Raw genomic sequence first — 114,688 nt, forward strand, 5'->3', positions numbered from 1 at the left:
ATTGCTGCTCTTGAATTAAGATCATTAATTTATGGTTCAATTGCATTAATGGGAACTCTTGGCGGTATTGCAGGATTCTTCTTTTTACTAGATGCTCCATTTGTTGCATTATTCCAATTAGCAGTTTATGTTGGCTCTATTGCTGTTTTGATTTTGTTTACTGTCATGCTCGTAAAAAGAGAACTCATATTCAAAAAAATTGAAGATAAAAGAAGAAAGTTTGCAGGAATTGGTTTGATGCTTGTAGTTATGGTTGCATTAGGTGCAGTCTTTCTAGACTCTGGAATTAAGACAATTACTACTGATGAACCTCCTGTTGATTTTAGAGATATTGGTACTGACTTTGTAACCTATTATTGGCCTGCCCTGATTTTAATGGGATTAATTTTAGCTGGTTCTGTTACTGGTGCACTTGTATTAGCAAAACGCGAGGATGTGGAGAATGACCAACGAACTAATTGATTTTACATTAGTATCCGTTGCCTTATTGGGCATAGGAATCTACGGTCTAGCAGTTAAACGTAATTTTATCAGAATGCTATTTGCAGTTGAAATTATCATTAATGCTGCCAATCTTAACTTAGTTGCATTTGGTAGATTTTTGCCACATAGTGGTGGTCAAACATTAGCTCTGTTCTCTATTGCTATTGCAGCTGCAGAAGTAGCAGTTGGACTTTCATTAATTATTGTAGCCTATCGTATGTATCAAAATGTCGATATTGCAGACTTTAGGAGTTTGAAAGGATAATGGAATATGCATTATTACAGGCAGTTTTCTTGCCATTACTTTTATCTCCAGTAGCCTATATTCTAGGAAGAAAAGCAGGACCAACTCCTGCTATGTGGTTTACATTTGCAATCTTACTTTATACAACAATTCTTGTAATCAATGCAGCATTATCTGGAACTGTTGAAGAACACTATCCATGGACAGAACAATTTGGTGAATTTGGTTTCTTACTAGATGGTTTAGCATCTCCATTTGCAATAATTATCTATGTATTATCCACAATTTTGGTTCTTTATTCAAAACCATATATGATTCACAAATTCCATGAGCAGTTTGAAGAAGAACAAAAAATCAATCCTTCTTCAAGTGGGCAAAGTTCTGTTGTTGAATCATCATCACTTTCTAATTATGTAAATGCAAAATCTGGTCTCTACTTTGCACTTTATCTTGTATTTGCAATGGGAATGCTTGGAACAGTACTCTCAACAAACCTGATAGAATTTTACATATTCTTTGAAGTTATGTTGATTCCTGGTTTCTTTTTAGTTGCTCTTTGGGGTGATGGTCCAAGAAGAAAGATTGGTTTGATGTTCTTGTTTTGGACCCACGCTGGTGCAGTTGTTTTACTACTGGGATTCTTGATGATTGGATTAACAATTGGCAGCTTTGACTTTGCTGACATCAAAGAATCTGAGATTCCTCAAGATATTGTAATGATTTCAGCAATTGCGATTGCAATTGGTCTTGGAGTAAAATTGGCTGTCTTTATGTTCCATGTTTGGTTACCTTATGTCCACGGTTCAGCACCTACCCCAATCAGTGCACTTTTGTCCCCTGCAATGATCGGAATTGGTGCATATGGTATCTTTAGATTAATTGTTGAATTCTTACCATCTACATTCGCAGAACTCTCAATTTGGTTCCATATCTGGGGTCTTGTTACAATGATCTATGGTGGTGCAATGGCATTAATGCAAGATGATCTAAAACGTCTTCTTGCTTATTCTAGTATCAGTCAGATGGGTTATTTGCTATTTGGTATAGGTTCAATGTCTGCAATGGGTCTTGCAGGTGCTGAGATGATGTATATCACTCACGGACTTGGAAAAGGCATTCTCTTCATGATGGCTGGAATTATTATTGTTAAAGTAGGTACACGCAGTATCTCTAAACTTGGTGGTCTTGCTGGAAAAATGCCAATCACTGCTGTTTGTGCAGTTATTGGCGCACTTACAATTATGGGAGTTCCCCCAACCAGTGGATTTATGGGAGAATGGATTCTCTTTTACGGTGCATTAGAAACTGCAATTGAAGAAGGTTCTACGGTTAGAGCAGTAACATTTGGTCTTGGACTTGTAGCAACTGCACTTACAATGTCATACATGTTGTGGATGTTAAAACGAGTATTCTTTGGTAAAACACCAGAACATCTAGAGAAGGTCAAAGAAGGAAGTTGGTACATGACAGCACCAATGATGGTACTAGCTGGATTTACTATTGTACTTGGAATTTATCCAGACATCTTCTTGAACACAATTATGCCTTACATGAACGGAGTGTTGGGAGTTTAATATGGCAACTGAAGCTATTGGTTTACCATTTGAAGCGACATCTGCTGCAGCATGGCTTGTTTGGATTTTACCATTTGCTGCTGCACTCATCATGCCAGGTATTGGAAAATTCTCAAAACGAACAACAGGCTATGTTGCAGTTGGATTTGCATTAATGAGTGCATTATCTGCAGCATCTTTGTTACCACTTGCAGTTGAAGGAAGTGAAATTCACAAACAGGTTATGTGGATTGAAGCAATCGGTTTGAAGGGCGGTGTATTAGCTGATCCACTTTCAGTAATTATGGCAAATGTTGTTGCTTGGATTTCATTCTTGATTATGATTTACAGTACTGGATATATGAAAGGTGATAAAGACATTACAAGATTCTGGTTCTGGATGATGTTCTTTATTGGTTCAATGCAATTAATTGTGTTATCTGATAACTTACTACAAGTCTTTTTTGGATGGGAAGGTGTGGGTCTCGCATCTTATGCATTAATCAGCTTCTGGTATCGTGATAAAAAGAAAGATCATGTTGGACAAGAAGGACGTACTGTTCTTGGTCTGCTAGATTACTATGCTCCAACTCATGCTGGTATGAAGGCATTCATCATGACCAAAGTTGGTGACGTGATGATGATTGCTGGTATGCTTTTGATATTCTTGTTCGCTGGAACATTTGGTTTCAAGGAACTGATGGGAGATCATGAATGGGCTATTGCTATGAATGCACAAGGTCTACTGGTCCCTGCCTTTGTATTGTTATTTGGTGGTGCAGTCGGTAAATCTGCACAATTCCCATTAAATGAATGGCTCTTAGAAGCAATGACTGGTCCAACTGCAGTTTCTGCATTGATTCACGCAGCAACAATGGTTAAAGCTGGTGTGTTCTTGGTTGCACGAATAGGACCTATTGTTTTTGCATTAGGTGCAGCAGGAATTATGGCTGATCAATTCTTTGAGATTGTTGCATGGGTTGGTGCAATTACTGCATTGTTACTTGCAACACAGGGTATGGTTAATCCTGAAATTAAGAAGGTTCTTGCATATTCAACTGGTTCACAAATTGGTTACATGATGATGGCATTAGGTGTTGCAGGACTATCTCAGCAATACGTTGATGGTTATACTGCTGGATTTTTCCACTTAATTTCTCACGCAATGTTCAAGGCATCATTATTCATGGCAGCAGGTTCGTTGCTGCATATTGTTGGTTCTCGATTTATGACTGATATGGGTGGTCTGAGAAAACATATGAAAAAGACATATGCTTTCATGTGGGCTGCAGGTCTTGGTTTGATGGGAGCCCCATTTATCACAACAGGTTTCTGGAGTAAAGATGCAATCTTTGCAGCAGTCTATACATCAGGAAACGAATGGGCATTACCGCTATTTGCAATTGCAGTGTTGACTGCAATAATTACTGCATTCTATACTACAAGAATGATTGGTATGGTATTCTTTGGTAACAAGAGTAAACATATCCAAAAAATGGAAGAAGAAGGACATCACATCCATGAAGCATCATTATCAATGTGGGCTCCATACGGAATCCTTGCAGTTTTAACTATTGGAATTGGATTAATCGGATTATCCACAGAACACGGATTACATCATATGTTTGAAGTATATCTTGAAGATTCATTTGGAATCCACAGTGAATATGCAAAAACTGAATCCTCAATATTGCCAGAATTCCTGCAAGGAATCAACCCCGTAGCACTTGGTGCTTCACTTGTTGCATTTGCAATAGGAATTGGATTAGGATACATATTCTATATTGGCAGATGGGTTGATCCTGTCAAATTTGTAAACTCTAACATTTTCTTTTACGCAATTCACAAAGTTATCTTAAGCAGATGGTATCTTAATGCAATAGTGTATTGGTGCTTTGTAGTAGCCCCATTATGGTTGGCAAGAGGTGTATTCAGATACTTTGAAAAGACAGCTATCGATTACGGTATGAACGATGGATTCCAGAAAGCAGTTGGATGGAGTGCTAAAGTCGTCCAAGGAACTCAAACTGGTGTTTCACAATCTTATCTATTCGTATTTGGAGCAGGATTACTATTTGTAGTTCTGATATTGTTGATATAGGAGAGACATGAAATGTTAGAAATTACTTCAACTCCATTGGTATTAATTGCAATTTTAGGAACTGTAGGTGTTATTCTTCCTATAATTAGTATTGCAAGAAAAGAGAAAGGCTCTAACTCATTTTATGCTGTAATTGCATTTGCAGCACTAATCGTGTCTATGGGATATGTTGGATATGAATTCATTAACAATAGTGTAACTGCATCTGCGCTTTTCTCTGAGGATGTACTTGCTGATGATGCATTTGGTGGATTCTTTGCAATTGCAATGCTTATAGTTGCATTGTTCACAACAGTTGGCTCCTTTAACTATATGAGAAAACACAATTCTCCTGCTGTTTACTATTCTCTAATCTTACTTGCAACAATTGGTATGATTCTAGTTGCATACTCAACTGATCTTGTGATGCTGTTTGTTGCTTGGGAACTCATGAGTATTCCAACTTACATTTTAGTTGGATTCATGAAAAAGAACCCAAGTTCAAATGAAGCAGCACTAAAGTATTTCCTGTTTGGTGCATTATCTTCAGCAATAATTGTTTACGGAATTGCATTATCTTATGGATTAACTGGTTCTACAAACATTGGTGAAGTCATTGAAGGTTATTCGACACTTGATCCTTCACTTCTACCACTTGCATTACTTTCAGTTGGAATGTTTATCGCAGGATTTGGATTTAAGATGGGACTTGTTCCTTTCCATCAATGGCTTCCAGATACTTATGAGGGTGCACCTTCTCCAGTTACTGCTCTTCTTGCTGCAGCAACCAAAAAAGCAGGATTTGCTGCAACCATTAGAATTGTAATTCTTGGAATGGTTGTTCTTAATCTTGATTGGACTTTAGCACTTGGAATTATTGCAATAATGACAATGACAATTGGTAATGTTGCAGCTATAATGCAAAAGAATCTTTCAAGAATGTTGGCATATTCTAGTATTGCACATGCAGGATACATTTTGATTGGATTGGCAGTTGCACCATACAGTTCTCTTGGATTACAAGGTTCTTTGTATCAAATCTTTAATCATGCAGTGATGAAGGGTGCTGCCTTTATTGCAATTGCAGGAATTGTAACAACTCTTGCTGTTACTCATATTGATAAATTAAAAGGACTAGGAAGAAGAATGCCAATAACTGCCTTAGGTATGGTGATTTCCTTATTTGCACTTGCAGGCGTTCCTCCACTTTCAGGATTTTGGAGTAAATTGATGCTATTTGGAAGTGCATTAGATGCAAGTTCTGCATTATGGTGGGCTCCTTGGCTTGCAATAGCAGGAGTTCTTAACAGTGCATTATCACTTGCTTACTATGGTTGGATAACTAGAAAGATGTACTTTGAAGGAGAAACAGAAAAGAGGGTTTCAGAACCAAAATCAATTGTTGCGGTAATGATATTCTCTATAATCTTCTTAGTAGGATTTGGTGTATATCCAGAACCACTTCTTAAATTTGTAGAATTTGCAACACCAATAGTTAGTTTAGGACTTATGCCTTAAACGAAGTAAATTTAATTAAATTATCTAGATTTATTTTTGCATCATTATCTGGAATCTTTCTTAAACTAGTCCTTGCTTTTTCAGAATATTCTTTTAACAATTCTTCCATTTTGTTAAAAACATCTCTTGGATCTGAACTTTTCTTAATCAATGTATTAAACAATTTATCTTCATTTTTCCAATCTAGCAAATCGTCTCTAATTTGATACGCAATTCCAATATTTTTTCCATATTCAGTTAGTCCTTCAATTTGCTCTTCAGTTCCATTTGCAATAATTGCCCCTGTTCTGGCTGCTACCTCAAATGCAGTTGCAGTTTTGTATTCAATTACTTTGAGATAATCATCAAATGTAACATCCTCACTTGTCTCTAATCTACTTTCAATCATTTCTCCTTCACTCATCAACATTGCTGTAGTTGCCAAATCTTTAGTTATTCTTGGATTGTCTAATCTAGAACATATTGCTAAAATTAACCCTAAAACAAAGTCTCCTGTAAGTACACTAGTATTATATCCGTATTTGATATGGAATGGATCCTTTTGTCTCCTCATTGTTTCATTATCAATAATATCATCGTGAATTATGGATTCCATGTGCAAAAATTCAACTGCACAAGATGCAGCAAACGTATTTTCATCAGTTTTACCAATACTTTCAGCTGATAAAGTCAGAATAATTGGTCTGATTCGTTTCCCGCCTTCCAAGGAATATTTTAACGGTTCAATAAATTCTGATTCTGAATAGAGATCTAGCTCTTTGTCTAGTGCCTGATCAATTTTTCTAATATACTCTCCGTACGTTTCAAGTAAAGGATTAATCTCGATATTCTTTCTGTCCAAGATGAGCCTCTACTGAAAAAACTTTCCCATTGTTAATTAAATCTTGGTGCTCCAGCCGGGATTTTCATCGATTGATTTTGAACCCGGGATCACTGCCTTGAAAGGGCAGTATGCTTGACCGGTCTACACCACTGGAACCCAAGAAAATTCTGTATTTTGACCATAAAATCTTTTGTAAACCACAAAGATTTTTTTATTGGCAGATTTGCAGTCAATTCATGAACATAATTAAAAAAATTGATGAAATGATTGAAGAAAGAAGTTTACTAAAACATCCATTTTACCAAGCATGGTCTGATGGTAAATTAACAAAAGAATCCCTTGCAGGATATTCAAAAGAATATTTTCAACTAGTAAAAGAAGTTCCATCTTTTATGGCTCCTATAATTGAAAAAGCTCCAGAATCAGTTGTAAAAGAATTGGTTGAAAATCAACAAGAAGAGTCTGATCATATTAAACCATGGATTGCTTTTGCAGGAGATCTTGGAATTTCTGAAGAGGAATTATTGTCATATTCAGGTTTACCAAAAACCAGAAGAGCTGTATCTGATTTGAATGAGTTAATGGATTCATTTGAAAATGGGGCTTGTGCAATGTATGCATTTGAGAAAGAAATCCCTAAAATCAGTCAAACAAAACTTGATGGATTATCAGAATTCTATGGTATGACTAGTGATGAAGCCACAGAATACTTTAAGCTACATACCGAAGCGGACATCAGACATGCAGCATCTTGGAGAAATATTCTTGAAAAATCTTCAACTGACTATGACAAATTAATTGAAATTGCAGAAAAATCAATATCTGCACAGAATTTGTTGTTGGACAGTTGTTTTGACGAATACTGTTAATCTCATAACATTTTATACCTAAGAAAAAATTCATCTGCTTAGGGCCCGTAACTCAGCTTGGTAGAGTAACCGGCTCATAACCGGTGAGCCAAGGGATCGAAGCCCTTCGGGCCCATATATTTTCAATTAGTTTTAAAATAAGCAAATTCAAATTTTACTGGCTGCAATGAAGAATCAGAGTTATATCTGAATGATGATTGGAAGGCATTTGTCTGAGCTGCCAAAACTCATTTATCAATTTGCTTTTTCACTTTATCTAAAGTATTATCATCAATTAGATTTTGTTCATGTAGGGCTTCTGTAATTTGTAAAATATTTAGAATTGAATGCATCTTGACTCCCAATTCTTCCAAGGCCTCATCAGCTCCTTCCATTCTGTTAACAATAACATATGCATCTTTAATGGAAATATTGACTTCTTTTAATGATTTTATTGCATTTACAACTGAACCTCCAGTAGTTGCCACGTCATCTATCATAACTACCTGCATTCCATCATGAATTTTACCTTCAACTGATTTTGAAGTCCCATAATCTTTTGGTTTACTTCTGACATAGATCAATGGCTTTACAGTTTCAATTGCTAATGCAGATGCAATAACTAAACCCCCTGTAGGTACTGAAACTATTGAATCAAACTTGTCTAATCCTATATTTTGAGCAATCTCATTTTCTAGATATTTTACCATTTTTCTAAATTCATGTGGATAACTTGGAACCAGTCTTAAATCCACATAGTATGAACTCTTTTTTCCACTTGCTAGTGTAAAATCCCCAAATTTTATGATGCCTTTTTGGTGCAAAAAGGTTGCAAACTCTTTTACAAATTCCATACCAAAATTAACTACACTGGATTTATTTTGGTTTGTATTATGAATGAATCATGCCTGAAATCTGGTTAAATTATGGTATTACAGACGTTGTTTTGGACATAAGGGCAGAGAATTTAGAGCAAAAAATTGATTCTGATGGCAAAATCCTAGATGATTCAGCGATCAATGAAAAATTGAATGCCATTGATTTTTCCAAACCTATGGAACTTGTAGTTTTACATAATTCAAAATCTATTCAAAAAATTATTTCATCTATGTTTTTACTATGTGAACAAAAATCAAAACCTTTTCCAAGAATTCTTACTGATAAAAAAATTCTAAATCAAGTTAAAGCAGGATTGCCCGAAGGCAGCTCTATCAATGAATTTGATAATATGGAAAACCCAAACTCAAACCTTGTATTTATGAGTGAAATGGAGTTTGATGGTCTTTTTGGTTATGAAACCATCTCTACACGACTAATCAAAAAGTTTGGCTTAGAATCTATGCTTTCAGCATATGCAAAAAGACAAGGAAATCTTCCTGTTCCAGGTCAATATCCTGAAAGTCTTCAAGAAGCAAAGAAATTCTCTGACAACTTTGAAATTCAGGGAATTGAAATTATTGCAAATTCCCAAGGAATAATTGATTTTTCACTTGGCCACCCATCAGAAACTATCTCTAATACAAAAATTCTTGAATCTAATTCGATTAAAGATGTAGGCCAGCATAAAACAATGATAATCAGTACTGGAAAAGATGCTAGTAATGATAATCTAGGAAAATCTTTTTCATCTCTTTGGAATTGTTCTAATGCCATAAAAAAAGATGGCCTTGCAATTTTAGTTGCTGAATGTAAGGGTGGATTGGGATCTGATGCAATTCAACAATACATTGAAGACAGATTGAGTTTAGATCAATTACGGAATCCTACAAAATACATTAGTGGAATGGAAGATCTCTTGTTTCTTTCAGAAATCCAAAAGAATTTTCAGATTGGACTAGTTTCAATTCTGCCTGAGTTCTATGCAAAGAAACTAAACATGATTTCATTGCCTGGGATCAAGTATTCTATGGATTATATCATAAAAACACAAGGTGCCAGACAAAAAGTTGCAGTAGTATCTGATGGTGCCCGACTTTTACTAAGATAAGAAACTAGGCAAAAAATCTGATGGCAATGGCGCACATAAAACTGCTAATCCAATTATTCCCAAATAAGCAAGTTTTCTATTTCTTGAAAGCGGTGTGATCTCATCAAGTGGGGTCGCACTAGGACGTGTAAAACTCATAAACAAAATAAAAATTGCCATTACTTCATAACCTAGCAAAAACAAGATCCCTATACTTCCAAAAGTTGCAATTTTGTGGAATTTGGGACTAAGAAATGTTCTTGCCATGTGTCCTCCATCAAGCTGCCATGCTGGTAGCAAATTCAAAAATGTCACCAAGAAACCTACCCATGACGCAAACAAAAACGGCGTCAAGTAAGGAGTGTTACCGTGAATTTCACCCTTACCAAACATGGCCAAACTAGCTGTCATTAAGAGGGGTTCTCCCAAACTCCATTCACTTAATCTTGAATCATCAGAAATATTACCATCAATTATATTTTCTAAAACTGGTGCTGTATATGCAGCATAAACTGAAACAATAATTGCAATAACTAGACCTGCGACTGGTCCGGCAATCGCTATATCAAACAATATTCTTCTGTTGATAGTAACTCCTTTTGATTGGATGAATGCGCCAAATGTTGGAATGCCTATTACCGGTAAACCTGGAATGAAAAATGGCCATGTTGTTTTCAATTTATGCCATCTGGCAGCAAAAATATGACCAAGTTCATGAACTCCTAAAATTCCTAATAATGCTAGTGTATACCATGCTGCTGTTTCTAATGGATCTCCGATATCTATAATTGAATTTGCAACTGATGTTTTGTGATACCCATCAAACATAACGAATCCTACTACAATTGCAAACAAAATCCTGGGGGTCCATGGATTGCCCAAAATCCTTTGCTTTTTCATAGTAAATTTTTGGATAATGACATACTTTTCTCCATTAACTTCTTCTAATTTGCAAAAATAACTCATGTCTTCTAGTCTTCTAGCCAAATTTTCAAATTTTTCTGTAAAATCATTATCATCTATTCTAAATTCTAAAGCAAATTCAGATTTTGTAAAATCACTTACCTTAAAAATAGAGTTTACTATCGAAATAATTTCTTCTTGAGATGGGTCATCCATATGTTTTAAGACTAAATCTATCCATTAAATGGTCTTTTGGTTTAAAATTAAATATTGATGGACCTATTCCTTAGTATGCAAGTAATTCTAAGACAATTAGGTGATTGTAATATTAGACGTGCTGAGCCAAGTGATCTCATTCCTGTGATGGAAATTAATTTGAAAACACTTCCTGAGCATTACTCTGATTATTTCTATGAAAGCCTACTTGCGGAACTTCCAGAGGCATTTATTGTGGCTGAGATTGGTGGAAAGCACGTTGGGTACATAATGTGTAAAACTGAGTATGGTTTTTCAAATTTTAAGAAACTGGGTTTTGTCAAGAAAGGTCATGTCGTATCGATTGCAGTTCTTGATGAATATAGGAAGAGGGGAATTGGAAATGCACTGGTTGAAGAATCTGTAAAAGGCGTAAAATCTAGAAAGTGTGATGAGTTCTATCTAGAAGTGAGGTGTAGTAATAATGAAGCTGTTAGATTGTATGAAAAACTTGGATTTGTAATTAGACAGCAACTTAACGCCTACTATCGTGATGGTGAAGATGCGTATCTTATGGCAATTGAGCTAGATTAGTTAAAACCAATAAATAACTCTCGAAAAATTCTCCGCCATGGACAAACGTAAAGGAATGGGTGTTACCATATTTCTTCTTTGTATTGGTGGGTTTTTTCTTTATGCTTATTTGTTAATGCTATCTGAATGGAGTCCTATTGTTTTGCAATTATCTGTATTGATGATTGCAGGAGGAATTCTTGGAGTTGTTGCATGGATAGGATATGTTATGGCAACAACAAAACCTTCATCTGCATCAATTACTTCGGACGATTAACTCATTTGAAAATTTTTACATCTACAACAGTTTGATAATATCTAGGACCTACTGGTCTAACAATTTTTGATCCCAATATCTCTGATTTAACTGGTGTAACTTGAAGATAATGCTCTTCAGATAGTTTACCTGCATCTGATTTTTTATCTGCATGTATGTGTGAATAATAGTGAATAATTCCTTTGTTTTTGGTTGTCCTTATTGCAGATTCTAAAAACTCATCTGATCTTTCTGGTAGTAACATTAGAGTTCTATCTGACTTGTCTACAAGTTGTTCATTGATAATTTGAGTTGCGTCCCCATTTATTGAAATAACTTGCCCTGCAAGTTTGTTTAGCTTAATGTTTTTCTCACATAACTTTGATGCAATTGGGTTGATGTCTAAACTATAGACTGTACATTTTTTCTTTTTTGCAGCAATAATTGAAAACATCCCCACTCCTGCAAACATGTTTGTCATTATTTCTCCATCTTGAATCATATTTGCTATTCTATCTCTTTCAGTAGATAACCTAGGTGAAAAAAATGCATTTTCAACATCTACTATGAATTTACATCCAAATTCTCTGTACTCTGTCTCTGTATTGTCTTCTCCTGCTATGATCTCAAGATTACGCGTACGAAAATCTCCTTCTACTGCAGAGGCCTGGCAAAATACACTTCTAGCAATTTTTACATCATCCAATAATGTCTCTCCGATAATTTTCTTTTTTGATAGAAGAGATTCTGGTATTCTCACAATAATGATGTCTCCAATTTGATCAAATGCTGAAATTAATTCTTCACTCTCTTTTGGTGACAGTATACTTTCAAGTGATTTTTTTAGCATTCGAGTCAATTCTTGTAATAGAAATTACCTGATGATTTTTGATCCTTATCTAATCTACTTTCAAGTTTATTCACTCTAGGTCTGAGACTTTTCTCATCACGTCTAAATGACATATCAAGTGATTTGAGGAATCTATTCATTGCATCTGCTTTTGGTAACGGAGATGTAGCTACACCTGCCGCACCTGATTCTCCTTCAAAAATTACCATTGAATCTGAAATTAAATCCATTAATTGTAAATCATGATCAATAACTATTGCTGATTTTCCAAAAGAGCGAACAAATTTCTGCAAGAATTTTGCAACTGCTATTCTATCTTCTACATCTAAAAATGCTGAAGGCTCATCTAATGCATACAAATCTACTTTTTGCAATAAACATGAGGCAACTGCAACTTTTTGTAATTCTCCTCCTGAAAGATTCTTGACTGATTTATTGTATAATTTTTTTATTTTTAATGGATCAAGAATCTGTTCTTCTTCAAGACTACCTTCTACCTGATCTCCATTTGCCTTATCTAATACTGATACTACTTCAACATCTATGTCATTTTGAAGATATTGTGGTTTGTATGCAATCTTGATTTTTTTATCAATACTTCCGGAATCTGGTTTTTCAACACCTGCAATCATTTTCATCATAGTTGTTTTCCCTAAGGCATTAGCTCCCATTATGCCTAATACCTCACCTTTTCTAACTTGCCCAGGCTCAATTGTAACTGAAAATGATGGATATTTTTTTTCTAGTTTTGGATATGTGACAACTTCACTACCTTCTTGAAATTCATCTGTAGATGATGATGAAACATCAAATGAAAATTTCTTATCTCTGAATCTAACATTCTCATTTGGCAGATATCCGTCAAGAAATACATTAATTCCAACTTTGGTAGATAGAATATTTGAAACAATTCCATATGCGGCTGGTTCTCCATATAACACTTCGATATAATCACTAAGAAAATCTAGTAAAGTAAGATCATGCTCTACTACCATGACGCTTTTTCCAATTTTAGCTAAACCTTGAATTACACGTGCAACTCCTGTTCTTTGAAAAACATCATTGTATGATGACGGCTCATCAAAAAAATAGAATTCAGTATCTTTTGATGCAGCAGCAGCTACTGCAATTCGTTGTAATTCTCCTCCACTTAATTCTTTTAGACTATGATCCATAGAATTTTCCAATCCTAATTCTTTGATTAGATGTCTAGAAACACCTCGCTCATCATATTTTTCAATTAGTTCATTTCCTGTTCCTTCAAATGCTTGTGCAATGTGATGAACTTGTTGAGGTTTTATTGATGCACGAATTTGGTTTTGTTCAATTTTTTCAAAATGCTGTTTAAGTTCTGTTCCACTATAATATTTTAAAATTTCATCCCATTCCGGTGGGTTTTCATATCTTCCTAGATTTGGTTTTAGGTTTCCTGATAAAATGTTAACAACTGTACTTTTACCCATCCCATTTCTTCCAAGTAGTCCGACTACCTCTCCTTTCTTTGGTGTTGGTAATTTGAATAGCCTAAATGAGTTGGGACCATATTGATGAATTTTATCAGTAGCTAACTCACTTGCCAAATTCACAATTGTTATTGCATCAAATGGGCATACTTTGACACATATTCCACAACCATTACAAATATCTTCATCAATCTGGGCCTTTTTTGATTCTTCATTTAGAACAATACAATCTGCCCCTGATTTGTTTACTGGACAATATTTTATGCACTCTAAACCACATTTTTTAGGCTGACAAAGCTCATGATCTAGAACACCTACCCTATGTGTCATGTCGTAATCGGGTATTTTCTTTGCTTTATACCTATTTTGGAATGCTTGAAGGAGGCGTTACGTTAATAGATGAGAATCTGACATTAATCTTCAAGCCGGCCATAGCGTTAGGGTGCGACCCAATCCCTTTCCGAACTTGGAAGTCAAACCTGACGTCGCTGTTGTGCTACTAAGATGCGAGAGCCCTTGGGAAGCAACAGTGCTGGCATTTTCTAATTTTGAATCAATCTTTTAATATCCAATTAATTTGGTTGATGTGATTTCAAATGCCAAATTGTAGTGTATGTGGAGAAAATTGTGATAATGATATTCGGCTATTAAACCACATGATGGAAAAACATGGTTGGAGAAATCCAAATGTTGGAACTCCTGATAGAAATAGTAGAGGTTACTGAACTACATATTCTGTAAATAGTCTAAAACCAATCTTACTCCAAAACCTGTAGCGCCTTTTGGATTGTATGATTTTTCTTTTGTAGCTGTTTGTGTCCAAGCAACTCCTGCAATATCCAAATGTACCCATGGTGTATTTTCAATAGCATTTCTTAAGAACGCTGCAGCAGTTATTGTTCCAGCAGCTCTACCAATTCCCATATTTTTCATATCTGCTACATCTGACTTGATCATATCCATAAACTCTTGATTTAATGGGAGTTCCCAAATTTGTTCTGTAGTGTTTTTTGATGATTCAAAAATTTTTTTTGATAGTTTTTCATTATTTGAAACCATACCTGCCACATTAGTGCCTAATGCGATAATACATGCTCCAGTTAAAGTTGCAAAGTCTATAATTGCTTTAGGTGAATAATGTTTTTCACCATATGCTAGTGCATCAGCTAAAATCAATCTTCCTTCAGCATCTGTGTTGAGAATTTCAGCAGTTTTCCTATTGTATAATTTTATGATGTCTCCAGGCCTGTATGATTCCCCACCTGGCATGTTCTCAACAGATGGGATAATTCCAATTACATTGATTGGTAATTTTAATTCTGATATTGCTTTCATAATTCCCAAAACTGTACAACCTCCACATTTGTCAAATTTCATTTCGTCCATACCTGCTCCAGGCTTTAACGAAATTCCACCAGTGTCAAATGTTACTGCTTTTCCAACAAGTACAATAGGTTTTTCATTTCTTGCTCCCTTGTTATGTTCTAGAACAATTAGTTTGGGTTCATTCTTACTTCCTTGCCCTACAGCTGAAATTCCACCAAAGCCTTTCTTTTTTAGTTCTGGTTTTGAAATAATTTTACATTTCATTTTGTTTTTGGAAATTATCCTTGCAAAATTTGCTAAAGTGGATGGTGTGCACTCGTTTGGAGGTAAATTAGCAATACTCTTTGTAAATATTGCACCATCTGCAACAATTTCTGCCGTCTTTATTGCTTGTAAAATCTTGTTTGATTTTGAAACAATTATTGTTAGATCTGGAGAATTTTGTTCTTTTTCAGCCTTGAATTTCTCAAATTTATAAAGTGCCATTTTCACTCCTTGTACAATTTGTGCTGATGATGAAGTTTGGTCAATTACAAAATTGGGAGGAGAAATTATTGAAAATTCTTTTAATCTTAATTCACGTGCTTTTTGAGCAATTTTTCCTGAAATTTGTCTAAAAGTATCTTTTGTAATATCTTCTTTTTTACCAATTCCGGCAATCAGAATTCTCTGAAATTGTTTTTTTCCTACAATCGGAATAATTATCATTTTACCTAATTTTCCCTCTATATCTTTGAGAGATTGTTTTACAACTTGGGATGTTTTTGCATCTAGTTTTGGTAATCCTAAAACTTTATCTGATTTTTCTAAAGCAAATCCACAAAGTAGTTGAGTTTTTTTTGGAGAATCTTGCACTCTTACTTTCAATATGAATATTGATTTTTAGAGTCTTATTTAGATTTATGACATACTTAACTGCATTCTCTGAGCATTTCATTGATTACCGAGGAAAAACTTACGGTTGCAGCTGTTTCTTTAATTTTCTTTGCTTGAAGATTTCTTACTTTTTTAGCAACATCTTCATCAATCATTATTGTTTTACGTTCTGCCATAAAAAATTGAGTCAATATTGTGGTTAAAAATCTATTTCTTGTAATTAAATATGAACTTCATCATGATTTTTTATGACTCTACTATTGGAAATTAAACTCGATGATCTAACAAAAACTGCCTTAACTGATTTACAATCTTGTAAACACTGTTCTTCTATTCTTTCTGATCTAAATTTTCTTGTTCTCTTTGAAAAAATTGTTTTTATTAGTGGTAACAAAGCTGCTCTCCCTCCATATGCTGTTTTTTCATCAATAAACCAAAACATGTCTAGTGCAGATTTATCTAAAATTTTTTGTCGTATATCTTCACCTGTTTTCGTATAATGTCCAATCATCCTAATTTTTCCTCTGGCAAAAAAATCCACAAATTTAGCAAATTTTACGCATAAATAACATTGATTATCAAAAACTACCATTGGAAAATTCTCTTTAATTTTCATATTATAATTACTCTGAAATTAACTAAAAATTTTTCCTAATTCTAAACATTGGTATTTTGCTTATGGTTTGGGAAGCATTCTCTACAATATACAGGTCTGTCCTCTTTTGGTTTGAATGGAACTTGACATTCATTTCCACAATCGCCACATGTTGCTGTGTGCATTTCTCTTTGTCTGTTAAATCTTGATCTTCCACCAAACCTGTCTCCACTACGTCTTTCAGGTCTATGGTTTGGGAAGCATTCTCTACAATATACAGGTCTGTCCTCTTTTGGTTTGAATGGAACTTGACATTCATTTCCACAATCGCCACATGTTGCTGTGTGCATTTCTCTTTCTTCCCCAAAGGACATTTCTTACAAAATTTGTTAAATTCTGCTGTAATTAAACCATTGTAAATTCTTTTGATTTTTTACTATATGGATCTCTTCATTTTTGATATTATGTGGTTTAATTGGAATTTTTTTAATGAATATGTTTTAGAAGTAGATTTTTATTAAATTTGAAGTCAAAACGAACGATATGGGGCTTAATTATTATCAAATAAAGAAAAATATTCTTAGAGCCCGAAAATTAGTAATTAAAGCCACTAATGCCGCTGGTTCGGGTCATCCTGGAGGTTCCTTTTCAATGGCAGAAATTTTAGGCTGTTTATTTAACAAATATTTGAAATTCGATCCTAAAAACCCACAATGGGAAGATCGAGATCGTTTGGTATTATCAAAAGGACATGCTGCCCCAGGACTATTCTCCAACATGGCAGTAGCTGGATATTTTCCAGAATCAGAACTTGAAACTTTGAGAAAATTTGGAAGTAAATTACAAGGACACCCAGATTTGAAGTGCCCTGGTGTTGAATTTTGTGGAGGCTCTTTGGGTACTGGTTTGTCATATTCTGTGGGAATTGCACTTGCAGGAAAAATTGATTCTAAGGATTATCACGTCTATACAATTATTGGAGATGGTGAGTCTGATGAAGGTCAAGTTTGGGAAGCTGCAATGACTGCAGCAAAATACAAAGTTGATAATCTTACTGCTTTTCTTGATAGGAATTTCATTCAACAGGATTCTTACACTGAAAAAATCATGCCTCTTGACAAAACACTAGAAAGTGATGACCTTTCTGAAATGTGGAAAGATGCTTCTAGATGGAAGACTGGTGACAAATGGAGATCATTTGGTTGGAATGTGATTGAAATTGATGGACATCGAATTGAACAGATAGATTCAGCTATTGCTAAAGCTAATACAACAAAAGGTGTACCAACAATAATTATCTCAAGAACAATTAAAGGAAAATCTGTAGAACATATGGAAGACAATCCTGCATGGCATGGAAAAGCACCAGACTCTGATGTTGTACCAATCATTAATCTTGAATTAGATTCTCAGTTTATGATCGCACCCTCAATTATTGCAGGTGATATGACCAATCTTGAAAATGAAGTTAAAAGATGTGTTTCAGGCAGATCTGATTACATTCATTTGGATGTGATGGATGGACAATTTGTTCCAAACAAAACCTTTGATCATACTAAAATCAAAGAATTACGACCACTTACTGTAATTCCATTTGATTCTCATCTTATGATTGATGATCCTGTAAAACATGTTAGGGATTACATTGATGCAGGTAGTGATGTCATTACTGTACATGCAGAAGTAACTGATGAATCTAGTTTTGGAGAAATCCATGATTTACTAAAACAAAATCAAGTAGGTGTAGGATTTGCAATAAATCCTGATACTGAATTACCTGAGTGGTCTTACAAATTCTTACCTTCACTTGATCAGCTTATTGTCATGTCTGTGATACCTGGAAAATCTGGTCAAAAATACATTGAAGAAACACATGCAAAAATGGTTAGATTAAATTCCATCCTAAAAGAACATAGTTTTTCAGGCTATATTGAGGCTGATGGTGGAGTAAATCTTGAAAATATTGGCTCAGTTTTTGCAGATGGTGCTCGTGCATTTGTAGGTGGTGGTGCAATTATTGGTCAACAAGATGTTCGTGTTGCAATTAGAGATTTTAGAAATGAGGTTTTGAAATCAAGAAGAGGAATTTTACTTGATAAAGCTAATGAGTTAGGTGGAACTGAATTAGTAAACAAATGGATTGGATTGCATGTTGTTGGAGAAAAACAAGAACAAATTAAAAAAATTGCAGGGGAGAAAGGGTATCTTTGAATGAACCAATAATGACTGACATGCGTTCCGAATACTCAAAATCTTTAATCCAGATTGGAAAAGAAAATCCCAATGTTGTTGTATTGGGCGCTGACACTACTGATTCATTAAAAACATCTAGTTTTGGAAAAGAATTCCCAAATAGATTTTTCAATGTTGGGATTGCCGAAGCAAATCTTGTAACAACTTCTGCTGGATTAGCAGTATCTGGAAAAATACCCTTTGCAAGTACTTATGCCATATTTTTGCCAGGAAGAGCAGTTGATCAAATTAGAAATAATGTGGCTTATCCTTCACCTCCAGGAAAAAAAGGCCTTAATGTAAAATTCGTTGTTTCACATGGCGGTTTATCTGTTGGTCCTGATGGTGGTTCACATCAACAAATTGAAGATATTGCTATTATGAGGGTAATTCCAAATTTTCGAGTTTTTATTCCTGCTGACACCATTGCAGTTTCTAAATTGACAATTTTAATGGCAAATGAGTATGGACCATTTTACATGCGAATGGCAAGATCAAAGACTCCATTAGTACATTCAGATTCTCAGAACTTTGAAATTGGAAAAGGAATAACTTTGAGGGATGGCTCTGATTGCACAATTGCTGCATGTGGAATAACTGTGAGAATGGCATTAGAAGCTGCTGAAACACTTCAGCAAGAAGGGATTTCTTGTAGAGTCTTAGATATATTTTCCATTAAACCAATAGATGATGCAATTTTAGAAAAGGCTGCTCGTGAAACTGGGTGTATTGTTACTGCTGAAGAACATAATATTATAGGCGGAATGGGTTCTGCTGTGGCTGAATCTGTTTCTGAATCTTATCCTGTACCCATCAAAAGAATTGGGGCTCAAGACATGTTTGGCGAATCTGCTCGTGATAACGAAATTCCTTTACTTTTAGAAAAACATGGAATAACATCTTTTAATATGGTAAAACAAGTCAAAGAAATTAGGAGCAAAAAACTATGAAAATTTTTCTTGATACTGCCAATTTAGAATCCATACGAAAATTTAATGACATGGGATTGCTTGACGGAATTACTACAAATCCATCTCTTATGTCAAAAGAGAGTGGCAATCCAAAAGATTCTATGGCAGAAATTACAAAAATCATCAAGGGTGATGTTAGTTTAGAAGTTGTTAGCACTGAGTTTTCTGGAATGTTAGAAGAAGGAAAGCGATTACGTGAATATGGAGAAAATGTTGTTGTAAAAGTTCCTATGACTCCTGATGGACTAAAAGCATGCAAATCACTTTCATCTGAAGGAATTCCTGTAAATGTAACGCTGGTGTTCTCTCCAAACCAAGCTTTACTTGCTGCAAAATCAGGTGCAAAATATGTCAGTCCATTTATTGGACGATTAGATGATATTGGTCAAGATGGAATGCATTTAATTAAAGAAATAAAAGAAATTTTTTCAAATTATAATTTTGGAACTAAAATTTTAGTTGCAAGTGTACGCCATCCAATGCATGTAATAGAAGCTGCAAAAATTGGAGCTGATGTGGTCACTTTACCCCCTGGAGTGTTAGATAAGATGCTTCAACACCCATTGACTAAAATTGGTTTAGAAAATTTTCTTAAAGACTGGGAAAAAGTCAAAGCTGAAAATCCTGATGTCAAAATCTGACATTATTGTTCAATGTAAAATCATAAAAATGAAATTTTGAGGAATTTATGATGTACCTTTGTTTTTACTCTTTCTAGAACCTGTTCCTCTACCTGTGACTCTAGTCATTCCTTCTGTTGATGGTCTAGCTTTTGGTTCTGGCATATCCCCAAGTTTTCTAGAACCTGTTCCTCTACCAGTATGTACCATTCTGTTTGCAGCAGCTTTTTTCCTTGCTTCTTGAATTTTTCTAAATTCATCTCCTGACCATTTTTTAGGGTCGTCATCTACTTCAATAGTTCCTGTTCCCCTTCCAGTTCGTATTTTTATTTTGCCCATAAACATAGTGGCATTATCTGGTATTTATCTAATCTGATTTTTATCAATCAACAACAAATTCTATGAAATTTTTTAAATTCATATTAAAACTCTATTCTTTTGGAATCAAATATTAGAGTCAAACTCTCTGTTTTTTTAAACCCTTGGTGATTTTATGAAAAGAATTCTTTATGTTGTTCTCCCAATTTTTGCATTTGTTTTAATTTTTACAAATGCCTTTTTTGGTCATCTAATTTTTGGATTACCTTATGAACAAGATATTAACAAATATTCAATTTATGTACATCTTCAAGAGGAATGGAATAGTTATCCTGGAAATATTTTATTTGATATAACAAATGTTTGGTCGAATTCAAATTCTGATCAAAATGTGTATTCTACAGATCCTTCTGATATTACTTCTTTAATTAACTATAATTCTAATCAACTACAATCTCAAAATGGAAAATCTTACGTGGAATTAAAACATGAATTCAGTAACTGTGAATCAAGTTGGAAACCTATGTTGTATAGATTAGCAATTGATTCTCTTCGTAATAAAATCGAATTTGTAAAAGGTGCTCAATTAAATGATGATCCGTATATCACAATTTTACCAAATATGGGTATTGAAAAGCAGACTGCGTCTGAATCATATGTCCAGTTTATACCAATTTGTACTTCTCACGAATCTACTTCCTATGAATTCTCTGTTTCAATAAATGATAAAAATTCATGGTTTGATGTTTATTTTGTAAATTCAGAAAAACAGTTAGAACATTATCTAAATTCTGAAACATTTCATTATTATTCTGGTGATGAATGTTCTGCCCAGAATTATCAGAGTTTTAGTGGAGAATGTAATAATGTGGGAAATAATTCTGGTCTTCTAATAATAATCCCTGACAATTTAGAGCAGTCATTAACTAAGGTTAAAGTAAACCTGCATGAAAAATTGTAGGTTATTGTTTTAGTTATTGATCCAGCCTAATTTTTTGAAATATGTAAACATCAAAATTGCTGGAATTGCTGATGCAAGAATTACAATTATGAAAGTTGTAAATGGTCCTAAGAACATTAGATTATCTCCAACCCCTCCTGGTAAATTTACATTCATTCCATAAAATGTTCCGATAACTGTTGCAGGAATTGCTAGTGTAAATATGATGGTTAAAACTGCAAGTACTTTGTTTGTTTTTTCTGTACTTAATACAAAATCAGTATCTTTGTAAATCTCCATTGTTTCTCTTGATTCTTCTAGTGTTTCAATTACTTTGTCAATGTGATCAATTACATCATCAAAGTATAATGAAAGATTCTCTTCGTCTCTTTCAGAAAACCTTTTTACATTTTTTGTAATCTCTAAAACAAATTTCTTTAGGGGGTTAGCTATTCTTCTTAGTCTGTTAATCTCTCTCCTAAGTAACGCAATACTTCTTGCTACTGGTTTTGTTTCATCAAACACCCTGTCTTCAATTTCATCTAAATTAGCAATAATCTTTCTAGAGGTGTGTAAAAGATCATCTACTAACACATCTATAATTTCATGAAGTAATAGCCCTGAAGATTTTTGTAATATTTTGTTTTTTCTTTGTTCATCTGAATTTGATTTACAAATATCTACTAATTCCACAAGTGGTTTGAGATCTCCCTGATGAATTGTTACTAGAAAATCCTTTCCTACAAATATTGATAATTGACTATTTTTTGAAATTCCTACTTTTTGGCTAAGTGGTGGAAAATGAAGAATTACGAAGAAATGGTCATCATAACTATCTAATTTTGGGAGTTCAAATTTAGTCATACAGTCTTCAATGTTTAGAGCATTGAAATTGTATTTTGCAGCTAGTTCTTCCACATCATTTCGATCTGGATTCTGTAAGTCAGTCCATACAAATTTCTCTGCTTGTATGGTCTCAGTTTTTTTCTTGATAGAACTCTCTATGGATTTTCTACCTGAGCGTAATCGATTTGAGATGAATCCCTTTCTCATGTCGAAAAATAACCTGATACAACAAATTTAAAGCGATCGTTATCAGTTTGTATGAAATCTCTAATTACCCTGAAATTGAAAATTATACTAAAATTTTAGGCTCCATTACTTGTATGGAAGTAAATACATTCCACCGTAATATGTTAGTCCGATTGTAATGGCCATTGCAATCCACCAAAATCTCATAATAGAAATTTCATATGGTTAATAATAAATCTACAGTCTGATTTTCATAAAAAATCAAAGATTATTACTGGATACTCTTTTTTTCTAATTTGTGGCCTTCGTAGTACAGTGGTTAGTATAGAGGATTGTGGATCCTCGGACAGGAGTTCGATTCCCCTCGAGGGCCCTTACAACTTAGTTTAATACCCCAACACGGGTAACATTTGGCTATGTTGTCAGGCAGATACGAAAACGATACAGGTAGAGATGATTTAGATAATCTGTCTCTATTCTGATTTTTTATTAAAAATATAATCATAGGGATTTGAATCAATTAGGCATTCCCCATGTGGGTTTTAGTAGTTGGTTTGCACGTCAAATACTGTTTACCGAGTATTGGTTAATGAGAAATAATTTTTGAAAGATTCAACTTCATGGAGATTCAACCACTATGTGGATAAAAATAGACGTAGATAGGCGTTAAATCAATCCCAAATGTATTTAGTTTTTCTCATTTTTTCAGTGATAGGTCGTTTTCCATTCCGAAACAAATCGGTTGCCTCTTGTTTTGTTATGACTCTCTTGTGAACCAACAAATGTAACAAGGCAATCATGCGATTATCTTCTTCTCCAGGATATGGCATTATGCAACTGCAGTCCTTTTTGTCAATGCTTTTTCTGGTTCTATGTGTATCTCTTGTCCTTTGTCTCCAGATCTAAAAGAAATTCTTGCTCCTTTCTCAAAATGATACGTTTCCAGATGCGTATGACATTGAAATACAAAAACTTGAGCTTGAGGTTTGATTGCAAGCCATGTTAGGTGATTGTTAATTACTCCTAAAATTTTCCAGTCTTTAGGATTTGGAATATGAGTGGTCAAGAGCACTCTAATGCTATTTTCAGATTATCCATGTTTGCTTTCATTTTTTCAAAGTATGTCGTGTCGAGACTATCTTGTTTTGAAAGAGACTCTAATGGACTAAACAATAGAATATCGCCACCTAATTCAGAGGCTAATCTTTCAGCTAGTTTTGCATTTCTGTTTTCTTCTGTAAAGAAATACTTGATGTCGTTGTCTTCAGCAAAATGAATGAGTTCTTCAATATCCTTTGCAGTTACAGGAGTTTCAGGGCTGAACTCCTGTATTACTGCAAGGGTGTGAAGGTTGTATCTCTCTGCAAAATACGAGAATGCATTATGAAATGGTACAAACGTGTCCTTTTTGCAGGAAGACAATTCTGTTCTTATTTCTTGATCCAGTGTGTCTAATTGGTCAGAATAAGCTTTAGCATTGCTAAAATATATTTCTGAATTATCAGGATCAGATTCAGCCATGTGGAAAGCGATGTTCATTACCTGTTTTTTTGCCAATAACGGATCAAGCCAAATGTGTGGATCATAAACATGATCCAACTCTAATTCTTCATCATGTGTATCTTCATGTTTTTCATCATGAATGTCTTTGCCAGAAACTAGATGATGTATTTCTTCTATTCCTTCCGGACCTTCAATGTGTCCTTCTTTGATTTCATGTAATAGTATCTCAATATCTTCAAGAATGTTTGACCCATGTTCGTGTCCGTCTCCTTCATGTTCATAGAGTATTTGTTCGATAGATTTGATTGTCTGTGATTCATTAATGTGACCATGTTCAAATTCTTCAATTATGTGTGTAATTTCTTCTAAGAATTCTTCAGTATGCTCATCATGTTCTTCATCTGTACTATGAGTACCATGATCATGTTCTTCTCCTTCTAGAAGAGTAATTCCTTCAGAAGAATCAACTAGTACAAGATGTGAAAAGTCAGATACGGATTTGATTTCATCAATAAATGGTTCAAAATCAGCACCATTGTAAACTAGCATATCTGCTTTAGTCAAATCAACAATTGTTTTTGGCCCTAACTCAAATGCGTGAGGATCACCATTTGATGGGATAAGTGTTCTAACCTCTGCTGCATCTCCAGCAACATTTTGAGTGAATTGTTGTAATGGGTAAAATGTAGTGTATACCAAGAATTTTTCTTCTGTTGGAATTACTTTATCTTCAGATGATGCAAACACTGCAATCAGAGAAATCAAAGTAGCAGCAATTATTGCTCCAATTATTGGGATTTTTGAATTTTTCATGCCTGCATTTTTCTAATGTTATTAATAAATCTGTAAATTTTTAATAACTCCGTATATACAAAAAGAAAAAAAGTTATTAAAAATTATTAAGAAGTTTAATAACTAATTTTTCATATTATTAATCGTGGGAAATCCAATAAATATTGAAAATTTCAAAAAACTATCATGTCAAAGATTGTAAAATGTCCAAGCTGTGATTGTCATATTGTTCTAAATGATCAAGGACAAAAAGAATTCTGCATTAAGAATAGTTCAAACTAGAAAAATTGTTTGAAAGTTCAATTCCGTAAAGGCTTGAACCGTTTATGTAGACAAAGTTTGGTTCACAGACCAATGTCCGTTTTACGAGTATTGGGCAAGTTAATCATTAAGCGAGATTTGAACTAAAATGACAATTCCTCATGTGAGAATGTCGGGCATCAAGATAAAACTTTAACCCCGCAATGGAGTTTAAGTCTTGAACTAAAATCACAAGTCCCTTTAACGGACTAGATTAGTTCAAGTCTTATAGGATTCAAACTATACTTGTAAAACATTATTTGATATGTAATAACACTCATTCATTTGAATTGAAAAAAAAGAATCATTGGAAAACTGAATGTTGACCAAAACATGCCAATAGTAATACTCCATGGTCGGTCAGGATGAATAACTATCGTATTCCAATTTTCCTAGTCCTTCCATACTTGCAAAGGAATTGTAAGACACAACATGCAAGGACCATTCAAATTTAGTTTGTCTAAATATTATAGATGTCTAAAATTTTCTCTTCGTATTTTAAAATCGTAAATTAATCTGCATCTTTAATACATTAACCATCCAATCTTTGCTATGAGTCAACAAGAAACAAAGCCTTGGATTCTTGTAAGTCAAATCAGAGATGATACAAAGCCATTGGACTTGGAAATGATTGCACCACAAGTGACTGAACTTGTAGATGAGTGGCAGGTCCAAGGAAGAGTGATGTGGTCTGGGGGATTTGATGAGGGATACTCTTCAATGGCAGTTTTTGAGGCTACGGAAGTTGAGGCAAAAGAGTTTTTCAAAAAATACGAACAAATTTGTTCTGGAGTTTTGAATTATTATCTTTACCAATGGGACGCAATGCCAATTTTGTCAGTGCTGTCAAAATGACAATGTAATTTTTTATCTAGTCATTTACTTTTTCTTTTTCCACGAAGTTGGGTTCTACAACATGGGCAGTAAACTCCATCATATTCTAGATATGTATCACAACTAGTGCATCTTTTGATACCTTTTCCATATCTTCTGTATTCAGAACGATATCTTTCACAAATCCCTCTACAAGCCAACTCTCATGGAACTAAATGTCCTTTACATTTAGGACAACAATCTTTTGATTTCATCATAGGGTATATGCTAAAAACACCTCCACAAAAAATACAAACTTTCAGAGTTGCTAGATTACCTATCTCCTTTCACCTTGCGGTTCTTTACAAATGAAAGATTCAGTTCGAAATTCGCAATGCTAATCTTTGCATTCGTAATTCTACTTTGATACCATGTCACAACATGTCCTGTTTCAGAAAAACCATGTGTCTCTGACACTAGTGAACAATCTTTCAGCTTACTAATTTTTTTGTATGTTGAACTAAGCGGAATATTCAACTCTTTTGAAATATCTTGAATCATTTTTGGCTCATTAATTATTGAAAATAAGATGTGTCGTGATTCTAAATCTGCTAATTCATTGAAAACCTTATGTGAAATATCATATTTTTCTACCAGTAAAGGACGCAGTTTTTTTCGCAAGCAAAAATTTCTGAAAAAAACTATGATATAAGAAAATTAGTAATTCCATAAATATAGAATATTATTTTAAAACATATCTTATCCTGTTTTAAAAAATTAAAACATGATTGTAAAATTTTGTATTGGTTAATAACAAAGTCAAAAACATTTTGTATTTGTGAATAGTTCAACAAAACCCATTTTAGTAATTTCTGTAATTGTTGCAGCTGCAGCAGGTTTGGCAGTTGGGTTTTCAATTAATGGTTTTTCAGAGGACAATTCAAGTAATGTTGTAACCAGTCAAAGTACTTCTGACGAAATCAAGAAAATTACAATAGGAGTTATGCCAAATGAAGATCCTATGGTGTTTGAACTGCAATCTCAGATGCTAGAAGAATATTTCACAGAAAAACTTGGTATTGAAACAGAAGTTTTCTTTCCAACAGATGCAACCACAACTGTTGAATCAATTGTGACTGGTGATACACAAATTGCGTTTATGAGTGCACGACCAGCAGAGTTTGCCTATGAAAGAAGTGACGAAAAGACATTGTTGTTTATGGCCGAAGTTCGTCCCTTTAAAAGCGCTGGAGGCGAAAAACTAGACACGTTTTACTGGAGTGAATTTTGGGTAAAGAAGGATAGTGGCATCAACAAACTAGAAGATGCAAAAGGAAAGAACGTTGCATTTTCAGGTCCAACATCAACTAGTGGATATTTGTTCCCAATGTCAAAGCTTGTAGATAGGGGATTGATAAAATCAGGAGATGGGGCTGATACATTTTTCAGCAATGTTTTGTTTAGCGGTGGATACCAACAATCACTCAATGCACTGATTGAAGGCCAAGTAGATATCGCAGCAGGAGGAGATCATGCCAAATATCGTTATCTTACACCTGAAGAACTAAGCCAGATCAAAGTCATAGAGAGACAAGGACCTGTACCTACTCATGGAATTACATATCGTGCAGACCTGGTAAGTCCTGAGATTATTACAAAGTTTGAAAAAGCTATACTAGATATGAAGTCTGAAAGACCAGATCTGTTAGAAAAAGCATTATTTGGCGCTACAGACTTTACACCAGTTAATCATCATGCACACTTGGCAGCATTAGATAGTGCTCTTGCAAGTACCCAGATACCAGCTATCTGAAATTTTGATAGGATGCATTATTACTCTAAAATAATTATTTTACATGTGGCCAATACCCGGTAAACAGTATTTACCGTGTAAACCAAGCCATTTTCACACCTAAAACAGCAAGGGACTTGAACTAATTTGACAAGTCACCTCGAAGGCCCTCACTTTTGACCTTCCGTCTAAAAGTATGGTGAAAATTATAACTAATTATGGTGATTTTGCATTAGATTAGTATGAATAATTTTAATTATTTTTTCACTCCTGTTGGTCCTGAATACAAGAAAAAATTTGCAAGAAATGTTGGTATTGCCGTTTTGATTCTCTTTGTATTTTATGGTATAATGCATCTAATTGGGGATATCTCAAAACCCGAAGAAACTAAGATGATAAATGACACTCTTTTTACCATTCCATCTGCCCAAGAATTTCTTAATATGGATTGTGAAAATCTGAATCATTTTTACCCTGAATTTCCAAGTGAGGATGTTGCAGACGCTTGGATAACCCGAATGCATGAGTGTATAAATGAACAAGAAAAAGTAAATGATAAACATAAAGTAATTGAACTATTCAAAAACACTCCTGAGGTTAAGGCATTTCATATGCAATATGAAAATGCACGGACCTCTCTGAGAGATGATCACATATCTTACTTTTCAGGAAGTGAAGATGGTTATCTTGTTAGAATGAATTTATTTTTTGATGAAAACAATGTGATGAAAAATATGGATTTTCATTGTTACTATCAAAAAGTTCACCAGTTTGAACTTCCTCAAGAGGATTTAGTATCCAAAATAGAAAAATACGACTGTAAAGAATTTGCCGAGTTAGAAAATGAAAACTATGTACAAAAATAAAATATCATCATTCCAAAATAATTAGAACTTAAGACCAAAAACGTTTAGTTTCTTGGTGACAGTTCCAATTATGTATTGTTTTGTAAAATAGTATTTAGGATATTCTTATGATTTGTATGAATAATTTCTACGTCTGGCTTTTATGTGATATTTGCCTGATATCATTATACAATTGATGGGAGTCATTCATCTTGTATCAGACCCTACCCTAACCTAGGTTGGGTCAATTTTGACCCGACTTTATCATTACTTTGTGCGTAAAAATTGCCATTTTTACTAACAATTTATCAGTGCCTATTATAAGGAAAAACCATGTCGGTTTTTTTATGGTGGGCGTGAAAATTCTTGTCATTAGTGTTGCGTTTGCATTGTTTTTTGCAGCAAGTCCTGCATTTGCACAGGAATCAGTTGCGACAAGTAATCAAACAACGTTGTCAGGTGATCTTCAAAGCAATCCTGTTGCACAAGATATTCTAAAAAAGATAGAGCAGACAAAAAAATGGATTGCTGATCTTGAGCAAAGAAACTATGAAAAACTGAAAACACAAAAAGAGTTGGAGGAAAAAAGAGCACATTCTCTTCAAATACTAAATCAAGATCTTGCAGAATGGGAAAAATTATGGGAGTATTTTTCCTCTTACAATGCATTTGATAGATTTGTAGACAAGATTCCTGATTCTCAAGTGCAAAATGTTTTTTGGGATCAGTTTGAATTCAAGGAACAAAAGGTCAAGGCAGGAAGAGATGCATTCAAAGAAGTACTTGCTGATGGAGGTTCCAGACAAGATGCACTTCAAGCATATTTTACAGCAGCTGAAACTAAAAGAATAGAACTTATCGAAACAAATTCCCAGTTTAATGTAAATCATAACTTGGCATATTATTCACAACAAATTCTCTTTGATAAAGAAGGCCAATTCACTGACTCTCCTATAACTGGCGAACAACTACGAAAATACTATGAGGATTACAGGACAAACCCTGCCTATTTGGAGGCAAACCCTGATGATGTAGTGTCTTGGGAGGATCTTAGCCAAACAAATCCTCATACCAAATGTAGGGATGGACATGTTGTAGTGTATAGATTTCATGCAGATGACTATGTTTGTGTAAGCGGTTCTACTGCAGAGATGTGGGTACGTCATGGAATGGGTGAGATTACAGGAGATGGACAAAATCAGTTTGATCAAGAACCTGTTACGCCACTTACAAAATGTAATGATGGGTTTGTAGTAATATTTAACATTGAAACTCAGAAATATTCCTGCATACTTGATGATACTGCAAAATACTGGATAGAGCAAGGACTGGCAGAATTTCACAGTGTTGATGACTATGTAGCAACCAGCATTGAGAATAAAGATAACTCTCAGAGAACTGAAGAAGTAAATTTGCAAATATGGGAAATGAAAAAAGAATATGAAGAAAAGAAGATAGAACTAAAAAAACTGTATGATAAAAAATATGATGATGCATTAGCTGAATCAAAACGTGATGAAAAAAACGTAACTCTTGATTATACTCAGCGTTCAGGAATGTCACAAAAAGAACTTAGCATAAAAATTGGTGAGATAAGAGAAAGATATGAATCTCAAAAAGAAACTCTTCTGAAAAACAAAATCCATGACTTGAAAAATCTTGAAAATGAATTTGAGCAAAGCATGAAAGACCTTGTATCTTTTTACGAACAAGACCCGTATGTTGAAGTTAGATTAAACATGGGACGTACTGGATATGAGGCAGTTGCTAGATGATGAAAGAATTTCAGCCTTTGTGTATGTAGAATTAACTATAAAAAAATTGGAAGAAGAGATTATCCTCTTCCCATTGCAGCATATTTTCCCTTGCGACCCCTTACAAAAAAGGCAGTGGCAATTCCGCCAAACACGCCTGTAGACAGTATAAGAGCACCAAGCACTCCGTCTGCTGCAAACATTGGAGTCCCAGAACCTGTACTGGGGTTCTCATTTGCAATTCTTACTCTGTCTTCTGAAAGCTTGATGTAATCTTCAAGTCCAGTATTTGCAGAAGATGGCAGGTATTGTGCAAATGCAAGGCTGCTAACAGAAGGCAATATCAAAACACTTAACATCACTCCTGTCATGATTATCTTTTTTCCACTCATTGAATTACTTAGGTGATTTTTGCATAAAGGGTTTGATGAAATTTTTGTTTTACTAATCCTTACATACTATAATGTCCTATATTATACACCTATGAGCAATGAGACTTCAAAACCTGTAGATGCTGTAAATATTTTCTCATTAGATGATGAAAAAATGAAAATTCTAGCCAAAGTAATTTCAAACAAGTCAAGCATTTCTATTTTGAATTTGTTATTTGATGATGAACTAACTGCAAATGAGATTGCTCAAAAAACAAACATGTCATTGCAACTAGTTAAACACTATCTAGAAAAAATGCAACAAATTGAGCTTGTATGTGTATCAAAAACTGAGAAAAACTCAAAGGCACGTGACATGAACTACTACAAGGCATCAAAGCTTGCAATTGTAATTACTCCTTCAAAAATTACAGAGAAAACAAAACAAAGCAAACTACTGTTGCGTTCTTTTCATTCAATATCCAAAGTATTTGGAATGGGAGTTGCCTCTGCAATAACTGCAATGTCTGTAATTGTAATGTCTGCTGAAAGTAGACTATTAGAGCCAATACAGAGCTGGTACTCTCAGTTTAGTTTGCCTATCAAAATCCCTGGAACTGGCCTTGCAAACTCTATGGATGAATCGCTTTACTTGGCAAAGACAAAGGTAGATTCAGTGGTGTCAAACCCTGGAGCAGGCTCTGGAACTCCGTATCTGGATCCTTACACTGGCGTTTCAGGATTGGCAGGAACTGATTTTGTAATCATGTTATCTGTACTTGCAGGTGCGGGAGCAGTATTGTCATTTGTATTTTTTAATAACGTGATTCAATCATTTCAGAAACCAGATGAATCTGTCAATTGATTTGTGTTACAATCAGTAATTTCGCTAGTTTCTGGGGATGTTTGTAAAACGATTATTGGTATGTGATCCAGTCATTTTTACGCCTAAAATAATGAGGGCCTTGAACTAATTTGAAAAGTCACCTCAAGAGTTCTCTATCATTTTCATAATTTCTTTTTAAGGTCGAAAAGTCGTTTTAACAATTAGCAGCAATTATAATTTTGTAGGTCCTATATCCAATAATCTTGAGATATTTTTTATATTGATGCTTTTGAATAATTCTACTTCCTCGTCCCTGTTATCCATGCTGATGAAGAGTAAATGTTCCTCATCAATAGGAAAAGTCATTCTCCTAATTTTCTCATATGATGTAACTGAGTATCGAGGTTTACCAACCTTGTCTTTGATCTCTGCATGTGATTTCCATGATTCAATTGTTCTTTTGTTTCTTCTAAGGAAAACAGCTGTCTGATATCATCACGACGTTTTTGAAATCATAATTGGCCATATAAATTGCAAATAGCTGAAAATCTCACATTTTTGTTTGATGTCATCAAAGATTCTAAAAAACTCTTATAATCTTTCCATTATTTCATTAGTTTTTACTATTACAAAATATGATCATGTCTTGTTGCCAACATATTCTTATTTGAGAAAACTATCTCTTACACTGACTAAAATATTCCAAATTTACTTGATTCCATCTCTTCTTTTATGGCAAGTTTGAATCTGGGTGATTTGTTTTCTAGATTATTAGTCAACCATGTTAAAAACTTCTTTTCAGTGCCTTTTCCCTTTAATTTTTCAAAATCAGAGCCCATCATATCCACTAATTTTTGAACAAGTGACTTGTTTACACTTAGAACAAAAAAATGCCATCCAAAGGCAAATTCAGAGTCTGTCATCACAAAATCTTCTTCCCCATGAACCATTTCTTCTAAAAGCGATAATTGTCTTGTAAGTGCCTTACTTGTTTTATCATAATCAACTGCTGATACATTAATGTGCATTCTTTCATCCATGATTGATTTATGTGCAAACAAAATAAAAGGATTACAGGAATTATTCTTTTAACATGGGTTCAAAATCTATATCAAAATTCATTTTCATGAGCTTGATGTATGTTTGAATCGATTCTGGAATGTCATCTCCACAAGCAACTCCTAATTTTTTTGCATTGATCCATATAACTAGAGTCTGAATTATTGTAAGAAATCTATCATTTTTGATTTCTGGTGATCCAATTGCTTTTGTGTATCTTTCTGCAAATTCCCATGCTGTAACAAAATCAACACATTTCACACCAAATATTGCTAGTAATTGCTCTTGCATGCTTTTTGCTTTTTTGAATGGAACTTTGTTAATGATATATGGAAATTCTACTTTATCTGGAATACAATCGGGAAGGGGACCCCAAATAGTAACTATTTTTGTTTCTGGTTTCAGATTTTCAAATTTTTTTAACATCTGGTTTGTCACATTTTCATCTGTGAACCAAAATAGAATTACTGTTGCATCTGAGATATCTGCATTTAAAATATCTTGGCAGATTAATTCAACTTGAATCTTTTTTTCTTCAAGATTTTTTTTAGCCTTTTTAATTTTGTCAGAATTATAATCTATGCCAACTGCTTTTTTTACTCCAAATTCATTTACTGCAATTTCTACTCCTTTTTCATCTCCACAACCTAAATGATAAAAAATATCATCTTTTTTGAGTTTAACAAATTTGAAAATATCTTTTAGAGATTTTTCTGGTAATTGTACATCTTCCCCACTAAGTACATTTTCAGGAAGTGTTTCTAGATATTCGTCAATTTTCAATAATATTTATTTTAAAAACGAGAATTTATTCTCTTATGCTTTCTAATTTTGAAACTGCTTGCCATAACTGAGTTCTAACATAAGAAGGCATGTTGGGATCCTGCGTAACATCATCTAACAAACTAATTGTATTTGCAGCTCTTACTGATAACGAATATTCTTCATTATTCAAGTCAGTAATTAGATCAGTAATGGATTTCTTTATTGTTTTTGGAGTTGAACTACTTGATATGATCTGATTTAATGTTTCAATTGCCTCTTTCATTGATTCTTTATTTTGTTTTTCGTCAGCCATTTTTTCCACCTTTTATTAAAAATTAGAAGTATATAGTTACATCTCTACAAATACGCTATCGGATTCTACCACAACGTTGTATGATGTTAAATCTCTAATTTTTGCTGGGAATTTAACTAATTTTCCTGTCTTACAATCAAACTCTGCCGCGTGCCATCCACATGTAATGACACATCCATCTAATTTGCCTTCTGAAAGACTTGCACCCGAATGAGTACATGAATCATCTGTAGCAAAATATTCTCCATCAATATTTGCAACTAAAACATCTCTTCCATCAATCGATACTTTGATCATTTTTCCAGGAGGAATATCTGATGTTTTTCCTGCAATAATTTTTCCCATTGAGGTTTTTATCTGATAATGCTTAATATTTTTTCGTATACATGATTAGAAACGCAAAGCCTTCAGATAAACATCAAGTTTTAAAATTTTGCCAAAATACTTTTTCTTGGGGAGATTATGTTGAACATGTTTGGGATTTTTGGTTATCTGAAGGATTGTTGTTTGTTTTTGAAAAACAATCTCCTGTTGGCATTTGTCATGCACTATTTTCAAAAGATCAAATTTGGATAGAAGGAATTAGAGTAGATCCAAATTCTCGAAAACAAAAAATTGCCTCTCAACTAGTACAACATATTGAATTGTTGGGTAAACAGAATAATTTCTTACTATCCCTAATGTTAATTGATACTGAAAATTTGATTTCACTCTCTATGGCAAAATCATTACAATACAAAATTTACCAAACTTGGAATTTTTACTCACTTGAGCCTAAAAAAAACTCAAATTTTGATATTATTTTTGCAAAATCTCTAGATTGTAATGTCTGTACTCATTATGTGAAATCTTGGAGATGGTTTCCAATTGATGATGATGTGGTGTCTGAATTTTCTAAACAAAATAAAATAATTCAATCCAAAATTGATGGTAAAGTTTCCACTGCAATTCTAACTGATTCTGAGCATTTTGATAATACTCTAATTGTCAGTTTATTTTCAGGATATAAAAAAAGTACATTACAAATAATACTTTTTTTACAAAATTTTGCTGCACAAAATAATTACAGTAGAATTCAGATTTTGACTAGGGAAAAATTATCTAACTGCAATCTCTTAGAACATAAATTATCATTTCATTTGCTAAAAAAACAACTAGACTGATTTTACAACTTTTATTGTATTGTTTAAAACCCCTAAACCCTCAATTTCCATCTCAACCTTATCTCCATCTTTTAGAAATACTGCATTTGGTTTGTTTAGCATTACTCCCGCGGGGGTACCTGTAGAGATTATATCTCCTTTTTCTAATGTCATTACTTTAGAAATCTTTGAAATTATTTCTGGTATCTTTATGAACATATTGCTTGTAGAAGAATTTTGTCTTAGTTCCCCATTGATTTTTGTTGTTAGTTTTAGATTTTGAACATCTTGAATCTCATCAACAGTTGTAATCCATGGTCCACATGGTGCAAACGAATCAAAACTCTTTCCTCTTGTGAACTGCTTATCTTTAAACTGAATATCTCTAGCTGAGACATCATTGAATACCATGTATCCAAAAATTACCTTTGATGCCTCTTCTACACTTACATTTTTACAATTTTTTCCAATTATCAATGCTAATTCTACCTCATAATCTAGCTGTGTTACAAAATCTGGGCATTCAATATAGGAGTCATTTCCCCTAAGAGCGGTTCTTGGTTTTATGACAATTGCAGGATCTTCAGGCGCAGTTAATCCCTGTTCTTTAGCATGATCTACATAATTGAAGGCCAAACAAATTATTTTATTTGGATTTGGAATTGGTGGTAGCAATTTGAATTTGGATAGGTTTTCTTTATACGGTAAATCTTGAATTTTATTTTTAATTTCATCAAACCATCCATCAAAAAGAAAATCTTTGACGTTATGTGGAATTGGAACCCCAGTAAGGTAAGTTATCTCATCTTTTGTTGCAACTTTATCCTCTTTCACAAATCCATATGTCTCATTATTTTCATGTGACAATCGTGCTATTTTCATCATTGATCACTTGTGTGTAAAAATTGCTTGATTTTGTGAATCTTTTCTACAATATCCAAATCTAACAAACTGAATCTCTTCTCCTTCTTTTAATTGTAGATAATGAGGTTCTGTATAAACGTCTAATTCCTCTAAACTATTTTCATTGAACTCTTCACCATTAAACAAAATTTTTGGAATAACCATTTTAATTTCATGAGCTGTTTTTTGAGGAACCCATTGAATTTTTGGTATGTTAGATGAATCACCTTCTCCAACAAATTCCCCTTCAAATTCATCACTTATTTTTGTGATCAAAACATTACCTAATCCTAAAAGTCTAATCGATGCCTGCTCGTTAATTGTCTGTGCATCATCTCCCGAAATGTAAAAATCTTCAGTAATTTCGATTTTTCTTTTACCCATATCATTTATTGGATGATTAGGAATCTCAATTGCTGAAATTGGTAAATTTTTTATTTTTAATTTCTTGGCATTTTTTACCATAAACAGTCTAATGCTGTCTGCGTCTACAAATTTTCGATTAAATGCTTCAAGAGCATCAAATGGTGCAAGTGTATTTGCTTTAGTTAGTCCTAAAGACATGATAAATTTTCTAATCGCTTCTGGTTTGATTCCTCTTCTTCTTAGTGCTTCTAAGGTTGGTAGTCTAGGATCGTCATACCATGAAACTTTTCCTTCTTCAATCAAAGGCTTGATTATCCTCTTTGATATGGGCATTCCTTTGAATTCGAGCCTGGAAAAAAAGCCTTGTTGTGGTTTTCTCATGTCTAAAGCATCTAAAATAGCATCAATTAGCTCTTTTCTTAATTCAAATTCTTTTGAACGAAAAGCATGTGTAACACCATCAATGCTATCTTCAATTGCTACTGCAAAATCATAACTAGGCCAAATTCTGTATTTGTCCCCTACTGTGTAATGTTTTTCATCGATAATTCGTAACAGCACAGGATCTCTCATAACTGCATTATCTGCTTTCATATCTCCTCGGAATCTTACTATAGCTTCTCCAGGTTTGAATTTATTTTCCATCTTTTCCCAATTTTTATTATTCTTCTCAATATCTTCCATACTACATTTACAAGCTTTTCTTTCTCTTCTGTTTTTACTGATGTCTTCTCTTTTACAAGTACAGACATATGCTTTTCCAGAATTAATCAACTCAATTCCTTTTTCATAAAATAATTCCATATCATCTGAAGTATTTTTTACTTGATCAAATTTTATTCCAAGCCATTCTAATCCTACCTTTATTGCTGCATGATATTCCATTCTCTCAGCTTCTGGATTTGTATCATCCATTCTAAGAATGAATTTCCCTCCGTACATCTTTGCATATTCTGAATTAATTATTGCAGCTTTTGCGTGTCCAATATGTGGATAGCCATTTGGTTCTGGAGGAAATCGCGTAATAACTTTTCCTTGTACTGCATCTTTTAATTCTGGTAATCCTTCCCTTTCTTCTATTTTTTCTTTAGGAGCTAATGCTTCTGGAAAATTTTTTTCCATTTCTTTTTGTTGCTTATCTAATGATAATTGATTCACAGATGCAACAATCTCTGATATGTCTTCTGAGATTTCTTTTACTTTTGTTCTAAACTCTGGTTTTGTTCCAAGAATTTTTCCCAAAATTATTTTATCTTGAGTTTGACCTCCGTGTTCAAAGGCATTTTGGAGCGCCATTTTTCTAATTTCTTTTCTAATTTCTTCATCCATTGTAATCTACCTAATGGTGTCTAGACACTTCTCTTAACTACGAAATCTAATAGTGCAATAAGTTCATTTTTTGCCGAACCAGAGTATTTTGATAGCGATTTTTCAGCTTTTTCAGCGTATTTTAGTGCCTGTTTTCGAACACTTTCCTCAATTCCAAGAGAACGAATTACCTCTACTGCCTTACTGAGATCATTTCTTGAAATTTTAGAATTTCCAAATGCCTTTAAAATAATTTTTTTATCTTTACCTTTTGCAAGCTTTATTGCCATTAAGATTGGAAGCGATTTTTTGCCTTCCCTTAGATCATTTCCTACTGGTTTTTTAGTAATTTTTGGATCTCCCATTACCCCAATCAGATCATCAGTAATTTGAAATGCGATTCCCAAATTCCTTCCAAATGAAGAAAGATTTGAAATATCTTTATCTTTACTTGTTGCACATATTGCTCCCATTGAACACGAGACATCAAAAAGTGCTGCTGTTTTCTTTCCAATCATTGTAATGTATTGTGACTGTGTTGGGATTTTCTTCTCTTCGGCCATTTTCACATCTAGCAGTTGTCCTTCACAAACATCAACACATGCTTTTGCAAGTCTTGAAATAATATGTGTTGTTGCAGTAGGTGATAATTTTGTATCAGAAATTACCTGATATGCTTTTGAAAATAATACATCTCCTGCAAGAATTGCAATTGGCATTCCATATTTTCTATGTGTTGTTGGAACTCCATGACGCATTTCATCATTGTCCATTATGTCATCATGGACTAAAGTAAAATTATGAACCATTTCTACTGCACTAGCAGCTGGCATTGCATCACTTACTTTCCCACCTAAAATTTGGCAACTTCTAATTACCATGTATGGTCTGAGTCTTTTTCCACCGTGAATAATTAGATGACCTGCAGCATCATAGAGTTTTTTTGGATTTCCTTTTAATTTTGATTTAAGAAATTTGTTTACAATTTTTGCATTTTTTTCAATTTGCTTAGTTTTTTGCATTTACTAATCTCCATTTTTCTTGTGGCAAATGAGTTTTGATTGCACTTTGCAACCCCTCATGAACATCACTAGTCATCCATGTAGATAAAATATTTGCATGCTTTTCTAGCATGGATTTATCCGATTTGTCAAGTAACTCTAATGCGATTAGCATCCATGGACAATAAATCTGAGGGTTTTTCTTAATTTCCGAGAGTAATTCAGTAGATGAAATCCATTTTATTTCATCTATCTCTCCTTCAATTTTTTTTAATTCAGTGGATTTATCAATAATTGCAATCAGGGTTCCACAGATTTCATTTTCTGAACCTACATCCTTGTAGGGTACATGATACTCAAATTTGTGTAAATAATCTAATTTACCTTCAATTCCTAATTCTTCTGGCATTCTTCTCTCTCCAGATGAGACATATGTTTCAGATTCTCTAGGATGACTTGCAAATGTTCCATCCCAATCTCCTGGCCATAACATTTTTTCCTTCGCTCTTCTTGTAAGAACCAATCTTCCTTCATCATCAAATAGTAATGCAGTAAATGCTCTGTGTAGTTTTCCCTTTGGTAAATGACATTTTACTTTCTCTTCTTTTCCAATTGGATTATCGTTTTCATCAACTAAGATAACAAATTCTTCAGCCATTATTTTCCTCTAAACAATGTCCCTTCAAATTTCCTATTTTTAACCGCTTTCACTATTCTTTTAGGTTTGTTCCCGTTAACAAAAAATACATTCATTCCCATTTTTGAAATCTTGGATGCTTCTTGTATCTTTCTAGTCATTCCGCCTGTTACGTCCATCTTATTTTCTGAAATTGATGGGTGTTCTCCTTTTAATTCATGAATTAATTTCTTAGATTTTAGATCTGAATACACTCCGTCTTCATTTAATGCAAAAATACAAATCTTAGGTTTTAGAGTTTTTGCAAGATGTGTCATTATTTTATCTCCTGATAAAATGAATGTCTTGTTTTGGCCATACCATAATGCATCCCCAAAAGTCACTGGAATCAAGCCTGATTTTGCAATTTTTTCAATCTCTCTTACCTTTTTTATAATAGGTTTGTTTCCTGTCATAAAATCAGTAGGTGGAAGACAATATGGATTTAATTTATTTTTTAAAAATGAATCTAAAATTATTTTGTTTAGTTCTATCATGGAGTTTTTTACAATTGCAACTCCTTTCAAATCGTATTTCTTTTCTTTAGTGTGCATATCATATTTTACAGACCAATAATGCCCATAGGATCCTCCTCCATGAACAATCACTATGGGTTCTTTGATTTTTTTTAGGTTCTTTGCAAGATTATCTATTGTTTTTTTTCTTGGTGATAGTGGTTTTTCTTTATTTGTGATAATTGAACCGCCTAATTTTATGAGAATCATATTGTTCCAAACTACCTATATAATTAAAAAGTATCCAGTCCTTTGAAATCAATCTTCACAGAAAAACATTCGTATTTTTTTTCTTTGAACTTTTTTATGGTATCTTCTAAGTTTGATTCATCTGTAAGTGCAAAAATACATCCACCTCCACCTGCTCCTGTAATTTTTGCCCCAAATGATGATTTATTTCCAATTTGAATCATATCTCTGAGTTTATTGTTTGAAATTCCAATTGTCTCTAGAAATTTTTGATTTTGAATTATTTTTTGACCTAACCCTTTGACATTATTTTCTTTTAACATTTCTAAAACATTTTCAACAAGAACTGATTCATCTTCACACAATTTTGAAAATTTTTCTTTGTTATTCTCTTTGTATTTTTTTACTTCTCCAACAACACTTTCTGTTGAGTGTTCTACATTTGAATTTACAATAACTAGATGAAAATTAGGTTCAGACTCTATTTTGGAGAATCCATTTTTCTTGTCATATTCCATCAAGCCTCCAAAAGTGCATACAGTACAGTCTGCACCAGATGTATTTTCAAAAATTGTTTTTTCAGCCTCTATTGCAAGTTTTAGAATTTCCTCTTTTGAGATATCTCCAACCAATTTTGAAATTGCTGCAGCCCCTGCTACACAACATGCAGATGATGAACCTAAACCTACACCTAATGGAATTTCTGAGTCAACATTAATTTTGAGTCCAAAATTTTTATTTTGAATTATTTTATTTGCCAAATAATAAAATGGCTTTAGCGGAGAATTAATTTCTGAAATTAATTTGTTTGGTTGTATTTCAAGTTCTCCTATGTTAGATTTTATGAAAATCTTTCTTTCACTAATTTTTTCAGCAGTAACTGTGATTCGTTTATCAATTGCACAAAGAATTGCTTTAACTCCGTAAACTACAAAATGTTCTCCAAAAAGAATGACTTTGCCTGGAGCAGATGCTTTAGATTTCAAGTAAACACTTTAAGATTCTGATTTATTTATTCGATTTCCTCTTCGGTAATCTTTGTTTCAAAATCATCGATTTCCATCTTCATTGGATCGTCTTCTTTAAGATCCCCCTTTTCAATGAGGATTTGACGTACCAGCAACCAGTAAACTGTAGCTAATGCTTTTCTTCCTCTATTGTTTGCAGGAATAATTACATCAAGATTTGATGTAATGTTATCTGTATTTGCAATTCCTATTACAGGAATGCCTGCATTAGTTGCTTCAGTAATTGCCTGTTCATCAACTTGAGGATCTGAAATCAATACTAATTTTGGTTCTATGTAATATGGTAATGATGGATTAGTTAGTGTTCCTGGCATGAATCTTCCAAGCAATTTCTTTGAACCTAATATGTCACAGAATTTTTCAATCGGGGTTTCTGCATATTGTCTACCTGAACAAACAATGAGATTTTCTACACCTAATCTGTTGATGAATTTGGCTGCAGTTTTGATCTTCTCTAATGTGATATCTAAATCAAGCATGTAGAGTCCTTCTGGGCTAGCTTTTGTGATGAATGGTCTCATGAATTTTGTCTTAACTTGAGTTCCTACCCTAATTCCTGTAGATAGGATCTTCTTCTTGATGTCTGTTGTTTCTGCTTGTTGGCTCATAGCGATTTTAAATCTCTGCCATACCGCGTATTAAATCATGCTCTGATAGGCGTAATAATTCATTTAATTTTGCCACTCTTTCTCCTCCTACAACGCCAACTTTGAGCATTTTTGACTTTGTTGCAAGACCAATATGAGAAATTTGTGAATCAGTCGACTCGCCTGATCTATGTGATGTGATTAATCTTATATTATTTTCATTTGCGAGATTTGCAAATTCTAGAGCATCAAAAAGACTTCCTGCTTGATTAACTTTCAAAATTGCTGCATTACATGATTTCATATCAATAGCTTTTACAAGAATGTCTTTATTTGTAACTGTCAAATCATCTCCTGTAATCAAGGTATTTGGAAATTTAGCTGTTAATTCTGACATGTCTTCAAATGCTTCTTCATGCACTGCATCTTCTGCATAAATTAATTTGAATTTTTCAATAATATCTGCTGCAAAATCAATTTGTTCAGATGATGTATTTTCAAATCCTGCCCTATCATACACATACTTTGATTTTTCTTCATTCCATTGTGTTGATGATGCAAAGTCTACTCCTAATGACACTTCTTTTCCTAAAGTGAATCCCAAGTTCTCACAAGCCATTGCAGAAATTTCTAATGCCTTTTGATTTTCTAACTTTGGTGCCCACCCCCCTTCATCACCACGTCCGTTAGTAAAGTGAGGATCTTCCTTTTCTAAAACACTTCGCAATTCTTTATGTACGGCTAAGTTAGTTTCAATTGCTTCTTCAATAGTCTTAGCACCTGTTGCACAAATCAAAATTTCTTGTATGTCTGGCGTGCCTGGCCCTGCATGTGCTCCACCTCCTAAGATATTTCCTAATGGGAATGGAAATTTGAATGATGATTCATTTGATAGTGTCTTGAACAGCGGTTGTTCAAGTGCTTTTGATGCTGATTCCATAGATGCGATTGTTACTGCAAAAGCAAGTGCACCTCCAATTCCTGAATAATTAGATGAGTTATCAAAACTTTTCAGAGTATCATGAATTCCTTTTAGGTCTGATGAATCTAATCCAATAAATTTTTGAGAGTTTTCTTTTAAAATCTGTAGACTATCTTCAGGCTTTCCATTACGGAAACTAACTGCTTCGTATTTTCCTACACTTGCACCAGATGGAGCACAAACTCTTCCTAAAAATTTATCATCTGATTTAACATCAACTTCGATTGTTTTACTTCCTCTACTATTGTATAGAATACGTCCTTCAATTGAAGTGATCTTAGCCAAGTTATTCTAACTCAGATTGAACTTCTTGTTTTCTTCTCTGAATTGCTTCATAGAATGGAATTACTTGCTGAATTGTTTCAACAGTAGTCAATAACATTCTTCTACAACAATATCTCTCTACTCCAACAGAATCTAGAGTTTTTTCTGGATCTTCTCCAGCTTTGATTTTATTTTGATAATCCTCAAACTTATCAGCAATTAGATTTCCACATGTAAAACATCTAACAGGAATTAACATACGAACGAAAAAGTAATCAAGGATTATAAAAACCATACATGGAAAATCCGTTGCGGGCGTCGCCCAGCCTGGCCAAAGGCGCTAGCTTGAGGGGCTAGTCTCTCAGGAGTTCGTGGGTTCAAATCCCATCGCCCGCATACAAAATTTGAAAGCTATTTCTCTAATTTTCGTAGGGTTTTGATCAACTCATTTCGTCTCTTTTCTTCAGTAATTGCTGATCTGACATCATCTACTAAAATTCTATTTACATCAATTTTTCTTCTAGCTTCTTTTACAACTTTATCATACAACGAAAAAGTATACAATTGAAGATACAAACTCTCCATTACTTCAAAAATTCTTGTAGCTTCTTCAATTTCATCAGTTCTGATCTTATCAAATACCATTCTCTTCAACTCTCCTATACAATCTAACAAACCTAGAACGTACGATTCTGGCATTATTGACAATTTTTTATCCGATGGAATGTCTTTTTTTTCTACAACTGCAATTAGACATGCAGCCTCTACAAATTCTTGTTCAGGAGTAATCATGTATCTTCTAAGATCTCCTGTGGCTTTTTTCTTGTATTTTTTTAAGAGTAATTCTGCTTTTTTTAGATTATCTTTTCCTGCCTTTGTGTCGTTTTTGTGAACTGCAATTATTGCTCTACTGCAAAGAACAATTATCTCTCTAGTATTTTTTAATAAAAATTCTCTTGAATCTTGAGTATCTGCCAAAGTTTTTGAAATTTTATTCAATGATGATTTAACATTTTTTAATGTCATGTGTGGTCTTCATAATAACCCGGATAAAGCCGTTTTCTAAACTCTTAGGAATGTTACAAAATCTATTCCCAAAATAGGATTTTTGTATTCATTTTTAAATAAAATCACAACTTAGTGATTCTATGAATTATTGGTTTACTATTGTGCTAATTCCTATTGTTTTATCCCTTGGAATAACTCCAGCCTTACAAACAGAGATGATTCCTAATGCTGAAGCAGTAAAATCTAAAGGAAATTCTTTGACAGAGATAAATTCAAAGAAGGTTTGTGGAGATAAACTATGTTCAGAAATTATTGATAATAAAAAAGAAATTAACAAATCTACAATAATGACTTCTCAAAAAGGATTATTCCCATCTACAATGGATTATACTGTAACTGGACCTGAAATTAATCCTGAAAAGGGATATGCTGTAATCGAAATTGGTGATGGTCTTTACTGGGTTACTGATGGAATGTATCAAATAATGTTTCTGACTACAGGCGAGGGTGTAATCTTAGTAGATGCCCCTATGGGAATGGGAACAAAAATTCAGCAAGCAGTATCTGAAGTAACTTCAGAAAAAATAACCCATTTCATTTACACGCATATTCACAAAGATCATGTTGGCTCGGCTAGCTTGCTTCCACAAGATACTGTATACATCTCCCACATTGACACTGCCAAACATCTTGCAATGAAAAATGATCCTCAAAGACCTGTTCCAACAGTTACTTTTGAAGATCAATACACTTTGATAGTTGGTGATCAAGTTCTGGAATTATACTATATTGGAGCATTTCACTCTAAAGGAGATATTGTGATTTCCTCTCCTGTACACAAAGTCATTATGGCAGTAGACTTGTTTCATCCAAACGCTGCTCCATTTCAATTCATGGGAATTGCAAGGGATATGGGTGAACATCTTGCAGCACATGACAAACTCTTAGCAATGGACTGGGAAATAATAATTTCAGGACATGAACCCATCTTGGGAACTCCTGAACATCTAAAATTCAATAAAGAATTTACTTTGTCAGTATTGGATAATGCAATTACTGCTATGCAAACTACTCAACCAAGTGCAAATTACTTTGGTGATTTGGCAAACAGATGTGCTGAATTAACTTTGGAACAATATCCCGATCTCAAAGACATTGAACTTTATCCAGTTGAAAATTGTGTCACTATGGTTTTTTATGCCATGATTGATTAATTTGGGTCCATTTTAGCCATAATTCGTACTTTCAAAGCTCTTATTTTGGATATGATTTTCACGTAAATTATGGAAATTACAGTTGAACAAATGTACAATATTGAAAATAAAGGTCATGATATGGGCTTTTTAAAAAAATTCATGATGGAAAATGCAGGTGCCGCTGCAGTAAGAAGACTGGTTGAAAAATTTGGAAATGTAGAATCAAAAAACATTCTGATTTTTGTGGGAATGGGAAATAATGGTGGTGATGGATTGGTAATGGCCAGACATCTTGCTGGATATGGGGCAAAAGTTACTGTTATGCTACTTGGAACTCCTGAAAATATCAAAACCGAAGAAAGTAATTGGAATTGGTCAATTTTGGAAAAAATGCCTTCTGTGAAATTAATGACTGGCGGTTCAACTGATTTTAATTTCAACCCAGACATAATTGTTGATGGAATTTTGGGAACTGGTATATCTGGAGAAATTAGAGAACCATATGCATCTGCAATTAACTACATCAATCAAACAAATTGTTACAAACTTGCAGTAGATGTGCCCTCTGGATTGGATCCGCAAACAGGTGAGACTGCTAATATTTACACAAAATGTGATATGACTGTCACATTTCATAAAATGAAACAAGGAATTCCAAAAAGAAAGGATTTGACTGGTGAACTATTTGCTGAAAAAATTGGAATCCCACCAGAAGCAGAGGAGGGAATACTATGATTGTTCATCAAATTCAAGTTGGAAACATGCAAAATTTCTGTTATGTTGTTGAAGATGAAGATACTCACGAATCTATCATAATTGATCCATCATGGGATCTTATTGAACTAGAGATGCTAATTAAAAAAAATAATTTAAAAATAAAATACATTGTAAACACTCATCATCACTTTGATCATACTATTGGAAATGAGGCAATGGCTGAATCTACCAAAGCCCCAATTATTCAACATGAAAATTCAGAATTAAAACATGATATTTCTGTAAAGGACGGAGATTTTATAGAATTTGGGACTTCAAAACTCAAAATTCTTCATACCCCTGGACATTCTAAGGACAGTATGTGCTTGATAGGTGATGGAAAAATTTTCTCAGGTGATACTCTATTTGTAGGAAATTGTGGTCGTATTGACTTGCCTGGTGGAAGCGCAAAGGAACTCTATCATAGTTTATTTGATGTTCTTTATTCATTAGATGATGATTTGGTTCTGTATCCTGGGCACAATTATGGTCATTCAGAGACATCTACAATAGGACAAGAAAAAATGACTAACATGGTAATGCAAAAAAGAACCGAACAACAATTTCTTGATATGATGGGTCAGTGATTTGTTGGAAGATTTTGAATTATATGGAAATGTTAATCGGGCTCAAAATTTTATTGATTTTATAAAACCTGGCAGATTTCTTTTTTCGTTTGTTATTTCTTATACTGAAACATCTGAAATTCCTGGTATAACTTTTGCTGGTGCAGACAGAGATTCAATCCAATTTACTCCGCCTGCTGATGCAGAATATCTTCACTATGGGTATTGTAAAACTATTGACAAAATCCCAATGACTCCAGATGGTAAGCCAACTCCTGGATTGTTGACTAAAACTGCTCTTGAATCTGCTAGTATTTCTCATTTGACAATTAATGCTGGAAGTAAAGTTACTCCCCAATTACCATTTATTGAATCTGGTTTGCCTTTTGGAAAAAATATTTCGATTCAAGATGCCATGACTGACTCTATAGTTTCTCATGCAGTTGAATATGGACAAATCATTGGAAGAAGTTTAGCATCATTAACTGATTGTTTGATAATTGGTGAATGCATTCCTGGTGGGACAACTACTGCATTAGCTTTGCTAAAGGCATTTGATTATGATGCTAAAGTTAGTTCAAGTATACCTGATAATCCTGTTGAATTAAAAAATCAAATTGTAACTTCAGCTCTTCAAAGAGTTAATTCAGAGCATCCGTACAGCATTGTTGCGCAAATTGGTGATCCAATGATACCTTTTGTTGCAGGAATGCTGAGCTCTGCTTCTAGTGTATCTAAGGTTATGTTGGCTGGCGGAACACAGATGGCTGCTGTTTTAGCATTTGCATCAAAAATTGGATTTAATGAGGAAAGCACTGCAATTGGAACTACATCGTATATTACAAATGATAAAAGTGCAAATTTCAAGGAACTTGTTCAAAACATTGCAGATATTCCTGTTCTCTCAGTAGATCCCGGTATGAAAAACTCTGAATTTTCTGGCCTCAAGGCATTCTCTGAAGGATTTGCAAAAGAGGGTGTTGGCGCAGGCGGTGCCATTATTTCTTCAATGATAAAAACTGGTAATAATTCTGCAAAATTTTTGGAGTTGGCTGAAAAAGAATATCGACGATTATTTACTTGACTGTAACTGATTTTGCAAGATTTCTAGGATAGTCAGGATCTGTATCTTTTTCAAGTGCTGCGTAATAAGATAACAATTGAATTGGAATTATCTCTGAAATTGGATATAGTATTTCACTAATTTTTGGCATTTCAATCCAATAGTCATACACATCACTATTTACATCTGACACACCTATGATTTTTGCGCCACGAGCTTTGATTTCTCTTGCACTAGTTAGAGTATCTGAATAAGTTGAATCATTTGGGTTGAGAATTATTACAAATACACTAGAATCCATCAGGGCAAGAGGTCCATGCTTTAACTCTCCTCCTGCAATTCCTTCTGCATGAATATATGTGAGTTCTTTAAGTTTGAGTGCAGATTCTGTTGCAATTGGAAAATTAATTCCACGCCCTAGAATGTAAATATCTGAAACCTCTTTTAGATCTTTTGCAATTTCTTGAATACTAGTTGGATTGTCTAATGTCTTTGAAATTGATTTGGCAAAACTTTCAAAATTAATTGTTAACTTGTTATTGCTCAATTTTTGCACAATTTTGTATAGAATTACAAGTTGTGATGTGAAACTTTTAGTTGCAGCTACTCCAATTTCTGGTCCACAATTCAATCCTATTACAACATCTGCTTTACGAACAAGTGATGATGTCAGTAGATTGACAATTGCAATAATCTTGCAATTTGCACTTTTTGCAATCTTTACTGCCTCTAAAACATCTGCGCTTTCTCCACTTTGAGAAATTGCAATTAATATTGAATTTTCTTCAATAATCTCCGGGTTAAACTGAAGCTCACTTGACATAATTGGCTCAACCTTGATTTTTACATATTTTGATAAAATTTGCTTTGCAATTAATGCTGAATTATAGCTAGATCCACTTCCTGTAATGTATATATTTTTAGCATGTCTGATGTAATCTACTGTTTTATCGATACTATCTGCAGTTTTTTCTCCTGCACTCAAAATTGTTTCTGGCTGTTCATAAATCTCTTTTAATGTAAAATGTGCATAATCTCCTTTGTATGCATCTGCAAATTCTTTTGAGACTTTGGTAATCTCATATTTTACATGTTCTCCATCAAAATCTAAAATTTGGAACTTGTTTTTCTCTGATACTACAAAAGTTCCATTTTCCATGTAAATTGCATTGTCTGTGAATTCAATAAACCCTAAAACATCGCTTGACAAAAAGAAGTCATCTTTTCCTACACCAATAATTAGTGGCTCGTGAAATCTTGCAGCGGCTAATTGTCCGTTTTCAAACATTGCAACAAATGCATAATGACCCTTTAGTTGTGAAACTGTTTTTAGAATTGTTTCTTTAACATTGTTTGTTTGCTCATAATTTTTTTGTAACAAATTTGCAATTATCTCACTATCTGTTTCACTTTTGAAAGTATAACCTCCATCTTCTAATTGTTTCTTTAACTCTTCAAAATTTTCTATGATTCCATTATGTACAATTGCAATTTTACCTGAATTACTAGGGTGTGGGTGTGCATTTGCATCTGTAACTTTTCCATGAGTTGCCCACCTTGTATGGCCTATGCCAACTTTTCCCGGCAATGTCTCTAATTGCACTTTTGAATTTACTTCATGTACTTTTCCAGTTCCTTTTTTTAATTCAATCTGGTTTTTTGATTCTGTTGCAACTCCAACACTATCATATCCACGATATTCCATTCTCTTTAATCCCTTTACAATGATGGGTGCTGCAACATCTTTTCCATAATATCCGATAATTGAACACATAACTATTCTATCTGATAATTGGGAGTATTTTACTGATAAGGATATTATTCTGAAGAGCTTTTATCTTTGGTTTCTTCAGCAGGAGTCTCATCTGTTTCTTCAGCAGGTATTTCTGTAGTTTCAGGAGTTGCTTCTTCAGCAGGATCTTCAGTTTTTGTTTTTTCTAGCATTTCTGGAATTTTTGATTCTGGTGCAAAATGAATGCTATCTTCTTCTTCTACTGTAACTGTGTATGATGGAATGTCTACTTTTCTTTCACCAATCATAATGTGACCATGAATAACTGCTTGTCTTGCTTGATATGGTGTTTTGAATCCAAGTTTCTTTGTAACAACAGTTTGTAATCTTCTTGAAAGCAAATCATTTGCATTCAGGTTAAGTACATCATCTAATGTCGCATCTGCACTAACTAATCCTATTCTGGCTAAAGATTTCATTAGAATTGGTTCTTTCTCTTCTCTGTCTTCTTGTCTTAAAGCAAGTAATGATCTTGCTTGATGTCTTACTCTGGATAATTCTGTATGTGCTTTCCACAATTCTCTTTTAGTTCTTAATCCAAATGTACCAAGAGTTTTCAACTCTTCCATTTTTAATTCATAATTAAGAGGTCTCTTTGGTTTTCTCCAAACTCTACGTGGATATTTTGGATCTCCCATTCAATACACCTATTCCTTTTTCTCCGCAGGAGCTGCTTCTGCTGCCGGAGCTGCTTCTGCTGCCGGAGCTGCTGCCGGAGCATCTGATGATTTCTTTGCAGGAGCTGCCATGCCACCTTTTGCAACACCGACTGCTCCACCTTTTCTACCAGATGTTCTTGTTCTCTGACCTCTTACCTTAAGACCACTAAGATGACGATAGCCTCTCCAACTTGCAGTAATTCTTTCTCTTTCAATATCATTTCTTAATGTAAATGGAATATCAGATGTTAACAAATGTAAATCGTTTCCAGTTTCAATATCTTTTCTTCTGTTGAGGAACCATGTTGGAAAATTCCCTTCAACTGGATTTGAAATTAATTTTTCAATTGCCTGAACATTTTCATCGGTAAGATGACCTATGTTGGCATTTGAATCAATTTTTAGTGTGTCTAGAATTGCTGTGGCAAAATTATAACCAATACCCTTTATCTGGGTCAATCCAACGAGCATTTTTCTCTCTCCTGGGATATCGTTTCCCACAATCCTAACAATGTGTCTATATTCTTGAGTGCTCAAGTATTCCAAAATTCAAAGAAACCCCGATAAAAACCATGCTAGGCACTATTTTGAGTGATTTTTGGTATGTTTAGTCAGAATATCTGGTTGAAGGCATTTATCTAAAGTCCTCATCTTCTGTCCAATCATTACCCTGAACATTCCATTGATTACACTGACAACATTTTTTCACGCCTCGTTGGACATCAATCTCAATACAGAAACAATGTACTCCCTTCCCAGATGGGTCATTACCACAAAGTTTTTGCATAATTTGAGTATGTTTTTTTCTTAATTATATTATTGGCTAAAGTTATAACTTTCTAATTTATCTCTTTATTGAAATGACAGATACTTTTGATCGCGAAAAAGTTATAGATTGCATGTTTGATCCAACAACTTCTTCAATTTTAGCAGAGTTAGAAGATGGTGAAAAATCATGCTCTTTTCTATCCAAACAGTCTTCCATTCCTGAATCTGAAGTATTGGAAAGACTATCCTATCTGATAGAGCATGAATTCATTATCAAAAAGACTAATGGCAAAATTCTGTTATCTGCTAATTCTGAAAAACTAAGTAGTATTGTTGAAAGTGGTGATAACTTCGATGAAACTATTAGCGGTCTTGAAAAAATGGATAGTTATCTAAATTGATTTTTTTCTATTTTTGACTCTATAAATTGCAGAACCTACCAACCCTACCATTCCAATTATCAAGACATATGCTGAAACAAAACTAAGAGATTTCTTTCCTGCATCTGGTAGGGGCCCTATTGCACCAAATACTTGAACATCATCATCGGAATTGCTCTGGATAATTAGTTTGTAAACACCCGTATCAAAAATATCAAATTCTTCCTCAATAGTTTCAGCATCCAATTTTTTAGATGCTATTTCAATATCAAATGGATCTAATACTTTGGCAGAAATTGTATTTTCTTTAAACTCCATCATTTGTACTGCAAAAACACCTACAGATGAACTCTCTGCATCAAATTCACCTGAAATGATAAGATCTTGGTTTGAATTAACAATTCCATTTCCCTGAAAGACCCCTTCTAGAATAATCTGATTCCCTACTGCAAGTAAGATTAATCCAATTACAATTAATGCGCCTGAGACAACTAGAATAATTCCTGCCTTTTGCATATTTTGAATTTTTCTTTCTTTACTTTAAACCTAATTTTTTTCAATTTTAGATTTTAACTTGATTTAACAAAGTTAGACTGATGCAAGAAAGTTAGCTTATGCTAACTTTAAATAAAGCTAATTGCACATGTTTTTAGAAATGAAAAAATCCATCATTATGGCATCTGCTGTAATTGTAGCAATTGTGGTAATAGTGGCAGGGTTATCCTCGACTATTGTTCAAAATAATAATACTGATGAAATTATTCTCAACGACATAAAACAATCTTCAGACAACTCTGAAAAAATCATGGTTACAACTACCACTAATGTTGTAACTGATCTAGTTGAAAATATTGGGGGTGAGCATGTTCAAGTAACAGGATTGATGGGGTCTGGAGTGGATCCTCACTTGTATCGACCTAGCGCAAGTGATGTCAAAAAACTTCAGGATGCAGATATTGTATTTTACAATGGTTTGGATTTGGAAGGTAAGATGGGTGATATTTTTGTAAAAATTGGACGAGAAGGAACTGCAGTATGGGCAGTTTCTGAAAACATTCCCCAAGAATCATTATTGAGTCTTGATGATGCAGGCCATTTTGATCCCCATATTTGGTGGGATGCAGAACTGTGGATGGAAGCAGCTAAAGTTGTTGCAACAGGATTGAGTGAATATGATCCTGAAAATTCTAAAACATATGAATCAAATCTTAAAGAGTATATGACTCATTTAGAGGATCTTCATCAGACTAGCTTAGAGAAGATGAATTCTATTCCTCAGGAACAACGAGTGCTTGTAACTGCTCATGATGCATTTCAATACTTTGGTCATGCTTATGGTTTAGAAGAGATGGCAATTCAGGGTTGGAGTACTGATAGTGAGGCTGGAATTAGGGAGATTCAGAATTTAGCTGACGAAATAACTGAGAGAAAGATAAAAGCTGTATTTGTAGAAACTTCAATCTCTCCTGCAACAATTGAAGCTTTGACAGCTGCAGTTCAAGATAAAGGCCATAATGTTGTAATTGGCGGTAAATTATTTTCAGACGCAATAGGTGAAAAAGGAACTAGTAAAGGAACCTATGTTGGAGCATTTACACATAACGTTGAAACAATTGTTAATGCACTAAAATGATGGAACAAAAATCAAACCATACAAATCTAGATGGTGTACACCTTCCTCCAATTGAAATCAAAAATCTATCTGTTACATATCGTACTGAACCTGCATTGTGGAATATAGATCTGAGTTTTCCAGAGGGTAAACTAATTGCAATTGTTGGCCCAAACGGAGCAGGTAAATCTACTCTCATAAAGGCAGTAATGGGATTGGTTCCAATAACTGCAGGCAAAGTGAGCATTTATGGAAAACAATATTCAAAACAGAGAAACAAAGTTGCTTATGTTCCGCAACGCGGATCAGTTGATTGGGATTTTCCTACTGATGCATTAGATGTTGTAGAGATGGGCCTTTATGGAAAACTTGGATGGTTACGGCGTCCCAATTCCCAAACAAGAGAAAAAGCAAGAGATTGTCTGACAAAAGTTGGATTGGGTGACTATGCTGACAGACAAATTGGTCAGTTATCTGGAGGTCAACAACAAAGAGTATTTGTTGCAAGAGCTCTTGCACAAGATCCTCAAATTTACCTTATGGATGAACCTCTAAATGGAGTTGATGCAGTAACTGAAGAGACAATACTTTCCATACTTGAAGATCTGAGAAAAGAAGGGAAAACAATTGTGATGGTTCATCATGATTTGCAAACTGTGGATAAATATTTTGATTGGGTTGTAATGCTAAACAGAAGCCTGATATCTGCTGGACCAATAAAAGAAGTATTTACTAAAGAAAATTTGGATATTGCATATCAAGAAAAACAGCGTGTATCTCTTCAATAACATAAAACAGATGTAAATATGGTTCTTGAAGAAATACTGACTATCTTTATTGGAATCTTTACTGATTACACTCTAAGGTATGTTGCACTTGGTTCTGCTATTTTAGGAATAACTAGTGGTGCGTTGGGGTGTTTTACTGTTCTACGAAAACAGAGCTTGTTTGGAGATGCTTTGTCTCATGCTGCATTGCCTGGAATTGGTTTGGCGTATCTTTTTGCTGGAACAAAAGACTCTATGTTCTTGATGTTGGGTGCTGCGGTGTTTGCATGGTTTGGAGGCATTATTACATTAGCTATCACAAGTACCACAAGAATTAAGCAAGATGCAGCACTTGGAATAACTCTTTCAGTTTTCTTTGGACTAGGAATAGTTTTCCTTACATACCTACAGAGTATTGGAGGTGCAAGTCAGGGCGGATTAGATCGATTTCTTTTCGGGCAGGCTGCAGCTTTAATAGAAAAAGATGTCATAAACCTAGGAATTTTAGCCTCTGGTTGTTTTGTGGTTTTGATATTATTCTTTAAAGAGTTCAAAATAGCAACATTTGATAGTGCATTTGGACAAAGTTTAGGTTTTCCAACAAAATATCTTAGTGCATTATTAACGTCAGTAATCGTTGTAGCTGTTGTTATTGGATTACATACAGTTGGTGTAGTTCTAATGGTTTCAATGCTAATAGCTCCAGCAGCTGCAGCTAGACAATGGATCTCTAGTTTGAAAAGCATGTTGATTCTTTCTGCAATATTTGGGGGTATAAGTGGCGTAATTGGTTCCATGATAAGTAGTACAACAGAAGGAATGTCTACTGGTCCTGTAATTGTAATTACAATTACTACTATATTGGGTATTTCTTTATTCTTTTCTCCAAAACAAGGATATCTTTTCCAGTACATTCGTAGGAAAAGGCAACGTCAAAGAAATCTAGATGAAATTAGTACTATTTCAGGAGCAAATCTAAGAAATTGATAGAAATATCTAGTGATCTAATAATTATTGGAACTGCTGTGTTAGTTGCAGCAAACTGTGCTTCGATTGGCGCATTTCTAGTATTGAGACAGATGGCAATGATGTCTGATGCCATAAGTCATGCCGTGCTGTTAGGTATAGTAATTGCTGTGTTTATGGTTGGAGGTAGAGAAACTGTTTCAGTAATTGTAGGAGGTGTCTTGTCTGGTATATTGACTGTGTCAATTGTAGAGATGCTTTATCGTACAGGTAAACTAAAACAGGATAGCTCTATCGGTATAGTCTTTCCATTTCTTTTTGCTATTGGTGTGATACTTGTTACACAAGCTGGTAACGTACACATAGATGCACAACATGTTTTGTACGGTTCGATTGAATTTGTTCCATTTGATACTTTGTATGTTGATGAAATTAACATAGGATCCAAATCTCTTTGGGTTCTTGGAATTTTGGCAATTGCAAATATCTCTTTTATAGCAATTTTGTACAAGGAACTAAAAATTAGCACTTTTGATGCGTCAGTTGCAGTTAGTGTTGGATTAATGCCTATGCTTATTCATTATTTGTTGATGATAATGGTTGCTACAACAGCAGTTGTTGCTTTTGAATCTGTTGGAGCGGTACTTGTGATTGCATTTTTTATAGTTCCTGCATCTGGGGCTTACTTACTAACTGATAAATTATCTCATATGATTATTCTATCTGTTACATTAGGTATGATTAGTGCTATTGCAGGATATATGCTTGCAATATTTTTTGATGTATCAATAGCTGGTTCAATGGCTGCAGTTGCAGGTGCTGTGTTTGGGTTAATCTGGGTGTTTGCACCAAATCGTGGTTTGATTAGCAGATGGAGAAGGATATCCAAACAACGATTTGAAATAGATGTTGGTATTTTGATAACCCATATTTACAATGAAATTGAATCAAAACATTCTGTGACTCTTTCAAGTATGTCTGATGCTTTGGGTTGGACAACTGAATACTCTAAAAAAATATGTAAATCTGTACAAGATAGAAAATTAATAGAAATAGATGAGCAACAAAATCTACATCTTACTGCAAGTGGGAATAAAAAAGTAAAGTCTTACTCGCCTCATTGATCTATGCATTTAGAATTTTTTTGTTATATGGGCTCTGGATGAATTGTAATAACTGCATTTTTAATTTCTGATCTTATGATGTGCTCTATTTCTGATGTTAAGTCATGAACTTTTTCAATTGATAATTTTTTATCAAATGAACAATCAATGTCGATTTTGAGTATATTTTCAAAATTCAAGGATACTATTCTTCCTATTTCTTTAATTTCAGGATATTTTTCTAAGATTCTTTTTATTTTTTCTTCAGTTACTTTGTCTTCTAGGTTAAAATTTTCTGGTACTGTTACAAATGGCTCTAAATGAATTGTTGCATGTTCAATTTCGGGAATATTATCATAAATTTTCTGCTCAATAATTTCGGAGATTTTGTGAGCTGATGAAAGATTTCTCTCTCTATCTACCATTACATGCAAATTAGAAAATGTCTTTCCTTTTGTTCTATGTGTATTCACATTGTGTACTCCTTTTACTCCTTCAACACTTTTAGCAATGTCTAAAATTTTGGCATCTAGTGGGACATCTTCCCAATCAGGCTCAAAATGAATTGTAATAGAAGCATTTGAAATCTTTTTTTGATATTTTTTTCAACATTACTGCTTATCTCATGTGCCTTGTCAAAGCTTGTATCACCTCTCAATGATATTGTAACATCTGCAAATATTGTATCCCCTGAGCGCCTCATTAGTATGGGGTCTGCATCAATTACCCCCTGAGTTGATGCAGCAATATCTCTGACGTTTTTAACAAGTTCTGGTGAAATGATATCCGTTAAATCAAGAGCTGTTTTGTAAACTAGTTTTACACTAAGTACAGCTAATAGACCACCTAAGATTAGTGCTGCAACAAAATCTCCATGATACAAACCATAAGATACCAAAACAATTCCAATGATTGCAACTAGGGTTGAACCAAGATCCATAAACGCATGATAGAAATCTGCTTTGAGAGTTGTCCCCCCTATTTTTTGAATCGATCTTCTCAAAAGAATTATTCTAAAAATGTCTACTCCTATTGTGTACAACCCTCCAATTATTGCAAACATTCCGGGAAGTATACTTGGTGGAGGACTTTGAATTCTGTGAATTGATTCGTATATGAAAAAACATGCAATCAAAAAAATTGCTATTCCGCCAATTAATCCTCCCAGTGATTCTATTTTTCCATGTCCATAGGTGTGTTCTGCATCTGGAGGTTTAATTGCCATTCTTGCCGCTAGCAACAAAACAAGGGTAACTACACTATCCAATAATGCATGAATGCTGTCTGTGATAAGTGCTAAACTATTGGAGACAAGACCAAAGATTAACTCCACTAAAAATGCAGAAAAAATAGCTACCAGTGAAATCTGTAAAACCTTGGTTCTTTGTACAAACATTTTCTTATTTTTAATAATTTTTATCATGTATTACAGGTTTCTAAGAAGAAGTCCTACGATAACATTATTTGTAAAGGACCGTGATTTTTAATATTGAATAAAAATTGGTTATTTTTATTAGGATTTTTCTCAATTATGCTTATTCCAGCAATGGATGCTCATGCTTCCAGTAATCCTAATTTGTTTGTCTCTGCTGAAAATTCAGAATTTGATAACCATTTTGCAGGTTCTATGGTAATTGAAGTTGTTATCAGAGATTCCAATATTTCTGATACGGGTGAAGGAAAAGGTGAACCTGATGTCACTATTAATGGAAAAACACTTCGTATGGTTCAAGCAACAGATGGAAATTGGTATGCCTATTTTGCAAATATTGACAAGGCAAAAATTGCAGATGCTACAGTTGGTTTATCTGGAAAGGGATTAGATTTTGGAGTCTTTTGTGGTAGAGATACCTCGTCTTCTGTTTTTGGTACTTCCTTTTCTGAAACTGATGGGATTGCAGTTCCACGTTCAACTGGTTTGACTGGTTTTGTAAATGGTGATTCCTCATTTAGTGCATGTACTGGTTCCCCAACTGATTCTGCAAATCTAAACAATGTTGTTCGAAAAGCAAAATCAATCAATTCTAATTCTAATGTTCCAGTTGGTCAAATTGGATTAGATGCTGATGCATGGCCAATAATTCAACTATTTTCTTTTGATGATGTAACAATACAATACAATCCTGGTGGTTCTTCACAACAGGTACGTCTTGACTATGATGAAATTCAAAACATTACATTAGAAATTGATAGAGAAACATATCCTGAAAACTCTGAAGTCTTTCTAACTATACATGATATCCAATTAAATCAAGATCCAACCGATGAAGATTCATGGACATTTAATGTTGATTCTCAAAGTACATTCTATCAAGCATTTGATAGTGCTGGAAATAATGATGCTAATGGAAATGCAGGATTAGTGAATCTTGTTCCACATTTATCCAATTTAGGTTTTGAAGATAACGGCAAATTATCATTAACTCTAGGCAATATTATGGAGTTAAAAACAAACAATGATCAACCTGATTCTTCTGTTGATGCTGATGGAGTTTCAAACACTTTTTCTAAAATTGTTACTCTAGTTGAACAAGAACCAAACTCTGGAATGTTTACCAGTTATGACTCTAACGATCAATCTGTAATTGGAATACTGGATGATGCGCCAAGAGGTCAAACAGGAAAAATCACATACAACAATGAATCTATTTCAGTTTTAACTGGATTTTCTACTGCTTCTGTTTCTTTTGGTAGCGAACCTGTTTTGAGGATTGGAAATGATCAATCATTAAGACCTGGCACAGAGTACCCTGTTATTTTGGAGGATCCAGATCAAAACCTTAACACTGGTGCTAGAGACCATCTGAATGTTTTTAGAGATACTGCACTTATTCCTACGATTACTATTGGCAATCCTGTCACACTCGAACAGGCACATAGTGTTGAATTTCATTCATCTTCACCCACATTGACTAGCGGAGATGATTCCAAGTCTGCCGTGGTTGATTCAAATTCTGACATATTGCTAATTGATACATCAAATGTATCTAATGCTGCATATGAGATGATCTCAATAAATTTGGGCATATCTGCATCTTCATTGGCAGCATCTTTACTTGATTCTTCAGAATCTGGTGTTGATGGGACAAACTGGATAAATTATGATTTAAGATCACTTGAAAAGAACTTGGGGATCTCTGATTTTAGCAGTACAACTTTTGCCCTTTCTTTTGGAACCCGTGATTCAGCCCCTCAAATTGTGATATCTGATAATGGTGATGTATCTTCATCTCAAGGATTTATTCAGATAGATAATGATGATGTAACAGCCATTAAAGGAAAAACTGGCAGTGTTTTTCTAATAATTGATTTTTCTACTTCTGATACAGTAACTGTTTCTGATGAGACAAATAAACTACCAATAGTTTTTGACTTCTTTTCTTTTGGATTAGATAATGGCAACAGCATAAATAATTCTATTTATCGTTTTGAATTAGAAGAAACTCAAGATAACTCATCTGTTTTTGAAGGCACTTTTGAATATGCAGTTGCAAACCAACTAAATATTTTTGACCCTGATTTTATTCAAACCATACAAACAATCAATGATGAAATAAAAATTATCATTACTGATAAATTAATCGATGAAGAAGGCGTGGCAATCTCTTACGCTGATTTAGATTCAGTTGGTGTAACAACTAAAACTTCAAGTAAATCTAATGTTCCAACTCATTCAGGGATTGTTTCAACTGCATCAACTACATTCCGATTTGGTCAACCAGTAACAATTACCCTAAGTGACTCTGATCTTAATTTGAAAAGTGATACCATTGAAATTTACCAAGTGGTAAATGATCCAAACTCTGACAATGTTGATACTGTTGGAAAAGACGGGGAAATTTTGTTAGAGATAAAACTCAAAGATATTCGTTACAAGCGATGTACTATTAATGGAGTTGAACATGGGGGTTTAGCATCTACTGGGTTTACACTAGTAGAAACTGGACCTAGCACTGGAATATTTACAGGAGTTTTCAAAATGCCATCTCAAATTTGTGATAAAACGGGCTCAAAATTGATCTATACTGCTGGTGGCAGCCTTGATGTAAGATATTATGATTCGCGTGATGATTCTGGAAATGAGAATATTTTCAGCTTGCTAGATTCAAAACCATCCACATCTTATTACATTACTGCTCAACTTAGTAAAGAAAAAGTCTTACTTCCAACAGATGGTTCTTCTACAGAAATAGTTTTGACAGGAAGTATTGAACATCATAAGCGGGGAGTGCCATTATCCATAGAACTGACAAATCCTGATGGGACAAAACAAAACTTTGGCGCAACACTTACTAGCAGTGGAAAATATCGTTCCATTTTTACTGTAAATGATGATGCTTTGCCTGGAATGTATTTTGTTAATCTTTCTTATGATGGAAAAAATATTGATATCCTCTCATTTCATGTAATTTCTGAAACTGTTCCTGATTGGATTAAAAACAATGCCCGTTGGTGGTCTTCTAATAGTATTTCTGATGATGAGTTTATTGGCGGACTAGAACATCTGATTGAAACTGGGATAATTTCCGTTGAATCTTCTCAAAAAATTACCCTGGAACAAGAAATTCCTGATTGGATTAAAAACAATGCCCGTTGGTGGGCCAATGATGAAATTTCTGAAGAGGATTTTATAAAATCGATTCAATACTTGGTCAAAAAAGGTATAATTCGAATATAATCTGGTCAATTTTTCTTTCATTGAATACATAAATACTGACAACCCATGAATCAAAATGAAAATGAGACTAGCAAGTATCCTAGCGTTTGCATTATTGTCAATTTCAATTCTATCTTATAGTATAAGTGGTTCTGCCTTTGCAGCAAATTCATTCATTGAGGCCTCTACAGACCTAGAAATTATTGGAAATGGTGGCACAGTCAAACTATCTGGAACTATTGCAGATTATGATGCTACAGCAGGACATGGACTCACATTTGTGATTACATCTCCCGATAACAATATTGTGGGCATAGGTCAAATTTCTGTAAATTCTGATGGTTCATTTGAAAAAAGTATAGTTGCTGGTGGTCCTCTATGGAAACTAGCTGGAGAATATACTGTTGATTTTAATTTTGGCCCAACTAAGGGTGATGTGACGATAAATTATGTTGGTGGAGAGCAAGTAATTAGTGCACCAGAACCCGAACCAACACCTCAGCCTGAACCCGAACCTGAACCTGAACCTGAACCCGAACCAGAGCCAGAACCTGAACCCGAACCAGAGCCAGAACCTGAACCCGAACCAGAACCTGAGATAAATTGTGGAGAAGGAACTGAATTAGTAAATGGAATATGTCAAGTAATCAAAACTCCTGAACCTGAAGATGAAGGTGGTAGTTGCCTAATTGCAACTGCAGCATATGGTACAGAACTAGCACCACAAATTCAATTACTTAGAGAAGTTAGGGATAATACAGTATTGTCCACTACTTCAGGTGCTGCATTTATGACTGGATTTAATACTTTATACTATTCCTTTGCACCAACTGTTGCAGATTGGGAAAGAGAAAACCCAATGTTCCAAGAAGCAGTTAGGGCATTCATCACACCAATGATTTCAACATTGTCAATTATGACTTTAGCTGAAGATGGTTCAGAAGTTGAGGTCTTGGGATTGGGAATTTCTGTAATTGCACTAAACTTGGCAATGTACATTGCAGCACCGGCATTGATCGGATTCAAAGTTCACAAATCTCTCAAATCAAGAAAATAATTTTAGAATTTCTCTAGGTTATTATACTGAAACACATTATCTAACTTAATGCATATTGAGTACGAAGAATTTGATTCAATTGAAGATATTTTTATGTACTTGGCATCAGCTGCACCACCAATGAAAAATACAATGCCGATTAACTCCTACAAGGATTATGTTATGTCATTTATTCCACTTAGTCCTTCTACTGGAGAAACATATCTTATGTTGTATGTCAAAGGAACCCTTGAACCTGGAATATATGAGTTTGATGTATCTTCAAAATCATATAAAAAAGTTGGCAATATTGAGAGAGCAGACAAAGTTTACTTTATCTCATTAACACCAAAACGAAATACCATAGCAGATGTTGCTATAGAAAATCTATAATTTCTTTGTTTGAATTTTTGGAGCAGATACTGATCTGCTTCTAGCATACTTGTCAATTATCTCATCAGGGGTTCTTCCATTGAATAGATCCTTACACAATCCTCTTAGATATCTCATAATTGCCCACGTTCCTGCTTTTAGAATTCCATACATGAAAACTTTCATTGGTGGTCCATAAGTCTTGTTTCTAAGAATGATTGGAATGATGTCGTTGATTACACGTAGATTGTTTTCCCAGCATTTCCAAAACAAGGTAAACTGTGCTTCATTCAAATTTCCAAAGTGCATTGAATTCTTTTCACTAAAGTCCTGATACAATAATGGTGCAACTAATCCTCTAAAGTCCATCTCTCTAAAGTCACTCATCATATCAATTGTATACTGGATATCGTCAGGCGTTTCATCAGGCCAACCAATAATGATTGTAGCAGCTGGGAACCAATGGTTTTCATTGAGAATTTTTGCCCCTTCTCTAACAACGCTGCCCCATTCATCAGTAGAAAATGGTCTTGTTTTAACACCTAAGTGCTTCTTTACCATATCTGGTGCAACTGTCTCAATTCCTAGATTAGTTGCAAGCCATCTTCCTGATTGATCCTGTCCATTAACATGTGAAATCTGTTGCATCAATGTAGGGTCTGCGGCAACTGCTGAAAATGTCATGTGTGTTGTTCCAATAAAGTTTGCGCCAAGTCCTTTTAGTGACTTCCACAAATCTGTAATGGCATCTCTGTTAGGAACAAAATCCCTGTTATCACATCCATATAGCAACATCTCATCAGAGTGCAACCAAATTGAATCAAAACCATAATCTAAATTGATTTTTGCCTCATGCTGTAATCTTTCTATTGGCAGATCTTTCTTTGATCTTTTATTCACATCACAAAAATCACAACCTCTTCCACATCCTCTCATTGCCTCAATCAAAGAATTGATTGTAGGTCCTTCAATTGTTGGAATGTTTTCAAGGTTTCTTACAAAACAATGCATTAATTCTGGAGCATCATTTTTTTCTAAATCTTGGAATAAATCAACTGCCAATTCATCTGCTTCTCCAACTACCACTGTGTCTATTCCATGAATCTTCATTCTATCTGATTTTGCTAATTCCCATGCCCCGTTTCCACCAACTACAACTTTGAAATCATATTTCTTTTTGAGTTGAATTATACTTGCACACATTTTTTTAAATTTCATGGCAACATACGACAATTTTTCTGGTGACATTGTTGTGGTAACTGGTGCCATTCCCAATGGATCCATAACATTAATTCCGACAACTTTCGTGTCTGGTCCAATTGATTTGTGTAGCATATCTGGATGTCCAATGAATACATCGTCTCTCTTGTATCCTCCTTGAATCAATGAACTCTCAATTCTTCTTAGTCCAATTTGGGCAACTTTTGCTTCACCTGTAATTGGATCTGTTTCAACTGAAGGACAAAATACTTTGTCAAAAACCCATTCTGGTAGGACCTCATATGGTCCACACGCAATAAATCCATACAGAAAATTTCCTCTATAATTTGTCATTAAACTACGATCAGCAGTTAGTACAACACGTTTGCCAGCCAACTATCAAACTTCGTTTGATTATGTTATATATCATTTACGAGGTCATTTTGCTCAAAGAATTGTAAATTTTACTTATTCTTTTTTTCTAATTGTTCTGTTTGCAATATTTGCAGCAATCCCACCAGCTGCAATACCGTTGTCTATGTTTACAACAGATAATCCCAAGGAGCAACTTTGAAGCATTGAGGCAAGGGCTGCGATTCCTTTTTCTCCATAGCCATATCCTACTGATGTTGGAATGCCAATAACTGGGATATCTGTCAGTGTAGAGACTAGTGTTGCTAATGCACCTTCCATTCCAGCAGCGACAATTATACAATCAACATCTGCTTCTATCATTTTTTTTAAAATTGGGAAAATTCTTTGAATTCCAGCTACTCCTACATCATAACTTGTGATGCATTTACAATTCATTGCTTCGCAAACTAGTCTTGATTCTTCTGCTATCCCAATATCTGATGTTCCAGCAGTAAGAATACCCACTTTTCCACCATGAAATTTGATTGGTTTTTTGAATAACAATAACGAAGATGACTTTTTTCCTGTTTTAATTTTGACTTTTAGTCTCTTTGCAAATGCCTTGATTTTTGAATAATCTGTTTTCTTTATTCTTGAAACAATTACGGAATTTGATTTTTCTAAAGTTCGTTTTATAATTTTTTTAGTTTCGTCAAGTTCCTTTGTCTCAGCAAAAATTATCTCAGGAATTCCCCTCCTTTTTCTTCTGTTGATGTCTATTTTTGCAATTCCTTCTATCTCTTCAATTGAATATAATGAAAGAAGTTTTTTTGCATCATTAACTGACATCTTTCCTGCTTTAACTGATTTTAGAACTTCGTGAATTTCCAATGATAATTTTTCTTTCTATGGATAAAAAAAGGCTTAGATCTCAATGCCTGATATTGCACCTTTAACGCTCTCTACTGCTTTGTTAAAGACTTGTTTCTCTTCATCGTTTAGATCTAACTCTATAATTTTTTCTACTCCTTTCTTTCCTATAACTGCTGGAACTCCGATTGTGACATCCGAATGACCATATTCCCCATCAAGATATGTTGCAACTGGGATGACTTGCTTTCTATCTCTTACAACTGATTCAACAATTGCAGAAATTGCATTTCCTGGGGCGTGAACTGTTGCTCCCTTTAACTCAATAACTTTTGTAGCAACCTGCTTTGTGTTTTGAACCAACTCATCTAATTTTTCTTTTGGCAAAAATGATGATAGTGGAATTCCTGACACAGATGAAAATCTTGGTAGTGGAAGCATATTTTCACCATGTTCTCCAATAACTAGTGCTCTGATGGAATCTCGAGAGTGTCCAGTTGCTTCATGAATAAATTGTCTAAATCTAGATAAATCAAGCATACCCCCCATTCCAAATACTCTACTTCTGTCAAATCCTGATACTTTGTATGTGATGTATGCCATAGGATCTAATGGATTGGTAACTGGAATAATCATAGAGTCATCTGCATATTTTTTGATGTTATCTACTACACTTTTGACAATTGAAGCGTTGATCTTCAATAGATCCATACGAGTCATTCCTGGCTTTCGTCCAGAACCTGCTACAACTACTACAATATTGGAACCTTTCATATCTTCAAAATTGTTAGAACCCTTTACTTCGACATCTATTCCTTGCTCTGAAAGCATGTGGTTGATATCCATTGCCTCACCTTGAGGAAGTCCTTCAGCAACATCTAGTAACAAAATCTGGTCATCTAATTTTTTTAGTGCAGAAAATAATGCTGCATCTCCGCCTACTTTACCTGATCCAATAATGGTAATCATGAAAGTCGCTGTTAATTTTCAATAATTAAATCTAGTGAAATTCCATACCGATCAGACGAATTTATAAGCATTTTTGATAATTTTTAATCAATGGTTTTAGTAATTGATCCTCAAATCGCAGGAATATCTGGAGATATGCTTCTCTCTTCTTTAATTGATTTGGGAGCTGATAAACGCAAAGTAATTGATGGGATTAAAAAATCTGAAAAATTTTTCTCAAATTCAACTATTAAAAAAATTGATTTTCAAAAAACCCAAAAACGAGGAATTGAGGCTCTGCAACTAATCTTAGAACTTGATGAACCCACTCATGAAAGAAAGGGGTCTGAAATTAAAAAAGCAATAAATGATTCTACTCAAAATTTAGGACTCTCTGAAAAGGCAAAAACATTTGCTGAATCTTGTATTAATGCACTCATTTCTTCTGAATCTAAAATTCATGGTGTTCCTGAGGATTCTGTCCATTTTCATGAGGCCTCTAGCATTGATACTCTAGTTGACATTGTTGGGATCACAATTGCCCTAGATGATTTGGGGTTGTTTGATGAAAAAATTATTTGTCTGCCTGTCTCTATTGGTGGAGGAAGTGTAACTTTTTCACATGGTACAATGTCTAATCCTGCAAGTGCAATTCTTGAGATCTTCAAAAACTCTTTTCTCAAAATTCAAGGCACTGATGCTAATGAAGAACTAACAACTCCTACTGGTGCTTGCATTTTGGTTAATTTAACAAACACATCCATGGATTACTATCCTTCAATGAAAATCAAGTCAATTGGATATGGTGCTGGACAAAAAGATTTTAAAAAATTTTCTAATGTATTAAAACTGGTCCGAGGTTCTACAAATGATTTAGAAATTGATTCTGTAAAGATTCTTGAGACTAATGTTGATGATATTTCAGGTGAAATACTTGGAAATCTCATCGAAAAAATTATGCAAAAAGGAGCTCGAGATGTTTCAATCTATCACGGAATTACAAAAAAAGGTAGGCCTACAAATCTTGTATCTATAATATGTGATGATCAAAATATCGATGAAATAGTTGATACCCTAATTTTAGAAACTGGAACACTGGGAGTTCGCATATCTGAATCTAACAGATTTATCGTTCCAAGAACAAACCATAATGTTTCATTAACAATTAATGGACAGTCTTTTGAGGTGCGATATAAAAAATCATCATTTAAAGGCAAAACAGATTTTAAAATTGAGTTTGATGATTTGAAGCATATTTCAAATACTCTTGAAAAATCAATCAAAGAAACAGAACCACTACTTCGTAAAGAGATTGAAAAAATGGAGAATTAGATGACAAAACTTGATGAACTGAAAAATTGGTTTGCTGATAAAAATAAGGTAATCATTGCATTATCTGGTGGTGTAGATAGTGCACTTGTAGCATATGCTGCATACCAAAAATTAGGTAACTTGGCAATTGCAGTAACTGCTGATTACAAGACTCTCTCTGAAGAAGAACTACAAACAGCCAAGCAAGTTTGTTCTGAAATAGGAATCCAGCAACTCCTCTTAGATTACAATGAACTTGAAAATAATGAATTTACAAAAAATGATTCCACTCGATGTTTTCACTGTAGGCTTGAATTAGGCGACCATTTGTTGAAATTGGCAAAACAACAGCAGGTAGAGGTAATTGTTGATGGAACAAACCTTGATGATCTGGGTGATTATAGGCCCGGAATTGAGGCATTGAGACAAAATGGGATTAGAAGTCCTCTTGTTGAGACAAATTTTTCAAAATCAGAAATTAGAGAAATTGCAAAATCTGTAGGATTATCAGTTCATGACAAACCATCAAACTCTTGCTTGGCTTCACGGATTCCATGGGGTCAAAGAGTCACTGCTGAAAAATTAACTAGAATAGAATTAGGCGAAACAGTTGTAAAACAACTAACCAAAATCAAACAGGTCCGTGTACGTGATCTAAATGGTTCTGCAAAAATTGAAGTAGAAAAAAATGATATCTCTGCATTTAATGATATTGTATTAAATAAAATCACAGAAAAATTAAAGTTGATTGGATTTTCTTCAGTTGAAGTTGATCAAGAAGGGTATAAACCAGGAAAAATCAATGTGATTGCAGATTGATCTATCTTGATAACGCTGCATCTACTCAAATTCATAATGATGTCTTAGACTCTATGCTTCCATATCTTAAAGAACAATATGGTAATCCTTCATCTATTCATCGTTATGGTAGATTGTCCCGTAAAGCAATTGAAAAAGCAAGAAAACAAATCGCATCCCTGATAAATGCTGACCCTTCTGAAATCCTGATTACTTCTGGTGGTACTGAATCAAATAATACTGCATTAAGGGGGATTTTGAAAAAACATACTTCCGGTCAAATTATAACATCTTCCATTGAACATGATGCAATTTTAGAGCCATGTAAAAAATTATCTGAAGATGGATTTGATGTAATCTATCTCCCCGTTGATAAATTTGGTATGGTTAAACTATCCGACCTACAAAATCACATTTCTGAAAAAACTAGAATTGTTTCAATTATGTTTGGAAATAATGAGGTTGGAACCATCCAGCCAATATCTGAAATTGCTAAAATTTGTCATGATCACGATGTCGTCTTTCATACTGATGCAGTACAAGCAGTGGGCAAAGTGCCAATAGATGTTGGTAAATTAGGCGTGGAACTACTCTCAATTTCATCTCATAAACTCTATGGTCCTAAAGGCATTGGAGCATTGTATGTCAAAAAAGATGTCTCAATTGATCCTATGATCTTGGGAGGGGGTCAAGAACACGGTTTACGTTCTGGCACTGAGAATGTTGCAAACATTGTTGGTTTTGGAAAAGCATGCGAACTTGCAAAAACAAATCTCTCTGAAAACATAACTCACATGAAAAACCTCAGAGACATCTTGGTTCAAAATGTACTAAATGAAATTCCTCAAGTATCTGCTAATGGGAATTTAGAACATCATTTACCAAATAATGCCCATTTTACTTTTCTTGGTGTAAACGGTGAGGATCTAATAATCAAGCTTGATGAATATGGTGTTGCAGCATCTACTGGCTCTGCTTGTTCTGTACACACTCAAAAGGCATCTCATGTTTTACAGGCAATGGGTTTCTCACATGAACAAATCACTGGTTCATTAAGACTGACCATTGGAATATTCAATGATGAAAAAGAAATCAAGCAAACAGTGGATATTTTAAAAAAAGTTGTAGAAGAGTTAAGAGCAGTTTCCCCATTTAAAGAAAAATATTCTTTTTCTAAAACCTAAATTTTAATCTGATATTTGTTTCTAGTAAGAATTACTGTTGCCATTATTCCAACTAGTAAGATCATCATTGCAATTGTTCCAAACTCTGGAACAATATAGGTACCAATAATTTCAATATCTGAATCTCCCTGTTCAAAATTTATTGTAATTACTCTTGAATCTGAGTGTACCATTGATTCTTGATATGCTACCTCTACACCATCAATTAAAATGATAAAGGTGTCATCTTTTCCATCTTGTTTTTCAGCACCAATAAACTCTCTTGGTAAATCTAATGTTATTACCCCTTCATCAGTTGAATCTACTTGAACAATTAATGCAAAAATATCTGAATCAACTATCATGTTTTTGACTGTTCCACCTTTGATTGTATATTCTACATCAAACGTTCCATGACTTCCGGCATCAACTTCAAAATTTGTTGTAGTTACAACTGACTCTGTTTCTGGAGTAAAACTAAACTCATATTCTGCAATATTTCCTTCTCCATATAACACTCTGACTAGATAATCTCCTGCCTTACTCCATAATGGTCCCTCTGCAATAACTGTGTGAGAATAAGTTCCATCTTGAGCCACCGTAATTTGTGCAATATCTACTAGATTGCCCTCTGTAAATAATTGGAGTGTTACTGGTGTTTCTCTTATTACTGTTGTGACTTTTCCTGATATGACAATTGTATCTCCTTCGTCATAATTTTTATCATCTGTTTGAACCGAAATTAATGACTCTTGAGCAAAAGCAAATCCTGTCGAAATTACTAGTACTGAAATTAATCCATAAAATATCCTAGAATCCACAAATTTTCAATGATATGTTTGTATATTTCTTTTACTATTAAAAATGAAAAAATGAAAAAAGATGTGATTTTAGTATCTTGGTATAATGCTAAGTCTTGATCTTGCAGATACTGCAATTATTGAGATAATTGCTACTGCTAGAATCATTGCTGCGATTGTACCAAATTCTGGTATTACAAAGGTACCAATAATTTCAATTTGTTCAGTTCCTGCTGGGAACATGACTGTTACTTTGTTTGCAACAATCTCAACATCATCCCATTCTTGTCCATCAACTAGTACCATGAAGATACCGTCTTGGACTGTCTTTGATGGAGTTACTGTTAAGGTTCCATCCTTTTTGGCATTGATGTTGATAACAATTGAGTTGTCATCTGTATTGAGGGTTGCACTTGTAACTGCACCACCTGTAATGCTAAATGGTACACAATAACCATTTGCAGTTAATTCATTTGCACCACATTGTTTGGACGTTGTAGGTGTTTCATATGTTGGTGTATGCGAAATTCCACCAGTTAATTTGACTTTGACACTGCTCTTTTTATCAGCACTGCCATAGTTTGCCTTAACGGTGTAGGTACCGTCGTATTTCCACATTGCACCTGCTGTGTTTAATGTGGTCTCAAAACTTCCATCATTTGCTACATTGATTTGATCAATTGCAACAACAGAATTTAGAGGACTCACAACAGTAATTGTAACTGGAAATCCAGATGCTACATTTGCTACTTGCCCATTTACCATAATCATGTCACCTTGTTTGTAATCCTTCTTATCTGTCCAAACAGATACTGGGATCTCTTTAAGCAACATCTCATTTGATGTTGCCCTTGCCTCGCTGTTGGAACATCCTACACATGCTGGTGGGAGTTCTGCGAATGCTGATGACATGGTTAAAGTACCGACTGCAGTCAAAATGGCTAGTAGCGCAAACGACGTACGGCTGTTCATCTTGTTGCAAATTGAACCTGTCTCTATTTATGTATATTTAAAAAATGAAAAAAGATGTGATTTTAGTATCTTGGTATAATGCTAAGTCTTGATCTTGCAGATACTGCAATTATTGAGATAATTGCTACTGCTAGAATCATTGCTGCAATTGTACCGAATTCCGGTACTACTACTCCGTCTTCAATTTCGACTTCGGTTGAAGCAGTGTATTTTGGATCGTCAAATTGTTTTGCAGTTACAGTATAGAAACCATCTTGTTTCCATAGCGGACCACTTGTGTTAAATGTGGTACTGAATTCGCCATTTAGCATTGGTGTGATTTGCCCAATGGATACTTTATTTCCATTTGGTGCAGTAACAGTCAAAGTTACGTCTTGACTAACTCTGTCTGTTTGTCCTGAGATTTCAATAGTTGAAGATCCTATAACGGCATCTGCATGAATTTCTAATCCTGCATCTTTAGCAATATTTGGTCCAGATGGTACGAATATATCTGAACTATAACTTGACTCAGTTGCTGATGTCTTTTTGGCCATTCCGTTTACTACTTCGACTTCAACGTCCAATGTATAAATTGAATTTTGTTGCAAGCTTTGTTTAGCTGATATTGTGTAAAATCCATTTTCCTTCCATGTTGGACCTATTTTGAATTTAGTCTCAAATGTTCCGTCACTCATTGGTGAAACTTGATCAATAACAACTACGTTATTTCCACTTGGAGATATTACTCTAAATGTAACATCTGTCAACTTTGAAACTGTTTTACCTGTGACAGTAATGGTGTCTGAATTTCTATCTGCTTTAGCAGTAATGGACATTCCTTGTGTCTGAGCAAATGCGTCTTGCTGAATTGCAGTCATTGAAATTAATGACAGTGCCATAACGGCAAATACCACTGATGTTGTAGAACGTTTTAAATTCATCCTATTTTCACCCAAGTTGCTTTGGTATTTATGTATATTTAAAAAGTAATTTTATCATCTAACCCATCTATAATACACAATTCTATAAAAAGAGAAAAAAGATGAAATTAGTATCTTGGTATAATACTAAGTCTTGATCTTGCAGATACTGCAATTATTGAGATAATTGCTACTGCTAGAATCATTGCTGCGATTGTACCAAATTCTGGGACTACAAATGTACCGATTATCTCGATCTCCTCAGATCCTGCTGGGAATGATATGGTTAATGTTCTATCTGTTGATGTTTTTATTTCATCAAAGTCTACTTCTTCTCCGTCAACTAGAACGAAAAATTCCTCATCTGCACCATTCATAGTAGCATCTAATACTGATCTAGGGATTGTCATTGTGATTGAACCGTCATTAGTGGCATCAATTGATACGATCAAAGATTTTGCTTCAAAGTCAGGCATGATTCCAAGTAGTTTTGCCCCTGTAATCGTATACCCTATCAAATCTGTTGAACCCTCAACTGTTACAGTTTTTTCTGTAACTTTGCCTGTATCCTTTGGTGGTGTTACTACCGTAGAACCACCAAATTCAAATGATGTTGTATCTGATCTATTCACACTACCATATTGAACGGTAATTGTGTATGAGCCTTCTGCTCTCATCAATGAACCTCCAGCAGTAATTTCAGTACTGAATTTTTTGTCTGCGCCAACTGTAACTTGAGCAATTGAGACCAAGTTGCCATTAGGTGCTTTGACAATAACACTTACAGGAGTTCCTGAATATAGATCTCTAACTTCACCTGTTACCATGATGACTTCGCCTTCTGAATATGATGTTTTATCTGTGGTAACAACAATCGTATTTTGTATTTGTCCAAATGCTGGTGACGTACCAATACTTGCAAAAAGAATTGCAGATATGGCAAACACCATCAATTGTGATTTCATTGTTCTTACGCCTAAATTTCTACTATTTAAGGTTGTGAAAAGATTAGTTGACAAAATAGAAAAAATACAATTTTCTTGACGAATTTCAGATTAGATATATATTAACCTGAGCGTGAGATTTTGACAGTTTGTGTGTATTCATTACTGTTACATTTAATGTTCGACGTGGGGGTTTTGTAATTGGCAACTAAGAAAAACCAAATTCTTGTACCTGACCATATCTATGTTCCAAAGCATGAAATCATTTCAAAACAAGAAGCTGAAGAAGTTTTAAAAAAATACAATTGTAAGCCAACTGAATTACCATTAATCTTTGTAAACGATCCTGCAATTTTGGGACTTGGTGTAAAACCTGGTGATATGATAAAGATCACTAGAAAAAGCCCAACTGCTGGTGAGAGTTTCTATTATCGATATGTGGTGGAAGTATAGATGGCAGATCCTTCTACAAAACGTTGGCCAGTAATTCAAGATATTTTGAAGAGAGAGGGCATTGCACGTCAACACCTAAACTCCTTTGATGAATTTTTAGAAAGAGGACTACAAAGTATTATCAACGAAGTTGGACAAATCGATATTGAAAATGCTGAATACCCTTACAAGATTCAGCTAGGCAAAGTTAAACTTCAACAACCACGAATGATGGAACTTGATGGCTCCATTACACACATCACTCCAGCTGAAGCTAGATTGAGAAACGTATCTTATTCTGCACCAGTGATGATGGAGGCAAGTGTTGTAGAAGATGGAAAAATTCTTGAATCAAGATTTGTCCATATTGGTGATGTTCCAGTTATGGCAAAATCAAATGCATGTATCTTGCATAATTTCTCTACACAAAAATTAGTTGAACATGGTGAGGACCCAAACGATCCTGGTGGCTACTTTATCATCAATGGTTCTGAACGAGTAATTGTTGGGCTAGAAGATCTTTCTTACAATAAAATAATTGTTGACCGAGAAACAGTTGGCGGAAACATTGTACACAAAGCCAAAGTATATTCTTCAATTGTTGGTTACCGTGCAAAATTAGAACTTGTCATGAAAAATGATGGATTAATTGTTGCCAGAATTCCTGGCTCTCCAGTTGATATTCCAGTAGTTACTTTGATGAGAGCACTTGGATTAGAATCAGACAGAGAGATTGCAGCTGCAGTTTCTTTGGTAGATGAACTTCAAGATGAATTAGAAGGCTCTTTTGAAAAAGCAGGTGATGTTCCAACTGCAAAAGACGCTATCGTTTACATCAGTAAGAGAATTGCTCCGGGAATGCTTGAAGAATTTCAGATTAAACGTGCTGAGACTTTGCTTGATTGGGGTCTGTTACCTCACTTGGGAAAGCATCCTGAAAACAGAAAAGAAAAGGCACAATTTTTGGGAGAAGCTGCTTGTAAATTATTAGAACTAAGACTTGGTTGGATAAAGCCTGACGACAAGGATCACTATGGAAACAAAGTCATCAAATTTGCAGGTCAGATGCTTGCAGACTTGTTTAGAACTGCATTTAGAAATCTTGTCCGCGACATGAAATACCAACTAGAACGCTCAGGCCAAAAACGTGGAATTAATGCTGTAGCTGCTGCTATTCGTCCGGGAATTATTACTGATAAACTAAACAATGCAATTGCCACTGGAAACTGGGGAAGAGGTAGAGTAGGTGTAACTCAACTACTTGATAGAACTAACTATCTTTCAACTATTAGTCACCTTAGAAGAATTCAATCTCCTCTTAGTAGAACCCAGCCAAATTTTGAGGCAAGAGACTTGCATGCAACCCACTTTGGAAGAATCTGTCCAAGTGAAACCCCTGAAGGATCAAATTGTGGTCTTGTAAAAAATCTCGCATTATCTGGAATCATTTCAGTAAACGTACCATCTGAAGAAATTATAGAGAAGCTCTATGACCTTGGAACTGTTCACTTTTTTGATGCCAAAGAAGATTTGAAAAAAGATGGGACTAGAATATTTGTTGATGGTAGATTAATTGGATATTATAAAGACGGTGAACAACTTGCAGAATCTCTAAGGGACTTGAGAAGAAATTCAAAGATTCACCCACATGTTGGTGTATCATTTCATAAATCTGAAATTGAAGGTTCTACAAGAAGATTATACGTTAACTGTAATGCAGGACGTGTACTAAGACCATTAATTATTATCAAAGATAACAAACCACTACTTACTTCTGATTTGTTAGATAAAATCTCAAAGAAACTCATCTCATGGACTGATCTTTTGAGAATGGGCGTACTTGAAATGATTGATGCAAATGAAGAAGAGAACTGCTATGTCACACTAGATGAAAAAGACACAAAGAAGCATACTCATCTTGAAGTTTTCCCACCAGCAATTCTTGGTGCAGGAGCTTCAATAATTCCATATCCTGAACACAACCAGTCTCCAAGAAATACATACGAGTCTGCAATGGCAAAACAGAGTCTGGGATTCTCAACACCGATGATGAATACAAGTACTTACGTTAGACAGCACTTTATGCTATATCCACAAGTTCCAATTGTCAATACAAAAGCAATGAAACTTTTGGGATTAGAAGACAGACCAGCAGGTCAGAACTGTGTAGTTGCAGTATTGCCATTTGATGGTTACAATATTGAAGATGCAATTGTTCTTAGCAAGGCATCAGTTGATAGAGGACTTGGAAGAACATTCTTCTTTAGAATTTATGATGCTGAAGCAAAACAATATCCTGGCGGAATGCGTGATGCATTTGAAATTCCAAACGCTGAGGATAATATCCGAGGTTACAAGGGAGAACGTGCATACAGACTATTAGAAGAAGACGGTGTTGTTGCAGCAGAAGCCCCAGTAAAAGGTGGCGACATCTTGATTGGAAAAACTAGTCCTCCAAGATTCATGGAAGAGTATAGAGAGTTTGAATCATCTGGCCCATATAGAAGGGATACCTCAATTGGCGTCAGACCGTCAGAAACTGGTGTTGTTGATACTGTAGTTATGACTCAATCAAATGAAGGCGGAAAGATGTACAAGATTAGAGCAAGAGATATGAGAATTCCAGAGATTGGTGACAAGTTTGCATCAAGACACGGACAAAAAGGAATTTTAGGAATTTTAGCTAAAGCAGAAGACTTGCCATATACTGCAAGTGGAATGTCTCCTGATGTTTTGATTAATCCACATGCATTCCCATCTAGAATGACAGTTGGTATGATGATGGAATCCATCTGTGGAAAATCTGCAGCACTACGTGGAAAGAGATTTGATGGTTCTGCATTTGTTGGAGAGAAGATGGATGAGGTAAGACAAGTAATGGATGCACATGGCTTTGAATATTCTGGTAAAGAGATAATGTATGACGGAAGAACTGGAAAATCATTCCCAGTTGAAGTCTTTATCGGTGTTGTATACTATCAGAAACTACACCACATGGTTGCAGATAAGATTCATGCAAGAGCACGTGGACAAGTTCAGATGTTAACTAAACAGCCAACAGAAGGAAGAGCAAGAGGTGGTGGCCTTAGATTCGGTGAAATGGAGAGAGATTGTTTGATTGCTTATGGTGCTTCTATGATTCTAAAAGACAGACTACTTGATGAGTCTGATAAATCTGATATCTTTGTTTGTGAGAGATGTGGTCTTGTTGCTTACCATGATGTTAAACAAAGAAAGTATGTATGCAGAGTATGTGGCGATAAAGCAAAGGTCTCCTCTGTTTCAGTTGCATATGCATTCAAACTACTCTTACAAGAGATGCAGAGTCTCAATGTCGCACCAAGATTACTAATCAAGGAGAAACTATAATGTCGATTCAAGCAGTAAAAGCAATTGATGGAATCAGATTCTCTGTTTGGTCTCCAACTGAAATCAGAAAATATTCTGTTGCAGAAATCACTGCTCCTGAAACTTATGATGAAGATGGAATGCCTGTTCAGGGAGGTTTGATGGATGGCAGACTGGGAACACTAGAGCCTGGACAAAAATGTCTTACATGTGGAAATACTGCAGCAAGATGTCCTGGACACTTTGGACACTTGGAATTAGCAGAGCCTGTTTTGCATATTGCATTTATTGATAATATCTACAAGTTACTGCAATCAACATGTCGTTCTTGTGCAAGACTCAAAGTTCCTCAAGAAGACTTGGATGTCTTTAGAAACATCAAAGAAAAACATGCAGCATATACTGTAATCTCTCAAAAACGTATTCCAGAACAAATCATTGAAAAAGCAAAGAAAGCAAAGGAATGCCCTCACTGTGGTAAAACACAATACGAGTTAATTTTTACCAAACCAACTATATTTGTCGAAAAAACAGAAATCGGAGAACACAGATTACTTCCAATTACAATTAGAGAAAGATTCTCACAAATCCTTGATGAAGATTTAGAATTATTATCATATGATCCAATTACTGCAAGACCTGAATGGTTTGTATTGCAGGCATTTCCTGTCCCACCAGTAACTGTTAGACCATCAATTATTTTGGAGACTGGAATTAGATCAGAAGATGACCTGACACACAAGATGGTAGATATCATCAGGGTTAACCAGAGACTAAAAGAAAGCAAAGATGCAGGAACTCCTCCACTAATCGTTCAAGACTTGGTGGATTTGTTACAATATCATACAACAACATACTTTGATAATGAAGTATCTGGAATCCCACAAGCTCATCATCGTTCTGGACGTCCTCTCAAAACTTTGACTCAAAGACTCAAAGGAAAAGAGGGAAGATTCAGAGGTTCATTATCTGGAAAGAGAGTTGACTTTTCAAGCAGAACTGTAATCTCTCCTGATCCTAACTTGGACTTGAGCGAAGTCGGTGTCCCAGAGACAGTTGCAATGAAATTAACAATTCCTGAAATTGTAACAGAATGGAACATTGAGAGAATGAGAAAACTTGTAATTAATGGACCTGAGAAATTCCCAGGCGTAAACTATATCGTCCGACCAGACGGAGTAAAGATTAGACTTGATTTCGTAGAGGACCGCTCTACAATTGCTGAAACACTTGAGATTGGATACTTGGTAGAAAGACATCTTGCAGACGGTGACATTGTCATGTTCAACAGACAACCATCACTCCACCAGATGTCAATCATGGCACACTATGTCCGTGTACTTCCCGGAAAGACATTCAGACTTCACCCATCAGTTTGTCCACCATACAACGCAGACTTTGATGGTGATGAGATGAACCTTCACGTTCCTCAAAGTGAAGAAGCACGTGCAGAAGCAATTCTTTTGATGAGAGTTCAAGATCAATTGATCTCTCCCAGATATGGCGGTCCAATCATTGGTGCCCTAAGAGACTTTGTAACTGGTGCATACCTTCTAACTAAAGACGATACTATTTTGTCTATTCAAGAATTCTCAAACCTTGCAATGCTTGGCGGTTACATAGAACCATTACCAAAACCTGCAACTAAAACAAAAGACGGTCCGGCATATACTGGAAAGCAACTCTTCTCATTGTTCTTGCCAAAAGACTTCAACTATGTCATTACATCAAAGTGGTCCAAGGGAACAAAGGGAAAAGCAAAAGATGTTGTAATTAAAAATGGTGAACTAATCAGCGGTGTAATTGACAAATCTTCAATTGGCGCAGAAGAACCAGAAAGTGTACTACATAGAATTGCAAAAGACTATGGCAATGCCGTAGGAAAAAGCTTCCTCAACTCTATTCTCATTATGGTAAAACAATTCATCACTCACTATGGTTTCAGTTATGGTTACGGTGACCTTATCGTCCCTGACAAAGACAAACAACAGATTCTTGATGACATTCAAGAGACTTATGACACTGTAGATGACTTGACTGATCAATTCAAGAAAGGTACTTTGAAACTAACAAGAGGTATGAGACCTGAAGAAGCATTAGAGGCCTATATTGTAAATGAATTGGGTAAAGCCAGAGACAAGGCAGGCTCTACTGCAAATGATTGCCTTCCAGCAGACAATGCAGGAAAAATCATGGCTACTACTGGTGCAAGAGGCTCATCACTTAACGTGGGTCAGATGGCAGGAGCCCTTGGACAACAGTCGAGAAGAGGTAACAGACTTCATGAAGGCTACAACAACAGAGCCTTGACACACTATCAAGAACATGACAATAATCCTGATGCACATGGATTTGTAAAATCCAATTACAGAGAAGGACTATCTGCACTTGAATTCTTCTTCCACGCAATGGGTGGTCGTGAAGGACTTGTAGACACTGCAGTCAGAACACAACAAAGTGGTTACATGCAGCGTAGATTGATCAACGCATTAGAACACATTAGATTAGAATATGATGGAACAGTAAGAGATCCACACGGACACATTGTTCAATTCCTTTATGGTGAAGATGGAATTGATGTTCAAAAGAGTGATCATGGTGAGGCATTTAACCCAAGTAGATTAATTGAATCTCAGAAAATTGTTGACTCTGGCAAAAAGGCAACAAAAGACGAGATTGAAACTTTGGCCAAGAAATACACCAAGACCTTTAACCCAAGACTTACCTCACTTGTAACTGATGCATTACTAGAATCTGGATTAAGCAAAGATGGTATTGAGGCAGTATGTAAGAAGGGATTGCTACTTTACAACAAAGCTAAAGTTGAACCAGGACAAGCAGTCGGAATCATCACTGCACAATCAATTGGTGAACCTGGTACTCAGATGACATTAAGAACATTCCACTTTGCAGGAATTAAAGAAAGAAACGTTACACTGGGTCTTCCAAGATTAATTGAACTAGTTGATGCAAGAAAGAAACCAGTAACGCCAACTATGGATATTTATCTTGATGGGGACTCAAAGAAATCAAGAGAAAAAGCAATTGATGTTGCAAGAAATGTTTTGCAAACCAAAGTAAGTGCCTTGATTGCAGACAGTGAAACTGACTATGCAACTGAAATTAAACTAATTTTGAGTGAAAACAGGCTCAAAGAGAGAGGCTGTACTATTGCTGAAGTAGAGGCAGCACTATCATCAAACAAGAAATTCAAGTTGGAGACAACTGGTGAACTAATTACATTAAAACTAGTTGAGGAATCTGATACTGCAACAGCAATTGCAATCCGAAACAAAGTTCTTAACACTACTGTCAAAGGTGTACCAGACATTGAACGTGTAACACTAGTCCAAAAAGATGATGAGTGGGTTATCCAGACAACTGGTTCAAACGTTGCAAAGGTCTTAGAAGTAAAAGGAATTGACAAGAGAAACGTTAGAACAAACAACGTCTTTGAAATTGCAGGAACACTTGGAATTGAAGCTGCAAGAAATGCACTAATCAATGAACTTAACAGTACTCTAGAAGATCAGGGACTTGAAGTTGATAATAGATACATTATGTTAGTAGCTGACTTGATGTGCTCACGTGGTTACATGCAACAAATTGGAAGACATGGAATTGCAGGAACCAAAGACAGTGTCTTGGCAAGAGCCGCATTTGAGATTACCGTTCCAACAATTGCACATGCTGCACTTGGAGGAGAAATTGAACAACTCAAAGGTATCACTGAAAACGTAATTGTTGGAAGTAACATTCCAATTGGCAGTGGTACAGTTGACTTGTACATGCAAGTAAGCAAGAAGAAATAACTTGATGATAATTATGGCAGATGAAATTTCAACACTAATGGCAAACTCCAAAGATAAAGTTGTCTTGCTTCGATTAAGAAACAACAAGACAGTTCAAGGGGTACTGCAAGACTTTGATATTCACATGAACCTTACACTAGAAAACGCTGAAGACATTACTGAAAAAAAACCAGAACCACTAGGCAAAATATTGCTTCGCGGTGACAACATTTTGGCAATATCTTTGCCTGATGAAGAGTCAGACTAGTAAACCATAAATCTTAACTCTACCATATCAAAAGTGATTGCTTGATTTTTTATTTTTAATTTTTATTTTGCCATTTGCATCTGCTCAAGAGATTCCAGACTATGACAAACCATATGCTCCGATATTTTTTGACAGACCCATTTACTCGTGGACTGACAAAATCAAAATCAAAGTAATTGCACCAAGCTGGAACACAGACAAAGACTTGATTGATTCAATAGGTGATGATACGGATAATCCAATTAAAATTTCAACGCGAAGTCATTCTCTGGAGCCTTACAGACTAACTGAGACCAATGTGGCAAGTGGAATATTTACTGGCGAAATTATTCTTACTGGATTTTTGCATGATGCAGACGGTGATGGCAGCTTTGATACTAATCCTAGAACTATAGGCAGTGGACCAACAAGTGGATTCTTGGAAGTTGAAAGGGATTCTGGAGTTACAGTATCATTTGAGTTTGCAGATGGTGTAATACTGTCTGAATCAGTTCCAGTATCGTGGAATATTGGAGCCATTGAATTTACAAATGATGTTTTTCTCTCAAAGGAATCAGTATTGGTTAGAGTAATTGATCCTGACATGAATCTAAACCCTGAGGCAATTGATCAAATTCCAATAGAAGTATTTTCAGACTCTGATGTTGGAGGAATTACTACAAATGCAATTGAGACATCTGAGAGTTCTGGCTCTTTTGTTGCCACAATATCTTTGACTCAAAACTCCGCATCTAGTGGAAACAGACTTTATGCAATTCCAAGCGATATAATTTCTGCCAAATACCATGACTATACACTACCAAAGCCATATTCAATATCAGATAATCTGCAACTTCAGGCTAGCTCTCAAGTAGAATCATCTGTTCCTTCTACCCAACGACTGCAAAACTCTGCAATTAACATCTCTGATAGCTTTGGAAAAAGCATATCATCTCTTTCTTCAAATCATCAAGTTCAGATTGTTGGAAGTATATCAAATACTCAAGAGTATGATCAAAAGTTTGTTTATCTCTTTCAAGTAAAAAACTCTGAAAACTATGTGGAATCTCTTTCTTGGATAAAAGGTCAGTTGTCTCCTGGACAAAACCTTGATGTATCTCAATCATGGATACCAAAAAATTCTGGGGACTATAGCATTGAAACATTTGTTTGGACTTCGCTAAATGATCCAACTGCATTATCAAACCCCATGACAAGATCAATATCCGTTGAATGAAAAGTATCAATCATACGTGATTATTAAATAGAAAATTACGTTTTTTTTATTGTGATTCGATTTATTCTGGGGATATCTCTAGTGTTACTGGCATTTGCTCCACTTGCACTATCTGATGTCTTTGCTGATTTATTTAATGTGAATTTTGATAAGAGCAGTTATCATACTGGTGATTCACTTGTCATATCAGGCCAGATTGTTGATTTTGGTATGCCAGTTATTGCAATGAGCATATTTGATCCTGCTGGAAAGATTCTGTCTGCAAACAACGTAGAACTCTCATCAGATGGCAGCTTCTCAAAAACCATTTTCCTAGATTCACCATTTTATGAGATAGCCGGAGAGTATCTCATAAAACTTGACTATGGCAAAGTAACTGAAGAACATAATTTTGTAATCCAAGGTACAGTAGAGGCAGAAACTGCTTCGCAGGAGGTTATAGTGCCTGAAATTGTATCAGTTTATACTGAAAAAGACCACTATTTTGATAACAACACAATCAAAATTTTTGGAACTGTTTCATCTTTGGATTCACCTACTGTCCTAATTGGTGTTCATGATCCGTTTGGAACCCCTGTTGGATTTTACTTTGGAAACATTAATGACAATCTGGAGTTTTCTGCAAGCTTTCTAGCTAAAGACGGTGTGAATTTTAAATCTGAAGGAACTTATTCCATCAAAGCTCATTATGCACAGACTAGTACCAAACATTTCTTTGAATACTCTGCAAATCCTCCAACAAAAAGTGTAGTTGAGGAAACAACAGAGTCACTTGAGGATACAACAAAAACAACTGTAGATGAAACTACAGACACAGTAGATGCTACAAAGGATTATGTTGAAAAAACAATACAAGAACCAATACAAGAAACTGTACCAGAAACCATTGAGGAAACAATAGAAACACCAACAAAAATAATTGAAGAATCACCAGAACCTGTTAAAGATATTATTGATAAAGAAATTATTTCAAAAAAGAAAATCATAACAAAAGAAAAGCCAGTACCTGAAAAAGAAATTATATCAAAAGAAACTCAACCAAAAAATAAATCAAAAGAAAATATTTTAGAAAATGAAGAGCACGATAATCTTTCAGTTGAAGATATTGAACTTGGTAAATTACTAAATCAAATAAACCTTGAATGTGACTCTAGTACTTTTGTTGATTCCATATCTTACTATGATGGAATGGGACCTGCACTATACAGATTATGTCAGTTCGATAATTCATTGAAATTTTTTAACGAATCTTTAATTGAAGATCCTGATAATGTAGAAGCTCTTGTAAACAAAGGCTCTACATTAGGAAAGATTGGACATGTATCAGAATCAATAGCATACTATGATCGTGCCATTGTTCTTGACCCTGATTTTCTGTCTGCCAAACATAACAAAGCAAATGCATTGGCAACTCTTGGAAATCTAGATGATGCAATTTTACTTTACAATGAAATTCTAGAAGAGAATCCAAACTACTATACTGCAAGAACAAATCTCAATACTGCTCTATCACTCAAGTCTGAAATCCCAGAACCTATTGTGGAAATCAAAATGCCTGAACCTGAAATTGAAAATTCATTTAAGGAAAAACCATTACCTGAAAAAACAATTCCTGTAGAAAATAAAAAAGAAAAACCAACTAACATTTTAGAAGAATTAACTCGTGTGTTTTCATCATTGTTTGGTTTTGTTGAATGATCTTACTTTTGTGTGTGCATAATTTTTCCATAAACCTATAAAGCCCTGTTGAGACGATGCACTTAAGGAAAAACATGAGTAAGATACTTGAGAAATCTTTGAAGGATGCCCGAAAGGAAGGCAAGTTAACAATGGGCAGTAAACAAGTTTTAAACTCTGTAAAAAATTCCAAGCTAATTGTATTGTCTCAATCTGTAGAAAAAGAAATGATTGAGCGAATTGAATCAGATGCAAAAAAAGAAAAAATACCTTTAGTAAACTTCCAAGGAACTTCAGTCGCATTGGGCAGATTGTGCGGCTTGCAATTTAGAATTTCAACAATTTCATTCACATCAATCGATGACGCAAACATCAAATCAATTTTAAAAGATACAGAAGCTGAGGAAAAAAATGATTAGACATAGCCTTGAAAGTTTAAATGAGCCATTTTTTGTTTGGAGACATTAACAATTATGACACAATCAATCAAACTAACAACGGATCAAATGCGTATGATGTCTTTGTTCCAAAACGTTACAGGTGCAACAGCACGTGATTGTGTCGAAGATGAGAAACAAGATAGAGTAATTTTTGTAGTTAACACAGGAAAGATGGGACTTGCAATTGGTAAGGGAGGAATGCACATCAAATCCCTACAAAACATTGTAAAGAGAAACGTTGAACTCGTAGAATTTGATGAGGATCCAGCAAAATTTTTGTCTAATTTGCTTAATTCTAAACTGATATCTGAAGTAAAAATAAATACGCGGGCAGACGGGACAAAACAGGCAATCGTTATGGTAGACCCAAGAAAGAAAGGAATTGTTGTAGGAAGAGAGGGCAGAAATGCTGAGAAGGCAAGAATGCTTGCAAAACGATATTTTGATATTACTAGTGTCTTGATTAACAGTCCTGAAAGACAAACTATGGAGATGTAGAGTATGAGAAAATCACCACTTGGATTATTTGCAGGCAGAGTTCTAACTACAAAAAAGAAGAGACAGAGATGGGCAATCTCAACTTACAAGAGAAGAGAATTAGGTATTGATAAAAAAGCAGACCCACTTGGTGGCGCTCCACAAGCAAGGGGAATTGTTTTAGAAAAAGTTGGCGTAGCAGCAAAACAGCCAAACTCTGCAATTAGAAAATGTGTTCGTGTTCAATTAATTAAAAACGGTAAAACAGTTACTGCATTCTTGCCACGAGACGGTGCAATGAACTTTATTGATGAACACGATGAAGTTCACATTCAAGGAATGGGTGCAACTCAAGGCGGTGCAATGGGGGATATTCCTGGTGTTAGATTCAAAGTATTCAAAGTAAATGGTACATCACTTCATGAACTAGTAATCGGAAAGAAGGAGAAACCAAGGAGATAGAAATGGCACAAACAAAAAACTTGTTACTGTTTAGAAAATGGGATTTATCTGATATCGAAGTCAAAGACCCAGGCCTTAAAACTGCAATCTCTTTAAGAAAACAAATCTTGCCATACACATTTGGTCGTTCTGCACTCAAGAGATTCAACAAGGCCGATGTCAACATTGTTGAGAGATTAATCAACAAGACAATGCACTTTGGTAAAAAATATGCAAAGAACACCGGCAGAATGACTGGAAAGAAAACCAAAATTCTCAATACCGTTAGAACAGCATTTACAATTATCGAACTTAAAACTGGAAAAAATCCAGTAGAGGTACTAGTTAGAGCAGTTGAGAATTCAGCTCCTAACGAGGACACAACTAGAATTGTTTATGGTGGTACAGTTTACCATGTGTCAGTTGATGTTGCACCAATTAGAAGAGTTGACTTGGCTTTGAGATTCATTGCTGATGCAATCAAAGAATCTACATTCTCCAATCCAAAACCAATTGAAGAGCACATGGCAGAACAACTAATCATGGCTGCCGACAACGATCCTAACGCTCCTTCTGTAAAGAAAAAGAACGAACTAGAGAGAATCGCACAAGCATCAAGATAGAATTTTAGAAATTATTCCAGTAGCCCGAGGCAGATTCGAACTGCCGTCTCCGCCTATATCCACTTTGTGAGATCCAGAGGGCAGAATCCTTGACCGCTAGACTATCGGGCTACTTGAAAGAAATCTTGAATGTTTAGAATATAATCATTTGTTGCAATCACTTTAGTCTAACTTCTCTGATTGCAGTTGCGTAATCACATCCTGCTTTCAATCTCATGTAGGGAATAAGCTTGTAGTGAATTGAATAAAGTGTTCCTTCTTTGAGTAGAATTCCTTTTTGTTGCAGTGATGCAAGTCCCCTTGATGGAATGTTGATTGATAGATTTTGTTCTTTGCAAATTTTATCTCGCTTGTCTTGGAATTGTTTTAGAGTAAATGCAACATCGTTTAACTCTAGAATTAAAGGCCAAATAATTTCTGCCCAGACAAATCTCCTGTTCTCAGTTGCTGAAGCATACTTGCCTTTTTCACTCAACATTAATAACATCTGCAAATGATGTTATAACTTATTGTCCCAAAAGGAGATTGAAGAGTCGCTAGATTTACTGCAAAAAGATTGGGATGTTGACCCAATATTGAGAAACTTTATGCTTGGAAAAATTACTGATGTCTCTGACAGACCAATCAAGGTAAAAGATGTTGTGTTCCATATTCCTTATCTTAATTCAGAAAAAAAATTTATTCTTTGGAAATGCTTTTGGCCTGACTGTCATAACTGCTGTGACAGACAAGGAAGACTGCCACTTACTTCAGATGACTTGATTACAATTGGAAAAGGACTAAAATACCAAAAGCCTTCAGAGTTTATCAAAAATGAAACACTGACTGTAACCTATTCTGAACCGGGACCTTCAGGGCAAATGACTACAATGACAACAATCAACCTTAAAAGAAAAGAAGATGAGACTGCAGCTGATGATGGAACCCACATCTCATGTAGATTCCTAGATGAGGAAGGTGGATGCTCTATGCATCCTGACCGTCCTGGAGTGTGTTATCTGTATCCGTTTTCTAGCTGGCTTGAAAACGAGAAAGGAAAGCCACGAGTTCATGCAACATACCAATTCACTGGAGACTGTCCGGGATTTTATCTTGCAGAAGATCTAGAACCAATGAAAGAAGAGTTTAAGGAATATTCAAAGATAATTTATGATTACAACATGGCATCAAATAGAACAAACCGCGAAGGATTTGGGTCTGTTAGTTTTAGTTAGAAATCATTTCCTCAAATAAATTTAATTCCTTTACTAATCCTTTAAATGAAGAGACAAATCTATTATATCACTTATGAAATTAAACAAAATTCTCATCATTGCAATAGTATCTCTATTTGTGGCAACTTCAGGCCAACAGGTCTTGGGGTATGGTGGCCCTCCTGTACAAAGCAGTTCCAATAATTTTACAGTTGACATAAACTCTGATAATGAGTCTTATTCACTTGGTGAGTCCGTAACATTTTCTGGAACTGTTAACAAATATGATGAAGAACGAAGTTTAAGAATTTCAATTTTTGATTCAAAATCCAATCTTATTGTAACTCAAAAAGTATCTGTAAATGAAGATATGACATTTTCTCATAATGTATCGCTAGGTGAGAAATTCAATGATGGAAAACATATCGTCAAGGCTCAATATGGAAATTCAAAGGCAACAGTTGCAATAATCGCATTTGAAGTGTCTGGTGATATGAAATCTGCTGGAGCATCTAATGCAAAGATTCCTGACTGGATTAAGACTAATGCAGGATGGTGGGCAGAAGGCTCAATTGATGATAACTCCTTTGTGCAAGGAATTCAATTTCTAATCAAAGAAGGACTAATGGAGATACCTCCAACTGCACAAGGCTCTGCTACTAGTAACACAATTCCTGACTGGATTAAGACTAATGCAGGATGGTGGGCAGAAGGCTCAATTGATGATAACTCCTTTGTGCAAGGAATTCAATTTCTAATCAAAGAAGGACTTATGAAAATATCAAACTAGGCCTTTGCCACTTTCATCAAGTCAGCAATTTTAATATCCATTCCAAACCTGTCTTCGTTCTTTTTCATGTATCTAAATATTGACAAAAAGTCTGGAAGTGCTTTTACAAAACTAAAGTCTTTGTGTATCTTTGCTCGGACAAAATTGAAAACCTTGGCATACACTTTGTAATGTTTTTCAACTGCCTTTTCATATGCTGCAAAATCATCCATGTTCTCAAGAAATATCTCAACGCATTGCATTGATGGAATGATTCCCTCACCTAACAGCGCATAGACTGTTCCAATTGACTCTCCAACACCTACAACTTTTCCTGAATAGTATGGCTTGCATCTGTCCGGAGTTGCCAATCTAATTGGCCTTCCCTTTGTTTTGAGAACCTTGCCGCCATGCTTTTTTAGAAAGTCATCAGTTGCCTTGATGTGTTGCTTATTGTAATCGCCTGCTCCGATATGGGCCCACTTCTCACCTAGTGGGAAATACCAAAAATATCCTGACATGCCAGGAAATGGCTCAATGTAAAAGTCATCATACGGAACTCCATCCTCATACTCTACTTTGTATTCGTATGTTGGCAAAAAGAAATCTTCTTTGAGCTTTGGCAGATATACTCTGTGAAATCCAGTACAGTCAACTATCATGTCATACTCTTTTTCTAACTCCTCTAGAGTTGGTGGTTTGCCATAGATTACTTTGGAGTCTTTGATAAAATCTTTAATCAGTCCAAGTTTGTCATATGTGCATAATCCTTTCAGACCAATGTCAAACTTTACGTCATTGTTCATCTTGACGTGCATGTTTTTTCCATCATGGATCAGAAAGTCATTAAAATCTCTGCCAGTCTTTTTGCAGTATTCAGAAAGCACTGGTTTGATTGTGCCCCAAGCACAGATAGAATCGTGTCTTTCTTTTGGGTTTAACTCATACCCTGTAACGTCATGTTCAGAGTCCTTTAGTCTGGCCATAAGATAAGAACCAGCTACCCCCATACCCATTACTGCAATCTTCAACAATCTGTGAATCTCTATAGTGTAATAAATAGACTATCTGAATTTGTTTGGGTCCTTTACCACTAGTAGAAATTATTAGCATCGGTTAAATAACAAAAACACATAGTATTCTTAAGAAAAGACAAGTCTGTCGTCTGAATCAAACGTTTCAGGCCTTAAGATGAAATCACTTTCATCAGAGTACAACCGTTTCTGATCTTAAGTGATTAGAGATGTCATCAAGACACATTTTTGGTCTTGATCTTAATCTCGATTGTCTTTTCGTTTAATTTATTTTAGATTAATCTTGGCATGACTCCATGGATGTTTTTGAAGCAATATCGACTCGACGTGCAATCAAAAAGTTTGATCCAAACTACAAGATGAGTCCTGAAGATATTAAAAGATTGATGGAGCATGTGCTCTTGTCTCCTACTAGCTACAACCAACAGAACTGGAGATTTGTCTATGTCACTGATCAATCAGTTAAAGAGAAAATATCAGTTGCAGCTCGTGGACAAGCTCAACCAAAAGACGGTTCATTGGTAATTGTTTTGTGTGGTTATATGTCTGCATGGAAGACTGAACCGCTACGCTACTGGAAGAATCATCCAACTGAAAAGCAAGAATATGTCAAAGCAGCACTAGAGAGAAAGTACACCTCTGATCCTCATGCAGAACGCGATGAGGCAATCCGCTCTTGTGGCATGGCAGCTCAAACAATAATGCTTGCAACAAGAGACATGGGACTTGACTCTTGTCCTATGGTAGGATTTGAGTATGACGAGCTTGCAAAAATCATCAAATTGCCAGAGAACCATCTAATTGTAATGATGGTTGTAGTTGGCAAAAAGGCAGCACCTGCACTGGAGCGAGGTGGTCAGTTGCCTCTAGATGAGGTCGCATTTGAGAACTCTTTCTAGATGTTCTTAATTGAAAGAATTGTAAATGAAATCTGTGAAGACTATCCTAGTCTTTGTAATTGCATCTGTTTTACTAGTTCCACTTCCTATCTTTGCCCCATCTCCCCCTGAATACTCTGGACACAATCAAATGATCAATGACATGAGACATCACAAATCATACATGGGTATGTGTGCACTTGGGTTTGCACAACTTGATGGAGTGTGTGCTAGATGACAGATGTGGTCCGGTGCATATCTTGGAAAGATGTGCATGATGAATGGCACTCTCAAAGAATACCTAAAACCACACCACCAAAAGTTTGCCGGGATATCCGTTGACAATATTATCTGTCTTGAAGGAAAACAACTGATGTTCAAACATGATCAACTCCTGCACTGAAAAATCAAAATAACTGTGATCCATCATATCCTGACTTTTGTATTCCATCTCCCCAATCAGACTTGAACTGTATAGATGTAGTTTACAAGAAATTTACTCTACTGCAATCAGATCCTCACAACTTTGATGGTGACAAAGACGGAATTGGTTGTGAAACCTAAACCCTAAATTCTGTGATATAGTAGCTTTTCTTGTTGAGTTACAGAACTGCAGTATTTTCTAAAAAAGAGATGGCAATAATTCTTGGCGTATCCACTATAGTATCCATTGTGTTGTATGTGACTTATACTGTGGGACGATGAAACCAGTAATCCCACTAATCATTGTCTTTGTTGTTGCAATAATTATTGGAATGATGGGCAGCTCAAACTATGATGCATATGTTGCAGAGCGAGATCAGAGAAATCTGCAAGCAGCAGTTGAGGACTGCAAGAGTTTGTTTTCACAGGGCCAAGAGCAAGAAGATTGCATTACAAAGTCCCTTGATGTCTTTGGAACAGAATATCAGCAAGCACAATGGCAAAACAGAGACTATACTCTAAACCCTTAGGAATATTACAAAATCTATTTCAAAAATTAGTATTTGGACTCAATTCTTTGATTTGATATGTGTACAAATTTTTTTAAAAAATAAAAAATTTGTTAAGAACATTAATACCCAATTGTCATCATTGCGGGAAACCATTTGAAAGCAAAGACAAGAAATTTTGTCATGAAAGTTGTAGAGATGCACACATCTTAGAAATGAGAAAAAATTCAAAGAAATATCTAAAAATGATCCTGACCATACCAAGAAATTATCCTCTGATTAGTTTTTAGATTATTTTAGTCATATTTCGTATTTTCAAAGCTCTTAATTTGCTAATATTACAAAATAATTCTAGTTTGTCTTTTGAAAAAGATGTCCAAGCACTCAAAAAAGCATTAGCTGACACTGATAGTCGAATTCAAAAATTAGAAGAACATCGAGAATCTGAAATCAAGAAACTTGGCAATAAAAATTCAGAGACAATACATAGACTTGAGAGAAACCTAGAGAATCTGCGCAAAAAACGGGCCCTCATTTTATCTGAATTAGAATTTTTTAAAAAATAGTATTGTGCTTGTTATTACCATTCGTGGACATTTATTTTTTAAAATATCTCATAACATCTTTCGTTCTATTTTGTGATTGTATTTATGCTCGTAATCCCATGAGAATAGTGTTTTTTGTGGATCATTAGCGTATATCTCTATCCAAAATGATGGACACATCTCATTATGTAATCTAAAAGATTTTCCAACTATTTCCTCTTTATCTGTAATTATTTGAATGTATTTTGTTTTTTGATTTTCATTGTAGCACATGTTAAATTTTGTAAGAAATTTCTCTTGGCCAATTTTGATTACAGTTAGTATTTTTGCATTAGATGAAACTTCAGATATCTTTGATTTCTTTTGATTAAAATTATTTTTTTCTATGAAATTAGGATCTTTGAATAACATCATACATTTGTCCATTATGGGATAAGCTGGATATCGTTTCTGAAATCCATCTTCCCCCATAATTAAAAATTTTGGATATATGTTTGTGCAACGTATCTCGTCTGATTTTTTTAAAGACGTTGCAAAAGAATCAGGCAAAAAATAACTTCCAAATAGCATGGCAGCTAAAAGAAAAACCATAATTTTTTGCATGATTCACACATGTATCAAACAATAATAAGAAAAGAAACACGTCTCAATTTTTACACATGGACATAATTTAGTTTGAGACATGCTTCTTGTTTTTCTTATTATTCACCGGTAGTTGATTTTCTTTTTCTTTTTACCAATGTTTGATCCTCCAAAATCAAAATCAAAAATTAGTATTTTAGATGTGAATCTTTTATTCTCTGTCAGGATAAAGTCAACCAGTTAACTTCGTATGTGTATTAATCAAGAAATCCCTTTCTTAAATACAAAAATCATTGATCTCTTTTGAAACAATGAAGAAGATTAGAAAAAAACTGTTTGCAGAAGATACGTTATTGGAGAAAACCTGCAAAACATGCAATGAAAAATTTGTTAATCGTTCCAGTGAGTATTGCTCAAAGGACTGCGCAAGTTATATCATTTGAGGAAATGTCGTGAGATTTGAGCACTGTATGTGCTGTGGAAGGCAATTTGCTGATAATTCAGGTAGTTATTGTTCTTATCAATGCGAATTAATTGCATCTATAACAAAAAAGAAATTTTATCTCAAAAAAGATCTCAGATGAAATATTTTGTTCTCAAATTCAACACAATTGTGTGCCTGGGGCGAGTTTTGTGAAATTAGTTTGATGCCGCACCATTTTGTTTATAAATAAATTTAATTATAAAAATTATTGAACAAGTAATTCTTCCTGTTTTAACAAGTATTCTTGTTTTAGGTACAATTGAATTATCTTATGATTTCTTTACAGATCCTGATAAAAAATCAAGATTTTTGACTACATTCATTTGTGATTCTGATGGCTCACTGTTTTTATCGGCAAAAATGATGACAATGAATGTAGCACTGATGAATTTTTGAAATTTATGGACTTTCCTATTTTCAACAAACTAGTTGAGAAGGGAATAATTACTCCATGCAATCGTTAATTTCTTAATCCCTACGTCTATTTTTTTCCTAAATCTGTAATGGACTTGAACTAATTTGAAATTATAATGAATTGACATCATCATTTCATCTTTGCTTAGAAATTTTTCTTCAAGATTCTTGGAATGTTTGCTCCTTTGAATTTGGTACAATTTGATTTTCATCAAAACCTTTAAAGTACATTTTCTACCGTATACTATGAAATTAATTTGGATGATGCTCCCAATGATTGCTTTGGGATTATTTGGAATATCAGAGTCTTTTGCACAAGAAGCAACTTCAACTGTAAATTCTTCTATTACTCAACAAAATCTAAAAGAAATGGTTGAAAACTGGATGAGCAATCCAGATGAAGATGATACAAAACAACGTTTAGAAATTATGAAAGCATATTATGCATTTGAAGAAACAGGACAACAATTAATACACAACCAAGAAGGATTGGTCTTGATGAACCAAATTAGAAAGATGGTTAGTCTGCAGATTCCAATAGAAGAGCTTGATGAATTACGAAGTCAAGTACAAGTGGAACTTGGATTGGAGATGCCTTTTGAAACTAAAATTTTCTATGTTGGCGCAAATCTGGTTGATTGTGTTGGGGTAGGGCCTATGAAATGCATGCAAATCCGTGAGGATCCTAATTCTAGATGGCAGAACTTTTATGATTCAATCAAAGGATTTGATTATACTGAAGGAAAGTCATACAAAATTTCAGTAAAAGTCACTGATATTGAAAATCCTCCTGCTGATGCATCAAGTAAAAAATATGAATTACTTGAAATCTTAGATCAAAAGTCATATGCAAAACACATTCCATACAAGGGATTATGTGCTCCAGGATTTGTTTCACTTGGAGAGATATGTGTTTTAAATGATAGATGTGGTTCTGGGATATATCCGGGTAAAGTCTGTGTTGTGGATGGAGTAAAGCAACCCTATCTCAAACCCCTACATCAAGGCAATGCAGGAATTGCTGCAAGTGATGTTGTATGTGCAGATGGGTTCAAACTGGTATTCAAGCATGATATTACTCCTGTATGTGTACAGCCATCTTCTGTTGACAAATTTGTAGAACGTGGATGGCATTTGGAGCCACCAGTTGTAGCATGTACTTTGGAATTTGCTCCAGTATGTGGAGTTAATGACAAGACGTATGGCAACATGTGTGCACTAAATGCAGATCATGTTACAATGAAAAGTAAGGGTGAATGTAAAAGTATGACTGATAACACCTCTGGAATTTTTAATGATGCTTTGAAGTATACATCAAAACCCCTAGTTGAAGATGAACAAAAAGGATATGCAGTAACTGAAATTGCAAGTGGTGTTTATTGGCTTGTTGGAGGTGGCTATCAGACAATGTTTCTGACTACAGGACAAGGAGTTGTTGCATTTGATGCTCCTAAACCAATTGGCGAGAAATATCTGCAAGCAATAAACGAAGTTACTGATGAGCCAATAACTCACATGGTTTATTCGCATCACCATCAGGATCATACAGGTGCTGCAGGAGAAATATTTTCCAAAGATGTAATTTTCATTGCACACAAAGATGCTGCTAAACTTTTAGAATCAGACAATGATCCTAATAGACCATTCCCTACGCAAATTTTTGAAGGTGATTTTAACACTTTAGAAATAGGTAGCAAAACAATTGAATTCCATGATCTTGGAGAATTTCATTCAAAGGGAAATATGCTGATCTTGTTGCCTGATCACAAGATAGCAATGCTAGTTGATTTGTTCAGACCTGCCGAATCACCCTATCGTGCATTTGGTGTAACTCCAGACATTGAACTTTACTTGGAAAGTCATGATGTTTTACAAACTTTTGATTTTGATGTACTTATTTCAGGACATACAAATCTTCTTGCAACAAAGAAACATGTTGATACAAACAAGATGTTCACATTAGATGTACTACAAAATGCAAAGAATGCTTTAGCATTATCAGATGTTCCAATTGATACTTGTACCACTAATACTATACAACAATGGGAGGGAAGACTAGGAAATTTGGATGCATTTATGGTAGATCATTGCACTGCAATGATTGATTATTTGGAATCTAAATAGACTAGTTCATAATTAAAATACTTTGAAATATTCCATAAATCTAGATGCAGACCTTTACTAGTATCAGTACAAAACTCATAGTTTTAGTACTTACCATCAGCATTACATCAATTGCAGTAACAACTGGATTGGCGTATAATTTTGTAGATTCTATTATCAAAGAAGATTTCAAAGAATCTCTAAAGGATGAATCTGAAACAAGAGGTAATACAATCACATCAATCATTGAATCAAGAATTAACAAATTACAAGAATTTTCACAAAATGAGTCTCTTTTACATGCCTTTGATGTGCTGATACCTGCCTTGGATGATACTTCATTTGATAGAATTCTTGATGAACAATCCCCAATACTGCATTATGAGTTTAATTCATTTCAATTAAACGAGTTTGAAGCTGGAATACGAGATCTTCAGATAATCAATATGCGAGGAAAACCAATATTTTCTTTAAATGAAAAAATTGATCCTACTACTTATGTCAAAAGTAATTACAAAGTAAGCCAGCCTACTGTACAATTTGTTCAAGATATAGACAAGACACGCTTGCTCAAAATTTCTATTCCCGTTTATGACAAAAATGAAAATCAAGACGGAGTCATGATTGCCACGATGGGTAGTTCTGTGTTTGACAATATTCTGCTGAACAGATTTGGATTGCATGATTCAGGGGAAGTATACTTGGTAAATGAAAATAAAATGATGATTTCTGAATCAATATTTTTTGAAAATGCCAAATTTAATCAAAAAGTAGACACATTTGCAGTGTCTGAGTGCTTTGAAAAAGGAAATAACGTAGAGGCTGCCGAATATACAGATTATAGAGATGTTGATATTTTTGGTTATTCTTATTGTAAACCTGATTTAGGATTTGTTTTACTAACTGAAGTGGATGAAGCAGTAATTCTAAAGCCAATAACAGAACTTCAAAACAGAATACTCGTTGTAGGTATAACTCTTATGGTAATTGCAAGTATTGTTACATTTGTTCTCTCAAAGAGAATATCTACGCCCATTCTAAAACTTCGTAATGCTGCACAAGAACTGTCTTCAGGTAATTTTGATGTAAGAACAAACATCAAAACAAATGATGAGATTGAACAACTATCCACATCTTTTGATGATATGGCAGAGACATTACAGGAAACAATTTCTGCAATAGGAAAACGTGAAAACCTGATTAAAAGACAAGATGATATTCTCTTAAAGTTCTCTGAGCAAAAAAGAGAAGGCTATGTTTGTCTAATTGACTTGGTAGGCTCACTTTCATTAACGGAAACCCTTTCTGAAGACAAAAAAAGACGTTACAGTAAAATCTTTACGGATTCAGTAATTCCAATTATCAAAAAATATGAAGGAATACCAATCAAAATTATAGATGATGCCATATTGTTTTATTTCCCAATATCTGATGATGATCAAAAATCTCTATCAAATACATTGAATTGTTGTCTGGATTTGACCAAATTAGATAAAGAACTAGATGAGAAAACAAAATCTGAGAATCTTCCTGGCATGTCTTATAGAATAAGCTCTGCATTTGGAACAGTTAATGAAGCCAAGACCTCCGATTCTGTACTAGATGATATTTTTGGAGAGCCAGTAAATACAGTCTTTATGATTAATCAGTATGCACTACCTAACACTGTAGTCGTTGATTACTCTATTTACGAAAAAGCAAAAGACCTCAGTTTCAAATTTACTAAATTAACCCGAAGTATAATCAAAGGATTGGAATATACTATTTTTGTAGTTTCGCTAAAGTAACAAATTTTTTCCTAGTTGGGTCAATACTCCCTAAACAGCATTTGACATGTAAACCCAGAATCTTGATCTGATTAGGTTCTTTTAAGGCTAAATCGATTGAACTCCGAGATATTGATTTTATTTGTGAGATATTAAAAATGACAAATCGTTCATTGATGTTAAATACAAAATTTTTCTATATTGTTCATGATGAATGTATGGAAATGTTATCGGTGTGATCTGTCATTTGCCAAGGAATCTTATGCCAATATGCATCATGAAATAACAAAACATCCGTTTAGATCAATCGAATACATTGGTGCATAAAATACAAAATATCAGAAGAACTTTTCAATGACGGTAATTGATTTTCATACATCATGGTCCAATATTTTAAAATTCATTGTAGTTTAACAAAATAAAATTAACAAAAGCTCAACTTGTACATCTGTTTTATATTTAAACTCTATTAGAATTGAATTCATGTATGGCATCTGCCAAAAAAATAATCAAGAAAGTTGCAAAAAAAGCAAAACGTACCGCAAAAAAGACAGCACCTAAAGCAAAACGTACTGTCAAACGCGTTGCAAAAAAAGCAAAACGTACCGCAAAAAAGACAGCACCTAAAGCAAAACGTACTGTCAAACGCGTTGCAAAAAAAGCAAAACGTACCGCAAAAAAGACAGCACCTAAAGCAAAACGTACTGCTAAGAACAAAGCATCAAAAGCAAAACGTACTGCTAAGAACAAAGCATCAAAAGCAAAACGTACCGCAAAAAAGACAGCACCTAAAGCAAAACGTACTGCTAAGAACAAAGCATCAAAAGCAAAACGAAAAACAAAACGTTAATCTACTTTTGGGAATCCATATCTTTATTTTTTACTTATAATCAACTTAAATGCTATAGTTGGAAATGTTATATGGTGTGCTAGGTGGAACTGCTTTTCCATAACACTTCGTTTAGCTAGTCACCATTTTTTCTCATTTCGGAAACAATTGTGACAACAACGATTGCCAAACTTATTCCAATTAATCCTATCCTACGAACCACTTTTCTCACTAAACCAGTTCAAATCTTATAGGATTCAAACTAAATTCTCATTTATCAATAACTAGTCTATGTTTTTAATTTGAATACCTGGTAGTACTGATTTTCATTGACAAGTTCATAGTGTGTTTTTATCTGATCAATGTTATCAGTCCAGAATTTTGCAGCATTTGCAGAGTCGGAGTCAGGTTCCACTCCAAGAATAATCCATTTGTTGTGATTCCATGGTTCTTTGAAATATGGTTTGTGCAGGAACGATTCAATTCCTTCATGAAAATCAATCAATTCAATTCCTGATGAAATCATTATTCTATGTGCTTGTGATGATCCTGTCATGATCAAAACTTTTCCATCATCATAATTGTCATAAAGAAAATCTGCTGTATGTTTTGCAAATGGTGCTTGCTTGTATATCCATCCACCATATGCGTCAAGATATGTTACCACTCCAAATGTTGGAGTGATGATCTGAAATACAAACATTCCTGCAACCACAAATCCCAAAATAGTTTTTTTGTTGATTTTTTCTAATTTCATCAACAATAATGGTGCTAATACTATTGCAAGAGGATACAGAAATGTTGCAAATCGTGAATTAAACCACCATTGACTCATCTCCCCTATGCCAATGAACATGGTAAACAGTGTAAACAAGACAGGCAAAGACATGTAAAAATACACAGAGCTTGGAATGGACTTTATCTTCTCCTTTAGATGCAAAAAGTATCCTCCTGCTGCAAATGCAAGGATTGGTCCTGCAATCATTCCAGCTGCTGCACCATAGATGTAAAGCACATTGTGTGGTTGAAGATACAAAAAGTCTCTGTATGGTCTTTCAACTGCTTGTGATGATGCTGCATAGAATTGTGCATTTGCAAATTCAAAAGGATTTTGGTAGATTATCAAATTCCATCCTACCCAGAAAACTATTCCGGTAAAAGATACTAGTGAAACTAGTATGATTGTTATTTTGTTAGAACTAGTTTTAGTCTTTATTGCAAAAAATAATGCAAACAATACGATAGCTGGTGCAAGAATCCAAGCTTCATATCTGCATAGTGTGGCGAGTACAACAAACACAGATGAAATCAAAATGAGTTTTAGATTGAGATCCTCAGTCACCCATTTTTGTAAAAAGTACACTGATGCAACAAAAAACAACAAGAAAGGAGCTTCGGTCATTGCTGTAATGCCTAGATATAGTAAATTAGGATTAGATGCATAAAGAATACCCCCAATAATTCCAATCCATGGCTTACTGGTTTGTTTTAGTATTATCTTGTAAATGAGAACTGAAGTCATTGCATGCAATGGTATATTCACCAATCCTGCAAGTCCAGAACTAAACAAAGAATCTATCAAAGAAAATGGCAACATCATAAGATGGGGTAATGGGAGCCAAACTGTTCCCATCTGAATGATTCCTGGATCATTACTGTCCACAAACCTTCTTGCACTGTACAAATGAGACACTGCATCCCCATAATACAGAAATGAATTTTCATCAATTAGATACAAGATTCCAACTGAAACAATTCCAAACAGAATTGCGGCAATGAAGACTAGTCCTGAGATTCTTGCCCTGTTTTGAAGTAATGTGGACATTCTTTTTGTTCATCTGTTCCTAAGTTAATAATGATTCAGCTAGTATGAAATAGAGCCATTCTAGAACTAAATCAGATACACAATGACAGAAAATCAGGTCTCGGTGATTATTCCTACATTCAATGAATCTGAGAATATCTGTAATGTGTTGGATTTAATCAAAGAACATCTTCCAAGGATTAATCTTGAGGCAATAGTAGTTGATGATAATTCTCCTGATGGAACAGGAAAAATTGTTGAAGATTATGTAAAAATCAAGGGAAATGAAGAATATCCTGTATCCGTTATCCATAGAAAAACAAAATCAGGTCTCAGTTCGGCAATTCTAGATGGTCTAAAAAAATCCAATGGAGATACAATAGTTGTAATGGATTCTGATTTGTCACACCCTCCACAAATAATACCAAAGATGCTAGAAACACTGAGAAAGACACAGTGTGATATTGTTGTGGCTTCAAGATATGTTGCAGGAGGGGCAATTCAAGGATGGCCATTTAAAAGAAAATTGATGAGCAAGATTGCAACCAAAATTGCAAAAAAAGGGTTAGGGATTAATTCTGATGATCCAATGTCTGGATTTTTTGTATTTAGGAAGAAAATCACAGAAGGGCTAAAGTTTGATGCTATCGGTTACAAGATGTTATTAGAATTACTTGTTAAAGCAAATGGTGTAAAAGTAGAAGAAGTACCATACACCTTTACCGATAGAAAGAAAGGCTCAAGCAAACTTGACACATCCACAATTATTGACTATTGCAAGTCTGTATGGAAACTGTATAGATATGGTAGACAAGTAAGAAAAACAGAAAAAAGGGTTTCAGTTAGGTTTCTCTCAAAGGCTGCACGATTCTTTACAGTTGGAGCATCAGGTCTTGGTGTAAATTATTTGGCATCATTGTTGTTTTCATCTAGTCTTGATATGTGGTATCTTCATGCTACTATTCTTGGAATTGTGTTTTCTATTACCAGTAATTTTGTACTAAACAAATATTGGACATTTGAAGATAGAGACTTTGCGCCAAAGAAAACTGCAATCCAGTATGGAAAGTTTGCAGGGTTTAGCTCAATTGGTGCACTAGTTCAACTTGGAATGGTGTATTATTTGGTAGATGGATTTAGCTTGTCGTATCCTGTAGCATTAGTGTTGGCAGTTGGGACTGCAGCATTTAGCAACTTTGTACTAAACAAGAAATGGACATTCAGAGAAAAAGTCTGGAGCTAGATTATCTTACATAATCGTCTTCTAATCTTTTAATATCTAATTCATCAAATACTCTAAATGATATTTCCAAGATTTTCATGTCTATAATTGCCTCTAGTCTATGAACTGCTTTTTTTGGAATTACTATTTCGTCTCCTGTCTGTATATTTTGTTTTTCTTCTAATATGGCATATCCCTCTCCACTTAGAACTACCATTTTTCAGATCTTTGTTCATGGAATTGAAGACTGGTTCTGTTACCTGCAAGTATGGTGATTATTTTGATAGTGGTTTCGTTATCTGTTAGTTGCTCAAAAAACCCCATGGCTTGTTGACTTTCATTTGTATCTAATCCAAATAGAATTAACATTATAACTCCATTGCAATTTTTGATAGTCATAGTTTCTTATTCTTCAAATTTAAAAACTAAATTTGTATAGTATGCATGAGTTGCATCTTCTCGAATATTTTCCATGATACACAGCATTGATTCATTTTCAATTATTTTGGCATTGTCTGGGAATTCTACGTCTGTTTCAAATAACGAACCATATCTTATGTTGTAAACTCCCTCTGAATCTGGAAGATATCCCATCTGTCCTGACTTTATGATTACAGTTTTCACATCTGGTTTTATTGGAATTCCAGATGGATGTGCTGATTCACCATTTACTCTTTGATCTCCACAAAACATGGGATATCTGTGACCATCAGCAGGAATTCCATACCTGTCTCTTGGAATTTTAGAATCATCCCATGCATCATTTCCATTCTCGTCAAAGAATCCCCATCCTTGACGATGAGATTCTGGCAAAAAATCCCATGTCTTTCCACGATTATCTCCATCATGTCTTAATGGCTGAAACTGCCAAAATGTTGCACTGCCTCTAACATTTTCAGATATTTCTGTAATTGTAATTGGAATCATTCCTCTTTTGTTAATTACGTCGCCAATTTCTAATACTATGCGAGATGTTGGGCCTGGAGAATACTCGTGAAATGTATTCTCTTTTGAAATATTTTCTACATAATCTTGGTTGATCTCATCCCACTCCCCGTCAATTATTGCTGAATGTATTTTGTTTATCTGTGCTATTTGTATTGTAATATTTTTTGTCTCATGTGTTTCAATTACACTCTGGAAAGGCCCATCACTGGGAATGCCTTCAACATTTGATACTACAAATGTTCCATTGATTGTAACAATTGGAGGAATTGTTTTTCTTACATTTACAATATCAAGATTAATGGATTCTTCATCTCCTGCAGACAAAAATATAGGACTAGATTGAATGAATTTTTTTGCAGCATGCAATGATAAAAGCTCTTGTCCATCTTCTAAGAGCCACCCTCTGTTTACTAGTTCCTCGTAACTGTCTGCACTAACACATACTGGTTGACTGTCTCGCTCTCTTAATGATAAAATATATCCTACAGTACGGTCTTCTTTGCATTGCACATCTGAAAGTTCGATACCTAAAGATACTTGTTTGATTGGTGCTTTATTGTCTAGTTTTTTGCCAAAACAATTATGGTCGGACCCATTTGGACTGAGATTTATAACCTCTCCAAATGATTGACCTTTATTACTGCTAAATGAATAGAGTAGACAATTTTTGTTATTGTTTCCCTCTGTTACAAAATGAATGTTGTTTTTGTCTGCTGCAAATTTTGGCATCCATCCAACTCTTGTTTGAATGTCTTTTAGAATGTCTATTGGTACTGAGTAAACATTGTCATTTTTTGATGTAAAATACACTGCTGCATCATCGTATGGTGGATTCTTTTTTATAATTGCAATTTGATATAGAGTGTCTTCTTCTAGCATTGTTGTAATGTATCCCTGATTTGCTAGTTTTTCATTTAATGGTACTTGCATTGTGATGAAATCTTTGCCTTTGTTGGTACTATATGCAAGATATATCTTAAATTCTTGAGTTTTCCCATCCCAATATTCAGATTTCCACAAAACATACACTGAATCATTATGTGCAAATACAAAATCACCTTCTATACCTACAGTATCAATTGACTTTGGATCAGAATCAAATGTAATTATCTCGTCAAATGTATTTCCACCATCATGGCTTTTTGTAAATACCTGATACCATCTCTCAGTAATTCCCCCATCTCCCTTCTCAAACACTCTTTCTCTCCATGAGACATAGACGTTTTCTTCAAACACTGCAAACTGGGGATGAGTCACTGATGTCTTGCCCCCATTGACATTTACTATTTCAGTTAGTTTACCGTTAGGCAAAATTTTTCTAAGATACAACGAACCTTTCTCATCAAAGTCATTTCTGTCATCAGATAAAATGTAAATTGTATCCTCGTACATCTTTACTGTTATCTCTTGGTCTGATTGTTCATGGTTAAAGACAACTGTTGGCTCTGAGAATGTATCTCCAAAATCATTGCTAGTCATAACTATGATACTGTTTTGTTTGGTTGCTCTATCCCAATTACTTCCAAAAACATAGACAATATCATTTACTTGCTGTACTGATGCAGGACGAAAAATTGACTGATTGTTTTGCGGAATTGATTTTGGTTTGCTGAATGTTTTTCCATCATCGTTGCTTTTTGCAAAAAATATTTGATCATCTCCATCTTCAGAATTTCTGTCTTCCCATAACAGATAGACATTATTTCCATATACGTGAATTTGTGGTCGTGGATAAAATGATGTTCCATTTGTAATGTTTATTGACTCTTGTATTGTTTTTCCATCTATAACTTTTGTAAAGTAGACATCCCCAAAACTGGGGTGGTTGCTCTCAAGCCAAACAACGTATGCATCATTTCCGTTTACTGCAATGTTAGGATCGTTGCTGCCTCTTGATGTTTTTTCATTATGGTATGCTTCTGCTGATGTGATTCCAAAGGAAAAAAATATCACAAATACCGCTAGTATGATTTCTTGTGTCACTTTATTATTGCACTTTGACGCTCGTGTAAACTTTATCATGATAAAAAAATTAGATGGTGTCTAGATTATTTGGCAGTGCTTTTACAACCTTGAAGATCTTTACCGTGTAATCCCCTTCAAAGATATTTGTGACCTTGCCTGAATCAGAATCTACACTCCTTACCCTAAACTTGTATTCGTAGGTGTCATCTCCGTTCACGCCTACCTGAGCCACATGAACTGGTATGATGCCACTTTCTTCGTTGAAGAACTGGATAATTACCGGATATTCGTAAGCAGGATTGTTTATGGTTCCTCTTACTGTTCCCCATGGTAGGGTGTTGTCTTTTGGAACAGTCATTTTTGTAACAATTTTTTCTAGACTTTTGTTCTCATCTAATGGAATGATATCCTGTGATTCTGCAAAGGAGAGAGGGGTTGTTGCAAAAACCATTACTACAGAAAACATTCCAAGTACAAATACTAGATGATTTTTTTGTTTGGTTAAACTTACATCCATCATAAATTGTATTTGTATTTTATTTATAACGTTTGATTCAATTCAAATTTTACCAATTAATTCATAAACTATGAAAAAAGTATTTTTTTGTGGATTCAAAAAAAGACGAAAATGATGATATTGAGATTATATCGACACATGATAAACGAGTAAAACTTGTAGGTGAAATATTTGGTAATGATTCAAGCAGGAAAATCTTGAATCTTCTAAACACCACTACTGAGATGAGTCTAAATGAGATTGCACAAAGTACTGGGCTTTCCCTTGCACTAGTGACTCATCATATCAAGCGAATGCAATCAGCTCAACTAGTCCAGGTTAGTAGAATCGGCAAGTCAGTTAAAGGAAATGAGATGAAATATTATGCTGCAACAAATCAATCACTCTTAATTGTTCCATCAAAGGAACCTGAAAATTCTGTTATTGATTCACTGAAAAAGTTTTCAAAGTTTATTGCAATTGGATTGGCAGGATTTGTTTCGTGGGTTACAGTACGCCCTGACAGTAATACTGCTGTACTGACTCAACAACCACATAGCGAGGGAATAGATGCTGACTCTGATGTAATGGTAAGTAATGAATGGGGACTATCTGAATCAAATACTGATTCAGATGAAGATATAATTTTGAACTACAATCAAGAACCTGAACCTGAACCTGAACCTGAACCTGAACCTGAACCTGAACCTGAACCTGAACCTGAACCTGAACCTGAACCATCACATTCAGGAATAGAAATCTCTGATTTTTCAGATTCTGATGCAACTCTTACAGGTTCCATTTCTATGGATAGAACTGTATATCCAGAGCCATTTAGTACTGCTGGTGTAGAATCTGCAGAACCTTTGTTTTTCTCAATTCTAATTCCAATTGCAGTTATTGCGTGTGGTATACTTGTTGAACGAATTTTGTCACGTTGGTATCATAAAAGAAAACAAACATTCAGTGAGGTATCATAATTGAATCAGTGTAAGGGAAATTGCTGCAAATCTGAATCAACTCCTAGACATTCTGCGTATCAAACAGGTGGATGTTATTGTAAGATATGTGACTATTTCTTTAAAGAAAAATTCTTGCGATGCCCTTGTTGTAATATTCGTGTGAGATACTCTACTCGTTCAAATAAACGAAGACAAGAATCTGAGATAATACGAATATGAATTCTTTATTTTTAATAATTGTAGGAATTCTTGTAGTTGGGTTTTTTGCAACTTTTGTTTTTAGTACACAATCCACACCAACATCTTATGCTGATTCTATCTTTGAATCATGTTATGATGATGATGAATGTACAATTGACATGATGTACCAGTTGTCTCAAAACAATTCTACCCAAACAGTGCTTTTGACAATTGATGATTTAGTGGATTTGTATGTTGATGCTGACTTTTACTGTCATCCTGCTGCTCACCATCTTGGAGAATTTCTTTACGGATATATAGGCCGTAATTTGGAAATGGCATCAGACATCTCTGATTATAGGTGTGCATCAGGAATTATGCATGGACTAGTTGAAAACACCATTCAAATTGAAAACATGCTTGATGGAACTCCAATTGAGTCAGTAGATATCCGAGAATCATGTAAAACTATAGGTGATGCATTAGGTGATGATGCAAAAAAAGAATGCATTCATGGCATGGGTCATAGCCTGATTAAGATATATGATTATGATACAACTCAGGCACTTGAGAGATGCAATGAATTTGATACGTGGAATGAGGTATACATGTGCAATGGCGGCTTGTTTATGCAAAACATTGCAAAATATGCCGAAAATAGACAAGGAGATTTTGATGAATCCGATTTGTATTATCCGTGCAACCAAATAGATGGGACAAAAAATGCAGAAGCTGCTACGCTTTGCCATCGGTATCAGGCAAATTACTTTCTAATTCAAACAGACTATATTTTACAAAATGCATATTCGCTATGCTCTGGAATTGAAGATCAAAGATACATTGGTATCTGCTACAAAGGAGTGGCAGCACATCTTACAAAAGATAACTTTGATGTTTTAGATAATACTCAACTGATGTGTCTTTCAACTCCTCCTCAATACCAAGAACAATGTGTGATTGGTGCAATAGAGTCACTTACAAGATTTGTATCTGATGAAAAGGCAAGTGAATTTTGTAATAGGCTTGATGGTGATTTGCAAAAGACGTGTCAAAACAGAATGAACTCCCTTATTGATAGTAGGTATGATTGATTATTACAAGTATCTAAAATGTCCAAAGTGTCAGGAATCTGGACTGTATTGCACTCCTCATAGAAAAGAAGTAGATCAAATGCTTGAACAAGAATAATCATGTTCTTAGAATACTTTATGAATATCCAATTTTGATATTTGAATATATGAAAAATAAAATTAGTCAAGTGCTAATTCAAACAAAATTTAAGAAGATTGCTGGTGTCTTGGCTCATTTTTCTTTGGATCATTCATCTGTAGAACCTGAATCCTTTTGTGCGCTAGGCGTATTGTATCATAACACTGGTAAAATGAGTAGTAAGAACAACTGGGAGGAACTTGATGTTCGAGGTGATTTTAAAATGCTACACGAAAATTATGGAATAACTAGAGAACAATATAGAAAATTATACAATTGTCCTGCATGTGATAAATCAGAATTTGGATTAAATGAATTTTTGATTCATCTAAATGATTTTCATGATCCAAAAACCCGTCTTGAAGGTGTTATTCCATTTACTTTCAAAGAAATTGGACAAATACTTGAAAAAGAAGGTCTTTAATTATTAATTTAAAATAATCATGTATGTAAAATTTCAAAAAAAATCAATTAATTACGAACTTGCTTCATTTGATGAATTTGTATTAGATGAGGATCTAGAGTTTTGTTGCTATAGGTTACGGATAATGGACTCAAAAACTCCTCTATGGGATAAAAAATCTGGAAAGTTTTGTTGGGCTGATATTATGTCTGATGATGATGTAGTGTATTATCCAATAGATTTTTGTCCTTTCTGTGGAGAGCGATTTGAGTACATTGAGAATAATGATTAAAAAATGAAAATTAAATTTTTGATACCAATTGGAATTGTTATGATGTCATCGATTTCCATCTTTGCTGTATTTAATGGGTATTCTTTGTACGGCGAAGGAATCTCATTGAGGATGTATGATGAATCCTCTAAAGATCATTATACTAATCCACCTTTATCCGAATTTCAGATAGTCACACTTGATGAATCTGACTTTGAAAAAGTTCCAAAAATCAAAGTCATGATGGATGTTTTGCTTGATCAACAATTCAACCCACAAAGAAATGGTTACCGTGTAATGGGTCCTGATTTTACATCATATTGGATCAATACAAGCATTGACGAGCTTAGCATACAAACTGGAATGTCTCAAACAGAATTAAATGATTATGAAAAATGGCATGAAAATACGGGAATATTTCTATTTAGATATAATGATGCTGTCTTTCATTTTGGCGTGTGGGTGACATGAGATGAAAACTAGATTTTTTGTAATTATTGGAATTGGTGGACTGTTAATTCTTATTCCAGCTGCATTTGCTGTCGAATCATTTTCCGGAACATCAAGCTTTGAGAATGTCCCCTCTGAAGTTTCCCGCCACTTTCCCACTACGTTTGACATCAAATTGCAGTACACTGTTGGACCTTGGGGCTTTGGGGAACTGGCACCAGTAATTGAGATAACTCCTGCAAGTGCAGCATCATATATCTCACTTGACTTTGAGCCAATACCTCTGTACAGAAACTCTGTTGGAAGAATTCCCGTAACTGTTACTGTAGATCCTGTAACCGAGCATGAGAAGATCTTCCTTACCGTTTCCTTTGAGGGCCACACCTCCCAAGGCATCTCATTTAGAAGTGGATGGACTGATTCACTAATTTTGTCCCTTGGACCACGAGATGAGATTTCCCGTCAAGTAGATTATGAAAAAATCTCATGGGGTGAATTAGATGTAAAAAATGACGCTTCAATATTTACAAAAAATATGGTATCTCGTTCCTTGGTACAAGCAGGAGAACAATTTTTTGTAGTGCAAAAGGTAGATTTTCGCGATGATAATTTTGCTGCAAATTCAACGTTTAGTGCAGTTGTAGGATATGCATTTGATAAGGGAGACAAGATGATTCCCTTTCCAAAAGGAGAAAATGTAACTGATGCTCAACATCAAGAGTTTGCCGAAGATCAGCGAAAACTAAACAACGAGTTTTACCAGAACAGCAAGTTTGCCAAATCATTTGAGTTCAAAGTAACTACTGAAAAACCATTTTTGGTAAAATCTCCATTTGTGCTACAAGACCCAGGAAAGTATACTCATCAGTTTTACAAGAAACTAAAGAACTCTACTACAGTTTTAGAATCTAATATGGGGGGAACAACTGTTGTTGAGAAATTCAGCAAGGTCCTGTCTGGCACTGAATGTAAGAATGAAAATCATAGAATGCTGATCAAACATGATTACTCTACTGTAGTGTGCGTCACGGGAGATACTGCCAGAACTCTGATGGAACGAGGATGGAGTTTAGGAAAATGAAAACTAGAGTTTTGATATATGTGATGCTTTTTGGGTTAATCCTATTTATGTTAGTGCTGCTTCCATTAATTCTAGAAACACAAGAATTCAATTCTCTTAAATTCCTAATTGGAATTCCAAATTATCTAATTGTTGCATGTATTCTTATCCTAATTGTAATAGGGATTTGCTCTCAAATGGATTTTTTAAAAAAGGAGAAAAAGAAAACAACTGACTATGGACACAACTTACGCAAGAGAATTTTGATTGTTCTCGGAGCTATCGCAACATATTATTTGATCAACTTGCCATACCTTCTGATTAACGGATTTTTCAACCAGCCTACATTGCAAAATGGCCTTCCGGATTATTTTGTCTATAATGTAATTAAGTTTGGGACAGTATCTGCAATCTTGTATGTTGCATTTATAGTGGTAAAGCCATCACTATTTCCAAAATCAAAAAAATACAAACGATTAGTCATTTTGACAGTCATACTTATACCGACATCTGTAATTGCACTGCAAAGTGGATATGTCATACCAGAACTGCAGCAAGGACTTTGCATAACCCGTAGTGGTACAGCCAATGAGGACGGCAATTTTATTGGCAGTAGATCTCAGGGAATATCTACTGAATCTGAATGCAATACAAGCTGTGAATTTAACAGTAAAACTAGCATGGGAGAAGACAAGTTATGTGAGTTTCATGGTGTTTATGGAAAGACTGATTGGATAATAGATCCTAATAATGAGAACATTATTTTTAATTGAGAAAAAGAAAATGAAAACCAGAAACCTGATCATCACGGGAATAGTTGGGGTTGTCTTGTCTTTTTTTGTAATAACTGCATTTTTGATATTTGTTGCAGCACCAATTCAACATCAAAAAGTTACAGATTATCAATCACATGAACTGGTAAAACAATTCCATGAAACCTATCCTCAAACAGGAATGACTACAATGTCCGGTACGTTATTTGAAGACCATATCAGTTTCACTTATTACAAAAATGCAAGATATGTCTCATTGACTTTTACAGATAATCCGGATGGCCAAAAAATAACTTACCAATGCCAGAGAATTATCTCCTCTCAAGAATCTGTAGAGATCTTTTACTTTGAAGAGCCAACTATTCAAACCATCAAAGATAATGTATGTAGGGAATATGACTAAATGAAAACTAGGTTTTTAATTCTGACTTTTTTGGTTTTGATTTCGTTTGGATTTCAAGAATCTTATTCCCTTTCGTGTGTTATTCCAAATCTTGGTGATGTTTATGACTCATCTGATTATGTTTTTCATGGTAAGGTATTATACAAAAACTATCTAACATTGGACTCTCGCATGCCTGTTGTAACTTTTCAGATTCAGGAATCCTTTAAGGGAAATGCAATTGAGCAAATCTCAGTAACTGTTAATGAAAATTGGGATTATCAGTTTGAAGATGGATTTGAGTATGTTGTGTTTGTGTATCGAGAAGAATTATCATTAATGACAGATCCATGTTGGCCAAAATTCCACACGTTTCACTCTACATTAGATATTGTAAAAAAATTGGCCCAATCTGATGTTGAAATTAGATCTCAGACAACTGAATTTGTCTATGAATCTCTTTTGCCAGAAGAGCGTAAAGAACTTGAAGAAAACCAAAAAATTATACAAGAAAAGAAACTGGAGAGATGGGATGAGATTACTTTTCAAAAACAGATGACTGTTTTTGCAGGTATCCTGATGATTCCAGTTGTTGCAGTAATGGCATTTGTATATTTTAGGAGAAATAGAAAATGAAAACTGAATATGGGATTATACTGGTAGTTGGAATTTTGGTGTCTGCCATATTTGGCATGATTGTAATCCAACCTGAAGACATTCCATGTTGGAGACCTCTTGAATCATTTACAATAAACAAGATGTCTTTTTCTGATGACAGTAAGATTTTTTCAAAGATAAAAAATTTACAAGACTCCTCATGTTATACTAGTCCCAATGAAAATCAATTCTGCTACAAACATCCACGAATAGACGATCGAGGGTTTGGAATATCTGTCATTTATGGGGAAAACAGAGTAGATGGAGAGATGCACTTTGATCCTGTTTCAAAAGGGGTAGATTATTTTACAATATCTGATATGAAACTACTTGACAAAGACTCTGTATTGATAATTCTTGAGGACAAAAATTACTCTTATACTGACATTAACGGCTCAAAACACTCAATTGGTGAGTTTGAATATTCTATGATTCTTGAGCCCTTTGACTCGTTTATCTCTCATTGTCATAATGATGAAGGTACTATCGTCATGATGGTGCAATATCTTGGTGTAGCTACAATTGATGACATTGATTATTTTGTAACGTGGCATACTACGGCACATTCTGAGCAGGGAATTCCATGCAAATATCCTGATATAATGCAGCAAAGCTTGGTATTTGATTTTGGAGAGTTATAAAAAATGAAAATTAAAATTTTGATAACTACATTATTGTTTGTGAGTATTTTTGGAACTGTCTATGCTGTTCCTGAACTTGATCCTAGTCATGTTTTTTCCATGGGGTTTTTACCTTGAATGTTTACAACATGAAATGATTCCCTCCGGAATACGTTCTCAGCATTCGTGCCATCAAATTCAAGATTATATGACCATACTATTTCGTGAAAATTAAAAAATTGAAAGAGGGGATTATTCTCTTCCCATGGCAGCGTATTTTCCCTTGCGACCTCTTACAAAAAAGGCAGTAGCAATATATCCAATTAAAAGATACATTGTAGCACTAGAATCCAATTGATTTCCCATGATATTGCAAGTAATTTGTTGTCATGAAGTGTCTGAATTCTTCTATATACTGTACTTATTGGAATTTTTGTCTCTGATGTGATCTCTGTTGCAGATTTTGGTTTGAATTTGGTTACCTCTAGTATTGTTCTGCAATACTTGTCTGAAACTATTTCTAACATATTGTCCTTTTTTTCAAGGTCTTGGATTTTGAAGGTTTGTTGTGTTGTTTGCAAAGTATTATTGGTTGAAATTAGATATAACGAGTCAGTCAACAATGTATTGCACTGTCATACAAAATATGTCTCTCACAAAAGAAAAAAGATGCCTAGTTGTCTAGGACGATTATCGTGCCTGTCATCATAGCATGATCTGGATCACACCACTGCTGATCAGGATTATAGGGGACCTCACAAGAAAATGTAAACGTTCCTGCCTTATCTGCCACAAATTCTATTGTTTCTGTTCCTCCTCTAGGATCTAGCATGCTAGTTGACACTCCAAATTCAGGAATTGAGAATGAATGATAATTTCCTCTTGGATTTGTCACTTTAAGGGATACTGTGTCTCCTTTGTTTACAACAAATACGTTAGGATTCCATTTGTGAAGTTCAACATATACTGTATCTTCATCACCACTTTCATTTTCAGTGTTTGCAAAGAATTCTACTTCTCCAAGCTCAATTTCAAATGTTCTTAATTGAGGCTCTGAGCCTATTGGAAGTTCTGCTTGTGTGTCTGTTAGTGGTTGATTCATTGTATCAAGCATTTGTTGATTCATCATGCTTCCCATCATATGTCTGCCCATAGAACCTCCCATCATCTCTGTCATTCTTTGCATCATTTCAGGATTTGACATCATAGAATCAAACATTCCTTGACATAGTTCTGGATTACTGCACATTGAACCCATTCTTTGCATAAATTGAGGATCTTGCATCATCTCTGTCATCATATCTGAATCTTGCATCATCATTGAACGCATTTGCTGTCTTTGAGTGGAATCTTGCATCATCTGTTGCATATTTTGTGGTGCAACAGATGTGTTTTCAGCATTAAAAACTGTATAACTGCCTGCAATTCCTACTACAAATGCCCCAATAACAACTCCGATCCATATGTATTGGCTTACCATGATTCTATAATTCTTATTTTATTATTATACTAAATTCTGATTATCAAGTTTAATTTTCACATGTGAAATCTGTTTTAGCATTTTTATCTACAAGTATCAATAGTCTATGTGAGGTAAAGATGAGAAAAGAGATCATTTTATTATCTTTTTTTGTATTATTGGCAATTCCAATTCATACTGCAATAGCTTCTGAAGATGATGAATATGAGAAAGAAGATAGAGTTGGATTTGGAATTATGGAAAGAGAACGAGAACATCAAGACGATGAAGAACTTGCAATAGGCTCTGATGCAGGAAACATAATTTTGTATGTCACAATAGGTGCAATAATTGTATCTGTTGGTTATACTGGATTCAAACTATACAAAGCAAAATCAACAATCTCAAAAACATAGAAAAATGTATTTTAAAATAATACTTGGTTTACTTTTACTTGGATTTTTCTTACCTGTTTCAGCTTTTGCTGATGATGCTGAGGATGCAATAGAGAATTTGGGCTGGATTGCAGTTAGTGCTGGAATTGCAGCAAATGTACCCTTTATTGCTATGAATAAGATTCGTCGTTATGCAATCAAGGCTGGAGGCAGTACTGTTCAGATAGGAAAACAGATTCGTGCAATCTACAAACCAATATTGAATTTCCATATTCTATTGAATTCTATTGGTTATTTTGCAGGAATGACTCATGGATTTCTATTTGTTAGTAATTTGGATTCTATCTCCCTTTCTCTAGCTTTGGTGATGAGTGTAATGATGGTTAGTGGATTAATGTTAAAGTACACTTCAACTAGAAACTCTAAGATCTTTGGACGATTACTTCATGGTCAATTTGGATTAGTGATTTTGCTTGCTGCATTAGTAGCATTGCATATTGTTGTTGGTGATGATTAATTTGAAAATTTTAATGATACAGAATTTTCTGTTATTGTAACATTCCCATCTCTGTTTAACGTGGACTGGATAATTGCCTCTAAGAATGCCTTTAGAAAAACTGAGCCTTTCTTTCCAAAATCATGATGAACACTTACTGTATTGATGTTGTTATTTCTTTGCATATCACATACTCCATACCCACAATTCTCAAAATACATCTTGACAAAATCTGACACTGTATCGGGAGTGAGTTCTTTCCACTTGAATAATATGAAATCTTTTGGTTCTTTGGAGCCAATTGATTTTGCAAAATTTATGATATTTTTCTCATCTAGTGTGCCTAATAATTCCTTGAATGCACCTTTACTCATCTCAATCATGCCAAATTTCTTCATGTATTGATCAAGCTCTACATGGTCTCCTAGGATTTGGTTTGCCAAAGTATTGAGACTGATTCTTTTCTCTTCTGCTTCTTTTCTTAATCCTTTTTCATGCTCTTCATTGATTCGAAATGTTATCGTGGATGTCTTTTTTGCCATGTCTGTAGTGATTGCACATGTTTGCAGTATAAACTTCTTGATTATATTTGGCAAATACCAATAATACTCATGACACAAAATAACCAAAATTTAGGAATAACTGCTAATGAACTAAATGAGGATTTGGCGCAACAAAAACCTCTATTGTTATTTGATCTTAGATTGCAAAGTGATTTTGAAAAATCCCACATTGATGGTTCTGTTCATGCTGTATGTGATGCACAATCAAAAGAAAAAATTATGACTAAAATTCCAAAAAATACCAAAATTGTATTGATTTCCGACCCTGAAGATTTTTCAAAAGAGACTGCATCAATGATGAGTTCTCTTGGCTTGGATTCTCATTATTTAACAGGTGGATTTTCATCATGGGCTGGAAAAACAACAACAGGTCCTACTGGAAAAACAATTTCACCTGATAACTTGGCAAAACAACTAGATGATGTATTCTTATTAGACGTTAGAAACACTGACGAGTTTTCAGAGTTTCAAATTCCTGGAAGCAAAAACATTCCATTAGGTGAACTCTTTGATGCAAAAACACTTTCCCAAATTCCAAAAGATAAACAAGTTGTAACTATATGTCCTCATGGAAATCGTGCAATGGTTGCAAGCTTTGCACTAGAGCGTGCAGGAATTGCTTCTCAAACTCTTGAAGGTGGATTGGCTGGATGGAATCAAGTTCTAAAACCTGTATCTATAGTAAATGATGCTACAAAAATTATTCAAGTACAAAAAGTTGGAAAAGGATGTCTTTCACATATTGTAGCATCAGACGGTAAGGCTATGGTGATTGATCCATTGTATCCTTTTGAGAAATACATCGATATTGCAAAAGAACGGGGCTTCAAAATAACCAAAGTGTTTGATACTCATCAACATGCAGACCATGTTTCAGCTGCAAGAGACCTTGCAAAATCAACTGGTGCAGAACTATACCTTTCAAAGTATGAGGGATATGATTATGATGCAAATTTCATTGGTGATGCAGACAAAATTTCATTTGGAGCAGCAAATCTAAGAGTAATTCACACTCCAGGACACACTCCAGGAAGCCTTAGTTTTGTAGTTGATGAAAAGTATGTCTTTACTGGCGATATCTTGTTTGTTGAATCTATTGGAAGGCCTGATTTGAGAGATAATGCCGAAGAATTCACAGAAGATCTTTACAACACATTGCATGAAAAATTACTAAAACTTTCAGATAATACAATGGTATTTCCAACACATCATGGAGAAGATGTAAAATCTGAAAATGATGCATTTTACTCTACTATACAACAATCAAAGAAACTTCCATGGCTTGATATCTCAAAACAAGAATTTGTTAGAAAGGTAGTTGCAATTACTCGTCCAAGACCTATGAACTATAGGAAGATAATTACTGTTAACAAGGGTGAGTTGGAACTAGTACATTCTGAAATTCCTGATTTGGAGATTGGTCCAAACAGGTGTGCAGTAGATGCTAGTTGAATTTTTACCAGACCTTCTGACTACTTTTCTCTCAATTGTATCGGGAATTGTTGTAGGATTTAGTCTTGGTTTGATGGGTGGAGGTGGTTCTGTATTGGCAGTACCATTGTTACTGTATGTAGTTGGTATCAAAGACATGCATATGGCAATAGGAACATCAGCTCTTGCCATAGGAATTATTGCTGCAATCAATTTGCTAAATAAAAGAAAAAACAACAATCTAAAATTAAAACAAGGATTGTCATTTGCATTACCTGGTATTGCTGGAACTTTGATTGGCTCTCAACTTGGATTGCTAACTCCTGCAGAAAATCTAATTGTTTTCTTTGCAGTCTTTATGGGGATAATTGGTGTGATAATGATGAAAAGACCACATACATCAACTCAAACTAGTAGTAACTCAAGACTAGTCTTATTTCGAAAAAACTCTTCATTGTATGGTGTTGCAGTAGGTGTGCTTGCAGGCTATTTTGGAATAGGCGGTGGTTTTCTCATTGTTCCCACAATGATGTATTCAGGAGGGTTAAACATAATTCAGGCTATTGGAACATCCATGATTCCTGTTAGTTCTTTTGGATTAGTTACTGCTGGACGCTATTTTGTAGATGGCAATGTTGACTTTGTAATTGCAATGCTGTTTGTAATGGGAGGAATAATTGGAACTCGTATTGGAATTAAAACATTAGAAAAAATTCCAAAACAAAATGTTGTAAAGATATTTTCTGTAATGCTATTTGGCGTTGCAGCTTATATTGTAATTAGGACATTTTTACTCTAATTGCAAATGGCGTATCTCAAAAATCTACTTACCCTACCTTGATTGTGAAATAAGTATGCCTTACAATAAAACAGATCAGGAAAAATGCCATTTTATATTGGCAATACCTAAAATTAGATTTGCAGGATTTTTAGATTATATGGGAAATCTCATTGTTGGAGATTCCAGTCAGGAACATC

At 34.6% G+C, this 114,688-nt stretch carries 120 protein-coding genes, 5 tRNA genes, 1 rRNA gene and 2 pseudogenes (2 of these 128 only partly in view); 73 read left to right on the forward strand and 55 right to left on the reverse strand.

Going from position 1 to position 114,688, the window contains the following annotated elements:
• The 5 genes in view from NPIRD3C_RS03315 to NPIRD3C_RS03335 are tightly spaced (at most 12 nt apart) and all read left to right on the forward strand, a layout consistent with a single transcriptional unit that may run on beyond the window.
• Positions 1-462 carry the 3' portion of an NADH-quinone oxidoreductase subunit J family protein gene (locus NPIRD3C_RS03315; RefSeq protein ID WP_148702822.1) on the forward strand. It extends 51 nt beyond the left edge of the window, so only the last 462 of its 513 coding nucleotides appear in the window; its start codon lies off the left edge, out of view; the stop codon is at positions 460-462.
• Complete coding sequence (gene nuoK, locus NPIRD3C_RS03320; protein WP_148702823.1) at positions 443-748, forward strand: NADH-quinone oxidoreductase subunit NuoK; 306 nt, start codon at positions 443-445, stop codon at positions 746-748. The genes NPIRD3C_RS03315 and nuoK overlap by 20 nt, the downstream gene beginning before the upstream one ends.
• The gene (locus NPIRD3C_RS03325; RefSeq protein ID WP_148702824.1) at positions 748-2,301 is read left to right on the forward strand and encodes a complex I subunit 4 family protein; all 1,554 of its coding nucleotides are present in this window, start codon (positions 748-750) and stop codon (positions 2,299-2,301) included. Before nuoK ends, NPIRD3C_RS03325 begins: the two co-directional genes overlap by 1 nt.
• Before the next feature lies 1 nt (position 2,302).
• Complete coding sequence (locus NPIRD3C_RS03330) at positions 2,303-4,381, forward strand: NADH-quinone oxidoreductase subunit 5 family protein (protein WP_148702825.1); 2,079 nt, start codon at positions 2,303-2,305, stop codon at positions 4,379-4,381.
• A gap of 12 nt (positions 4,382-4,393) precedes the next feature.
• Positions 4,394-5,878 (forward strand): NADH-quinone oxidoreductase subunit N, encoded by a 1,485-nt coding sequence (locus NPIRD3C_RS03335; RefSeq protein ID WP_148702826.1) that lies wholly within the window; start codon positions 4,394-4,396, stop codon positions 5,876-5,878.
• On the opposite strand, the gene NPIRD3C_RS03340 is transcribed toward NPIRD3C_RS03335, so the two are convergent.
• Positions 5,868-6,719, reverse strand: coding sequence for a polyprenyl synthetase family protein (locus NPIRD3C_RS03340; protein WP_148702827.1), 852 nt, complete (start codon positions 6,717-6,719; stop codon positions 5,868-5,870). The genes NPIRD3C_RS03335 and NPIRD3C_RS03340 overlap by 11 nt on opposite strands.
• A gap of 44 nt (positions 6,720-6,763) precedes the next feature.
• Positions 6,764-6,857, reverse strand: a tRNA-Glu gene (locus NPIRD3C_RS03345).
• 80 nt (positions 6,858-6,937) lie between these two features.
• On the opposite strand from NPIRD3C_RS03345, the gene NPIRD3C_RS03350 reads away from it, so the two are divergent.
• Together NPIRD3C_RS03350 and NPIRD3C_RS03355 are read left to right on the forward strand one after the other, a co-directional pair.
• Positions 6,938-7,570 (forward strand): iron-containing redox enzyme family protein, encoded by a 633-nt coding sequence (locus NPIRD3C_RS03350; RefSeq protein ID WP_148702828.1) that lies wholly within the window; start codon positions 6,938-6,940, stop codon positions 7,568-7,570.
• Positions 7,571-7,611: 41 nt separating this feature from the next.
• Positions 7,612-7,685, forward strand: a tRNA-Ile gene (locus NPIRD3C_RS03355).
• A gap of 112 nt (positions 7,686-7,797) precedes the next feature.
• Here the strand turns inward: NPIRD3C_RS03355 and pyrE are convergent.
• Positions 7,798-8,403 (reverse strand): orotate phosphoribosyltransferase, encoded by a 606-nt coding sequence (gene pyrE, locus NPIRD3C_RS03360; protein WP_148702829.1) that lies wholly within the window; start codon positions 8,401-8,403, stop codon positions 7,798-7,800.
• Positions 8,404-8,453: 50 nt separating this feature from the next.
• On the opposite strand from pyrE, the gene NPIRD3C_RS03365 reads away from it, so the two are divergent.
• Positions 8,454-9,536 carry a nickel-dependent lactate racemase family protein gene (locus NPIRD3C_RS03365; RefSeq protein WP_148702830.1) on the forward strand — a complete coding sequence of 361 codons (1,083 nt, stop codon included), beginning with the start codon at positions 8,454-8,456 and terminating at the stop codon, positions 9,534-9,536.
• Here NPIRD3C_RS03365 and NPIRD3C_RS03370 read toward each other — a convergent pair.
• Positions 9,528-10,634 carry a site-2 protease family protein gene (locus NPIRD3C_RS03370; RefSeq protein ID WP_148702831.1) on the reverse strand — a complete coding sequence of 369 codons (1,107 nt, stop codon included), beginning with the start codon at positions 10,632-10,634 and terminating at the stop codon, positions 9,528-9,530. The two genes, NPIRD3C_RS03365 and NPIRD3C_RS03370, sit on opposite strands and share 9 nt — an antisense overlap.
• A 75-nt stretch (positions 10,635-10,709) precedes the next feature.
• Here NPIRD3C_RS03370 and rimI point away from each other — a divergent pair, with 75 nt between their 5' ends.
• Together rimI and NPIRD3C_RS03380 are read left to right on the forward strand one after the other, a co-directional pair.
• Positions 10,710-11,207 carry a ribosomal protein S18-alanine N-acetyltransferase gene (gene rimI / locus NPIRD3C_RS03375; protein ID WP_148702832.1) on the forward strand — a complete coding sequence of 166 codons (498 nt, stop codon included), beginning with the start codon at positions 10,710-10,712 and terminating at the stop codon, positions 11,205-11,207.
• Between the two features lie 37 nt (positions 11,208-11,244).
• Complete coding sequence (locus NPIRD3C_RS03380; protein WP_148702833.1) at positions 11,245-11,463, forward strand: transcriptional regulator; 219 nt, start codon at positions 11,245-11,247, stop codon at positions 11,461-11,463.
• A gap of 1 nt (position 11,464) precedes the next feature.
• Here the strand turns inward: NPIRD3C_RS03380 and NPIRD3C_RS03385 are convergent, their stop codons facing one another.
• A complete protein-coding gene (locus tag NPIRD3C_RS03385; protein WP_148704110.1) occupies positions 11,465-12,292 on the reverse strand; it encodes a class I SAM-dependent methyltransferase in 828 nt (275 codons plus the stop codon).
• Positions 12,293-12,297: 5 nt separating this feature from the next.
• A complete protein-coding gene (locus NPIRD3C_RS03390; RefSeq protein WP_148702834.1) occupies positions 12,298-14,085 on the reverse strand; it encodes a ribosome biogenesis/translation initiation ATPase RLI in 1,788 nt (595 codons plus the stop codon).
• 91 nt (positions 14,086-14,176) lie between these two features.
• Between NPIRD3C_RS03390 and rrf the strand changes: the two genes are divergently transcribed.
• Positions 14,177-14,296: ribosomal RNA gene (rrf, locus tag NPIRD3C_RS03395) — 5S ribosomal RNA — on the forward strand.
• 55 nt (positions 14,297-14,351) lie between these two features.
• Complete coding sequence (locus NPIRD3C_RS10955) at positions 14,352-14,480, forward strand: hypothetical protein (protein ID WP_255464631.1); 129 nt, start codon at positions 14,352-14,354, stop codon at positions 14,478-14,480.
• Position 14,481: 1 nt separating this feature from the next.
• On the opposite strand, the gene NPIRD3C_RS03400 is transcribed toward NPIRD3C_RS10955, so the two are convergent.
• The 4 genes from NPIRD3C_RS03400 to NPIRD3C_RS03410 all read right to left on the reverse strand — a co-directional run bounded on the left by NPIRD3C_RS03400 (position 14,482) and on the right by NPIRD3C_RS03410 (position 16,902).
• Positions 14,482-15,948 (reverse strand): leucyl aminopeptidase, encoded by a 1,467-nt coding sequence (locus tag NPIRD3C_RS03400; protein ID WP_148702835.1) that lies wholly within the window; start codon positions 15,946-15,948, stop codon positions 14,482-14,484.
• Between the two features lie 44 nt (positions 15,949-15,992).
• Positions 15,993-16,133 carry a hypothetical protein gene (locus tag NPIRD3C_RS10600; protein ID WP_192827864.1) on the reverse strand — a complete coding sequence of 47 codons (141 nt, stop codon included), beginning with the start codon at positions 16,131-16,133 and terminating at the stop codon, positions 15,993-15,995.
• 44 nt (positions 16,134-16,177) lie between these two features.
• The gene (locus tag NPIRD3C_RS03405) at positions 16,178-16,498 is read right to left on the reverse strand and encodes a hypothetical protein (protein ID WP_342399204.1); all 321 of its coding nucleotides are present in this window, start codon (positions 16,496-16,498) and stop codon (positions 16,178-16,180) included.
• 116 nt (positions 16,499-16,614) lie between these two features.
• Positions 16,615-16,902 carry a CxxC-x17-CxxC domain-containing protein gene (locus NPIRD3C_RS03410; protein ID WP_237087713.1) on the reverse strand — a complete coding sequence of 96 codons (288 nt, stop codon included), beginning with the start codon at positions 16,900-16,902 and terminating at the stop codon, positions 16,615-16,617.
• Between the two features lie 193 nt (positions 16,903-17,095).
• Here NPIRD3C_RS03410 and NPIRD3C_RS03415 point away from each other — a divergent pair, with 193 nt between their 5' ends.
• Genes NPIRD3C_RS03415 through fsa form a run of 3 tightly spaced genes read left to right on the forward strand, consistent with a single transcriptional unit; the run spans position 17,096 to position 20,396 of the window.
• Positions 17,096-18,763: a ribulose-phosphate 3-epimerase gene (locus NPIRD3C_RS03415; protein WP_148702837.1), complete on the forward strand. Its 1,668-nt coding sequence runs from the start codon at positions 17,096-17,098 to the stop codon at positions 18,761-18,763.
• Entirely contained in the window at positions 18,760-19,734 is a 975-nt protein-coding gene (locus NPIRD3C_RS03420; RefSeq protein WP_148702838.1) for a transketolase family protein, read from the forward strand. Before NPIRD3C_RS03415 ends, NPIRD3C_RS03420 begins: the two co-directional genes overlap by 4 nt.
• A complete protein-coding gene (gene fsa / locus NPIRD3C_RS03425; RefSeq protein ID WP_148702839.1) occupies positions 19,731-20,396 on the forward strand; it encodes a fructose-6-phosphate aldolase in 666 nt (221 codons plus the stop codon). The genes NPIRD3C_RS03420 and fsa overlap by 4 nt, the downstream gene beginning before the upstream one ends.
• Positions 20,397-20,441: 45 nt before the next feature.
• On the opposite strand, the gene NPIRD3C_RS03430 is transcribed toward fsa, so the two are convergent.
• Positions 20,442-20,714 carry a hypothetical protein gene (locus tag NPIRD3C_RS03430; protein WP_148702840.1) on the reverse strand — a complete coding sequence of 91 codons (273 nt, stop codon included), beginning with the start codon at positions 20,712-20,714 and terminating at the stop codon, positions 20,442-20,444.
• A 154-nt stretch (positions 20,715-20,868) separates the two neighbouring features.
• Here NPIRD3C_RS03430 and NPIRD3C_RS03435 point away from each other — a divergent pair, with 154 nt between their 5' ends.
• A complete protein-coding gene (locus tag NPIRD3C_RS03435; protein WP_148702841.1) occupies positions 20,869-21,654 on the forward strand; it encodes a hypothetical protein in 786 nt (261 codons plus the stop codon).
• Between the two features lie 9 nt (positions 21,655-21,663).
• On the opposite strand, the gene NPIRD3C_RS03440 is transcribed toward NPIRD3C_RS03435, so the two are convergent.
• A complete protein-coding gene (locus tag NPIRD3C_RS03440) occupies positions 21,664-22,686 on the reverse strand; it encodes a magnesium transporter CorA family protein (protein WP_148702842.1) in 1,023 nt (340 codons plus the stop codon).
• A gap of 280 nt (positions 22,687-22,966) precedes the next feature.
• Between NPIRD3C_RS03440 and NPIRD3C_RS03445 the strand changes: the two genes are divergently transcribed.
• Positions 22,967-23,038, forward strand: a tRNA-His gene (locus tag NPIRD3C_RS03445).
• A gap of 456 nt (positions 23,039-23,494) precedes the next feature.
• On the opposite strand, the gene NPIRD3C_RS03450 is transcribed toward NPIRD3C_RS03445, so the two are convergent.
• Positions 23,495-23,731 carry a hypothetical protein gene (locus tag NPIRD3C_RS03450; protein ID WP_148702843.1) on the reverse strand — a complete coding sequence of 79 codons (237 nt, stop codon included), beginning with the start codon at positions 23,729-23,731 and terminating at the stop codon, positions 23,495-23,497.
• The gene (locus NPIRD3C_RS03455) at positions 23,728-24,981 is read right to left on the reverse strand and encodes a metal ABC transporter solute-binding protein, Zn/Mn family (protein ID WP_148702844.1); all 1,254 of its coding nucleotides are present in this window, start codon (positions 24,979-24,981) and stop codon (positions 23,728-23,730) included. The genes NPIRD3C_RS03450 and NPIRD3C_RS03455 overlap by 4 nt, the downstream gene beginning before the upstream one ends.
• Positions 24,982-25,812: 831 nt before the next feature.
• Here NPIRD3C_RS03455 and NPIRD3C_RS03460 point away from each other — a divergent pair.
• Positions 25,813-26,115 (forward strand): hypothetical protein, encoded by a 303-nt coding sequence (locus tag NPIRD3C_RS03460; RefSeq protein ID WP_148702845.1) that lies wholly within the window; start codon positions 25,813-25,815, stop codon positions 26,113-26,115.
• A gap of 291 nt (positions 26,116-26,406) precedes the next feature.
• On the opposite strand, the gene NPIRD3C_RS03465 is transcribed toward NPIRD3C_RS03460, so the two are convergent.
• A complete protein-coding gene (locus NPIRD3C_RS03465; protein ID WP_192827865.1) occupies positions 26,407-26,754 on the reverse strand; it encodes a hypothetical protein in 348 nt (115 codons plus the stop codon).
• Between the two features lie 157 nt (positions 26,755-26,911).
• Here NPIRD3C_RS03465 and NPIRD3C_RS03470 point away from each other — a divergent pair, with 157 nt between their 5' ends.
• From NPIRD3C_RS03470 to NPIRD3C_RS03480, 3 genes are all read left to right on the forward strand, one after another.
• Positions 26,912-27,886 carry a phosphate/phosphite/phosphonate ABC transporter substrate-binding protein gene (locus NPIRD3C_RS03470; protein ID WP_148702846.1) on the forward strand — a complete coding sequence of 325 codons (975 nt, stop codon included), beginning with the start codon at positions 26,912-26,914 and terminating at the stop codon, positions 27,884-27,886.
• Between the two features lie 221 nt (positions 27,887-28,107).
• Positions 28,108-28,731: a hypothetical protein gene (locus tag NPIRD3C_RS03475; protein ID WP_148702847.1), complete on the forward strand. Its 624-nt coding sequence runs from the start codon at positions 28,108-28,110 to the stop codon at positions 28,729-28,731.
• A 326-nt stretch (positions 28,732-29,057) separates the two neighbouring features.
• Positions 29,058-30,485, forward strand: a complete 1,428-nt coding sequence (locus NPIRD3C_RS03480; RefSeq protein ID WP_148702848.1) for a hypothetical protein — start codon at positions 29,058-29,060, stop codon at positions 30,483-30,485.
• Positions 30,486-30,544: 59 nt separating this feature from the next.
• On the opposite strand, the gene NPIRD3C_RS03485 is transcribed toward NPIRD3C_RS03480, so the two are convergent.
• A complete protein-coding gene (locus NPIRD3C_RS03485; protein ID WP_148702849.1) occupies positions 30,545-30,856 on the reverse strand; it encodes a hypothetical protein in 312 nt (103 codons plus the stop codon).
• Positions 30,857-30,875: 19 nt separating this feature from the next.
• Between NPIRD3C_RS03485 and NPIRD3C_RS03490 the strand changes: the two genes are divergently transcribed.
• The gene (locus tag NPIRD3C_RS03490; RefSeq protein WP_237087714.1) at positions 30,876-31,700 is read left to right on the forward strand and encodes a winged helix-turn-helix domain-containing protein; all 825 of its coding nucleotides are present in this window, start codon (positions 30,876-30,878) and stop codon (positions 31,698-31,700) included.
• A 653-nt stretch (positions 31,701-32,353) separates the two neighbouring features.
• On the opposite strand, the gene NPIRD3C_RS03495 is transcribed toward NPIRD3C_RS03490, so the two are convergent.
• The 4 genes from NPIRD3C_RS03495 to NPIRD3C_RS03510 are packed head-to-tail and all read right to left on the reverse strand — an operon-like array spanning position 32,354 to position 34,143.
• A complete protein-coding gene (locus NPIRD3C_RS03495) occupies positions 32,354-32,701 on the reverse strand; it encodes a hypothetical protein (protein WP_148702850.1) in 348 nt (115 codons plus the stop codon).
• A 40-nt stretch (positions 32,702-32,741) separates the two neighbouring features.
• Complete coding sequence (locus tag NPIRD3C_RS03500; protein WP_148702851.1) at positions 32,742-33,503, reverse strand: methyltransferase domain-containing protein; 762 nt, start codon at positions 33,501-33,503, stop codon at positions 32,742-32,744.
• Positions 33,504-33,528: 25 nt separating this feature from the next.
• Complete coding sequence (locus tag NPIRD3C_RS03505) at positions 33,529-33,798, reverse strand: stationary phase-response protein (protein ID WP_148702852.1); 270 nt, start codon at positions 33,796-33,798, stop codon at positions 33,529-33,531.
• 36 nt (positions 33,799-33,834) lie between these two features.
• Complete coding sequence (locus NPIRD3C_RS03510) at positions 33,835-34,143, reverse strand: Rieske (2Fe-2S) protein (protein WP_148702853.1); 309 nt, start codon at positions 34,141-34,143, stop codon at positions 33,835-33,837.
• 41 nt (positions 34,144-34,184) lie between these two features.
• Here NPIRD3C_RS03510 and NPIRD3C_RS03515 point away from each other — a divergent pair, with 41 nt between their 5' ends.
• The gene (locus NPIRD3C_RS03515) at positions 34,185-34,961 is read left to right on the forward strand and encodes a GNAT family N-acetyltransferase (RefSeq protein ID WP_148702854.1); all 777 of its coding nucleotides are present in this window, start codon (positions 34,185-34,187) and stop codon (positions 34,959-34,961) included.
• Here the strand turns inward: NPIRD3C_RS03515 and NPIRD3C_RS03520 are convergent.
• The 9 genes from NPIRD3C_RS03520 to NPIRD3C_RS03560 are packed head-to-tail and all read right to left on the reverse strand — an operon-like array spanning position 34,953 to position 43,018.
• Positions 34,953-35,822 (reverse strand): fumarylacetoacetate hydrolase family protein, encoded by an 870-nt coding sequence (locus NPIRD3C_RS03520; protein ID WP_148702855.1) that lies wholly within the window; start codon positions 35,820-35,822, stop codon positions 34,953-34,955. The two genes, NPIRD3C_RS03515 and NPIRD3C_RS03520, sit on opposite strands and share 9 nt — an antisense overlap.
• Before the next feature lie 6 nt (positions 35,823-35,828).
• A complete protein-coding gene (locus tag NPIRD3C_RS03525; protein WP_148702856.1) occupies positions 35,829-37,538 on the reverse strand; it encodes a glutamate--tRNA ligase in 1,710 nt (569 codons plus the stop codon).
• A gap of 20 nt (positions 37,539-37,558) precedes the next feature.
• Complete coding sequence (locus NPIRD3C_RS03530) at positions 37,559-38,539, reverse strand: polyprenyl synthetase family protein (protein WP_148702857.1); 981 nt, start codon at positions 38,537-38,539, stop codon at positions 37,559-37,561.
• Positions 38,526-39,176 carry an isopentenyl-diphosphate Delta-isomerase gene (gene idi, locus NPIRD3C_RS03535; protein ID WP_148702858.1) on the reverse strand — a complete coding sequence of 217 codons (651 nt, stop codon included), beginning with the start codon at positions 39,174-39,176 and terminating at the stop codon, positions 38,526-38,528. The genes NPIRD3C_RS03530 and idi overlap by 14 nt, the downstream gene beginning before the upstream one ends.
• Positions 39,176-39,919, reverse strand: a complete 744-nt coding sequence (locus NPIRD3C_RS03540; protein ID WP_148702859.1) for an isopentenyl phosphate kinase — start codon at positions 39,917-39,919, stop codon at positions 39,176-39,178. Before NPIRD3C_RS03540 ends, idi begins: the two co-directional genes overlap by 1 nt.
• A gap of 23 nt (positions 39,920-39,942) precedes the next feature.
• Positions 39,943-40,884, reverse strand: coding sequence for a mevalonate kinase (gene mvk / locus NPIRD3C_RS03545; RefSeq protein ID WP_148702860.1), 942 nt, complete (start codon positions 40,882-40,884; stop codon positions 39,943-39,945).
• 26 nt (positions 40,885-40,910) lie between these two features.
• Positions 40,911-41,534: a 30S ribosomal protein S2 gene (gene rpsB, locus NPIRD3C_RS03550; protein WP_148702861.1), complete on the reverse strand. Its 624-nt coding sequence runs from the start codon at positions 41,532-41,534 to the stop codon at positions 40,911-40,913.
• A gap of 7 nt (positions 41,535-41,541) precedes the next feature.
• On the reverse strand, positions 41,542-42,780 hold the full coding sequence (gene eno / locus NPIRD3C_RS03555) for a phosphopyruvate hydratase (RefSeq protein WP_148702862.1): 1,239 nt from the start codon (positions 42,778-42,780) through the stop codon (positions 41,542-41,544).
• A 1-nt stretch (position 42,781) separates the two neighbouring features.
• Complete coding sequence (locus NPIRD3C_RS03560; RefSeq protein WP_148702863.1) at positions 42,782-43,018, reverse strand: DNA-directed RNA polymerase subunit N; 237 nt, start codon at positions 43,016-43,018, stop codon at positions 42,782-42,784.
• A 52-nt stretch (positions 43,019-43,070) separates the two neighbouring features.
• On the opposite strand from NPIRD3C_RS03560, the gene NPIRD3C_RS03565 reads away from it, so the two are divergent.
• Positions 43,071-43,155, forward strand: a tRNA-Leu gene (locus NPIRD3C_RS03565).
• A 15-nt stretch (positions 43,156-43,170) separates the two neighbouring features.
• Here NPIRD3C_RS03565 and NPIRD3C_RS03570 read toward each other — a convergent pair.
• Positions 43,171-43,785: a translin family protein gene (locus NPIRD3C_RS03570; protein WP_148702864.1), complete on the reverse strand. Its 615-nt coding sequence runs from the start codon at positions 43,783-43,785 to the stop codon at positions 43,171-43,173.
• 122 nt (positions 43,786-43,907) lie between these two features.
• On the opposite strand from NPIRD3C_RS03570, the gene NPIRD3C_RS03575 reads away from it, so the two are divergent.
• The 4 genes from NPIRD3C_RS03575 to cobT all read left to right on the forward strand — a co-directional run bounded on the left by NPIRD3C_RS03575 (position 43,908) and on the right by cobT (position 47,369).
• Positions 43,908-44,981 carry an MBL fold metallo-hydrolase gene (locus NPIRD3C_RS03575; protein ID WP_148702865.1) on the forward strand — a complete coding sequence of 358 codons (1,074 nt, stop codon included), beginning with the start codon at positions 43,908-43,910 and terminating at the stop codon, positions 44,979-44,981.
• A 69-nt stretch (positions 44,982-45,050) separates the two neighbouring features.
• Positions 45,051-45,698 (forward strand): NAD(P)H-hydrate epimerase, encoded by a 648-nt coding sequence (locus tag NPIRD3C_RS03580; protein ID WP_148702866.1) that lies wholly within the window; start codon positions 45,051-45,053, stop codon positions 45,696-45,698.
• Positions 45,695-46,306, forward strand: coding sequence for an MBL fold metallo-hydrolase (locus NPIRD3C_RS03585; RefSeq protein WP_148702867.1), 612 nt, complete (start codon positions 45,695-45,697; stop codon positions 46,304-46,306). Before NPIRD3C_RS03580 ends, NPIRD3C_RS03585 begins: the two co-directional genes overlap by 4 nt.
• A gap of 4 nt (positions 46,307-46,310) precedes the next feature.
• Complete coding sequence (gene cobT, locus NPIRD3C_RS03590; protein ID WP_148704114.1) at positions 46,311-47,369, forward strand: nicotinate mononucleotide-dependent phosphoribosyltransferase CobT; 1,059 nt, start codon at positions 46,311-46,313, stop codon at positions 47,367-47,369.
• On the opposite strand, the gene glmS is transcribed toward cobT, so the two are convergent.
• From glmS to NPIRD3C_RS03605, 3 genes are read right to left on the reverse strand one after another with little or no spacing between them, the layout of a single operon-like run.
• Positions 47,362-49,122: a glutamine--fructose-6-phosphate transaminase (isomerizing) gene (gene glmS, locus NPIRD3C_RS03595; protein ID WP_148702868.1), complete on the reverse strand. Its 1,761-nt coding sequence runs from the start codon at positions 49,120-49,122 to the stop codon at positions 47,362-47,364. The two genes, cobT and glmS, sit on opposite strands and share 8 nt — an antisense overlap.
• A gap of 44 nt (positions 49,123-49,166) precedes the next feature.
• Positions 49,167-49,778, reverse strand: a complete 612-nt coding sequence (locus NPIRD3C_RS03600) for a 30S ribosomal protein S4 (RefSeq protein ID WP_148702869.1) — start codon at positions 49,776-49,778, stop codon at positions 49,167-49,169.
• A gap of 9 nt (positions 49,779-49,787) precedes the next feature.
• Positions 49,788-50,336 carry a 30S ribosomal protein S13 gene (locus NPIRD3C_RS03605; protein ID WP_148702870.1) on the reverse strand — a complete coding sequence of 183 codons (549 nt, stop codon included), beginning with the start codon at positions 50,334-50,336 and terminating at the stop codon, positions 49,788-49,790.
• 323 nt (positions 50,337-50,659) lie between these two features.
• Here NPIRD3C_RS03605 and NPIRD3C_RS03610 point away from each other — a divergent pair, with 323 nt between their 5' ends.
• On the forward strand, positions 50,660-50,968 hold the full coding sequence (locus tag NPIRD3C_RS03610; RefSeq protein WP_148702871.1) for a hypothetical protein: 309 nt from the start codon (positions 50,660-50,662) through the stop codon (positions 50,966-50,968).
• Here NPIRD3C_RS03610 and NPIRD3C_RS03615 read toward each other — a convergent pair.
• Positions 50,960-51,463, reverse strand: coding sequence for a hypothetical protein (locus NPIRD3C_RS03615; RefSeq protein ID WP_148702872.1), 504 nt, complete (start codon positions 51,461-51,463; stop codon positions 50,960-50,962). The genes NPIRD3C_RS03610 and NPIRD3C_RS03615 overlap by 9 nt on opposite strands.
• A 139-nt stretch (positions 51,464-51,602) precedes the next feature.
• On the opposite strand from NPIRD3C_RS03615, the gene NPIRD3C_RS03620 reads away from it, so the two are divergent.
• From NPIRD3C_RS03620 to NPIRD3C_RS03635, 4 genes are read left to right on the forward strand one after another with little or no spacing between them, the layout of a single operon-like run.
• Entirely contained in the window at positions 51,603-52,580 is a 978-nt protein-coding gene (locus NPIRD3C_RS03620) for a metal ABC transporter solute-binding protein, Zn/Mn family (RefSeq protein ID WP_148702873.1), read from the forward strand.
• Complete coding sequence (locus tag NPIRD3C_RS03625; protein ID WP_237087715.1) at positions 52,580-53,347, forward strand: metal ABC transporter ATP-binding protein; 768 nt, start codon at positions 52,580-52,582, stop codon at positions 53,345-53,347. Before NPIRD3C_RS03620 ends, NPIRD3C_RS03625 begins: the two co-directional genes overlap by 1 nt.
• A gap of 18 nt (positions 53,348-53,365) precedes the next feature.
• Positions 53,366-54,313 carry a metal ABC transporter permease gene (locus NPIRD3C_RS03630; protein ID WP_148702875.1) on the forward strand — a complete coding sequence of 316 codons (948 nt, stop codon included), beginning with the start codon at positions 53,366-53,368 and terminating at the stop codon, positions 54,311-54,313.
• Positions 54,310-55,416 carry a metal ABC transporter permease gene (locus NPIRD3C_RS03635; RefSeq protein WP_148702876.1) on the forward strand — a complete coding sequence of 369 codons (1,107 nt, stop codon included), beginning with the start codon at positions 54,310-54,312 and terminating at the stop codon, positions 55,414-55,416. Before NPIRD3C_RS03630 ends, NPIRD3C_RS03635 begins: the two co-directional genes overlap by 4 nt.
• A gap of 23 nt (positions 55,417-55,439) precedes the next feature.
• On the opposite strand, the pseudogene NPIRD3C_RS11070 reads toward NPIRD3C_RS03635, so the two are convergent.
• Positions 55,440-56,791, reverse strand: a pseudogene (locus tag NPIRD3C_RS11070) (cation diffusion facilitator family transporter).
• Positions 56,792-56,926: 135 nt separating this feature from the next.
• Here NPIRD3C_RS11070 and NPIRD3C_RS03645 point away from each other — a divergent pair.
• The 3 genes from NPIRD3C_RS03645 to NPIRD3C_RS03655 are packed head-to-tail and all read left to right on the forward strand — an operon-like array spanning position 56,927 to position 61,481.
• Positions 56,927-60,073 (forward strand): peptidase, encoded by a 3,147-nt coding sequence (locus NPIRD3C_RS03645; protein ID WP_237087718.1) that lies wholly within the window; start codon positions 56,927-56,929, stop codon positions 60,071-60,073.
• 55 nt (positions 60,074-60,128) lie between these two features.
• Positions 60,129-61,109, forward strand: a complete 981-nt coding sequence (locus NPIRD3C_RS03650; RefSeq protein WP_148702878.1) for a CFI-box-CTERM domain-containing protein — start codon at positions 60,129-60,131, stop codon at positions 61,107-61,109.
• Positions 61,110-61,157: 48 nt separating this feature from the next.
• Entirely contained in the window at positions 61,158-61,481 is a 324-nt protein-coding gene (locus tag NPIRD3C_RS03655; RefSeq protein ID WP_148702879.1) for a hypothetical protein, read from the forward strand.
• Here the strand turns inward: NPIRD3C_RS03655 and NPIRD3C_RS03660 are convergent.
• From NPIRD3C_RS03660 to NPIRD3C_RS03670, 3 genes are all read right to left on the reverse strand, one after another.
• A complete protein-coding gene (locus NPIRD3C_RS03660; protein ID WP_182126429.1) occupies positions 61,476-63,056 on the reverse strand; it encodes a B12-binding domain-containing radical SAM protein in 1,581 nt (526 codons plus the stop codon). The two genes, NPIRD3C_RS03655 and NPIRD3C_RS03660, sit on opposite strands and share 6 nt — an antisense overlap.
• 72 nt (positions 63,057-63,128) lie before the next feature.
• Entirely contained in the window at positions 63,129-63,905 is a 777-nt protein-coding gene (gene larB / locus NPIRD3C_RS03665) for a nickel pincer cofactor biosynthesis protein LarB (protein WP_148702880.1), read from the reverse strand.
• A 33-nt stretch (positions 63,906-63,938) separates the two neighbouring features.
• Positions 63,939-64,853: a malate dehydrogenase gene (locus NPIRD3C_RS03670; protein WP_148702881.1), complete on the reverse strand. Its 915-nt coding sequence runs from the start codon at positions 64,851-64,853 to the stop codon at positions 63,939-63,941.
• Positions 64,854-64,943: 90 nt separating this feature from the next.
• Here NPIRD3C_RS03670 and larC point away from each other — a divergent pair, with 90 nt between their 5' ends.
• The 3 genes from larC to NPIRD3C_RS03685 are packed head-to-tail and all read left to right on the forward strand — an operon-like array spanning position 64,944 to position 68,125.
• On the forward strand, positions 64,944-66,164 hold the full coding sequence (gene larC / locus NPIRD3C_RS03675; protein ID WP_148702882.1) for a nickel pincer cofactor biosynthesis protein LarC: 1,221 nt from the start codon (positions 64,944-64,946) through the stop codon (positions 66,162-66,164).
• Complete coding sequence (gene larE / locus NPIRD3C_RS03680; protein WP_148702883.1) at positions 66,165-66,962, forward strand: ATP-dependent sacrificial sulfur transferase LarE; 798 nt, start codon at positions 66,165-66,167, stop codon at positions 66,960-66,962.
• Positions 66,959-68,125: a cysteine desulfurase family protein gene (locus tag NPIRD3C_RS03685; protein WP_148702884.1), complete on the forward strand. Its 1,167-nt coding sequence runs from the start codon at positions 66,959-66,961 to the stop codon at positions 68,123-68,125. Before larE ends, NPIRD3C_RS03685 begins: the two co-directional genes overlap by 4 nt.
• On the opposite strand, the gene NPIRD3C_RS03690 is transcribed toward NPIRD3C_RS03685, so the two are convergent.
• The 4 genes from NPIRD3C_RS03690 to NPIRD3C_RS03705 all read right to left on the reverse strand — a co-directional run bounded on the left by NPIRD3C_RS03690 (position 68,122) and on the right by NPIRD3C_RS03705 (position 71,743).
• Positions 68,122-68,925: a PEFG-CTERM sorting domain-containing protein gene (locus NPIRD3C_RS03690; protein ID WP_148702885.1), complete on the reverse strand. Its 804-nt coding sequence runs from the start codon at positions 68,923-68,925 to the stop codon at positions 68,122-68,124. The genes NPIRD3C_RS03685 and NPIRD3C_RS03690 overlap by 4 nt on opposite strands.
• A 69-nt stretch (positions 68,926-68,994) precedes the next feature.
• On the reverse strand, positions 68,995-69,816 hold the full coding sequence (locus tag NPIRD3C_RS03695) for a PEFG-CTERM sorting domain-containing protein (protein WP_148702886.1): 822 nt from the start codon (positions 69,814-69,816) through the stop codon (positions 68,995-68,997).
• A 122-nt stretch (positions 69,817-69,938) separates the two neighbouring features.
• The gene (locus NPIRD3C_RS03700) at positions 69,939-70,799 is read right to left on the reverse strand and encodes a PEFG-CTERM sorting domain-containing protein (protein ID WP_148702887.1); all 861 of its coding nucleotides are present in this window, start codon (positions 70,797-70,799) and stop codon (positions 69,939-69,941) included.
• Between the two features lie 107 nt (positions 70,800-70,906).
• Positions 70,907-71,743: a PEFG-CTERM sorting domain-containing protein gene (locus tag NPIRD3C_RS03705; RefSeq protein WP_148702888.1), complete on the reverse strand. Its 837-nt coding sequence runs from the start codon at positions 71,741-71,743 to the stop codon at positions 70,907-70,909.
• 180 nt (positions 71,744-71,923) lie between these two features.
• Between NPIRD3C_RS03705 and NPIRD3C_RS03710 the strand changes: the two genes are divergently transcribed.
• From NPIRD3C_RS03710 to NPIRD3C_RS03755, 10 genes are all read left to right on the forward strand, one after another.
• The gene (locus NPIRD3C_RS03710; RefSeq protein WP_148702889.1) at positions 71,924-72,175 is read left to right on the forward strand and encodes a DNA-directed RNA polymerase subunit H; all 252 of its coding nucleotides are present in this window, start codon (positions 71,924-71,926) and stop codon (positions 72,173-72,175) included.
• Positions 72,176-75,523: a DNA-directed RNA polymerase subunit B gene (locus NPIRD3C_RS03715; protein ID WP_148702890.1), complete on the forward strand. Its 3,348-nt coding sequence runs from the start codon at positions 72,176-72,178 to the stop codon at positions 75,521-75,523. It begins immediately after the preceding gene.
• Positions 75,523-79,314 (forward strand): DNA-directed RNA polymerase subunit A', encoded by a 3,792-nt coding sequence (locus NPIRD3C_RS03720; protein WP_148702891.1) that lies wholly within the window; start codon positions 75,523-75,525, stop codon positions 79,312-79,314. The genes NPIRD3C_RS03715 and NPIRD3C_RS03720 overlap by 1 nt, the downstream gene beginning before the upstream one ends.
• A 13-nt stretch (positions 79,315-79,327) precedes the next feature.
• Positions 79,328-79,561 carry an LSM domain-containing protein gene (locus tag NPIRD3C_RS03725; protein ID WP_148702892.1) on the forward strand — a complete coding sequence of 78 codons (234 nt, stop codon included), beginning with the start codon at positions 79,328-79,330 and terminating at the stop codon, positions 79,559-79,561.
• 37 nt (positions 79,562-79,598) lie between these two features.
• Positions 79,599-80,777, forward strand: coding sequence for a hypothetical protein (locus NPIRD3C_RS03730; RefSeq protein ID WP_148702893.1), 1,179 nt, complete (start codon positions 79,599-79,601; stop codon positions 80,775-80,777).
• An 81-nt stretch (positions 80,778-80,858) separates the two neighbouring features.
• A complete protein-coding gene (locus NPIRD3C_RS03735; protein ID WP_342399205.1) occupies positions 80,859-82,475 on the forward strand; it encodes a tetratricopeptide repeat protein in 1,617 nt (538 codons plus the stop codon).
• 74 nt (positions 82,476-82,549) lie between these two features.
• Positions 82,550-82,873 carry a ribosomal L7Ae/L30e/S12e/Gadd45 family protein gene (locus NPIRD3C_RS03740; protein ID WP_148702894.1) on the forward strand — a complete coding sequence of 108 codons (324 nt, stop codon included), beginning with the start codon at positions 82,550-82,552 and terminating at the stop codon, positions 82,871-82,873.
• Positions 82,874-82,927: 54 nt separating this feature from the next.
• Positions 82,928-83,392 carry a NusA-like transcription termination signal-binding factor gene (locus NPIRD3C_RS03745; protein ID WP_148702895.1) on the forward strand — a complete coding sequence of 155 codons (465 nt, stop codon included), beginning with the start codon at positions 82,928-82,930 and terminating at the stop codon, positions 83,390-83,392.
• Between the two features lie 3 nt (positions 83,393-83,395).
• Positions 83,396-83,833 carry a 30S ribosomal protein S12 gene (locus NPIRD3C_RS03750; RefSeq protein WP_012214737.1) on the forward strand — a complete coding sequence of 146 codons (438 nt, stop codon included), beginning with the start codon at positions 83,396-83,398 and terminating at the stop codon, positions 83,831-83,833.
• Between the two features lie 2 nt (positions 83,834-83,835).
• Positions 83,836-84,435, forward strand: a complete 600-nt coding sequence (locus tag NPIRD3C_RS03755; protein ID WP_148702896.1) for a 30S ribosomal protein S7 — start codon at positions 83,836-83,838, stop codon at positions 84,433-84,435.
• A 20-nt stretch (positions 84,436-84,455) separates the two neighbouring features.
• Here the strand turns inward: NPIRD3C_RS03755 and NPIRD3C_RS03760 are convergent.
• Positions 84,456-84,546, reverse strand: a tRNA-Gln gene (locus NPIRD3C_RS03760).
• Positions 84,547-84,592: 46 nt separating this feature from the next.
• Positions 84,593-84,913, reverse strand: coding sequence for a hypothetical protein (locus NPIRD3C_RS03765; protein ID WP_148702897.1), 321 nt, complete (start codon positions 84,911-84,913; stop codon positions 84,593-84,595).
• Positions 84,914-84,944: 31 nt separating this feature from the next.
• Between NPIRD3C_RS03765 and NPIRD3C_RS03770 the strand changes: the two genes are divergently transcribed.
• Positions 84,945-85,649, forward strand: a complete 705-nt coding sequence (locus tag NPIRD3C_RS03770; protein ID WP_148702898.1) for a YkgJ family cysteine cluster protein — start codon at positions 84,945-84,947, stop codon at positions 85,647-85,649.
• 499 nt (positions 85,650-86,148) lie between these two features.
• A pseudogene (locus NPIRD3C_RS10855) lies at positions 86,149-86,418 on the forward strand (peptidase); the annotation flags it as partial.
• Here NPIRD3C_RS10855 and NPIRD3C_RS03780 read toward each other — a convergent pair.
• Positions 86,415-87,428: an NAD(P)/FAD-dependent oxidoreductase gene (locus NPIRD3C_RS03780; protein WP_148702900.1), complete on the reverse strand. Its 1,014-nt coding sequence runs from the start codon at positions 87,426-87,428 to the stop codon at positions 86,415-86,417. The pseudogene NPIRD3C_RS10855 and the gene NPIRD3C_RS03780 overlap by 4 nt on opposite strands.
• A 299-nt stretch (positions 87,429-87,727) precedes the next feature.
• Between NPIRD3C_RS03780 and NPIRD3C_RS03785 the strand changes: the two genes are divergently transcribed.
• The 4 genes from NPIRD3C_RS03785 to NPIRD3C_RS03805 all read left to right on the forward strand — a co-directional run bounded on the left by NPIRD3C_RS03785 (position 87,728) and on the right by NPIRD3C_RS03805 (position 89,807).
• The gene (locus tag NPIRD3C_RS03785; RefSeq protein WP_148702901.1) at positions 87,728-88,330 is read left to right on the forward strand and encodes a nitroreductase family protein; all 603 of its coding nucleotides are present in this window, start codon (positions 87,728-87,730) and stop codon (positions 88,328-88,330) included.
• A 34-nt stretch (positions 88,331-88,364) separates the two neighbouring features.
• The gene (locus NPIRD3C_RS03790) at positions 88,365-88,547 is read left to right on the forward strand and encodes a hypothetical protein (RefSeq protein WP_148702902.1); all 183 of its coding nucleotides are present in this window, start codon (positions 88,365-88,367) and stop codon (positions 88,545-88,547) included.
• A 463-nt stretch (positions 88,548-89,010) separates the two neighbouring features.
• On the forward strand, positions 89,011-89,262 hold the full coding sequence (locus NPIRD3C_RS03800) for a hypothetical protein (protein ID WP_148702903.1): 252 nt from the start codon (positions 89,011-89,013) through the stop codon (positions 89,260-89,262).
• Positions 89,263-89,597: 335 nt separating this feature from the next.
• Positions 89,598-89,807, forward strand: a complete 210-nt coding sequence (locus NPIRD3C_RS03805; protein ID WP_148702904.1) for a hypothetical protein — start codon at positions 89,598-89,600, stop codon at positions 89,805-89,807.
• A 48-nt stretch (positions 89,808-89,855) separates the two neighbouring features.
• On the opposite strand, the gene NPIRD3C_RS03810 is transcribed toward NPIRD3C_RS03805, so the two are convergent.
• Positions 89,856-90,389, reverse strand: a complete 534-nt coding sequence (locus tag NPIRD3C_RS03810; RefSeq protein WP_148702905.1) for a hypothetical protein — start codon at positions 90,387-90,389, stop codon at positions 89,856-89,858.
• Between the two features lie 1,123 nt (positions 90,390-91,512).
• Between NPIRD3C_RS03810 and NPIRD3C_RS03815 the strand changes: the two genes are divergently transcribed.
• The 3 genes from NPIRD3C_RS03815 (at position 91,513) to NPIRD3C_RS03825 (ending at position 95,985) form a co-directional block, all read left to right on the forward strand.
• Complete coding sequence (locus tag NPIRD3C_RS03815) at positions 91,513-93,390, forward strand: DUF4377 domain-containing protein (RefSeq protein ID WP_148702906.1); 1,878 nt, start codon at positions 91,513-91,515, stop codon at positions 93,388-93,390.
• 44 nt (positions 93,391-93,434) lie between these two features.
• The gene (locus NPIRD3C_RS03820; protein ID WP_148702907.1) at positions 93,435-95,156 is read left to right on the forward strand and encodes a cache domain-containing protein; all 1,722 of its coding nucleotides are present in this window, start codon (positions 93,435-93,437) and stop codon (positions 95,154-95,156) included.
• A gap of 466 nt (positions 95,157-95,622) precedes the next feature.
• Complete coding sequence (locus tag NPIRD3C_RS03825) at positions 95,623-95,985, forward strand: histone (RefSeq protein WP_148702908.1); 363 nt, start codon at positions 95,623-95,625, stop codon at positions 95,983-95,985.
• Between the two features lie 268 nt (positions 95,986-96,253).
• On the opposite strand, the gene NPIRD3C_RS03830 is transcribed toward NPIRD3C_RS03825, so the two are convergent.
• On the reverse strand, positions 96,254-97,789 hold the full coding sequence (locus tag NPIRD3C_RS03830; protein WP_148702909.1) for an ArnT family glycosyltransferase: 1,536 nt from the start codon (positions 97,787-97,789) through the stop codon (positions 96,254-96,256).
• A gap of 82 nt (positions 97,790-97,871) precedes the next feature.
• Here NPIRD3C_RS03830 and NPIRD3C_RS03835 point away from each other — a divergent pair, with 82 nt between their 5' ends.
• Positions 97,872-99,011, forward strand: a complete 1,140-nt coding sequence (locus NPIRD3C_RS03835; RefSeq protein ID WP_148702910.1) for a glycosyltransferase — start codon at positions 97,872-97,874, stop codon at positions 99,009-99,011.
• Between the two features lies 1 nt (position 99,012).
• Here the strand turns inward: NPIRD3C_RS03835 and NPIRD3C_RS03840 are convergent, their stop codons facing one another.
• The 4 genes from NPIRD3C_RS03840 to NPIRD3C_RS03850 are packed head-to-tail and all read right to left on the reverse strand — an operon-like array spanning position 99,013 to position 102,420.
• Complete coding sequence (locus NPIRD3C_RS03840) at positions 99,013-99,207, reverse strand: cupin domain-containing protein (RefSeq protein ID WP_148702911.1); 195 nt, start codon at positions 99,205-99,207, stop codon at positions 99,013-99,015.
• A complete protein-coding gene (locus tag NPIRD3C_RS10410) occupies positions 99,201-99,359 on the reverse strand; it encodes a cupin domain-containing protein (RefSeq protein ID WP_160272845.1) in 159 nt (52 codons plus the stop codon). The genes NPIRD3C_RS03840 and NPIRD3C_RS10410 overlap by 7 nt, the downstream gene beginning before the upstream one ends.
• A gap of 36 nt (positions 99,360-99,395) precedes the next feature.
• Complete coding sequence (locus NPIRD3C_RS03845) at positions 99,396-101,921, reverse strand: sialidase family protein (RefSeq protein WP_148702912.1); 2,526 nt, start codon at positions 101,919-101,921, stop codon at positions 99,396-99,398.
• Positions 101,922-101,970: 49 nt separating this feature from the next.
• Positions 101,971-102,420, reverse strand: coding sequence for a hypothetical protein (locus tag NPIRD3C_RS03850; protein ID WP_237087719.1), 450 nt, complete (start codon positions 102,418-102,420; stop codon positions 101,971-101,973).
• Positions 102,421-102,509: 89 nt separating this feature from the next.
• Here NPIRD3C_RS03850 and NPIRD3C_RS03855 point away from each other — a divergent pair, with 89 nt between their 5' ends.
• The 10 genes from NPIRD3C_RS03855 to NPIRD3C_RS03895 all read left to right on the forward strand — a co-directional run bounded on the left by NPIRD3C_RS03855 (position 102,510) and on the right by NPIRD3C_RS03895 (position 109,387).
• Positions 102,510-103,379: an ArsR/SmtB family transcription factor gene (locus NPIRD3C_RS03855; protein WP_148702913.1), complete on the forward strand. Its 870-nt coding sequence runs from the start codon at positions 102,510-102,512 to the stop codon at positions 103,377-103,379.
• Positions 103,380-103,576: 197 nt separating this feature from the next.
• Positions 103,577-104,632, forward strand: a complete 1,056-nt coding sequence (locus tag NPIRD3C_RS03860) for a hypothetical protein (protein WP_148702914.1) — start codon at positions 103,577-103,579, stop codon at positions 104,630-104,632.
• 83 nt (positions 104,633-104,715) lie between these two features.
• Complete coding sequence (locus tag NPIRD3C_RS03865) at positions 104,716-105,174, forward strand: hypothetical protein (protein ID WP_148702915.1); 459 nt, start codon at positions 104,716-104,718, stop codon at positions 105,172-105,174.
• A 124-nt stretch (positions 105,175-105,298) separates the two neighbouring features.
• Positions 105,299-105,445 (forward strand): hypothetical protein, encoded by a 147-nt coding sequence (locus NPIRD3C_RS10415; protein WP_160272847.1) that lies wholly within the window; start codon positions 105,299-105,301, stop codon positions 105,443-105,445.
• Positions 105,446-105,448: 3 nt separating this feature from the next.
• Positions 105,449-105,895: a hypothetical protein gene (locus NPIRD3C_RS03870; protein WP_148702916.1), complete on the forward strand. Its 447-nt coding sequence runs from the start codon at positions 105,449-105,451 to the stop codon at positions 105,893-105,895.
• 1 nt (position 105,896) lies between these two features.
• A complete protein-coding gene (locus NPIRD3C_RS03875) occupies positions 105,897-106,955 on the forward strand; it encodes a hypothetical protein (protein WP_148702917.1) in 1,059 nt (352 codons plus the stop codon).
• A complete protein-coding gene (locus NPIRD3C_RS03880) occupies positions 106,952-107,707 on the forward strand; it encodes a hypothetical protein (protein WP_148702918.1) in 756 nt (251 codons plus the stop codon). The genes NPIRD3C_RS03875 and NPIRD3C_RS03880 overlap by 4 nt, the downstream gene beginning before the upstream one ends.
• A 10-nt stretch (positions 107,708-107,717) precedes the next feature.
• Positions 107,718-108,110, forward strand: coding sequence for a hypothetical protein (locus NPIRD3C_RS03885; RefSeq protein WP_148702919.1), 393 nt, complete (start codon positions 107,718-107,720; stop codon positions 108,108-108,110).
• A complete protein-coding gene (locus NPIRD3C_RS03890; RefSeq protein ID WP_148702920.1) occupies positions 108,111-108,725 on the forward strand; it encodes a hypothetical protein in 615 nt (204 codons plus the stop codon).
• The gene (locus tag NPIRD3C_RS03895) at positions 108,722-109,387 is read left to right on the forward strand and encodes a hypothetical protein (protein WP_148702921.1); all 666 of its coding nucleotides are present in this window, start codon (positions 108,722-108,724) and stop codon (positions 109,385-109,387) included. Before NPIRD3C_RS03890 ends, NPIRD3C_RS03895 begins: the two co-directional genes overlap by 4 nt.
• A gap of 302 nt (positions 109,388-109,689) precedes the next feature.
• On the opposite strand, the gene NPIRD3C_RS11075 is transcribed toward NPIRD3C_RS03895, so the two are convergent.
• Together NPIRD3C_RS11075 and NPIRD3C_RS03905 are read right to left on the reverse strand one after the other, a co-directional pair.
• Positions 109,690-109,986 carry a hypothetical protein gene (locus NPIRD3C_RS11075; RefSeq protein WP_342399206.1) on the reverse strand — a complete coding sequence of 99 codons (297 nt, stop codon included), beginning with the start codon at positions 109,984-109,986 and terminating at the stop codon, positions 109,690-109,692.
• A gap of 53 nt (positions 109,987-110,039) precedes the next feature.
• Complete coding sequence (locus NPIRD3C_RS03905; protein WP_148702922.1) at positions 110,040-110,846, reverse strand: cupredoxin domain-containing protein; 807 nt, start codon at positions 110,844-110,846, stop codon at positions 110,040-110,042.
• A 119-nt stretch (positions 110,847-110,965) separates the two neighbouring features.
• On the opposite strand from NPIRD3C_RS03905, the gene NPIRD3C_RS03910 reads away from it, so the two are divergent.
• The gene (locus NPIRD3C_RS03910; RefSeq protein ID WP_148702923.1) at positions 110,966-111,241 is read left to right on the forward strand and encodes a hypothetical protein; all 276 of its coding nucleotides are present in this window, start codon (positions 110,966-110,968) and stop codon (positions 111,239-111,241) included.
• Between the two features lie 4 nt (positions 111,242-111,245).
• Positions 111,246-111,737 (forward strand): hypothetical protein, encoded by a 492-nt coding sequence (locus NPIRD3C_RS03915; protein WP_148702924.1) that lies wholly within the window; start codon positions 111,246-111,248, stop codon positions 111,735-111,737.
• On the opposite strand, the gene NPIRD3C_RS03920 is transcribed toward NPIRD3C_RS03915, so the two are convergent.
• Positions 111,734-112,345 carry a toxin-antitoxin system HicB family antitoxin gene (locus NPIRD3C_RS03920; RefSeq protein ID WP_342399207.1) on the reverse strand — a complete coding sequence of 204 codons (612 nt, stop codon included), beginning with the start codon at positions 112,343-112,345 and terminating at the stop codon, positions 111,734-111,736. The two genes, NPIRD3C_RS03915 and NPIRD3C_RS03920, sit on opposite strands and share 4 nt — an antisense overlap.
• Between NPIRD3C_RS03920 and NPIRD3C_RS03925 the strand changes: the two genes are divergently transcribed.
• Together NPIRD3C_RS03925 and NPIRD3C_RS03930 are read left to right on the forward strand one after the other, a co-directional pair.
• Positions 112,328-113,731 (forward strand): MBL fold metallo-hydrolase, encoded by a 1,404-nt coding sequence (locus NPIRD3C_RS03925; protein WP_148702926.1) that lies wholly within the window; start codon positions 112,328-112,330, stop codon positions 113,729-113,731. The two genes, NPIRD3C_RS03920 and NPIRD3C_RS03925, sit on opposite strands and share 18 nt — an antisense overlap.
• On the forward strand, positions 113,721-114,509 hold the full coding sequence (locus NPIRD3C_RS03930; protein WP_148702927.1) for a sulfite exporter TauE/SafE family protein: 789 nt from the start codon (positions 113,721-113,723) through the stop codon (positions 114,507-114,509). Before NPIRD3C_RS03925 ends, NPIRD3C_RS03930 begins: the two co-directional genes overlap by 11 nt.
• Positions 114,510-114,658: 149 nt before the next feature.
• Here NPIRD3C_RS03930 and NPIRD3C_RS10860 read toward each other — a convergent pair whose 3' ends face one another.
• Positions 114,659-114,688 carry the final stretch of a hypothetical protein gene (locus NPIRD3C_RS10860; RefSeq protein WP_237087720.1) on the reverse strand. It continues 141 nt past the right edge of the window, so the window shows 30 of its 171 coding nt (coding positions 142-171); its start codon lies beyond the right edge, outside the window — the gene reads right to left on this strand; it ends in the stop codon at positions 114,659-114,661.

Source organism: Nitrosopumilus piranensis (genome assembly GCF_000875775.1).
Lineage (GTDB): Archaea > Thermoproteota > Nitrososphaeria > Nitrososphaerales > Nitrosopumilaceae > Nitrosopumilus > Nitrosopumilus piranensis.

What these genes read in the sequence shown, in the direction of transcription:
- nuoK (WP_148702823.1), top strand. Translation starts at nt 443, where the DNA reads ATGACCAACGAACTAATTGATTTTACATTAGTATCCGTTGCCTTATTG.
- NPIRD3C_RS03325 (WP_148702824.1), top strand. Translation starts at nt 748, where the DNA reads ATGGAATATGCATTATTACAGGCAGTTTTCTTGCCATTACTTTTATCT.
- NPIRD3C_RS03330 (WP_148702825.1), top strand. Translation starts at nt 2,303, where the DNA reads ATGGCAACTGAAGCTATTGGTTTACCATTTGAAGCGACATCTGCTGCA.
- NPIRD3C_RS03335 (WP_148702826.1), top strand. Translation starts at nt 4,394, where the DNA reads ATGTTAGAAATTACTTCAACTCCATTGGTATTAATTGCAATTTTAGGA.
- NPIRD3C_RS03350 (WP_148702828.1), top strand. Translation starts at nt 6,938, where the DNA reads ATGAACATAATTAAAAAAATTGATGAAATGATTGAAGAAAGAAGTTTA.
- pyrE (WP_148702829.1), bottom strand. Translation starts at nt 8,403, where the DNA reads ATGGAATTTGTAAAAGAGTTTGCAACCTTTTTGCACCAAAAAGGCATC.
- NPIRD3C_RS03365 (WP_148702830.1), top strand. Translation starts at nt 8,454, where the DNA reads ATGCCTGAAATCTGGTTAAATTATGGTATTACAGACGTTGTTTTGGAC.
- NPIRD3C_RS03370 (WP_148702831.1), bottom strand. Translation starts at nt 10,634, where the DNA reads ATGGATGACCCATCTCAAGAAGAAATTATTTCGATAGTAAACTCTATT.
- rimI (WP_148702832.1), top strand. Translation starts at nt 10,710, where the DNA reads ATGCAAGTAATTCTAAGACAATTAGGTGATTGTAATATTAGACGTGCT.
- NPIRD3C_RS03380 (WP_148702833.1), top strand. Translation starts at nt 11,245, where the DNA reads ATGGACAAACGTAAAGGAATGGGTGTTACCATATTTCTTCTTTGTATT.
- NPIRD3C_RS03385 (WP_148704110.1), bottom strand. Translation starts at nt 12,292, where the DNA reads ATGCTAAAAAAATCACTTGAAAGTATACTGTCACCAAAAGAGAGTGAA.
- NPIRD3C_RS03390 (WP_148702834.1), bottom strand. Translation starts at nt 14,085, where the DNA reads ATGACACATAGGGTAGGTGTTCTAGATCATGAGCTTTGTCAGCCTAAA.
- NPIRD3C_RS10955 (WP_255464631.1), top strand. Translation starts at nt 14,352, where the DNA reads ATGCCAAATTGTAGTGTATGTGGAGAAAATTGTGATAATGATATTCGG.
- NPIRD3C_RS10600 (WP_192827864.1), bottom strand. Translation starts at nt 16,133, where the DNA reads ATGGCAGAACGTAAAACAATAATGATTGATGAAGATGTTGCTAAAAAA.
- NPIRD3C_RS03410 (WP_237087713.1), bottom strand. Translation starts at nt 16,902, where the DNA reads ATGCACACAGCAACATGTGGCGATTGTGGAAATGAATGTCAAGTTCCA.
- NPIRD3C_RS03415 (WP_148702837.1), top strand. Translation starts at nt 17,096, where the DNA reads ATGGGGCTTAATTATTATCAAATAAAGAAAAATATTCTTAGAGCCCGA.
- fsa (WP_148702839.1), top strand. Translation starts at nt 19,731, where the DNA reads ATGAAAATTTTTCTTGATACTGCCAATTTAGAATCCATACGAAAATTT.
- NPIRD3C_RS03430 (WP_148702840.1), bottom strand. Translation starts at nt 20,714, where the DNA reads ATGGGCAAAATAAAAATACGAACTGGAAGGGGAACAGGAACTATTGAA.
- NPIRD3C_RS03435 (WP_148702841.1), top strand. Translation starts at nt 20,869, where the DNA reads ATGAAAAGAATTCTTTATGTTGTTCTCCCAATTTTTGCATTTGTTTTA.
- NPIRD3C_RS03440 (WP_148702842.1), bottom strand. Translation starts at nt 22,686, where the DNA reads ATGAGAAAGGGATTCATCTCAAATCGATTACGCTCAGGTAGAAAATCC.
- NPIRD3C_RS03455 (WP_148702844.1), bottom strand. Translation starts at nt 24,981, where the DNA reads ATGAAAAATTCAAAAATCCCAATAATTGGAGCAATAATTGCTGCTACT.
- NPIRD3C_RS03460 (WP_148702845.1), top strand. Translation starts at nt 25,813, where the DNA reads ATGAGTCAACAAGAAACAAAGCCTTGGATTCTTGTAAGTCAAATCAGA.
- NPIRD3C_RS03475 (WP_148702847.1), top strand. Translation starts at nt 28,108, where the DNA reads ATGAATAATTTTAATTATTTTTTCACTCCTGTTGGTCCTGAATACAAG.
- NPIRD3C_RS03480 (WP_148702848.1), top strand. Translation starts at nt 29,058, where the DNA reads ATGGTGGGCGTGAAAATTCTTGTCATTAGTGTTGCGTTTGCATTGTTT.
- NPIRD3C_RS03485 (WP_148702849.1), bottom strand. Translation starts at nt 30,856, where the DNA reads ATGAGTGGAAAAAAGATAATCATGACAGGAGTGATGTTAAGTGTTTTG.
- NPIRD3C_RS03495 (WP_148702850.1), bottom strand. Translation starts at nt 32,701, where the DNA reads ATGGATGAAAGAATGCACATTAATGTATCAGCAGTTGATTATGATAAA.
- NPIRD3C_RS03505 (WP_148702852.1), bottom strand. Translation starts at nt 33,798, where the DNA reads ATGGCTGACGAAAAACAAAATAAAGAATCAATGAAAGAGGCAATTGAA.
- NPIRD3C_RS03510 (WP_148702853.1), bottom strand. Translation starts at nt 34,143, where the DNA reads ATGGGAAAAATTATTGCAGGAAAAACATCAGATATTCCTCCTGGAAAA.
- NPIRD3C_RS03515 (WP_148702854.1), top strand. Translation starts at nt 34,185, where the DNA reads ATGATTAGAAACGCAAAGCCTTCAGATAAACATCAAGTTTTAAAATTT.
- NPIRD3C_RS03520 (WP_148702855.1), bottom strand. Translation starts at nt 35,822, where the DNA reads ATGAAAATAGCACGATTGTCACATGAAAATAATGAGACATATGGATTT.
- NPIRD3C_RS03525 (WP_148702856.1), bottom strand. Translation starts at nt 37,538, where the DNA reads ATGGATGAAGAAATTAGAAAAGAAATTAGAAAAATGGCGCTCCAAAAT.
- NPIRD3C_RS03530 (WP_148702857.1), bottom strand. Translation starts at nt 38,539, where the DNA reads ATGCAAAAAACTAAGCAAATTGAAAAAAATGCAAAAATTGTAAACAAA.
- idi (WP_148702858.1), bottom strand. Translation starts at nt 39,176, where the DNA reads ATGGCTGAAGAATTTGTTATCTTAGTTGATGAAAACGATAATCCAATT.
- NPIRD3C_RS03540 (WP_148702859.1), bottom strand. Translation starts at nt 39,919, where the DNA reads ATGATTCTCATAAAATTAGGCGGTTCAATTATCACAAATAAAGAAAAA.
- rpsB (WP_148702861.1), bottom strand. Translation starts at nt 41,534, where the DNA reads ATGAGCCAACAAGCAGAAACAACAGACATCAAGAAGAAGATCCTATCT.
- NPIRD3C_RS03560 (WP_148702863.1), bottom strand. Translation starts at nt 43,018, where the DNA reads ATGTTAATTCCTGTTAGATGTTTTACATGTGGAAATCTAATTGCTGAT.
- NPIRD3C_RS03570 (WP_148702864.1), bottom strand. Translation starts at nt 43,785, where the DNA reads ATGACATTAAAAAATGTTAAATCATCATTGAATAAAATTTCAAAAACT.
- NPIRD3C_RS03575 (WP_148702865.1), top strand. Translation starts at nt 43,908, where the DNA reads ATGAATTATTGGTTTACTATTGTGCTAATTCCTATTGTTTTATCCCTT.
- NPIRD3C_RS03580 (WP_148702866.1), top strand. Translation starts at nt 45,051, where the DNA reads ATGGAAATTACAGTTGAACAAATGTACAATATTGAAAATAAAGGTCAT.
- NPIRD3C_RS03585 (WP_148702867.1), top strand. Translation starts at nt 45,695, where the DNA reads ATGATTGTTCATCAAATTCAAGTTGGAAACATGCAAAATTTCTGTTAT.
- glmS (WP_148702868.1), bottom strand. Translation starts at nt 49,122, where the DNA reads ATGTGTTCAATTATCGGATATTATGGAAAAGATGTTGCAGCACCCATC.
- NPIRD3C_RS03600 (WP_148702869.1), bottom strand. Translation starts at nt 49,778, where the DNA reads ATGGGAGATCCAAAATATCCACGTAGAGTTTGGAGAAAACCAAAGAGA.
- NPIRD3C_RS03610 (WP_148702871.1), top strand. Translation starts at nt 50,660, where the DNA reads ATGACAGATACTTTTGATCGCGAAAAAGTTATAGATTGCATGTTTGAT.
- NPIRD3C_RS03615 (WP_148702872.1), bottom strand. Translation starts at nt 51,463, where the DNA reads ATGCAAAAGGCAGGAATTATTCTAGTTGTCTCAGGCGCATTAATTGTA.
- NPIRD3C_RS03620 (WP_148702873.1), top strand. Translation starts at nt 51,603, where the DNA reads ATGAAAAAATCCATCATTATGGCATCTGCTGTAATTGTAGCAATTGTG.
- NPIRD3C_RS03625 (WP_237087715.1), top strand. Translation starts at nt 52,580, where the DNA reads ATGGAACAAAAATCAAACCATACAAATCTAGATGGTGTACACCTTCCT.
- NPIRD3C_RS03630 (WP_148702875.1), top strand. Translation starts at nt 53,366, where the DNA reads ATGGTTCTTGAAGAAATACTGACTATCTTTATTGGAATCTTTACTGAT.
- NPIRD3C_RS03645 (WP_237087718.1), top strand. Translation starts at nt 56,927, where the DNA reads ATGCTTATTCCAGCAATGGATGCTCATGCTTCCAGTAATCCTAATTTG.
- NPIRD3C_RS03650 (WP_148702878.1), top strand. Translation starts at nt 60,129, where the DNA reads ATGAAAATGAGACTAGCAAGTATCCTAGCGTTTGCATTATTGTCAATT.
- NPIRD3C_RS03655 (WP_148702879.1), top strand. Translation starts at nt 61,158, where the DNA reads ATGCATATTGAGTACGAAGAATTTGATTCAATTGAAGATATTTTTATG.
- NPIRD3C_RS03670 (WP_148702881.1), bottom strand. Translation starts at nt 64,853, where the DNA reads ATGATTACCATTATTGGATCAGGTAAAGTAGGCGGAGATGCAGCATTA.
- larC (WP_148702882.1), top strand. Translation starts at nt 64,944, where the DNA reads ATGGTTTTAGTAATTGATCCTCAAATCGCAGGAATATCTGGAGATATG.
- larE (WP_148702883.1), top strand. Translation starts at nt 66,165, where the DNA reads ATGACAAAACTTGATGAACTGAAAAATTGGTTTGCTGATAAAAATAAG.
- NPIRD3C_RS03695 (WP_148702886.1), bottom strand. Translation starts at nt 69,816, where the DNA reads ATGTCATCAGCATTCGCAGAACTCCCACCAGCATGTGTAGGATGTTCC.
- NPIRD3C_RS03700 (WP_148702887.1), bottom strand. Translation starts at nt 70,799, where the DNA reads ATGAATTTAAAACGTTCTACAACATCAGTGGTATTTGCCGTTATGGCA.
- NPIRD3C_RS03705 (WP_148702888.1), bottom strand. Translation starts at nt 71,743, where the DNA reads ATGAAATCACAATTGATGGTGTTTGCCATATCTGCAATTCTTTTTGCA.
- NPIRD3C_RS03715 (WP_148702890.1), top strand. Translation starts at nt 72,176, where the DNA reads ATGGCAGATCCTTCTACAAAACGTTGGCCAGTAATTCAAGATATTTTG.
- NPIRD3C_RS03720 (WP_148702891.1), top strand. Translation starts at nt 75,523, where the DNA reads ATGTCGATTCAAGCAGTAAAAGCAATTGATGGAATCAGATTCTCTGTT.
- NPIRD3C_RS03725 (WP_148702892.1), top strand. Translation starts at nt 79,328, where the DNA reads ATGGCAGATGAAATTTCAACACTAATGGCAAACTCCAAAGATAAAGTT.
- NPIRD3C_RS03740 (WP_148702894.1), top strand. Translation starts at nt 82,550, where the DNA reads ATGAGTAAGATACTTGAGAAATCTTTGAAGGATGCCCGAAAGGAAGGC.
- NPIRD3C_RS03745 (WP_148702895.1), top strand. Translation starts at nt 82,928, where the DNA reads ATGACACAATCAATCAAACTAACAACGGATCAAATGCGTATGATGTCT.
- NPIRD3C_RS03750 (WP_012214737.1), top strand. Translation starts at nt 83,396, where the DNA reads ATGAGAAAATCACCACTTGGATTATTTGCAGGCAGAGTTCTAACTACA.
- NPIRD3C_RS03755 (WP_148702896.1), top strand. Translation starts at nt 83,836, where the DNA reads ATGGCACAAACAAAAAACTTGTTACTGTTTAGAAAATGGGATTTATCT.
- NPIRD3C_RS03765 (WP_148702897.1), bottom strand. Translation starts at nt 84,913, where the DNA reads ATGTTGAGTGAAAAAGGCAAGTATGCTTCAGCAACTGAGAACAGGAGA.
- NPIRD3C_RS03785 (WP_148702901.1), top strand. Translation starts at nt 87,728, where the DNA reads ATGGATGTTTTTGAAGCAATATCGACTCGACGTGCAATCAAAAAGTTT.
- NPIRD3C_RS03800 (WP_148702903.1), top strand. Translation starts at nt 89,011, where the DNA reads ATGAAACCAGTAATCCCACTAATCATTGTCTTTGTTGTTGCAATAATT.
- NPIRD3C_RS03810 (WP_148702905.1), bottom strand. Translation starts at nt 90,389, where the DNA reads ATGCAAAAAATTATGGTTTTTCTTTTAGCTGCCATGCTATTTGGAAGT.
- NPIRD3C_RS03815 (WP_148702906.1), top strand. Translation starts at nt 91,513, where the DNA reads ATGAAATTAATTTGGATGATGCTCCCAATGATTGCTTTGGGATTATTT.
- NPIRD3C_RS03820 (WP_148702907.1), top strand. Translation starts at nt 93,435, where the DNA reads ATGCAGACCTTTACTAGTATCAGTACAAAACTCATAGTTTTAGTACTT.
- NPIRD3C_RS03825 (WP_148702908.1), top strand. Translation starts at nt 95,623, where the DNA reads ATGGCATCTGCCAAAAAAATAATCAAGAAAGTTGCAAAAAAAGCAAAA.
- NPIRD3C_RS03830 (WP_148702909.1), bottom strand. Translation starts at nt 97,789, where the DNA reads ATGTCCACATTACTTCAAAACAGGGCAAGAATCTCAGGACTAGTCTTC.
- NPIRD3C_RS03835 (WP_148702910.1), top strand. Translation starts at nt 97,872, where the DNA reads ATGACAGAAAATCAGGTCTCGGTGATTATTCCTACATTCAATGAATCT.
- NPIRD3C_RS03840 (WP_148702911.1), bottom strand. Translation starts at nt 99,207, where the DNA reads ATGGTAGTTCTAAGTGGAGAGGGATATGCCATATTAGAAGAAAAACAA.
- NPIRD3C_RS10410 (WP_160272845.1), bottom strand. Translation starts at nt 99,359, where the DNA reads ATGTTAATTCTATTTGGATTAGATACAAATGAAAGTCAACAAGCCATG.
- NPIRD3C_RS03850 (WP_237087719.1), bottom strand. Translation starts at nt 102,420, where the DNA reads ATGGATGTAAGTTTAACCAAACAAAAAAATCATCTAGTATTTGTACTT.
- NPIRD3C_RS03860 (WP_148702914.1), top strand. Translation starts at nt 103,577, where the DNA reads ATGAATTCTTTATTTTTAATAATTGTAGGAATTCTTGTAGTTGGGTTT.
- NPIRD3C_RS10415 (WP_160272847.1), top strand. Translation starts at nt 105,299, where the DNA reads ATGGACTCAAAAACTCCTCTATGGGATAAAAAATCTGGAAAGTTTTGT.
- NPIRD3C_RS03870 (WP_148702916.1), top strand. Translation starts at nt 105,449, where the DNA reads ATGAAAATTAAATTTTTGATACCAATTGGAATTGTTATGATGTCATCG.
- NPIRD3C_RS03875 (WP_148702917.1), top strand. Translation starts at nt 105,897, where the DNA reads ATGAAAACTAGATTTTTTGTAATTATTGGAATTGGTGGACTGTTAATT.
- NPIRD3C_RS03880 (WP_148702918.1), top strand. Translation starts at nt 106,952, where the DNA reads ATGAAAACTAGAGTTTTGATATATGTGATGCTTTTTGGGTTAATCCTA.
- NPIRD3C_RS03885 (WP_148702919.1), top strand. Translation starts at nt 107,718, where the DNA reads ATGAAAACCAGAAACCTGATCATCACGGGAATAGTTGGGGTTGTCTTG.
- NPIRD3C_RS03890 (WP_148702920.1), top strand. Translation starts at nt 108,111, where the DNA reads ATGAAAACTAGGTTTTTAATTCTGACTTTTTTGGTTTTGATTTCGTTT.
- NPIRD3C_RS03895 (WP_148702921.1), top strand. Translation starts at nt 108,722, where the DNA reads ATGAAAACTGAATATGGGATTATACTGGTAGTTGGAATTTTGGTGTCT.
- NPIRD3C_RS03905 (WP_148702922.1), bottom strand. Translation starts at nt 110,846, where the DNA reads ATGGTAAGCCAATACATATGGATCGGAGTTGTTATTGGGGCATTTGTA.
- NPIRD3C_RS03910 (WP_148702923.1), top strand. Translation starts at nt 110,966, where the DNA reads ATGAGAAAAGAGATCATTTTATTATCTTTTTTTGTATTATTGGCAATT.
- NPIRD3C_RS03915 (WP_148702924.1), top strand. Translation starts at nt 111,246, where the DNA reads ATGTATTTTAAAATAATACTTGGTTTACTTTTACTTGGATTTTTCTTA.
- NPIRD3C_RS03925 (WP_148702926.1), top strand. Translation starts at nt 112,328, where the DNA reads ATGACACAAAATAACCAAAATTTAGGAATAACTGCTAATGAACTAAAT.
- NPIRD3C_RS03930 (WP_148702927.1), top strand. Translation starts at nt 113,721, where the DNA reads ATGCTAGTTGAATTTTTACCAGACCTTCTGACTACTTTTCTCTCAATT.